The sequence below is a fragment of the Cupriavidus neocaledonicus genome (assembly GCF_000372525.1).
Taxonomy (GTDB): domain Bacteria; phylum Pseudomonadota; class Gammaproteobacteria; order Burkholderiales; family Burkholderiaceae; genus Cupriavidus; species Cupriavidus neocaledonicus.
The window spans coordinates 283,693-392,959 of sequence record NZ_AQUR01000105.1 but is presented as its reverse complement, the minus strand read 5'-3'; the positions used below and the strand labels follow the sequence as shown (position 1 = coordinate 392,959).

At 68.5% G+C, this 109,267-nt stretch carries 105 protein-coding genes, 2 tRNA genes, 1 pseudogene and 1 riboswitch (1 of these 109 cut by a window edge); of the genes and pseudogenes, 66 read left to right on the top strand and 42 right to left on the bottom strand.

The window, feature by feature from the left end; genetic code table 11:
• Together A3AG_RS0125965 and A3AG_RS0125960 are read right to left on the bottom strand one after the other, a co-directional pair.
• Positions 1-196 (bottom strand): annotated as a pseudogene (locus tag A3AG_RS0125965) (ISL3 family transposase); the annotation flags it as partial.
• A gap of 97 nt (positions 197-293) precedes the next feature.
• Positions 294-1,178: a LysR substrate-binding domain-containing protein gene (locus tag A3AG_RS0125960; protein WP_018008206.1), complete on the bottom strand. Its 885-nt coding sequence runs from the start codon at positions 1,176-1,178 to the stop codon at positions 294-296.
• A 159-nt stretch (positions 1,179-1,337) separates the two neighbouring features.
• Here A3AG_RS0125960 and A3AG_RS0125955 point away from each other — a divergent pair, with 159 nt between their 5' ends.
• The 3 genes from A3AG_RS0125955 (at position 1,338) to A3AG_RS0125945 (ending at position 4,803) form a co-directional block, all read left to right on the top strand.
• Complete coding sequence (locus tag A3AG_RS0125955) at positions 1,338-2,315, top strand: Bug family tripartite tricarboxylate transporter substrate binding protein (RefSeq protein WP_018008205.1); 978 nt, start codon at positions 1,338-1,340, stop codon at positions 2,313-2,315.
• Positions 2,316-2,380: 65 nt separating this feature from the next.
• Entirely contained in the window at positions 2,381-4,006 is a 1,626-nt protein-coding gene (locus A3AG_RS0125950) for a gamma-glutamyltransferase family protein (RefSeq protein WP_018008204.1), read from the top strand.
• A gap of 179 nt (positions 4,007-4,185) precedes the next feature.
• A complete protein-coding gene (locus A3AG_RS0125945) occupies positions 4,186-4,803 on the top strand; it encodes a pyridoxamine 5'-phosphate oxidase family protein (protein WP_018008203.1) in 618 nt (205 codons plus the stop codon).
• On the opposite strand, the gene A3AG_RS0125940 is transcribed toward A3AG_RS0125945, so the two are convergent.
• On the bottom strand, positions 4,800-6,236 hold the full coding sequence (locus A3AG_RS0125940) for a CoA transferase (protein ID WP_018008202.1): 1,437 nt from the start codon (positions 6,234-6,236) through the stop codon (positions 4,800-4,802). The two genes, A3AG_RS0125945 and A3AG_RS0125940, sit on opposite strands and share 4 nt — an antisense overlap.
• 247 nt (positions 6,237-6,483) lie before the next feature.
• Between A3AG_RS0125940 and A3AG_RS0125935 the strand changes: the two genes are divergently transcribed.
• The 7 genes from A3AG_RS0125935 (at position 6,484) to A3AG_RS0125905 (ending at position 10,994) form a co-directional block, all read left to right on the top strand.
• Positions 6,484-8,241, top strand: a complete 1,758-nt coding sequence (locus A3AG_RS0125935) for a glutamine--tRNA ligase/YqeY domain fusion protein (protein WP_018008201.1) — start codon at positions 6,484-6,486, stop codon at positions 8,239-8,241.
• Positions 8,241-8,483 carry an RNA-binding S4 domain-containing protein gene (locus A3AG_RS0125930; protein ID WP_018008200.1) on the top strand — a complete coding sequence of 81 codons (243 nt, stop codon included), beginning with the start codon at positions 8,241-8,243 and terminating at the stop codon, positions 8,481-8,483. The genes A3AG_RS0125935 and A3AG_RS0125930 overlap by 1 nt, the downstream gene beginning before the upstream one ends.
• Positions 8,484-8,550: 67 nt before the next feature.
• A complete protein-coding gene (locus A3AG_RS0125925; protein ID WP_018008199.1) occupies positions 8,551-8,934 on the top strand; it encodes an MAPEG family protein in 384 nt (127 codons plus the stop codon).
• A 5-nt stretch (positions 8,935-8,939) separates the two neighbouring features.
• Entirely contained in the window at positions 8,940-9,527 is a 588-nt protein-coding gene (locus tag A3AG_RS0125920) for a YceI family protein (RefSeq protein WP_018008198.1), read from the top strand.
• Between the two features lie 102 nt (positions 9,528-9,629).
• A complete protein-coding gene (locus A3AG_RS0125915; protein WP_018008197.1) occupies positions 9,630-9,938 on the top strand; it encodes a hypothetical protein in 309 nt (102 codons plus the stop codon).
• 97 nt (positions 9,939-10,035) lie between these two features.
• Positions 10,036-10,584, top strand: coding sequence for a YaeQ family protein (locus A3AG_RS0125910; RefSeq protein WP_018008196.1), 549 nt, complete (start codon positions 10,036-10,038; stop codon positions 10,582-10,584).
• A 62-nt stretch (positions 10,585-10,646) separates the two neighbouring features.
• Positions 10,647-10,994 carry an FKBP-type peptidyl-prolyl cis-trans isomerase gene (locus tag A3AG_RS0125905; protein WP_018008195.1) on the top strand — a complete coding sequence of 116 codons (348 nt, stop codon included), beginning with the start codon at positions 10,647-10,649 and terminating at the stop codon, positions 10,992-10,994.
• A 92-nt stretch (positions 10,995-11,086) separates the two neighbouring features.
• Here A3AG_RS0125905 and A3AG_RS0125900 read toward each other — a convergent pair whose 3' ends face one another.
• The gene (locus A3AG_RS0125900; RefSeq protein ID WP_018008194.1) at positions 11,087-11,407 is read right to left on the bottom strand and encodes a hypothetical protein; all 321 of its coding nucleotides are present in this window, start codon (positions 11,405-11,407) and stop codon (positions 11,087-11,089) included.
• A gap of 205 nt (positions 11,408-11,612) precedes the next feature.
• Between A3AG_RS0125900 and A3AG_RS0125895 the strand changes: the two genes are divergently transcribed.
• The gene (locus A3AG_RS0125895; RefSeq protein ID WP_018008193.1) at positions 11,613-12,428 is read left to right on the top strand and encodes a gamma-glutamylcyclotransferase; all 816 of its coding nucleotides are present in this window, start codon (positions 11,613-11,615) and stop codon (positions 12,426-12,428) included.
• 17 nt (positions 12,429-12,445) lie between these two features.
• On the top strand, positions 12,446-13,246 hold the full coding sequence (locus A3AG_RS32015) for an ankyrin repeat domain-containing protein (RefSeq protein ID WP_018008192.1): 801 nt from the start codon (positions 12,446-12,448) through the stop codon (positions 13,244-13,246).
• 207 nt (positions 13,247-13,453) lie between these two features.
• Here the strand turns inward: A3AG_RS32015 and A3AG_RS0125885 are convergent, their stop codons facing one another.
• Entirely contained in the window at positions 13,454-15,148 is a 1,695-nt protein-coding gene (locus A3AG_RS0125885) for a long-chain fatty acid--CoA ligase (protein WP_018008191.1), read from the bottom strand.
• Positions 15,149-15,334: 186 nt separating this feature from the next.
• On the opposite strand from A3AG_RS0125885, the gene trxA reads away from it, so the two are divergent.
• Both trxA and A3AG_RS0125875 read left to right on the top strand, forming a co-directional pair.
• Complete coding sequence (trxA, locus tag A3AG_RS0125880; RefSeq protein ID WP_018008190.1) at positions 15,335-16,180, top strand: thioredoxin; 846 nt, start codon at positions 15,335-15,337, stop codon at positions 16,178-16,180.
• Positions 16,181-16,251: 71 nt separating this feature from the next.
• Positions 16,252-16,629 carry a cupin domain-containing protein gene (locus tag A3AG_RS0125875; protein WP_018008189.1) on the top strand — a complete coding sequence of 126 codons (378 nt, stop codon included), beginning with the start codon at positions 16,252-16,254 and terminating at the stop codon, positions 16,627-16,629.
• A gap of 18 nt (positions 16,630-16,647) precedes the next feature.
• Here the strand turns inward: A3AG_RS0125875 and A3AG_RS0125870 are convergent, their stop codons facing one another.
• A complete protein-coding gene (locus A3AG_RS0125870) occupies positions 16,648-17,088 on the bottom strand; it encodes a bacteriohemerythrin (RefSeq protein WP_018008188.1) in 441 nt (146 codons plus the stop codon).
• A 132-nt stretch (positions 17,089-17,220) separates the two neighbouring features.
• Here A3AG_RS0125870 and A3AG_RS0125865 point away from each other — a divergent pair, with 132 nt between their 5' ends.
• Positions 17,221-17,799: a P-loop nucleotide/nucleoside kinase family protein gene (locus A3AG_RS0125865; protein ID WP_018008187.1), complete on the top strand. Its 579-nt coding sequence runs from the start codon at positions 17,221-17,223 to the stop codon at positions 17,797-17,799.
• A 27-nt stretch (positions 17,800-17,826) separates the two neighbouring features.
• Here the strand turns inward: A3AG_RS0125865 and tcdA are convergent, their stop codons facing one another.
• Complete coding sequence (tcdA, locus tag A3AG_RS0125860) at positions 17,827-18,696, bottom strand: tRNA cyclic N6-threonylcarbamoyladenosine(37) synthase TcdA (RefSeq protein WP_018008186.1); 870 nt, start codon at positions 18,694-18,696, stop codon at positions 17,827-17,829.
• Positions 18,697-18,903: 207 nt separating this feature from the next.
• On the opposite strand from tcdA, the gene A3AG_RS0125855 reads away from it, so the two are divergent.
• The 5 genes from A3AG_RS0125855 (at position 18,904) to A3AG_RS0125835 (ending at position 26,141) form a co-directional block, all read left to right on the top strand.
• Positions 18,904-21,270, top strand: coding sequence for an AsmA family protein (locus A3AG_RS0125855; protein ID WP_018008185.1), 2,367 nt, complete (start codon positions 18,904-18,906; stop codon positions 21,268-21,270).
• 310 nt (positions 21,271-21,580) lie between these two features.
• Positions 21,581-22,792 carry an MFS transporter gene (locus A3AG_RS0125850; RefSeq protein WP_018008184.1) on the top strand — a complete coding sequence of 404 codons (1,212 nt, stop codon included), beginning with the start codon at positions 21,581-21,583 and terminating at the stop codon, positions 22,790-22,792.
• 139 nt (positions 22,793-22,931) lie between these two features.
• Entirely contained in the window at positions 22,932-23,570 is a 639-nt protein-coding gene (pdxH, locus tag A3AG_RS0125845) for a pyridoxamine 5'-phosphate oxidase (protein WP_018008183.1), read from the top strand.
• A 240-nt stretch (positions 23,571-23,810) separates the two neighbouring features.
• Positions 23,811-25,052 (top strand): SAM-dependent methyltransferase, encoded by a 1,242-nt coding sequence (locus A3AG_RS0125840; protein ID WP_018008182.1) that lies wholly within the window; start codon positions 23,811-23,813, stop codon positions 25,050-25,052.
• A gap of 15 nt (positions 25,053-25,067) precedes the next feature.
• Positions 25,068-26,141 (top strand): DUF72 domain-containing protein, encoded by a 1,074-nt coding sequence (locus A3AG_RS0125835; RefSeq protein ID WP_018008181.1) that lies wholly within the window; start codon positions 25,068-25,070, stop codon positions 26,139-26,141.
• A 49-nt stretch (positions 26,142-26,190) separates the two neighbouring features.
• On the opposite strand, the gene msrA is transcribed toward A3AG_RS0125835, so the two are convergent.
• The 5 genes from msrA to A3AG_RS0125810 all read right to left on the bottom strand — a co-directional run bounded on the left by msrA (position 26,191) and on the right by A3AG_RS0125810 (position 31,603).
• On the bottom strand, positions 26,191-26,733 hold the full coding sequence (msrA, locus tag A3AG_RS0125830; protein ID WP_018008180.1) for a peptide-methionine (S)-S-oxide reductase MsrA: 543 nt from the start codon (positions 26,731-26,733) through the stop codon (positions 26,191-26,193).
• Positions 26,734-26,819: 86 nt separating this feature from the next.
• Positions 26,820-28,370: a class I adenylate-forming enzyme family protein gene (locus A3AG_RS0125825; RefSeq protein ID WP_018008179.1), complete on the bottom strand. Its 1,551-nt coding sequence runs from the start codon at positions 28,368-28,370 to the stop codon at positions 26,820-26,822.
• Entirely contained in the window at positions 28,367-29,620 is a 1,254-nt protein-coding gene (locus A3AG_RS0125820; RefSeq protein ID WP_018008178.1) for an acyl-CoA dehydrogenase family protein, read from the bottom strand. Before A3AG_RS0125820 ends, A3AG_RS0125825 begins: the two co-directional genes overlap by 4 nt.
• Before the next feature lie 97 nt (positions 29,621-29,717).
• A complete protein-coding gene (locus tag A3AG_RS0125815; protein WP_018008177.1) occupies positions 29,718-30,536 on the bottom strand; it encodes an alpha/beta fold hydrolase in 819 nt (272 codons plus the stop codon).
• Positions 30,533-31,603, bottom strand: a complete 1,071-nt coding sequence (locus A3AG_RS0125810; protein ID WP_018008176.1) for a 2,5-dihydroxypyridine 5,6-dioxygenase NicX family protein — start codon at positions 31,601-31,603, stop codon at positions 30,533-30,535. The genes A3AG_RS0125815 and A3AG_RS0125810 overlap by 4 nt, the downstream gene beginning before the upstream one ends.
• A gap of 157 nt (positions 31,604-31,760) precedes the next feature.
• Here A3AG_RS0125810 and A3AG_RS0125805 point away from each other — a divergent pair, with 157 nt between their 5' ends.
• Entirely contained in the window at positions 31,761-32,321 is a 561-nt protein-coding gene (locus tag A3AG_RS0125805) for a flavin reductase family protein (protein WP_018008175.1), read from the top strand.
• Between the two features lie 17 nt (positions 32,322-32,338).
• Positions 32,339-32,797: a MarR family winged helix-turn-helix transcriptional regulator gene (locus A3AG_RS0125800; RefSeq protein WP_018008174.1), complete on the top strand. Its 459-nt coding sequence runs from the start codon at positions 32,339-32,341 to the stop codon at positions 32,795-32,797.
• Here the strand turns inward: A3AG_RS0125800 and A3AG_RS0125795 are convergent.
• Positions 32,794-33,276, bottom strand: a complete 483-nt coding sequence (locus A3AG_RS0125795) for an Lrp/AsnC family transcriptional regulator (protein ID WP_018008173.1) — start codon at positions 33,274-33,276, stop codon at positions 32,794-32,796. The genes A3AG_RS0125800 and A3AG_RS0125795 overlap by 4 nt on opposite strands.
• A 157-nt stretch (positions 33,277-33,433) precedes the next feature.
• On the opposite strand from A3AG_RS0125795, the gene kynB reads away from it, so the two are divergent.
• The 3 genes from kynB to kynA are packed head-to-tail and all read left to right on the top strand — an operon-like array spanning position 33,434 to position 36,272.
• Entirely contained in the window at positions 33,434-34,084 is a 651-nt protein-coding gene (gene kynB / locus A3AG_RS0125790) for an arylformamidase (protein ID WP_018008172.1), read from the top strand.
• 36 nt (positions 34,085-34,120) lie between these two features.
• On the top strand, positions 34,121-35,368 hold the full coding sequence (gene kynU, locus A3AG_RS0125785) for a kynureninase (RefSeq protein WP_018008171.1): 1,248 nt from the start codon (positions 34,121-34,123) through the stop codon (positions 35,366-35,368).
• 13 nt (positions 35,369-35,381) lie between these two features.
• Entirely contained in the window at positions 35,382-36,272 is an 891-nt protein-coding gene (kynA, locus tag A3AG_RS0125780; protein ID WP_018008170.1) for a tryptophan 2,3-dioxygenase, read from the top strand.
• Between the two features lie 49 nt (positions 36,273-36,321).
• Here the strand turns inward: kynA and A3AG_RS0125775 are convergent, their stop codons facing one another.
• The gene (locus A3AG_RS0125775) at positions 36,322-37,152 is read right to left on the bottom strand and encodes an IclR family transcriptional regulator (protein WP_018008169.1); all 831 of its coding nucleotides are present in this window, start codon (positions 37,150-37,152) and stop codon (positions 36,322-36,324) included.
• A gap of 268 nt (positions 37,153-37,420) precedes the next feature.
• On the opposite strand from A3AG_RS0125775, the gene A3AG_RS0125770 reads away from it, so the two are divergent.
• Entirely contained in the window at positions 37,421-38,614 is a 1,194-nt protein-coding gene (locus A3AG_RS0125770) for an acyl-CoA dehydrogenase (protein ID WP_018008168.1), read from the top strand.
• Between the two features lie 121 nt (positions 38,615-38,735).
• Here the strand turns inward: A3AG_RS0125770 and A3AG_RS0125765 are convergent, their stop codons facing one another.
• Complete coding sequence (locus tag A3AG_RS0125765; RefSeq protein ID WP_018008167.1) at positions 38,736-39,374, bottom strand: peroxiredoxin; 639 nt, start codon at positions 39,372-39,374, stop codon at positions 38,736-38,738.
• Between the two features lie 276 nt (positions 39,375-39,650).
• On the opposite strand from A3AG_RS0125765, the gene A3AG_RS0125760 reads away from it, so the two are divergent.
• From A3AG_RS0125760 to A3AG_RS0125750, 3 genes are all read left to right on the top strand, one after another.
• The gene (locus A3AG_RS0125760) at positions 39,651-39,977 is read left to right on the top strand and encodes an ElaB/YgaM/YqjD family protein (protein WP_010813729.1); all 327 of its coding nucleotides are present in this window, start codon (positions 39,651-39,653) and stop codon (positions 39,975-39,977) included.
• Positions 39,978-40,193: 216 nt separating this feature from the next.
• On the top strand, positions 40,194-40,574 hold the full coding sequence (locus A3AG_RS0125755; RefSeq protein WP_018008166.1) for a phage holin family protein: 381 nt from the start codon (positions 40,194-40,196) through the stop codon (positions 40,572-40,574).
• On the top strand, positions 40,571-41,077 hold the full coding sequence (locus A3AG_RS0125750; RefSeq protein ID WP_018008165.1) for a DUF3318 domain-containing protein: 507 nt from the start codon (positions 40,571-40,573) through the stop codon (positions 41,075-41,077). Before A3AG_RS0125755 ends, A3AG_RS0125750 begins: the two co-directional genes overlap by 4 nt.
• A gap of 13 nt (positions 41,078-41,090) precedes the next feature.
• Here the strand turns inward: A3AG_RS0125750 and A3AG_RS0125745 are convergent, their stop codons facing one another.
• From A3AG_RS0125745 to ybgC, 11 genes are all read right to left on the bottom strand, one after another.
• The gene (locus A3AG_RS0125745) at positions 41,091-43,991 is read right to left on the bottom strand and encodes an EAL domain-containing protein (protein ID WP_018008164.1); all 2,901 of its coding nucleotides are present in this window, start codon (positions 43,989-43,991) and stop codon (positions 41,091-41,093) included.
• Positions 43,992-44,119: 128 nt separating this feature from the next.
• Positions 44,120-44,195, bottom strand: a tRNA-Lys gene (locus tag A3AG_RS0125740).
• 66 nt (positions 44,196-44,261) lie between these two features.
• Positions 44,262-45,377, bottom strand: coding sequence for a YeeE/YedE family protein (locus tag A3AG_RS0125735; RefSeq protein WP_018008163.1), 1,116 nt, complete (start codon positions 45,375-45,377; stop codon positions 44,262-44,264).
• A 48-nt stretch (positions 45,378-45,425) separates the two neighbouring features.
• Positions 45,426-46,109 (bottom strand): 7-cyano-7-deazaguanine synthase QueC, encoded by a 684-nt coding sequence (gene queC, locus A3AG_RS0125730; protein ID WP_012353550.1) that lies wholly within the window; start codon positions 46,107-46,109, stop codon positions 45,426-45,428.
• A 120-nt stretch (positions 46,110-46,229) separates the two neighbouring features.
• Complete coding sequence (gene ybgF, locus A3AG_RS0125725) at positions 46,230-46,991, bottom strand: tol-pal system protein YbgF (RefSeq protein ID WP_018008161.1); 762 nt, start codon at positions 46,989-46,991, stop codon at positions 46,230-46,232.
• 15 nt (positions 46,992-47,006) lie between these two features.
• Positions 47,007-47,516, bottom strand: coding sequence for a peptidoglycan-associated lipoprotein Pal (gene pal, locus A3AG_RS0125720; RefSeq protein WP_018008160.1), 510 nt, complete (start codon positions 47,514-47,516; stop codon positions 47,007-47,009).
• A 15-nt stretch (positions 47,517-47,531) separates the two neighbouring features.
• A complete protein-coding gene (gene tolB / locus A3AG_RS0125715) occupies positions 47,532-48,905 on the bottom strand; it encodes a Tol-Pal system beta propeller repeat protein TolB (protein WP_018008159.1) in 1,374 nt (457 codons plus the stop codon).
• Between the two features lie 216 nt (positions 48,906-49,121).
• Positions 49,122-50,252, bottom strand: coding sequence for a cell envelope integrity protein TolA (gene tolA, locus A3AG_RS0125710; protein ID WP_051073566.1), 1,131 nt, complete (start codon positions 50,250-50,252; stop codon positions 49,122-49,124).
• A gap of 36 nt (positions 50,253-50,288) precedes the next feature.
• Positions 50,289-50,732 (bottom strand): protein TolR, encoded by a 444-nt coding sequence (tolR, locus tag A3AG_RS0125705; RefSeq protein ID WP_018008157.1) that lies wholly within the window; start codon positions 50,730-50,732, stop codon positions 50,289-50,291.
• A gap of 60 nt (positions 50,733-50,792) precedes the next feature.
• On the bottom strand, positions 50,793-51,476 hold the full coding sequence (tolQ, locus tag A3AG_RS0125700) for a protein TolQ (protein WP_012353556.1): 684 nt from the start codon (positions 51,474-51,476) through the stop codon (positions 50,793-50,795).
• The gene (gene ybgC, locus A3AG_RS0125695; protein WP_018008156.1) at positions 51,473-51,877 is read right to left on the bottom strand and encodes a tol-pal system-associated acyl-CoA thioesterase; all 405 of its coding nucleotides are present in this window, start codon (positions 51,875-51,877) and stop codon (positions 51,473-51,475) included. Before ybgC ends, tolQ begins: the two co-directional genes overlap by 4 nt.
• 165 nt (positions 51,878-52,042) lie before the next feature.
• Positions 52,043-52,168: riboswitch (ZMP/ZTP riboswitch) on the top strand.
• A 124-nt stretch (positions 52,169-52,292) separates the two neighbouring features.
• Between ybgC and glyA the strand changes: the two genes are divergently transcribed.
• Both glyA and nrdR read left to right on the top strand, forming a co-directional pair.
• Positions 52,293-53,540, top strand: coding sequence for a serine hydroxymethyltransferase (glyA, locus tag A3AG_RS0125690; RefSeq protein ID WP_012353558.1), 1,248 nt, complete (start codon positions 52,293-52,295; stop codon positions 53,538-53,540).
• Positions 53,541-53,694: 154 nt separating this feature from the next.
• Positions 53,695-54,159 carry a transcriptional regulator NrdR gene (gene nrdR, locus A3AG_RS0125685; RefSeq protein WP_012353559.1) on the top strand — a complete coding sequence of 155 codons (465 nt, stop codon included), beginning with the start codon at positions 53,695-53,697 and terminating at the stop codon, positions 54,157-54,159.
• 15 nt (positions 54,160-54,174) lie between these two features.
• On the opposite strand, the gene A3AG_RS0125680 is transcribed toward nrdR, so the two are convergent.
• From A3AG_RS0125680 to A3AG_RS0125655, 6 genes are read right to left on the bottom strand one after another with little or no spacing between them, the layout of a single operon-like run.
• The gene (locus A3AG_RS0125680; protein WP_018008155.1) at positions 54,175-54,633 is read right to left on the bottom strand and encodes a type IV pilin protein; all 459 of its coding nucleotides are present in this window, start codon (positions 54,631-54,633) and stop codon (positions 54,175-54,177) included.
• Positions 54,634-54,638: 5 nt separating this feature from the next.
• Complete coding sequence (locus tag A3AG_RS0125675) at positions 54,639-58,013, bottom strand: pilus assembly protein (RefSeq protein ID WP_018008154.1); 3,375 nt, start codon at positions 58,011-58,013, stop codon at positions 54,639-54,641.
• Positions 58,013-58,612: a pilus assembly PilX family protein gene (locus A3AG_RS0125670; protein WP_018008153.1), complete on the bottom strand. Its 600-nt coding sequence runs from the start codon at positions 58,610-58,612 to the stop codon at positions 58,013-58,015. Before A3AG_RS0125670 ends, A3AG_RS0125675 begins: the two co-directional genes overlap by 1 nt.
• Positions 58,609-59,334: a PilW family protein gene (locus tag A3AG_RS0125665; protein WP_240619964.1), complete on the bottom strand. Its 726-nt coding sequence runs from the start codon at positions 59,332-59,334 to the stop codon at positions 58,609-58,611. Before A3AG_RS0125665 ends, A3AG_RS0125670 begins: the two co-directional genes overlap by 4 nt.
• Positions 59,335-59,372: 38 nt before the next feature.
• Positions 59,373-59,894, bottom strand: a complete 522-nt coding sequence (gene pilV, locus A3AG_RS0125660) for a type IV pilus modification protein PilV (RefSeq protein WP_026164468.1) — start codon at positions 59,892-59,894, stop codon at positions 59,373-59,375.
• Positions 59,895-59,926: 32 nt separating this feature from the next.
• A complete protein-coding gene (locus tag A3AG_RS0125655) occupies positions 59,927-60,526 on the bottom strand; it encodes a GspH/FimT family pseudopilin (protein WP_018008150.1) in 600 nt (199 codons plus the stop codon).
• Positions 60,527-61,051: 525 nt separating this feature from the next.
• Here A3AG_RS0125655 and A3AG_RS34100 point away from each other — a divergent pair.
• The 12 genes from A3AG_RS34100 to A3AG_RS0125595 all read left to right on the top strand — a co-directional run bounded on the left by A3AG_RS34100 (position 61,052) and on the right by A3AG_RS0125595 (position 71,418).
• On the top strand, positions 61,052-61,369 hold the full coding sequence (locus A3AG_RS34100; RefSeq protein ID WP_145987508.1) for a hypothetical protein: 318 nt from the start codon (positions 61,052-61,054) through the stop codon (positions 61,367-61,369).
• Positions 61,366-62,340, top strand: a complete 975-nt coding sequence (locus A3AG_RS0125645) for a PilW family protein (RefSeq protein ID WP_115678482.1) — start codon at positions 61,366-61,368, stop codon at positions 62,338-62,340. Before A3AG_RS34100 ends, A3AG_RS0125645 begins: the two co-directional genes overlap by 4 nt.
• Positions 62,334-62,927: a pilus assembly protein gene (locus tag A3AG_RS0125640; protein WP_018008147.1), complete on the top strand. Its 594-nt coding sequence runs from the start codon at positions 62,334-62,336 to the stop codon at positions 62,925-62,927. Before A3AG_RS0125645 ends, A3AG_RS0125640 begins: the two co-directional genes overlap by 7 nt.
• Positions 62,924-64,756, top strand: coding sequence for a pilus assembly protein (locus tag A3AG_RS0125635; RefSeq protein ID WP_018008146.1), 1,833 nt, complete (start codon positions 62,924-62,926; stop codon positions 64,754-64,756). Before A3AG_RS0125640 ends, A3AG_RS0125635 begins: the two co-directional genes overlap by 4 nt.
• Positions 64,756-65,208: a type IV pilin protein gene (locus A3AG_RS0125630; RefSeq protein ID WP_018008145.1), complete on the top strand. Its 453-nt coding sequence runs from the start codon at positions 64,756-64,758 to the stop codon at positions 65,206-65,208. Before A3AG_RS0125635 ends, A3AG_RS0125630 begins: the two co-directional genes overlap by 1 nt.
• Positions 65,209-65,215: 7 nt before the next feature.
• Positions 65,216-65,776 (top strand): GspH/FimT family pseudopilin, encoded by a 561-nt coding sequence (locus A3AG_RS0125625; protein ID WP_018008144.1) that lies wholly within the window; start codon positions 65,216-65,218, stop codon positions 65,774-65,776.
• Between the two features lie 51 nt (positions 65,777-65,827).
• Positions 65,828-66,943, top strand: a complete 1,116-nt coding sequence (ribD, locus tag A3AG_RS0125620) for a bifunctional diaminohydroxyphosphoribosylaminopyrimidine deaminase/5-amino-6-(5-phosphoribosylamino)uracil reductase RibD (RefSeq protein ID WP_018008143.1) — start codon at positions 65,828-65,830, stop codon at positions 66,941-66,943.
• A 61-nt stretch (positions 66,944-67,004) separates the two neighbouring features.
• A complete protein-coding gene (locus A3AG_RS0125615; protein ID WP_018008142.1) occupies positions 67,005-67,628 on the top strand; it encodes a riboflavin synthase in 624 nt (207 codons plus the stop codon).
• A 255-nt stretch (positions 67,629-67,883) separates the two neighbouring features.
• Positions 67,884-68,993 (top strand): bifunctional 3,4-dihydroxy-2-butanone-4-phosphate synthase/GTP cyclohydrolase II, encoded by a 1,110-nt coding sequence (ribBA, locus tag A3AG_RS0125610; RefSeq protein ID WP_018008141.1) that lies wholly within the window; start codon positions 67,884-67,886, stop codon positions 68,991-68,993.
• Positions 68,994-69,076: 83 nt separating this feature from the next.
• A complete protein-coding gene (gene ribH, locus A3AG_RS0125605; RefSeq protein ID WP_012353576.1) occupies positions 69,077-69,577 on the top strand; it encodes a 6,7-dimethyl-8-ribityllumazine synthase in 501 nt (166 codons plus the stop codon).
• Positions 69,570-70,088 carry a transcription antitermination factor NusB gene (gene nusB, locus A3AG_RS0125600; RefSeq protein WP_018008140.1) on the top strand — a complete coding sequence of 173 codons (519 nt, stop codon included), beginning with the start codon at positions 69,570-69,572 and terminating at the stop codon, positions 70,086-70,088. The genes ribH and nusB overlap by 8 nt, the downstream gene beginning before the upstream one ends.
• Before the next feature lie 148 nt (positions 70,089-70,236).
• Positions 70,237-71,418 carry a pyridoxal phosphate-dependent aminotransferase gene (locus A3AG_RS0125595; protein ID WP_018008139.1) on the top strand — a complete coding sequence of 394 codons (1,182 nt, stop codon included), beginning with the start codon at positions 70,237-70,239 and terminating at the stop codon, positions 71,416-71,418.
• Between the two features lie 101 nt (positions 71,419-71,519).
• Here A3AG_RS0125595 and A3AG_RS0125590 read toward each other — a convergent pair whose 3' ends face one another.
• A complete protein-coding gene (locus A3AG_RS0125590; RefSeq protein WP_018008138.1) occupies positions 71,520-72,629 on the bottom strand; it encodes a lytic transglycosylase domain-containing protein in 1,110 nt (369 codons plus the stop codon).
• A gap of 651 nt (positions 72,630-73,280) precedes the next feature.
• On the opposite strand from A3AG_RS0125590, the gene ubiD reads away from it, so the two are divergent.
• The 3 genes from ubiD to A3AG_RS0125575 all read left to right on the top strand — a co-directional run bounded on the left by ubiD (position 73,281) and on the right by A3AG_RS0125575 (position 77,887).
• The gene (ubiD, locus tag A3AG_RS0125585; RefSeq protein WP_018008137.1) at positions 73,281-74,807 is read left to right on the top strand and encodes a 4-hydroxy-3-polyprenylbenzoate decarboxylase; all 1,527 of its coding nucleotides are present in this window, start codon (positions 73,281-73,283) and stop codon (positions 74,805-74,807) included.
• A gap of 130 nt (positions 74,808-74,937) precedes the next feature.
• Positions 74,938-76,962 (top strand): acetoacetate--CoA ligase, encoded by a 2,025-nt coding sequence (locus tag A3AG_RS0125580; RefSeq protein WP_018008136.1) that lies wholly within the window; start codon positions 74,938-74,940, stop codon positions 76,960-76,962.
• Positions 76,963-76,984: 22 nt separating this feature from the next.
• Positions 76,985-77,887: an aldose epimerase family protein gene (locus A3AG_RS0125575; protein WP_018008135.1), complete on the top strand. Its 903-nt coding sequence runs from the start codon at positions 76,985-76,987 to the stop codon at positions 77,885-77,887.
• A 15-nt stretch (positions 77,888-77,902) separates the two neighbouring features.
• On the opposite strand, the gene A3AG_RS0125570 is transcribed toward A3AG_RS0125575, so the two are convergent.
• Complete coding sequence (locus tag A3AG_RS0125570) at positions 77,903-78,280, bottom strand: DUF5594 family protein (RefSeq protein WP_018008134.1); 378 nt, start codon at positions 78,278-78,280, stop codon at positions 77,903-77,905.
• A 139-nt stretch (positions 78,281-78,419) separates the two neighbouring features.
• Here A3AG_RS0125570 and A3AG_RS0125565 point away from each other — a divergent pair, with 139 nt between their 5' ends.
• From A3AG_RS0125565 to trmB, 3 genes are all read left to right on the top strand, one after another.
• Positions 78,420-78,653: a hypothetical protein gene (locus tag A3AG_RS0125565; protein ID WP_018008133.1), complete on the top strand. Its 234-nt coding sequence runs from the start codon at positions 78,420-78,422 to the stop codon at positions 78,651-78,653.
• A 60-nt stretch (positions 78,654-78,713) separates the two neighbouring features.
• Positions 78,714-78,788, top strand: a tRNA-Gly gene (locus tag A3AG_RS0125560).
• A gap of 66 nt (positions 78,789-78,854) precedes the next feature.
• Positions 78,855-79,640 carry a tRNA (guanosine(46)-N7)-methyltransferase TrmB gene (trmB, locus tag A3AG_RS0125555; RefSeq protein ID WP_018008132.1) on the top strand — a complete coding sequence of 262 codons (786 nt, stop codon included), beginning with the start codon at positions 78,855-78,857 and terminating at the stop codon, positions 79,638-79,640.
• Between the two features lie 69 nt (positions 79,641-79,709).
• On the opposite strand, the gene A3AG_RS0125550 is transcribed toward trmB, so the two are convergent.
• From A3AG_RS0125550 to A3AG_RS0125540, 3 genes are all read right to left on the bottom strand, one after another.
• The gene (locus A3AG_RS0125550) at positions 79,710-80,591 is read right to left on the bottom strand and encodes an undecaprenyl-diphosphate phosphatase (protein ID WP_018008131.1); all 882 of its coding nucleotides are present in this window, start codon (positions 80,589-80,591) and stop codon (positions 79,710-79,712) included.
• A gap of 77 nt (positions 80,592-80,668) precedes the next feature.
• Entirely contained in the window at positions 80,669-81,229 is a 561-nt protein-coding gene (locus A3AG_RS0125545) for a DUF1439 domain-containing protein (RefSeq protein ID WP_018008130.1), read from the bottom strand.
• 59 nt (positions 81,230-81,288) lie between these two features.
• A complete protein-coding gene (locus A3AG_RS0125540) occupies positions 81,289-81,573 on the bottom strand; it encodes a YkgJ family cysteine cluster protein (RefSeq protein ID WP_018008129.1) in 285 nt (94 codons plus the stop codon).
• A 260-nt stretch (positions 81,574-81,833) separates the two neighbouring features.
• Here A3AG_RS0125540 and A3AG_RS0125535 point away from each other — a divergent pair, with 260 nt between their 5' ends.
• The 6 genes from A3AG_RS0125535 (at position 81,834) to A3AG_RS0125510 (ending at position 89,721) form a co-directional block, all read left to right on the top strand.
• Positions 81,834-82,670 carry a TetR/AcrR family transcriptional regulator gene (locus tag A3AG_RS0125535; RefSeq protein WP_018008128.1) on the top strand — a complete coding sequence of 279 codons (837 nt, stop codon included), beginning with the start codon at positions 81,834-81,836 and terminating at the stop codon, positions 82,668-82,670.
• Entirely contained in the window at positions 82,667-83,776 is a 1,110-nt protein-coding gene (locus A3AG_RS0125530; RefSeq protein ID WP_018008127.1) for an efflux RND transporter periplasmic adaptor subunit, read from the top strand. Before A3AG_RS0125535 ends, A3AG_RS0125530 begins: the two co-directional genes overlap by 4 nt.
• Positions 83,777-83,796: 20 nt before the next feature.
• On the top strand, positions 83,797-87,033 hold the full coding sequence (locus tag A3AG_RS0125525) for an efflux RND transporter permease subunit (RefSeq protein ID WP_018008126.1): 3,237 nt from the start codon (positions 83,797-83,799) through the stop codon (positions 87,031-87,033).
• Positions 87,034-87,146: 113 nt separating this feature from the next.
• Positions 87,147-87,800 (top strand): protein-L-isoaspartate O-methyltransferase family protein, encoded by a 654-nt coding sequence (locus tag A3AG_RS0125520; RefSeq protein WP_018008125.1) that lies wholly within the window; start codon positions 87,147-87,149, stop codon positions 87,798-87,800.
• A gap of 12 nt (positions 87,801-87,812) precedes the next feature.
• Positions 87,813-88,136: a rhodanese-like domain-containing protein gene (locus tag A3AG_RS0125515; protein ID WP_018008124.1), complete on the top strand. Its 324-nt coding sequence runs from the start codon at positions 87,813-87,815 to the stop codon at positions 88,134-88,136.
• A gap of 76 nt (positions 88,137-88,212) precedes the next feature.
• Complete coding sequence (locus A3AG_RS0125510; protein WP_018008123.1) at positions 88,213-89,721, top strand: TolC family outer membrane protein; 1,509 nt, start codon at positions 88,213-88,215, stop codon at positions 89,719-89,721.
• Between the two features lie 201 nt (positions 89,722-89,922).
• Here A3AG_RS0125510 and A3AG_RS0125505 read toward each other — a convergent pair whose 3' ends face one another.
• Positions 89,923-90,747, bottom strand: coding sequence for an META and DUF4377 domain-containing protein (locus A3AG_RS0125505; RefSeq protein ID WP_018008122.1), 825 nt, complete (start codon positions 90,745-90,747; stop codon positions 89,923-89,925).
• Positions 90,748-90,962: 215 nt separating this feature from the next.
• Here A3AG_RS0125505 and A3AG_RS0125500 point away from each other — a divergent pair, with 215 nt between their 5' ends.
• Together A3AG_RS0125500 and A3AG_RS0125495 are read left to right on the top strand one after the other, a co-directional pair.
• A complete protein-coding gene (locus A3AG_RS0125500) occupies positions 90,963-92,393 on the top strand; it encodes an O-antigen ligase family protein (RefSeq protein ID WP_240619962.1) in 1,431 nt (476 codons plus the stop codon).
• Positions 92,390-93,481 (top strand): glycosyltransferase family 4 protein, encoded by a 1,092-nt coding sequence (locus A3AG_RS0125495; protein WP_018008120.1) that lies wholly within the window; start codon positions 92,390-92,392, stop codon positions 93,479-93,481. The genes A3AG_RS0125500 and A3AG_RS0125495 overlap by 4 nt, the downstream gene beginning before the upstream one ends.
• 7 nt (positions 93,482-93,488) lie before the next feature.
• Here A3AG_RS0125495 and waaA read toward each other — a convergent pair whose 3' ends face one another.
• The 3 genes from waaA to A3AG_RS0125480 are packed head-to-tail and all read right to left on the bottom strand — an operon-like array spanning position 93,489 to position 97,250.
• Positions 93,489-94,778 carry a lipid IV(A) 3-deoxy-D-manno-octulosonic acid transferase gene (waaA, locus tag A3AG_RS0125490; RefSeq protein WP_018008119.1) on the bottom strand — a complete coding sequence of 430 codons (1,290 nt, stop codon included), beginning with the start codon at positions 94,776-94,778 and terminating at the stop codon, positions 93,489-93,491.
• The gene (gene waaC, locus A3AG_RS0125485; RefSeq protein ID WP_018008118.1) at positions 94,778-95,884 is read right to left on the bottom strand and encodes a lipopolysaccharide heptosyltransferase I; all 1,107 of its coding nucleotides are present in this window, start codon (positions 95,882-95,884) and stop codon (positions 94,778-94,780) included. Before waaC ends, waaA begins: the two co-directional genes overlap by 1 nt.
• Positions 95,865-97,250 (bottom strand): phosphomannomutase/phosphoglucomutase, encoded by a 1,386-nt coding sequence (locus A3AG_RS0125480; RefSeq protein ID WP_018008117.1) that lies wholly within the window; start codon positions 97,248-97,250, stop codon positions 95,865-95,867. Before A3AG_RS0125480 ends, waaC begins: the two co-directional genes overlap by 20 nt.
• A gap of 124 nt (positions 97,251-97,374) precedes the next feature.
• Between A3AG_RS0125480 and A3AG_RS0125475 the strand changes: the two genes are divergently transcribed.
• The 9 genes from A3AG_RS0125475 to A3AG_RS0125435 all read left to right on the top strand — a co-directional run bounded on the left by A3AG_RS0125475 (position 97,375) and on the right by A3AG_RS0125435 (position 107,916).
• The gene (locus A3AG_RS0125475; RefSeq protein ID WP_018008116.1) at positions 97,375-98,637 is read left to right on the top strand and encodes a glycosyltransferase family 4 protein; all 1,263 of its coding nucleotides are present in this window, start codon (positions 97,375-97,377) and stop codon (positions 98,635-98,637) included.
• Complete coding sequence (locus tag A3AG_RS0125470; RefSeq protein ID WP_018008115.1) at positions 98,634-99,953, top strand: sugar transferase; 1,320 nt, start codon at positions 98,634-98,636, stop codon at positions 99,951-99,953. Before A3AG_RS0125475 ends, A3AG_RS0125470 begins: the two co-directional genes overlap by 4 nt.
• On the top strand, positions 99,953-101,086 hold the full coding sequence (locus A3AG_RS0125465) for a glycosyltransferase (protein ID WP_018008114.1): 1,134 nt from the start codon (positions 99,953-99,955) through the stop codon (positions 101,084-101,086). The genes A3AG_RS0125470 and A3AG_RS0125465 overlap by 1 nt, the downstream gene beginning before the upstream one ends.
• Positions 101,086-102,363, top strand: coding sequence for a lipopolysaccharide biosynthesis protein (locus tag A3AG_RS0125460; protein ID WP_018008113.1), 1,278 nt, complete (start codon positions 101,086-101,088; stop codon positions 102,361-102,363). Before A3AG_RS0125465 ends, A3AG_RS0125460 begins: the two co-directional genes overlap by 1 nt.
• Before the next feature lie 415 nt (positions 102,364-102,778).
• A complete protein-coding gene (locus tag A3AG_RS0125455) occupies positions 102,779-103,423 on the top strand; it encodes a NeuD/PglB/VioB family sugar acetyltransferase (RefSeq protein ID WP_018008112.1) in 645 nt (214 codons plus the stop codon).
• Between the two features lie 48 nt (positions 103,424-103,471).
• Positions 103,472-104,572, top strand: a complete 1,101-nt coding sequence (locus A3AG_RS0125450) for a DegT/DnrJ/EryC1/StrS family aminotransferase (RefSeq protein WP_035849656.1) — start codon at positions 103,472-103,474, stop codon at positions 104,570-104,572.
• Positions 104,560-105,729 carry a glycosyltransferase family 2 protein gene (locus tag A3AG_RS0125445; RefSeq protein WP_115678426.1) on the top strand — a complete coding sequence of 390 codons (1,170 nt, stop codon included), beginning with the start codon at positions 104,560-104,562 and terminating at the stop codon, positions 105,727-105,729. The genes A3AG_RS0125450 and A3AG_RS0125445 overlap by 13 nt, the downstream gene beginning before the upstream one ends.
• A gap of 119 nt (positions 105,730-105,848) precedes the next feature.
• Positions 105,849-106,841 (top strand): class I SAM-dependent methyltransferase, encoded by a 993-nt coding sequence (locus A3AG_RS0125440; RefSeq protein ID WP_018008109.1) that lies wholly within the window; start codon positions 105,849-105,851, stop codon positions 106,839-106,841.
• A 67-nt stretch (positions 106,842-106,908) separates the two neighbouring features.
• A complete protein-coding gene (locus A3AG_RS0125435; RefSeq protein ID WP_240619960.1) occupies positions 106,909-107,916 on the top strand; it encodes a glycosyltransferase family 4 protein in 1,008 nt (335 codons plus the stop codon).
• Between the two features lie 110 nt (positions 107,917-108,026).
• Here the strand turns inward: A3AG_RS0125435 and A3AG_RS32265 are convergent, their stop codons facing one another.
• Positions 108,027-109,267 carry the 3' portion of a glycosyltransferase gene (locus A3AG_RS32265; RefSeq protein ID WP_018008107.1) on the bottom strand. Its footprint extends 1,087 nt past the window's final position, so the window shows 1,241 of its 2,328 coding nt (coding positions 1,088-2,328); its start codon lies off the right edge, out of view; its stop codon occupies positions 108,027-108,029.

Genomic DNA, 109,267 nt, shown 5'->3' with positions numbered 1-109,267 from the left:
GAAGATCCCGCACGCGCCGCACCACCGTCTCATGGACCTGCCGACACTTCGATCCGCATTCCTCGCAGTACATTACCTTGCTGACCGGCTTCAGGTACAGCGCCAGCGTACGGCTTTCCCCTTCTGGCCATACCACCAGATCCAGCTTGTAGCCATCCCAGCAGCCCAACGCCTGCAGCGTCTTCCGATCCAGCATCCCGTTCCCTATGACCGTCTTAACGGCCATTAGGATACGGAATGTGGCAAATCAGGCCCCGGAATTCTTCGAAGAACCTTTTTTTATCGGCCCGTCGCTAGGCCCCGAACAGTTCGCTGCAGGCCGCCCGCACCGCCGCCGTGACCTGCCCGCGGCCGTGGTCGCGCCGCTCCAGCATGCCGATCTGGCGCATCACCGGCTCGCCGTTGACCAGCAGCGGCAGCACGCGCAAGGCATCGTCGTCGCGCCATCGCGCGCGCCGCAGCAGCGGCACCACGGTCACCCCCACTTCCTGGCGCACCAGCTCGACCAGCGCCTCGATCGCGTTCAGCTCCAGGAACTCGTTGACTTTCAGGTGGGCGCGGCGCAGCGCGCGCTCCACCAGCACGCCGGTGCGCTGGCTGCGGTCGAAGCGCAGGTAGGGATTGGCCGCCAGCGCCTCGCGCGCGTCGCGGCCCGGGCTGCCGCGCGCGGCAATCGCCACCAGCGGCTCCTGGTACAGCGGCGTCCAGCGCAGCGAGCCCGGCACGCGCGCCGCGCCTTCCACCAGGATGGCGGCGTCGAGATCGCCGGCCTCCACCTGCGCCGCCAGCTCGATCGACTTGGCGCCGACCAGGCGCACGTCAAGGGCCGGATAAGTGCGCTTCATGCGCGCCACCGCGTGCGACAGCCCGCCCATCACCGACACCACCGCGCCCACCGCGACCGCCCCGGCCATGGCTTCGGCCGACGCCAGCGGCAGCCGCATCTCGTCATACAGCGCCAGCAGCCTGCGCGCCTGAGGCAGCAGTGCGCGCCCATCGGCATTGAGCACCGCCACGCGGCCGTTGCGGTCGAACAGCTCGCGCCGCAGCTCGGTTTCCAGCGCGCGCATCTGCAGGCTGACCGCGGCCTGGGTCAGCGCCACCTGCGCCGCGGCGGCGGCGAACGAGCCGTACTCGGCCACGGCGACGAAGGTACGAAGGAAGCGGACAGTGCTCATGCTGCACACCCAGGCAAAGAAACGCCCTGTCGCCACGGCGTCGATACTTAAAAATTTCTTGCGACATTAGCAAGAAATATTAGCTTTCTTTGTGGCCGACGGCGCGGAATAATGAAGGCCGGTCATCAATCGGCCCTGCGCCGGATCCCGGAGACACCCATGACATCCTGGCTGCGCCGACTCGGCACCGGCCTTGGCATCGGCCTGTGCCTGGCCGCCGCCCCTGTACTGGCAGACACCTACCCGAGCAAGCCGATCCGCCTGCTCGTGCCCTTCCCCGCCAGCGGCGCGACCGACCTGCTGGCGCGCGCCATCGCACAGAAGGTGGGCAGCAACATGGGCCAGCAGATCGTGGTCGACAACCGCCCCGGCGCGGGCGGCGCGATCGGCTCCGACATGGCCGCCAAGGCTGCGCCCGACGGCTATACGCTGCTGATCGCCACCACCAGCACGCATGCGATCGGGCCGCATATCAACCACCGGCTGCCGTACAACACCGAGACCGACTTCACGCCGGTGGGCCAGGTCGCGATTGCAACCAACGTGCTGGTGGTGCCCAACAGCCTGCCGGTGAAGAACGTGCGCGAGCTGGTCGACTACGCCAAGAAGCACCCCGGCGAGCTGAACTACGCCTCGAGCGGCAACGGCACCGTGGTGCACCTGACTACCGAGGCGTTCAAGGCGCAGGCCGGCGTGTTCATCACCCACATCCCTTACCGCGGCACCGCGCTGGCCGTGCCCGACCTGATCTCGGGCAAGGTGCAGGTGCTTTTCGACAGCATCGTGTCGGGCCTGCCGCATGTGAAGGACGGCAAGCTCAAGGCGCTGGCGGTGACCGGCGCCAGGCGCTCGCCGCTGGCGCCGGAAATCCCCACCATCAGCGAATCGGGCCTGCCGGGTTTCGTCTCCGATACCTGGTTCGGCATCTATGGCCCCAAGGGCATGCCGGCCGATATCGTCAACCGCCTCAATGCCGAGTTCAACAAGGCCATCCAGTCGCCCGAGGTGAAGGAACGGCTGGCCAAGCTGGGCGCCGAACCGGTCGGCGGCACGCCCGCCCAGTTCGCCGCCATGGTGAAGCAGGACAGCGCGCGCTGGGGCAAGCTGATCAGGGATCGCAAGATCACGGCAGAATAATTGCGCCACCGGGCGCGACGCACGCCACCGGGCGCCCCGGCGCACCGAGCACAAAGGACCCATCCATGCAGAACTTCAACTGGACCAACCCCTACCCGTCCGTGCGCATTCCGCTGTTTGCGCGCAACGTGGTCTCGACCTCGCACCCGCTCGCCGCGCAGGCCGGCCTGCGCATGCTGCTCAAGGGCGGCAATGCCGTCGATGCCGCCATCGCCGCGGCCGCCGCCATCACCATCGTCGAGCCGGTGTCGTGCGGCCTGGGCAGCGACGCCTTCGCCATCCTGTGGGATGGCAAGTCGCTGCACGGCCTGAATTCATCGGGCGTGGCCCCGGCGGCATGGAGCCCGGAATACTTCAAGGCCAGGTACGGCACCGACGCCAGCGGCCTCGCCAAGCGGCCGGTCCGCGGCTGGGACTCGGTCACCGTGCCCGGCGTGGTCGCCGGCTGGGCCGCGCTGCACGAACGCTTCGGCAAGCTGCCGTTCGCCGACCTGATGGAACCCGCGATCGAGATCGCCGAGCGCGGCTACGCCGTGCCGCCGGTGGTGGCGCACAAGTGGGCCGCCGCCGTGCCCGAACTGAAAGACCAGCCCGGCTACGCCGACACCTTCATGCCCAACGGCCGCGCCCCCGCAGTGGGCGAGAAGTTCACCATGAAGGCCGCCGCCGAGACCCTGCGCCAGATCGGCGCGACCCGCGGCCGCGCCTACTACGAAGGCGAGATCGCCGAGAAGATCGCCGCCTTCAGCAAGCAATGCGGCGGCGCGATGACACTCGACGACCTGCGCAACTACCGGCCCGACTGGGTCAAGCCGATCAGCAAGTCCTATCGCGGCTACGAACTGCACGAGATCCCGCCCAACGGCCAGGGCATCGCCGCGCTGATCGCGCTCGGCATCCTCGACCAGTTCGACCTGGCCTCGATCCCGGTGGATTCGGTCGACTCGCAGCACCTGCAGATCGAGGCCATGAAGCTGGCCTTCGCCGACCTGTACCAGTACGTGGCCGATCCGCGCAGCATGGAGGTCACGCCCGAACAGATGCTGGACGACGCCTACCTGAAGTCGCGCGCCAGACTGATCGACATGCAGCGCGCCACGCATTTCAACTTCGGCATGCCCAAGGTCGGCGGCACCATCTACCTGACCGCGGCGGACGAGAACGGCATGATGATCTCGTTCATCCAGTCGAACTACATGGGCTTCGGCTCGGGCGTGGTGGTGCCGGGCACCGGCATCAGCCTGCAGAACCGCGGCGTCGGCTTCTCGATGGATCCCAGGTCCGCCAACGTGGTGGCGGGCGGCAAGCGTCCGTTCCACACCATCATTCCGGCCTTCCTGACCAAGGCCGGCCAGCCGGTGATGAGCTTCGGCGTGATGGGCGGCGACATGCAGCCGCAGGGCCACGTGCAGACCGTGGTGCGCATGCTCGACTACAACCAGCAGCCGCAGGCCGCCTGCTGCGCGCCGCGCTGGAAGGTCAACCGCGATTTCACGCTGGACGTGGAAGGCACCATGGACCCCGCCACGGTGGCGGGCCTGAAGGCGCGCCGCCACCAGCTCAAGTCGGTGGACGATCCATACATGGACTTCGGCTCGGGGCAGTTTATCTGGCGCATGTCGGAGGACGCGGAGCACGGCTACGTCGCGGCCAGCGACAGCCGGCGCGACGGGCAGGCAGTGGGGTTCTGAGCGCCGGGGTCGGGCGCACCAACACCGCCCGAACCATCGCTTGGTGTACGCCCTCTCCCCTGACGGGGAGAGGGCCGGGGTGAGGGGCGGTTCAGCAAGGCCGGGGCAGCGTGAACGGGTCATGCCTGCGCCGCGCTTGTGCGGTACATTGAGGCTTTCGCTCCAACGCCCGGCCTGTCATGCCCCCGCACGCCATCACCACGCTGGCCGAACTGGAAGCGCTCTACGCGCAACCGGCGGCGCCCTCGCTGTCCAAGCAAGTCGATTACCTGCACCCGCACTACCGGGCCTTTATCGAAGCGGCGCCGTTCTGCCTGCTGTCGACGGTCGGCCGGGACTGGGCCGAATGCTCGCCGCGCGGCGACGCGCCCGGCTTCGTGCGGGTACTGGACGAGCGCACGCTGCTGCTGCCGGACCGGCGCGGCAACAACCGCATCGACAGCCTGCGCAATATCGTTGCCGATCCGCGCGTGGGCCTGCTGTTCGTGATCCCCGGCATCAACGAGACCATCCGCGTCAACGGCACCGCCCAGATCAGCGTCGATCCGGCGCTGATCGCGCGCTGCGTGGTCGACGGCAAGGCGCCGACCACGGTGCTGGTGATCACGGTGCAGGCAGTGTTCTTCCAGTGCGCGCGCGCACTGATCCGCTCGCGCCTGTGGGCCGCGCAGTCGCAGGTCGCACGCCAGACTTTGCCCAGCAACGGCGAAATCCTGGCCACGCTGAGCGGCAACGCCATCGACGGCGCCGCCTATGACCGCGACCTGCCCGAGCGGCAGCGCACCACGCTCTACTAGCGCGGCAGCCACTGCGGCGCGTGCGTGCCGAGCGGCTCGGACGGCAGCGCCCAGCGCGCCGGCGTCGCGGACAGCTGCGCGGCGTGGCGCACCACGGTCAGCATGCCGAAGCCGGACGGCACCGCTTCGAGCAGGTCGGCGACGTCGTCGATCTTCTGCTCGGGCGCCTTGAGCCCGTCCGGCACGCGCCCCAGCCCGCGCAGCCACTGCCCCACCTGCGCCAGCGACACGCGCACATGCCAGCTGCCCCCCTCCACCGCGCGCCGGTGCAGCGCGGCCATCGCGCCGAATGCCAGCAGGTAGCCCGCGGCGTGGTCCAGCACCTGGGCCGGCAACGGCCGCGGCGTGTCGCTGCCGGCGGCCTGCGCTTCGGCGGCGTTGAAGCCGGTGGCGGTCTGCACCAGCGAATCGAAGCCGCGCTTGTGCGCCCACGGCCCGACGTGGCCATACGCGCTCAGCGACACATAGACGATGCCCGCACGGGCCCGCGCCGCGGCTTCCGGGCCCACGCCCAGTTCGGCCAGGCCGCCCGGGCGGTAGCCTTGCACCATCACGTCGGCGCCGTGCAGCAGCTTGTGCAGCGTGCGCTTGTCGTCGGCATCGCGCAGGTCCAGCTGGCAGCTGCGCTTGCCGCGGCCGGTGTCGATCACCAGCGGCGCGATCGACGGCAGGTGCGGCGCGGTCACCAGCAGCACGTCGGCGCCATGCGCGGCCAGCGTGCGGCCCGCCACCGGGCCGGCGATGATGCGGGTGAAGTCAAGCACGCGCACGCCCGACAGCGGCTGCGCGTCCGCGGACAACGGCGCCGGCAGCGGCTGCGGCGGGGCGTCGCCGATCCGCTCCAGCGTCACCGGCGGCAGGCCGCGCAGCGCCGCCGCCTGCGGGTGGCGGTCCCATTCGTCGAAGCTGCGCAGCGCGGCGACCACCAGGCCGGCGTCGGACGCGGCCGTTTCGAACGCCTCGGCTTCCCATTTTTCCAGCGCCGCCTGCACTGCCGCCTTGTCATAGGCGCAGCCCAGCAGCCGCAGCACGCCGTCGCGGTGATGCGGGAAATTGGTGTGCAGGCGGACCCAGCGGCCGTCGCCGCAACGGTAGATGCCGGCGATCTTGTCCCACAGCTCCGGCGCCGGGCCGCCATCGACGCGCAGGTAGCGCTCGCTGCGGAACTCGGTGATGGCATGGCGCATGTCGACGCTGACCTCCTGCCAGCGGCCGCTGCGGCCTTGCCACAGCGTGGCGGCGGCCAGCGCCGAGGCGGCCAGGCTGGCCTGCGCGGCGGTGCCCACGGCAAAGCTCGAAGGCAGCACCGGCTCGGCGCCGTCCAGGTGGAGCCGGGCCAGCGCGGCGGCAGGCAGGCCGGCATCGCGCCACAGCGCGCCGACGACATCGAGGGGCATGGGCGGCACTTGTGCCGCGGCGGTGGGGGCGTTCATGGGCGTTCCTGCTGCGATGGATGACTGTCGGCCATGGCCGGCCGGCACGGCTCTCCATGCTACTCCGACACATCACTTTCGGTGCGACCAACGCACGCCGGCAACCGACCGGACCACAAATGAGCCGATGCTCACCGCGTGCGGCGCCGCCGGCACGGTAAAATCCCGCTATTGGCATTCCGCCACGCAATCTGACGACCCGGCCCCACGCCTTGCAGGCGCTTGCGGCCGGCCAACCGGCGCCATCATGAGCCACGACAACAAGCCTACCGACAGCACCCCAGCCGCCTCCAACTTCCTGCGCAGCATCATCGACCAGGACCTCGCCGCCGGCACCTACGCCGGGCGCCAGGACAAGCAAGGCGAGCCGCTGCCGACCGTCATCACCCGCTTCCCGCCGGAGCCCAACGGCTACCTGCATATCGGCCACGCCAAGAGCATCTGCCTGAACTTTGGGCTGGCGCGCGACTACGGCGGCCGCTGCCACCTGCGCTTCGACGACACCAACCCGGTCAAGGAAGACACCGAATACGTCGATTCCATCATCGATGCCGTGCACTGGCTCGGCTTCTCCTGGGACAGCACCGGCAAGGACGGCGCGGCGCAGCCGCACCTGTACTACGCCAGCGACTACTTCGACCAGCTCTACGCCTTTGCCGAAACGCTGATCGAGCGCGGCGCCGCATACGTAGACAGCCAGTCGGCCGAGCAGATCGCCGCCAGCCGCGGCAACTTCTCCGAACCGGGCAAGCCTTCGCCCTTCCGCGACCGCAGCGTCGAGGAAAACCTGCAGCTGTTCCGCGACATGCGCGCCGGCAAGTACGCCGACGGCGAGCACGTGCTGCGCGCGAAGATCGACATGGCAGCGCCCAACATCGTCATGCGCGACCCGGTGCTCTACCGCATCCGGCATGCGCATCACCACCGCACCGGCGACAAGTGGTGCATCTACCCGATGTACGACTTCACGCACTGCATCTCGGACGCGCTGGAGAACATCACCCACTCGCTGTGCACGCTGGAGTTCGAGAACAACCGCCCGCTGTACGACTGGGTGCTGGAGCACCTGCGCGACAGCGGCGTGTTCCGCGACCCCCTGCCGCACCAGTACGAGTTCGCGCGGCTGAACCTGACCTACGCCATCACCAGCAAGCGCAAGCTCAAGCAGCTGGTCGACGAACAGCGTGTCGACGGCTGGGACGATCCCCGCATGCCCACGCTGGTGGGCGTGCGTCGCCGCGGCTACACCCCCGAATCGATCCAGCTGTTCTGCGACCGCGTCGGCGTGGCCAAGGCCGATAGCTGGATCGACATGAGCACGCTCGAAGGCTCGGTGCGCGACGACCTCGACGGCCGCGCCGCGCGCGGCGTCGCGGTGCTGGACCCGCTGCGCCTGGTGATCGACAACTACCCCGAAGGCCAGAGCGAGGAATGCTCGGCACCGGTCCACCCGAAGAAGCCGGAACTCGGCAAGCGGGTATTCCCGCTGTCGCGCGAGCTGTGGATCGAGCGCGAGGACTTCAACGAGACCCCGCCCAAGGGCTACTTCCGCCTGTTCCCCGGCAACAAGGTGCGCCTGAAGTACGGCTATGTGATCGAGTGCACCGGCGTGGACAAGGACGCCGACGGCAACGTCGTGGCGGTGCACGCCAACTACCTGCCCGACACCAAGAGCGGCACGCCGGGCGCCGACAGCGTCAAGGTCAAGGGCGTGATCCACTGGGTCAGCGCGGCGCATGCGTATGAAGCCGAGGTGCGCCTGTACGACCGCCTGTTCAACGATCCCAATCCGGACGCCGGCGGCAAGAATTTCCTCGATGCCCTCAACCCGGATTCCAAGCAGGTGATCACCGCCTACCTGGAGCCGGGCCTGCGCGAGGCGCAGCCGGAAGACCGCTTCCAGTTCGAGCGCCATGGCTACTTCGTCGCCGACCGCACCGATTCGGCGCCGGGCAAGCCGGTGTTCAACCGCATCGTCGGCCTCAAAGACAGCTGGGGCAAGTGATGGCCAGACCTGGCAAGGCAACGGTGCAGACCATCACCTTCCCGCTCGAGGGCGAGTTCATCGCCCTCAATGACCTGCTCAAGCTGGCGGGCGTGTGCGACAGCGGCGGCGCCGGCAAGGCGCTGGTCGCGGCCGGCGAAGTCTCGGTGGACGGCGCGCCCGAATCGCGCAAGACTGCGAAGATCCGCGCCGGGCAGGTGGTGGGCCTGGCGGGCATCGAGATCCGCGTGGTCGCCGCCTGAGCGCGCGGACCCGGCCGGCGCGCCGCCCCGTGCGGCCGGCGCCGGCACTGCAACCGAAAGGATGACTATGCCGATCGCTTTCTGGTGCGTGCTGCTGGCCGGCGTCCTGCCGCTGGCGACGGTGGCCATCGCCAAGGCCAGCGCGCCGGGCTACGACAACCATGACCCGCGCGGCTGGCTGGACCGGCAATCCGGCCGCGCGCGCCGCGCCGACCTGGCCCACCGCAACCATTTCGAGGCCTTCCCCTTTTTCGCCGCGGCGGTGCTGAGCGCCACCTACCTGCAGGCGCCACAGGCCCGCGTCGACGAACTGGCGATGGCCTTTATCGCGGCGCGCCTGCTCTACACCCTCTGCTACATCACCGACCGCGCCACGCTGCGCACGCTGTGCTGGACCATCGGCTACCTGACCGTGGTGGGGATCTTCCTGCTGCCGGTCTTTGTCCACTGAAGGCCATGGGCCTGCGCGCGCTGGGGCTCGTGGCCGCCCTCGGCATCACCGCCGCGCACGCGGCGCCGGTCGAGTACACCCTGGATCCGGCCCATACCACCGTCTATTTCTCCGCCAGCCATTTCGAGCGCAGCTCGGTGCGCGGGCGCTTCGGCAGGATCGACGGCCGCCTGGTCTATGACGCGGACAGCGGCGCCGGCGCCATCGACGTGACCGTGGACCTGGCCTCCGTCGATACCGGCAACCGCACGCTGGACGGCGTGCTGCGCTCGGCGCAGTTCTTCGATATCGCCGAGCATCCGCTGGCGCGGCTGCGCGCCGACCGCTTCCTGACGGAAGCCGGCCATCTCGCCGCCGTCGAGGGCGAACTGACGCTGCACGGCGTGACCCGGCCCGTGCGCCTGCTGGCCGAGCGCTTCCGCTGCGGCGAGGTCACGCTGTTTGGCGTGCGCCGCCAGGTCTGCGGCGGCGACTTCCGCGCCGAAGTGCCGCGCAGTGCCTTCGGCATGACCCGCTTCCTGCCCGAGGTCGGCGACATCGTGACGCTGCAAGTGGCGGTCGAGGCATCGCCCGCGGCAAGCGCTCCGCGCTAACCCTGGTCGCCCACTGCGCCACAAAATTCTCTTGTAGAATCAGCGCTTTGCAAAATCCCTGCCACGCTTCGCGCGCGTGAGCGGCGACGCGAGACAGAAACCATGTTCGAGATCCATTCCGGCGACATCGTGGCCGCCGCGCTGGCGGCTGCCGGGGCCTGCCTGGCCTGCAGCATTCCAGGCGACTTCCTGCGCCGCTTCCCGCTGTGGGCGGTGCGCACCTATGGGCGCGGCGCGCTGCTGATGCCGTTCCTGGCGATGATGGTCGGCACCTGGCTGTTCCGCCTTGGCCTGGCCGGCCAGATCGATACCGCGCCCGGCCAGGCGCTGCTGGTGGCGGCGGCCTTCCTCGGCACCCTGCTGCTGTCGGCGCTGCTGCGCTTCTACCTGAAGGAATACCGCAAGCGCTGAGCCGCCGGCTTTGAATTGCCGGGGTTGAATCGCGTATGATGCGGCCTTTTGCGTCGTACGCACCCCAGCCCGGGGCGCCTGCCGCTCACCTCACCTCATGGCGCTCAAATCCACCATCTTCAAGGCCGAACTGTCCGTGTCGGACATGGACCGGCCTTATTACGGCAGCCACAGCCTGACCATCGCCCAGCACCCGTCCGAGAACGATGCGCGCATGATGGTGCGGCTGCTGGCCTTTGCCTGCGAAGCCAGCGAAACCCTGGCCTTTACCCGCGGCCTCGACGAGCCCGATGAACCCGACCTGTGGGACAAGCGCCTGACCGGCGACATCGCCCATTGGGTCGAACTGGGCCAGCCCGACGAAGCCCGCCTGAAACGCGCCGCGGCCCGCGCCGAGCGCGTGACCGTCTACACCTACAACGCCGCGAGCGCGCGCGAATGGTGGAAGGGCATGGCGGGCAAAGCCGGCAAGCTGCGCAACGTCACCGTCTACAATGTCCCGGCAGAGGCCGTCGACGCGCTCGCCGCGCTGGCGCAGCGCGCCATGCGCCTGTCGGTGACGATCCAGGACGGCGACATCTGGGTGGCCGACGACGAGCGCAACGTACAACTGACGCTGGAAGTGCTCCAGCGCGCCCAAGCCTGAGCGCAGCGCCGCTGCGCTTTTCTTCCCTGTCCACGTCTTTCCCATCGCAAGGAAACCACGCCATGCAAACCACGCCCTCTGGCCTGCAGTACGAAGACACCACCGTCGGCTCCGGCGCCGAAGCCACCGCCGGCAAGCACGTCACCGTGCACTACACCGGCTGGCTGTACGAGAACGGCCAGGCCGGCCGCAAGTTCGATTCGAGCAAGGACCGCAACGACCCGTTCGTGTTCCCGCTGGGTGCCGGCCATGTGATCCGCGGCTGGGACGAGGGTGTGCAGGGCATGAAGGTGGGCGGCGTGCGCCGCCTGGTGATCCCGGCCGACCTGGGCTACGGCGCGCGCGGCGCCGGCGGCGTGATTCCGCCTAACGCGACGCTGCTGTTTGAAGTGGAACTGCTGGCGGTTTAAAGCCAGCGATTCAGGCCGGTGCCAACGCTCCTGCGCGAGCAGGAGCGGCGTCGGGCCGCAGCCGTCAGCCCGGGCACCCGGCCCGGGCGCGCTCAGAAACCGATGGCGGCGTTGCCGACATCGACCCGGACCTTGTCCCGGTCCAGCAGTCGCGCCGCATGGCGCGCATAGTCCTGCGCCCAGGCGGCATCGCCGGAGAAGCGCCCTTCTCCCGAGAACTTGGCGACATTCAGGATCTTGTCGATCACCAGCACCTTGCCCACCGGGCTCGATGCCTGGCAGTCCAGCTCGGTGTATTCCCGGTCAAACCAGCGCCAGGCGGCATCCTCGGTGACCGCGGCCAGCTCGTCCGTGCCGATCGTGAAGTCATATTCCTTGCCGCTGCCGAACACCACCGTAAGCGTACGTGCCATCGCAGGTTCCCCCTGGGTTGGATTGAGGCCCCATTGTAAGGACTCGGCGGCGCCAGCGGCGCGCAATTCGCGCCGGCCTGATCGCCGACAAAGAGCGCCAGCGCACGGCCATGGCGCGTGGCAGCCGCGGCATGCGGCCCGGACCGTTGTCTGGCACCCACACCCGGACCGCTGACTCGGACAATTCCGAACAAAAGTGCCAGTTATGGCATTTCCCCGCCCCGCCCGGGACGCGGCTTTGCTTTATGCTTGCAGCATGGGCATCACGCGACAGGACCTCGAATCGGACCGGCTGCGCACCTCGCTGTGCAGCACCCCGGTTGCGTCCTCGCTGTTGCCGGAGGCGGCGCTGGAGCAATCGCTGGCCGATACGCTGGCGCGCCGCCCCGACGATCCCGCGCTCGGCGGCGATGTCTGGGTATTCGGCTACGGCTCGCTGATCTGGAACCCGATGGTGGTGCACACCGAGCGCCAGCGCGCCACGGTGCACGGCTACCACCGCGGCTTCTACCTCTATTCCCGCATCAACCGCGGCACCTGGGACAATCCCGGGCTGGTGCTCGGGCTCGACCGCGGCGGCTGCTGCCACGGCATGGCCTTCCGCGTGCCCAGCCATGTGGTCGAGCAGGAGTTCCGCGTGCTGTGGCGCCGCGAGATGCTGACCGGCGCCTACCATCCACGCTGGCTGCGTATCCGCATCGGCGCTGCCGGCGCGCCGGAGCAGCGCGCGCTGGCCTTCGTCATGAACCGCTGCCACGAGGCCTACGCCGGCCGGTTGCCCGACGCCAGCGTGGTGGAACGGCTGCGCCACGCCGCCGGCCTGTACGGCCCGGCACGCGAATACCTGCAGCAAACCCTGCTGGGGCTGGCTACCAACGGCGTCGACGATCCCTACCTCGGGCGGCTCTGGCGCCAGCTGCAGGCAGGCGATGCCGCCGAACCTGCCGCCGGACCAGCCGCCGCCGAGGGCCAGGCGCCGCAGGACTCGGCGCTGCCGGCCAGCCCTCACGAAACCGTCTGAGCCCAGGAGCTGCCGCCATGACGCGCCCCGCCGCCCGCACCCGCAGACAGGCACTCAATGAGTTGCTGGGGCTGGTGGGCTTGCTGATGGGCGGCGGCCTGCTGGCGGCGCAAGGCGGCCAGACCCTGGCGGCGCGTCCCGCCGGCGGCGCGGCCAACACGTCCGCGGCGCGCCCGCCGCGCGGCCCCGCCACGCAGGCGCCGGCCCGCCGCGACGCCATCGGCACGCTCGACCGCAACCTGATCACCGCCGCCAGCGCCGGCGACCAGGCCCTGGTGTCGCGCCTGCTGGCCGCCGGGGCCTCGGCCCGCGCCGCCGACGAGCAGGGCCGCAGCGCGCTGCTGGCGGCCGTGCAGAACCGCCGCACCGAGGTCGCGCGCACGCTGCTGCTGGCCGGCGCCGACGTCAACCTGAAGGACGCCGATGCCAACAGCCCGTTCCTGCTGGCCGCCGCCACCGGCCAGGCCGACATGGTGCAGCTGGCGCTGGCGCACGGCGCCGACCTCGCCAGCACCGACCGCTACCACGGCACCGCGCTGATCGTGGCCAGCCAGCAGGGCCATGTGGAAGTGGTCAAGCTGCTGCTCAAGGCCGGCATTGCCGTCGACCACGTCAACGACCTGGGCTGGACCGCGCTGCTGGAGGCGGTGATCCTGGGGGACGGCAGCGCGCGCTACGAGGACACGGTACAGCTGCTGCTCGATGCGGGCGCGGACGCCAACCTGGCCGACCGCGAAGGCGTGACGCCGACGCGCCATGCGCGCCAGCGCGGCTACAAGACCATGGTGAAGATGCTGATGCGGGTGCGCGGGCATTGAGGCTCTGATTCTGCCACCACGCATGCTGAGTGTGTGCTCCCTCTCCCGCGTGCGGGAGAGGGTCGGGGTGAGGGCCATGGCTTGCCGGAGCTGCCATGCTGGAAAAAAGCCGAGGGCCTTGCTTGAGGTGGCTCCTGGCTGGACCACCCCTCACCCCGGCCCTCTCCCCATGAGGGGAGAGGGCGTACCCCCCTTCGCGCTTCCGCCTTAGGCGCCGGCCCGTGCGTTCTCGCTTTCCTGCAGCTGCCGCCACATCACCTTGCCGGTGCCCGACTTCGGCAGCGCCTCGACGAATTCCACCACGCGCGGGTACTTGTAGGCGGCCATGTTGTCCTTGGCCCAGTCGATGATCTGCTCCGGCGTGGTCTTGCCCCGGGCGTGGGCGCGCAGCACCACCACCGCCTTGACGGTCTCGCCGCGGTACGGGTCGCGCGTGCCGATGATGCAGGCCTCCTGCACGTCCGGGTGCTTGTACAGCAGGTTCTCGACCTCGGCCGGCCACACCTTGAAGCCCGACGCATTGATCATGCGCTTGAGCCGGTCGGTGATGAAGTAATAGCCCTCTTCGTCCATGCGGCCCAGGTCGCCGGTGCGGAAGAAGGTCTTGCCCTCGAATTCGATGAAGGCCTCGCGCGTGGCATCCTCCTTGCCCCAGTAGCCCTTGAACACCTGCGGGCCGCTGACGATGATCTCGCCGGTCTCGTTGGGCGGCAGTTCCTTGAGCGTAACCGGGTCGATCACGCGCGCGTCGGTGTTGAAGGTCGGCACGCCCAGGCACTGCAGCTTGGGCCGGTCCGACGGGTTGCTGTGGGTCGGCGCCATGGTCTCGGACAGGCCGTAGCCCTCCAGGTAGTTGAGCCCGAACTGCTCGCGCAGTCGCTCGGCCACCGCCTGCGGCATGGCCGCGCCGCCGCCGCCGATATAGCGCAGGCTCGACAGGTCGAACCCGGCCAGGTTAGGGCTGGCCAGGAAGTCGATCACCATGGTCGGGATATTGGTCCAGTGCGTGACCTGGTAGCGCGAGATCAGGCGCCCCGCCACTTCGCGGTCCCAGCGCGGCAGCATCACCACGGTGGCGCCGCTGTAGATCGGGCCGTTCATGCCGTACTGCATGCCGGTCACGTGGAACAGCGGCAGCACCGACAGCACCACCGATTCCGCGCCCGAGCCCGACCAGGTCGCGCCGCCGACGATGTTGTGCATCACCGAGCGGTGGGTATGGATGCAGCCCTTGGGGAAGCCGGTGGTGCCCGAGGTGTACGGCATCACCGCCATGTCGTCCGGGCCGGCGGTATGCGGCCCCGGCTGCAGGCCCGCGCCGAGCGCGTCGGCCCACGCAGTGGCGCCGGCGGGCAACGGATGCGGCGTGGTCAGCCAGGCCGGCGGCGCGTCTTCCGGATGTTCGTGGGCCGGCGGCAGCGCGTCGGCGTATTGGGTCACCAGCAGGTGTTGCAGGCGCTGGGCCGGTTCCAGCTCGGCCTGCGCCTGCTCGACGCCGCTGGCGAGGTCGGCGGTGAAGATCGCCACGCGCGCCTGGGCGTCGGTGACGTAGTGCTTGAATTCCTCGGCGCGGTTCATCGGGTTGACCGGCACCACCACTGCGTCGGCGCGCAGGATGGCGTAGTAGCTGACGATGAACTGCGGGCAGTTCTGCATGTACAGCAGCACCCGGTCGCCCTTCTTCACGCCCGCCTTCTGCTGCAGCCAGCCGGCCAGCGCGGTGGCCTGGACCTCCAGTTCGCGGAAGCTGAGGGCGTTGCCGAAAAAGCGGATCGCGGCCTTGTCGGCATAGCGCAGCGCCGAGACCTCCAGGTTGGCCCACAGCGACGTTTCCGGCAGCACGATGGCAGTGGGCAGGCGCTTTGGCCAGAACTGGAAATGCGGGCGGGCGGGGGTCGGCATGAAGAGTCTCCTGTGCGGTCTCGCGGACCGGGTCTGTCGTATGGTCAAGGACTATAACCGAACGATCGTTCTATTTTCAACCGGTGACTTCCCGCACGGCCGCAGCAACGCCGTTGCATTTGGCGCCTTCGCCCTCACAATAGCGGTATCGATTCCCCCAATTTCTTCCCCGACCAGGATTCCCCCATGAGCGACGTCACCCTGCAGAATTTCGAAACCGAAGTAATCGACGCCTCGCGCCAGATGCCGGTGCTGGTCGATTTCTGGGCCCCGTGGTGCGGTCCCTGCCGCACGCTCGGCCCGATGCTCGAACGCCTGGAAGCCGAGGCGGACGGCCAGTGGAAGCTGGCCAAGGTCAATGTCGACGAGAACCAGGAACTGGCCGCGCACTTCGGCGTGCGCAGCATTCCGCATGTGGTGGCGATTGCCGACGGCCAGGCCGTGGACCAGTTCACCGGCGTGCTGCCGGAATCGGGCCTGCGCGAGTTCCTGGATCGGCTCGCACCGGGCCAGGCCAGGTCGCCGCTGGCCGACGCGCTGGCACTGGCCGCGGCCGGCAACCGCGACGGCGCCGAGACCCTGTTCGCCGATGCGATCGCGGCGGATCCGGAGTCCGATGCGGCGCGCCTGGCCTATGTCGGCTTCCTGCTGGACGGCAACGCCACCGACCGGGCCCGGGCCGAATTCGCGGCGCTGTCGCCGCGCGCGGAACAGGTAGATGGCTATGGCGCGCTGCGTACCCGCATCGAGGCCATGGAAAACGCCGCCGGACTGCCCGATGCGGCCACCCTGGCCGGCCGCATCGATGCCGATCCGCGCGACCTCGCCGCGCGCATGGACCTGGCGCGGCTGATGATCGCGCAGCAGCAATACGAGCCGGCGCTGGAACAGCTGCTGGCGATCGTGCGCACCGACCGTGGTTTCGAGGACGATATCGGCCGCCGCACCATGCTGTCGGTATTCGAGCTGCTGGCCGACCGGCCCGAGGTGGTGTCGCGCTGGCGCCGCCAGCTGAGCACGTCGCTGAACTGACGGTGACGCGGGCCCGGCGCGGTAAACTGGCGGATTCTCAGTTCCGCCGCATCCCCGGTTCGCCCGCTGCCATGACCGCGCCCCGCCTGATCGACTTCAAGACCGAACCCGCCCCCAGCCACGACCGGCCGCGCCCCGACCGGCTGGTGTCGGGCAATCCGGACCGCACCACCTGGACCCACTACAGTGCTCAGCATGGGGATTTCGATTGCGGCATCTGGGCGTGCGAGCCGGGCGCCTGGCGCATCGCCTTCCCGGCCGGCAAGGAAGAGTTCTTCCACGTGATCAGCGGCCGCATCCGCATCAGCGACGACAGCGGCCAGGCCAGCGAATTCGGCCCCGGCGATGCCTGCGTGATCCCGGACGGCTTTACTGGCTTGTTCCAGGTGCTGGACCCGGTGCGCAAGTACTTCGTGGTGATCGACCGCGACGCGGCACGCCAGGCCTGAGCGCCGCGCATGCGGCAATCAGGCCGCCGTGGCGGGACCTTCGATCAGCGTGAAGCCGTTCTCGCGCATATGCTCGACCATCATCGCGTCCATCGACTTGACGTGATGGTCGAACCAGCCTGACAGCTCCGCCACCAGCCGGCGGCCAAGCTGGAATTCCGCATCGCTGTGCACCTTGTCACGCACCGCGACGGCCACCGCCAGCACCTGCTGGTGCTCGCCCGCATGGCAATGGCGCGGGCCGAAGCCCATGGCTTCCATCCACTGCTCTTCCTGGGCGAAATGATGGCGCGTGTGGTCGATCCATGCGTCCATCGCCGCCAGGAAGGCATCGTCGTCGGCGCCGGCGACCGCCGCCAGCAGCTGCACGAACTCGGCGTGGGTGGCGTCGGTGACCGGTTCGCCCAGATGCAGGTGGTCCGGCAGGCCGGCGGAGGAAAGCTGGTCTTTGGCGTCCATGGGGAGCGGCGGCAAGCGTGGGGAAAAACGGCAAGGATACCGAATCGGCGCGACCCGGGCCTGATCTGGCGCAAGCGAGCGGGTATGCTGTGGGCAGTGCGGCCGGTCCGTCACCCCTACCGTCTTTCGCTCATGCCACGACTGATCTTCTTCTGCGGCCATGCCGGCACCGGCAAGACCACCCTCGCCCATCGCCTGATCGGCCCGCTGATGCAGGCCACCGCCGAGCCGTTCTGCCTGCTCGACAAGGACACGCTGTATGGCCGCTACAGCGCCGCGGCCATGGCCGCCATCACCGGCGATCCCAACGACCGCGACAGCCCGGCCTATCTCGACCACCTGCGCGACCCCGAATACCAGGGCCTGCTCGACACCGCGCGCGAGAACCTGGCGCTGGGCATCAGCGTGATCGTGATCGGGCCGCTGTCGCGCGAGGTCCGCGCCCACCTGCTGAACGACCCGGACTGGCTGAACGTACCCGCCGGCACCACGGTGCGCACGGTCTGGGTTCACCTGCCCGAGGACGAGGCCCACGCGCGCATCATCCGGCGCGGCAACCCCAACGATGCCTACAAGCTGGCACACTGGGACGCGTACCGGACCCGGCGCTTCATGCCCGCGCCCGCCGATTATCCGGAACTGATCTTCTTCGACAACCAGGCCCCGGGGCAGGCCGAGATCGATGCGCTGCTGCGCGCGCTGAGCACCTGAGCGCCTGAGCGGCCCGGTGCCGGCGCCTCAGCCGCGCGCGATCGCGCCGATCACCGCCGACGCCGCGACAAAGCCGAACACCGCCGTCACCGCCACCGACGAGCCGAAGCCGGCGCACGCAAGCCCTTGCGGCCCGCGCGCCGCGGGCTGTCCAGACGGCACCTCGGGCGGCGGTGCCTCGTCGATCTCGCAGGCCTGCTGCTCGGGCTCCGGGTATTGCAGCGGCTCGTCCGAATAGACCGCGGCGATGCCGAACTTCTTCTTCGGGTCGCGGGTAAAGCCCCACTGCTTGCGCAGGCTGGCGCGCACCTTGGACAGCAGCGGGTCCTGGATCGTGCGCGCGAGGTCGTCGATGCGCACGCGCGTGGGGTCGAGCTGGCCGCCGGCGCCGCCGCAGGTGATGACCGGCACGCCCTGGCGCCGGGCCCAGCCGAGCATGGCGGTCTTGACCCGCACCGCGTCAATGGCGTCGATCACATAGTCATAGCCGGCGCCGAGCAGGTCCGGCACGTTGTCGGCGGTGACGAAGTCGTCGACCTGGGTCACGCGGCAACGCGGATTGATGGCGACGATGCGCTCGGCCATGGCCTCGACCTTGGCGCGCCCGTAGGCGTCTCCCAGCGCATGGATCTGGCGGTTGGTGTTGGACAGCGCGATATGGTCCAGGTCGATCAGCGTGATGCGGCCCACCGCGTTGCGCGCCAGCGCCTCGGCCGCCCAGCTGCCGACGCCGCCGATGCCGACCACGCACACGCGCGCCGCCTCCAGCCGGGCCAGCCCGGCCGCGCCGTACAACCGCGCCACGCCGCCGAAGCGGCGATGGTAATCGTCGTCGGCCGGGCTTTCGTGGGTCAGCGGCTCGGGCAGGCCAGCCAGCTCGTGTGCGGCATCGTTCATACAGAAGGGGAGCGGATCCGGGGATGCGGGCCGCGCCGGACACGGCAATGCCGGGGCAAAAATGCGGCATTTTCCGGCGGCGATGTCAGCCAGTCCCCGACAAGGACGGGAAGCGCGCAACTATACAATAGACCTGCAGTGGTCCGTTCGCCGCGCCGCCCAGCGCGGGTCACGCGAGCCTGCCCTAGCCAGCCAGGAGCCCGCCTCATGCCCGTGCCCCGCAAGGTCGTTCTGTGGAGTGTCCTGACACCGGTCGCGCTGATTGCGCTGCTGGTGGTCGTGATCCTGACCTTCGACTGGAACCGGATCAAGCCCTGGCTCAACGACCGCGTTTCCGAGGCCATCGGCCGCCCCTTTGCCATCAATGGCGACCTGACCGTGACCTGGCGCCGCGGCGAGGGCGAGCAAGGCTGGCGCACGCTGGTGCCGTGGCCACGGCTGTCGGCGCGCGACATCACCGTCGGCAACCCGGACTGGGCCGCGCAGCCCCATATGGCGACCGTGCGCGAGCTGATCTTCGTGCTGCGCCCCCTGCCGCTGCTGGCCAACGAGATCGCGGTGCCGACCATCGTCATCGACAGCCCGGCGGTATGGCTGGAACGCCTGGCCGACAGCCGCAACAACTGGACCTTCGAGACCGGCCCGAAAAAAGGCACCTCGAAATGGCAGCTGGATGTCGGCGAGGTGGTGCTGGCGCGCGGCAACCTGGCGCTGACCGACCAGCTCAAGAAGATCTCGCTGCAGGCCGAACTCGACACCATCGGCAACGCGCCGCTCTATGACAAGGCGCGCGACGGCGCGCTGGTCGAGCCGCAGGCCTCGGCCGTGCCACCCGGGCCACCGGGCAGCGCCGCGCAGGCGGCGTCGGCGCCGCAGGCCGGCGGCCCCGCCTCGGCGGCGCCCGCCAGCAGCCCCGACGGCCGCTATGGCGTGCGCTGGAAAGCGACCGGGCGCTACAACGAGGCCACCATCAACGCCAGCGGCAAGGCCGGCACGGTGCTGAGCCTGCGCAATACCGACGTGCCGTTCCCGATCCAGGCCGATGTGCGCGTGGGCAGCACGCGCGCGCAGATCGAAGGCACCATCACCAATCCGGCGCACCTGGCGGCGCTGGACGTGCACCTGACGCTGGCCGGCGACAGCATGGCCAAGCTCTACGCGCTGACGGGGGTGGTGCTGCCGTCGACGCCGCCGTACCAGACCCGCGGCCGGCTGATGGCAACGCTGCGCAAGGAAGGCTCGATCTACGAGTACCAGAAGTTCAGCGGCCGCGTCGGCGGCAGCGATCTGTCCGGCACGCTCACCTTCACCAAGCGCGACCCGCGTCCGCTGCTCGCCGGCAACCTGGTGTCGAACCAGCTGCGCTTCGTCGACCTGGCCCCGCTGATCGGCGCCGACGCCAAACCCGGCCAGCCGGCCAAGGACAGCCCGGTGGCCCAGCCGGCGGACAAGGCGCTGCCGGTAGCCCCGTTCCGCACCGAGCGCTGGGACGAGATCGACGCCGACGTGCACTTCACCGGCAAGCGCATCATCCGCGATGCCGAGCTGCCGATCACCGACCTGGTCACGCACCTGAAGCTGCAGGACGGCGTGCTGCTGCTCGACCCGCTCAATTTCGGCGTAGCCGGCGGCAACCTGGTGTCGACGGTGCGGCTCGACGGCAAGCGCGAGCCCATGGGCGCGATGGTCGACCTGAAGGCGCGGCGCATGAAGCTCAAGCAGCTGTTCCCGACCTTCGACCTGATGCGCGCCAGCATCGGCGAACTCAACGGCAGCGCCAAGCTGTCGGCCACCGGCAACTCCGTCGCGGCACTGCTGGGCTCGTCCAACGGCGAGGCGCGGCTGCTGGTCGAGAACGGCACGGTCAGCAAGTTCCTGCTCGAGGCGATCGGCCTCAATGTCGGCAGCCTGGTGGTGTCGAAGCTGTTCGGCGACAAGCCGGTGCAGATCAACTGCGGCGTCAGCGACTTCGCCATGACCGACGGCGTGGCGCGCGCGCGCACCTTCGTGCTCGACACGCAGGACGCCGTGATCGAAACCACTGGCGGCATCGACCTGCGCAGCGAGCGGCTGGCGCTGACCATCCATCCCGACTCCAAGGGCCTGCGGGTGTTCTCGCTGCGCTCGCCGCTGTATGTCGGCGGCACCATGAAGAACCCGCGCGTCAGCCCCGATATCGGCGTGCTGGCGCTGCGCGCCGGCGGCGCGCTGTCGCTGGCGCTGCTGGCCCCGGTCGCCACCGCGGTGCTGCCGCTGCTCGACTTGTCGCCGGGCGGTGACGACACGCAGTGCGCCAGGCTGCTGGCCGAACTGCGCAAGCGCCCCACCGCGCCGCCTCCCGGCAAGACCTACAAGGACCCCAAGGCAGCGGCGGCGCCCGCCGACGCTGCCGCTGCCGCTGCCGCCGGCACGGAGCGCGCGGGGGCGGCCACTGGCCGGCCCGGTGCGCCGGCCACTGCCGCGGCGCGTCCCGGCAAGCCCGCGGTTACCGCGCCGCGGGAGCCGCCCCGGCCCGACGGCCAGCGTCCGCCGCAGCGCCCGGCCAACGACCGGTCGTTCTACCAGGGCGGCTGAATCCCCTCGCCACGCCACGCCCTCGCGGATTAAACAAAATCGCAACACTTCGCGCCGCTGCGGCAAGTTGACACACGCGGTCGTTGTGCCTGGCCGCGCTCAGGCGCATAATTAAACGGCCATTTACAAGAAGCTCAAGCATGGCAAGCACTGGCTGCGCCGCGGGCTCGCCCGTGTGGCATCCTTGAAGGCGCGGCTGCGGCCGCCCTTTGTTTTTGCTGCCTGTGTTGCGGACAGCCATTTTCCGATTCACCGCTCTGGTACGGCACCGGCCGGCACCGGACGCGCTACCAACGCTTCGCCCCGCCCCATGACGCTGACGCATGCCGCCGTCCCGCCGATCACCTGGCTGATCGCACTGACGGTGTGCAACCACGTGGCCTTCAATGCCAGCCGCGTGGTGGTGTCGCTGTTCGCGATTTCCCTCAAGGCTTCCACCGTCACGCTGGGCGTGCTGATGTCGCTGTACGCGCTGCTGCCGATGCTGCTGGCGATCCGCGCCGGCAAGCGCATCGACCAGATCGGCCCGCGCAAGCCGATGATGGCGGGCTCGCTGATGGTGGTGGCGGGCACGCTGCTGCCGGCGCTGTGGCACGAACTGGGCGCGCTGTACCTGTCGTGCGCGCTGATCGGGGTCGGCTTCATGCTGGTGCAGGTGGCGATGCAGCTGCTGATCGGGCAGGTCTCGACCGATGCCACCCGGCTGCGCAACTACACCTGGCATGCGCTGGGGCTGTCGGTGTCGGGCACGCTCGGCCCGGTGGCGATGGGCTACGTGATCGAGCATGCGGGCTTCCGCCCCGCGTTCGCGGTGCTGGTGGCGGTGGCGCTGGCCGGACAGGCCGGCCTGCAATGGGTGCGCCCGCGGCTGCCCGCGCAGGGCGGCAACGCGGGGCGCATCGCCATCGCGGACGGCACCCGCCACTCCACGCTCGACCTGCTGCAGCATCCCGAACTGCGCGCGGTCTTCGTCGCCAGCGCGGTGCTGTCGGCCGCATGGGACCTGCACGCGTTCCTGATCCCGATCCAGGGCTCGCGCATCGGGCTGTCGCCGTCGTCGATCGGCTGGGTGCTGGGCGCTTTCGCCATCGCCACCTTTGCCATCCGGGTGGCGATGCCGGCGGTGTCGCGCCGGCTGTCGGAATGGAAGATCATCCGCGCCGCCCTGCTGGTGGGCGCGCTGGCCTACCTGGCCTACCCCTTCGTCGCGCACTTCTGGCTGATGTGCGCACTGGCCTTCGTGCTGGGGCTGGCGCTGGGCAGCGCGCAGCCCAATGTCATGAACATCCTGCACGCCGCATCGCCGCACGGCCGCGCGGGCGAGGCCCTGGGCCTGCGCTCGGCGGTGCTGAACACCAGCCAGGTGGTCTGGCCGCTCACCTTCGGCGTGGTCGGCACGGCGCTGGGCATGCTGCCGATCTTCCTGTCGATGGCGGGGGCGATGGGCGCGGCCGGCTACTATTCGCGGCGCCAGGGGCGCAAGGCGCTGGCACCGCCGGCGCAGACGACTGCCGGCGGGTGACGCACCGGGGAGCACTGGTCGGGCTTGTCGCCACGCAAATGCGACCCGCGATGCATTCGCTATACTCGAATCAGCCGGAGCCGCGGCCCCCGCCCCCGGGCGCACCGCGCTTCCGGACCGATTCCCTGATGATTGCGACATGACCCAACTTGCCGACCTGCGCCGCACCTATGTGCTGGGCGCGCTGTCCGAATCCGACGTGGCCCCCGACCCGATGAGCCAGTTCAAGCGCTGGTTCGACGAAGCGGTCACGGCCAAGCTGCCTGAACCCAATGCCATGACCCTGGCCACGGTCGACGCCGACGGCCAGCCCTCGGCGCGCATCGTGCTGCTCAAGGGCATCGACGACCGCGGCTTCACCTTCTTCACCAACTATGAAAGCCGCAAGGGCCTGGACCTGGCGGCCAACCCGCGCGCCGCACTGCTGTTCCACTGGGTCCAGCTGGAACGGCAGGTGCGCGTCGAAGGCCGCGTCGAGAAGGTCTCCGAGGACGAAAGCGACGCCTATTTCGCCACGCGTCCGCTGGGCTCGCGCGTGGGCGCCTGGGCTTCCGCGCAAAGCCGGGAGGTCACCGGCCGCGACGTGCTCGAGCAGCGCGAGCAGGAATACCGCAGCAAGTTCGGCGAAAACCCGCCGCGCCCGCCCTACTGGGGCGGCTACCGCCTGGTGCCGACCGCGCTGGAATTCTGGCAGGGACGGCCATCGCGCCTGCACGACCGCATCGCCTACCGGGTCCAGCCGGGCACGGGCTGGCAGATCGTGCGGCTGTCGCCCTGAGCCGGGCTGCGGACGCCGCGCGCGTCCGCGCTGATGCCTCCACGCCGCTCCCGGGACGACCGCAGGGTCTTCCGGCGGCGCGCTGCACGGGTTGCGGAATTGGACTAAAGTGAGACAGGCGTCGCTTGGCTACTCTTTTCTTGCAGCGCTCGCGACGGATCGGGCAGGGTTTGCGCGCAGTTTCTCCTTGCCGGATGCGTCCGCCGAAGCGTGTGCCGCAACCATCGGGAGGTAAAGCGCATGTTTTTCAAGCAAACCCTGGAAAAGCAACTCGACAACTGGATCGCCGACCTGCGAGAGAACGCCAATCTCCCGGTCAGCCTGCGGCTGTGGAATGGCGCCGAATACCCGCTCGGGCAATTCGACAAGCCGGTGGTGACGCTGACCGTGCGCGAAGCCGCGGCCCTGCCGCTGCTGCTGACACCGAGCCTGGACAACCTGGGCGAGGCGTACGTCCAGGGCAAGATCGATTTCGACGGCCGGCTGGCGGACATCATCAAGGTGGGCTACGGCTTCTCGGCCGCGGCCACGCGCCGCGCCGGCGGCGCGCTGTACAAGGTGGCGCAGCATTTCTCGCATACCAGGCAGGAAGACAGGGAGTCGATCCAGTACCACTACGATGTCTCCAACGACTTCTACCAGCTCTGGCTCGACCCCAACATGGTCTATTCCTGCGCCTACTTCGAGCACGGCGATGAAGACCTTGCCACCGCGCAGATCAAGAAGATCGACCACATCCTGACCAAGATCCGGCTGCAGCCGGGCCAGACGCTGCTCGACATCGGCTGCGGCTGGGGCGCGCTGGTGCTGCGCGCGGCGCAGAAGTTCGGCGCGCGCTGCGTGGGCATCACGCTGTCGCAGAACCAGTTCGACCTGGGCACCGAGCGCGTCAAGGCCGCGGGCCTGTCCGACCGCATCGAGATCCGGCTGCAGGACTACCGCGACACCACCGGCACCTTCGACCGCATCACCAGCGTCGGCATGTTCGAGCATGTGGGCAAGGACAACCTGCCCGGCTACTTCGGCCGCATCCGCGAGCTGCTGGCCGACGACGGCTTTGCCATGAACCACGGCATCACCTCGCCCGACCCCGACAACGGCGCGACCCCGATGGACGGCGCCGAATTCATGGACCGCTACGTGTTCCCGCAGGGCGAGCTGCCGCATATCGGGCTGGTGCTGCGCACGCTGCAGCAAGGCGGCCTGGAAGCCTTCGACGTCGAGCTGCTGCGCCGGCACTACGCGCGCACCCTGCATCACTGGGCCGACAACTTCGAGGCGCGCGGCGATACCATCCGCAGCATGGTCGGCGAGAAGAAGTACCGCATCTGGCGCGTCTACCTGGCTGGCTGCGCGCACGCCTTCGAGACCGAGAAGATGTCGATCTACCAGGTGGTGTGCCACAAGTCCGGGCTGCAGGCCGACTCGCTGCCGTGGTCGCGCCGCTATATCTACGACCAGCCCATCGGCCGCAACGACTGAAGGCAACCGAAACGATTGACCGAAGACCTCTTTGGCGGGCTGCCCCTGCCCGCCCCCACCGCCCCTCCCGGGCGGCCCGCGGCGCCAGCCGGCGCGGCCGCCCAACCCGACTCCCCAGGCAAACCGGCGCGCGGCAAGAGCGTGCAGCCGTTTCCGGCCGCGCCGGCACTGCAGGCGCTGGCCGCGCGGCTGCCGCCGCAGCTGTATTTCGGCACCTCATCCTGGGCCTATCCCGGCTGGAACGGGCTGGTCTACGACGGCGAGTACAGCGACAGCCTGCTCTCGCGCAAGGGCCTGGCCGCCTATGCGCGCCACCCGCTGCTGCGCGCCGCCGGCATCGACCGCGGCTTCTACGGCCCGATCCCGCTGGCCGACTACCTGTCCTACGCCGCGCAGGTGCCGGAAGGCTTCCGCTTCCTGGTCAAGGCGCCGGCCAGTGTCTGCGATGCCTGGCTGCGCGGCCCGGACGGCGCCGGCCGGCTGGCCAACGCCGCCTTCCTGGATGCAGCGCTCGCGGCACGCGACTTCATCGTGCCGGCCACCAGCGGCCTGGGGCACAAGTGCGGGCCGTTGCTGTTCCAGCTGTCGCCGATGGGTCCGCTGGCCGACAGCGCGGTATTCCTGGAGCGGCTCGACGCCTTCCTCGGCGCGCTGCCGGCGCTGGACCCGGCGCTGACCCGGCACGCCGCCTATGCCGTCGAGCTGCGCGACCCGGCCCTGCTGACGCCGCGCTATATCCGGCTGCTGCGCCGCCACGGCGTGCGCTTCTGCCTGTCGGCGCGCGACCGGCTGCCGCCGGTGCCGCGCCAGGCCGCGGCGCAGGCACTGATGGACGAGGCCGCGGCGGGCCCGCTGGTGCTGCGCTGGATGCTGCATGCGGGCCGTCCCTACGCCTATGCGGAAAAACGCTACGCGCCGTTCGACCGCATCGTCGACGACGATCCCGGCACCCGCGACGCGATTGCCGACGTGGTGGCGCGCACGCTGCGCGCCGGGCAGCCCGCCATCGTCATTGTCAGCAACAACGCCGAAGGCTGCGCGCCGCTGAGCTGCGCACGGCTGGCCGAGGCCATCGTGGCGCGGCTATAGCACTGCGCTGGCGCCGCGCCGGCGCACGCCCTTGCTTGCTTGCGCGCGCTTACTTGCGCAACTTCGCGCCGAACTGCTTGCGGAACTTGGCCAGCTTGGGCGAGATCACGAACGCGCAGTAGCCCTGGCTGGGATGGTCCTGGTAGTAGTTCTGGTGGCTGGCCTCGGCGCGCCAGTAGGGCTGCTCCGGCTCGACCTGGGTCACGATCGGCGCGTCGAAGGCCCTGGCGGCGGCCAGCTCGCGCATCACGTATTCGGCCGTGGCGCGCTGCGCCTCGGAATGCGTGAAGATGGCCGAGCGGTATTGCGGCCCGACGTCGTTGCCCTGCCGGTCGGGCGTGGTCGGGTCGTGGATGGCGAAGAAGATCTCGAGGATCTCGCGGTAAGTGATCACCGACGGATCGAAGCTCACGCGCACCACCTCGACGTGGCCGGTATCGCCTTCGCACACCTGCTGGTAGGTCGGGTGGTCGACATGCCCGCCGGTGTAGCCGGACTCGACCGCGACCACACCTTCGACCTGCTGGTAGACCGCCTCCAGGCACCAGAAGCACCCGCCGCCCAGCGTGGCGGTTTCCAATCCATGTTCCATTTGCGCCGCTCCCTTGCGTAATCGTCTGTCCGGTCTGTCTGGCCAGGCCTCAAGCATAAGCGCAGATCGGCGCGCTTGCAGCGGATTCAGCCGGGCTGGCGTCGGGCCTCCAGCTGCGCGCGCAATTGCGGCTTGAGCACCTTGCCCAGCGCGCTACGCGGCAGGTCGTCCATCAGCACCACCTCGCGCGGCAGCTTGAAGCGGGCGATGCGCGCGGCCAGCAGCTCGCGCAGCGGTTCGGCCGCCAGCGCGCCGGGCGGCGCGCCCGGCGCCGGCACGATCACCGCCACCGGCACTTCGCCCCAGCGCGCATCGGCCACGCCCACCACCGCGCATTCCTGCACGCCGGGCAGGCCGACCAGCACGTTCTCGATCTCGGCGGGATAGATGTTCTCGCCGCCGGAGATGATCATGTCCTTGCTGCGGCCCACCACCTCGATGCAGCCCTCGGCATCGCGGTGCGCGAGGTCGCCGGAATGGAACCAGCCGCCTGGCAGCCCGTTGTCGGTTAGCCCGCTCCCGGGCGGGTTCCAGTAGCCCGCCATGACATTGGCGCCGCGCACCCACAGCTCGCCCACCGCGCCCGGCGGCACCTCGGCGCCGTCGGCGCCGGCCAGGCGCACTTCGGCCTCGGGCTGCGGCCAGCCGGCGTAGCCAGGGCGCGCCATGGCCTGCTCCAGCTTCAGCACCACCGACACCGGTCCGGTCTCGGTGGCGCCATAGACCTGCCCGAGCGGCACGCCGCGCGCGTGGAAGGCCTCGATATACGCGCGCGGGATGGGCGACGATCCCGCCATCACCCCGCGCAGCGCCGCCAGGTCGGTATCGGCCCAGCGCGGGTGCTCCAGCACCGCGCGCAGCGTCGCCGGCACCATCAGCGACAGGCTCGGCCGCGCCCCGGCCACCGCGTCGAGCCACGCCTGCGGCGCGAAGCGGTCATGCAGCGTCACCCGCGCGCCGGCCAGCAGCGCCGGCAGGGTCTGGATGCACAGCCCGCCGACATGGAACAGGGGCAGCACCGACAGCACATGGTCGCCGGCGGTCATGCCATGCGCCCACCAGCTGGCGCGCGCATTGGCCAGCAAGCCGGCCTGGGTATGCACCGCGCCCTTGGGCTTGCCGGTGGTGCCGGAGGTGTAGGCCAGCAGCAGCGGCGCATGGTCCGGCACGGCGGCATGGCTCACGCCGGACGGCGCCGGATGCTCGACCAGCCGGTCGAGGGGCGCCAGCCGGCAATCGCCGCCGGCTTCGCGCGCCAGCGCTTCATGGGCCGCGTCATGGAACAGCACGGCGAGTTGCGCGTGCGCCGCAATCGCCCGCAGCTCCGCCGGCGCCAGCCGGTAGTTCAGCGGCGCGAACATGGCGCCGACGCGGGCGCAGGCGAACAGCAGCACCAGCTGCAGCTCGTGGTTCAGGCACAGCGTGCCGACGCGGTCGCCGGGGCGGATGCGCCAGGTCGCGGCCAGGTGGGCGCTGGCGCGCTCCACGCGCCGCCACAGCGTGCCGTAGGTGAAGGTGCGGTCCAGATAGTGCAACGCCGGCCGGCCCGGCGCGGCGTCGGCGTGCCCATGCAGCATGGCCGGCAGCGTGCCCAGGCCGGCGGCACCGGCACGGATGGCCCTGCGGGGTGCGCTCATTCGTCGCGCTCGCCGGATTCGTACAGGGTCTCGCGGCCCATGCGGTCGAGGATCAGCTCGGCGGTCCAGGGCAGCATCAGCGCGCCGCAGCGCGAATCGCGGTAGAGCCGCTCCAGCGGCAGGTCCTTGAGCATCGACTGGCCGCCGCAGGTGCGGATCGCCAGCCGGGCGATATCGTTGGCGCCTTCCATCACCGTGTAGTGCGCGGCGTACAGGCGCAGGCGCTCGTCCTTCGACGGATTCGGCTTCGCTTCGTGGATCGCGCGCCAGAAGATCGAGCGCATGGTCTCCAGCTGGATGCGCATCTGCGCCACCGCGATCTGCTTGGTCGGATACATGCGGCGCTTGACCGGCGGCTGCCCCGGCACCTCGCCGCGCAGGTACTGCACGGTGAAGTCGTACGCCGCCTGCGCCACGCCGAGGTAGGTCGGCGACAGCGTGAAGAACATCGCCGGCCAGGTCTGCGCGGCGCGGTAGTAGACCCCGCGCGGCATCAGCTGCTCGTGGTCGGGCACGAACACGTCCTTGAGCAGCAGCGTGCGCGACACCGTGCCGCGCATGCCCATCGGGTCCCAGTCGCCGGTCACGGTGAGCCCGTCCGCCCGTCCGGGCACGGCGATATAGAGCGTGTCGCGCATGTCCGGATGCTGGTCGCCGCGATCCTCGGTGCACAGGATGCCGTAATAGTCGGCCGCGCCCGACAGCGAGGCGAAGATCTTGCGCCCGTTGAGCACCCAGCCGCCGTCGACCTTGCGCGCGGTGGTGCCGAACGGCGCCTTGCCGGCGGCGGCGGCCGAGCCTTCGGAGAACGGCTGCGCGTAGACTGCGCCATCCCGCACCACCCGCGCGAAATGCAGCTCGCGGCGGGCCTGGTGTTCGTCGCGCTGTGCCGGCGTCATGTCGATGCCATCGGACAGCACGCCGGTCCACATGGTCGAGCAGATATGCATGTTGTACGTAAGCGCGGTGGCGCCGCAGAAGCGGCCGATTTCCGCGCCGACCATGCAGTAGGTGGCAAAGTCCGCGCCCGCGCCGCCGAACGCCCGCGGCACGCACAAGGCCAGCAGGCCGGCCTCGCGCAGGTCGTCGTAGTTGGCGAAGGGGAAGCTGGCCTCGCGGTCCCAGGTGGCCGCGCGCGGCGCGAAGCGTTCCCGGCCCAGGCGGTTGGCCAGCGTCAGCCATTGCGCCTGTGCCGGGGAGAAGTCCGCCGTACCGACGGCGGGAATGAAGTCGAGCTGGCCGGATGGCATGTCGCGTCTCCTGTTTTTTTCCTGCTCGCGCCCGTTGGGTGGAAAGGGGCGGCGCGGCGTTGGTTCTTGTGTTGGCGTTGCCGGAAAGCGGCGCGCTTCACTGCACGGGAAAGTGCCGGTGCAGGAAATCCAGCACCGCGTCGTTGAACAGCCCGGGACGCTCCATGCAGGCCAGGTGGCCCACGTCGGGCAGGCAGCGGTACTCGGCGCCGGCAATGCGTTGCGCCATGCGCTGCATCACCTCGGGCGCGGCGTTGGCATCGTGCTGGCCGGCCAGCGCCAGCACCGGCACCGCGATGCGGGGCAGCGCGTCGCGCTGGTTGAAGCGCACCAGGGCACCCAGCGCGGCGCGGTAAGTGGCCGCCGGCACCGCCGCCATCACCGCGGTGGCGAAGGCCACGGCGTGCGCGTCGGCATCGGGCGCGACCATGGTGCGCACCAGTCCCGCCGCCATCTGGGCCATGGTCTTGCCGGCATCCAGCGGCGCGGTGCGTGCGGCGATGAACTCGCGTTGCCACGGACCATCGCCCTTGCCAAAGGCCGGCGAAGTGCCGGACAGCACCATGCCGTCGACCAGAGCGGGGGTGGCCGCGCAAGCCTGCTGCGCCACCATGCCGCCCATGCTGTGGCCCAGCAGCACCACGCGCCGGCCGGCGTCGCGTTCGCACCGCAGCACGGGGGTCAGCGCCTGCGCCAGTCCGTCGAAGTCATAGGGGTCGATCAGGGCACTGTCGCCATAGCCCGGCATGTCCCACGCCAGGGCGCGGTAACCGGCCTGCGCCAGGGCCTCGCCCTGCGCGGGCCAGGCGGCCTTGCCGCCGCCGATGCCATGCAGCATCACCACCGCCACCGGCCCGTCGCCCCAGGCCAGCGTGGCAATGCCGTTGGCGTGGCGTTGCGTGGTCGCGGCGCTCATGCGGCCACCTCTACCAGCGTGCCGGCCTCGACCTCGTTGCGGCCGTCTAGCGACACCGTGCAGTTGCGCAGCGGCAGGTCGAAGTGGCCCAACGTATGCCGCCCGGCGACCTCGTTGGCGCCGGTCGAGAACAGGAAATTGCCGGCGAAGGCGCGCAGCTCGGTGCCGTTGCAATCGCGCTTGTCGTAGAACGTCATCGCGTCCCAGCGCGCCAGCCGGTTCAGGCCCCAGCCCACATGCGAGACCGCGTAGGCATCGCGCGTGCCTTCGCGGTCGGCCCAGGCCTGGTAGTAGCCGCGCATCATGTCGGCGTCGACGCCCTGGCCCTCGACCGCGACGATATAGTCGTCCTCGATATGGCAGACCACGGTGTCGCGCAGGTAGGTCTTGAAGGTCAGGTTGACGTCGCCCGGCGCCAGCACCAGCGTGCCGTTGACCTGGCGCCCGGCCGGGAACGCCAGGCACAGGCCGCCGGGCCAGTGCGAGACCTGGCCGGGCTTGTTGCAGAAGCCCCAGACGCCACCCACGCGCGCGTCGGCCAGGCCGATGCGCAGCTCGGTGCCGGCCGCCGAATGCACGCGCATCTCGCGCGCGCCGCGCAGGCGCTTCATCGCCGCGCGCACGGTGGTCTCCAGCGACGGATCGGGTTGGCAGCGCTCCAGGATCTCGGGGTGCTCGTTGCTGACCATCAGCATGCGCGGCACCACGCCGTCGGCACCGCGCAGGATCTGGGGCAATTCGGGGGCGTGCAACAGGCCCTCGACGGTGCAGTCGAGCACCAGCTGGCAGCGTGACAGCGCCGCCAGCACCGGAGCGAGTTGCTGCAAGGCATCGCTGGCGCCGGTGGAGCGCACCGGCGCCGGGGCGGCAAGCGCCGGGGTCGGCACCTGGATCCGCACGGGAATGGCCCCGAGCAACTGCGCGGCCAGCTCGGCCAAGGCCACGTTGACAGGGCGGGATTGGGACTCCGTTACAATTCCGACGACATCCCCGTGCCGCAGGGCACAGAGTTCCAGCGTGCGGCGGAACGCCGCCAGCCAGCGGTGTTCGATCTGCTCGATGAGCATGCGCTTGTCTCCTGCTGCTTGTTGTTGGCTTCTTGTTCTATGGGGCCCGGCCGCCCACGCTTTGTGCAGCGGCCAGCGCCGGCGGCGCCGGACTTGAACTTGCCGCCCCTGGCGCGAATAATATATATGAAATTTCATGAACTCCAGTGGAGCCCCCATGGGCATGCCTGAGGCCCAGCCACGGATCGCCAGCGTAGCCGCCGCTCCGGACTTCGATGCGATGCACTTCCGCCGCACCCTGTCGCAGTTCGCGACCGGGGTCACGGTGATCACCACGCGCGCCAGCAACGAATCGGTTGCGGCGGGTGCGCCGCCGTTCATCGGCATCACCGCCAGTTCGTTCAACTCGGTGTCGCTGGAGCCGCCGCTGGTGCTGTGGAGCATGGCCACGCGCGCCAACAGCCTGCCGATGTTCCGCGACGGCACCCACTACATCATCAACGTGCTGTCGGCCTCGCAGCTGGACCTTTGCCAGCGCTTCGCCACGCTCAAGGGCGACCGCTTCGCCGGCGTCGATTACCGGCTTTCAGCCACCGGCCTGCCGATCCTGTCGAATGCGCTGGCCTGGTTCGAATGCCACAACCGCAGCCGCTACGACGAAGGCGACCACGTTATCTTTGTCGGCGAGGTGGAGCGCTGCGGCGTGCTCGATGGCAAGGACGGCCCGCTGATTTTCCAGGGCGGCCAGTTCACCACCACCGCCCCGCTCGATCTCTGAACAGTCCCTGCCCCATCATGGCGGACCTGCCGGCAACCCCCTCGCCCCAGCCCTTCGTCGACGGCTACCTGGCCTACCTGCTGGCCCGCGCCAGCCATCTGATCTCGGGCGAATTCCATCGCGAAGTCGAGGCCACCGGCCTGTCGGTGCAGGAATGGCGCGTACTGGCCACGCTGGCCGACCGCCCCGACTGCACCGTCGGCGCGCTGGCGGAAATCACGCTGACCAAGCAGCCCACGCTGACCAAGCTGGTCGACCGCATGGCGCACGACGACCTGGTCCGGCGCCGCGCCGGCAAGACCGACCGCCGCCAGGCACTGGTCTCGATCACGCCGCGCGGCCTGGCGCTGGTGCAGCCGCTGCTCGAGCGCGCCGCGCAGCACGAGCGCGCCGTGCTGGACGACTTCGGTGCCCGCCAGGGCGCGCAACTCAAGGAAACCCTGCGGCAGCTGATCGCGCTGCACACGCAGCGCTAGGCTGCCGCGGCCGCCTTCAGGATCGCCAGCGGCGAACTGTCCACCTTGATCCGCTGCAGCACGATATTCGAGCGGATATCCATCACGCCGGGCGTCCGGTACAGCCGGTTCACGATGAAGTCCGAGTAGTGCTTCAGGTTGCGCGCCTGCACGCGCAGGATGTAGTTGCTGTCGCCGGTAATGATGTACGCCGACAGCACTTCCGGCCACGACTGCACCGCGGCGATGAAGGTGTCGTGCCAGCCCTCCACGTCATGGCGCATCGATACCTGCACGATCGCCTCGAGCTCCAGCCCGAGCTGCTCGGCATCGAACCAGGCGCGATAGCCGCCGATCACCCCCGACTCTTCCAGCAGCCGGACCCGGCGCAGGCACGCCGACGGCGACAGCGCCACGCGGTCGGCCAGGTCCTGGTTGCTGATGCGGCCATTCTCCTGCAGGCAGGTCAGGATGCGCAAATCGGTAGGATCCAGATTCATTCGAATTTCCTTCGATAATTTATCGATTTTTCGCATTCTATGCGAAAGACGTGGCAGATGACGGGTCATTTAGCAAGCCTCTTGCCGCCGATTTTGACTATGATTCCCGACATCGAGGCACACGAAACGGCGCCCACGGACAGCGCCGCGCACACCCATGACCGCCCCCAATCCCGACCCGCGCCGGCTGTGGGACATCAGCCCGCCGCTGTCGCCCGCCACGCCGGTGTGGCCTGGCGATACGCCGTTCCAGCAGCAGCCGGCCTGGCAGATCGACGACCATTGCCCGGTCAATGTCGGCCGCATCACGCTGTCGCCGCACACCGGCGCGCATGCGGATGCGCCGCTGCACTACGCCGCCGCCGGTGCGCCGATCGGCGCCGTGCCGCTGGCGCCCTATCTGGGCCCGTGCCGCGTGATCCACTGCATCGGCGCGGCGCCGCTGGTGCAGCCCCATCATGTCGGGCACGCGCTCGAGGCGCTGCCGCCGCGGGTGCTGCTGCGCACTTACCGGCAGGCGCCGCTGGCGCAGTGGGACCCGGCCTTCTGCGCGGTGTCGCCCGACACCATCGCGCTGCTGGCCGCGCACGGCGTGCAACTGGTCGGCATCGACACGCCCTCGCTCGATCCGCAGGACTCCAAGACCATGGACGCGCACAACGCGGTGCGCCGCCATGGCCTGGCGATCCTGGAAGGCATCGTGCTGGACCACGTCGATGCCGGCGACTATGAACTGATCGCGCTGCCGCTGCGCTTTGCCGCGCTGGATGCCAGCCCGGTGCGCGCGGTGCTGCGCAGCCTCGCCTGAACCCTTTCCCGAACCCGCCTCGCCTTTCTGCACGACATGACGACCATTGACCGCGAGCACTGTATCCGGCTCGACCAGCAAGACCCGCTGCGCGACCAGTTCGCGCTGCCCCAGGGCGTGATCTACCTCGACGGCAACTCGCTTGGCGCCCGCCCGCGTGCCGCCGCCGCGCGCGCCGCGCAGGTGGTGGCCGAGGAATGGGGCGACGGCCTGATCCGCAGCTGGAACAGCGCCGGCTGGTTCGACCTGCCGCAGCGCCTGGGCAACAAGCTGGCGCCGCTGGTCGGCGCCGGTCACGATGAAGTGGTGGTGACCGACACCACCTCGATCAACCTGTTCAAGGTGCTGGCCGCGGCGCTGCGCGTGCAGCAGTCGCGCGACCCGGCGCGCAAGGTGATCGTCTCCGAGGCCAGCAACTTCCCCACCGACCTGTATATTGCCCAGGGCCTGGCCGACCTGCTGCAGCAGGGCTATTCGCTGCGGCTGGTGAACTCGCCGGCCGAGATCGACGCGGCCGTCGGCGCCGATACCGCGGTGCTGATGCTGACCCACGTCAACTACAAGACCGGCGAGATGCTCGACATGGCCGGGCTGACCGAGCTGGCCCACGCGCGCGGCGCGCTGACGGTGTGGGACCTGTGCCATTCGGCCGGCGCCGTGCCGGTCGACCTGAAGGCGTCCGGGGCCGACTACGCCATCGGCTGCACCTACAAGTACCTGAACGGCGGCCCGGGCTCGCCCGCCTTCGTCTGGGTCGCCCCGGCGCTGCGCGATGCCTTCTGGCAGCCGCTGTCGGGCTGGTGGGGCCATGCCGCGCCGTTCGCGATGGATCCGCAGTACCGGCCGGTCGAGGGCGTGCGCCGCTTCCTGTGCGGCACGCAGCCGGTCACGTCGCTGGCAATGGTCGAGTGCGGGCTGGACATCTTCGCGCAGACCAGCATGCAGGTGCTGCGCGCCAAGTCATTGCTGCTGACCGACCTGTTCATCGACCTCGTCGAAGCCCGCTGCGGCCACCACCCGCTGACGCTGGTGACGCCGCGCGAGCACGCGCGCCGCGGCAGCCAGGTCAGCCTGGAGCACCCGGACGGCTATGCCCTGGTGCAGGCCCTGATCGAGCGCGGCGTGATCGGCGACTACCGCGAGCCGCGCATCGCCCGCTTCGGCTTCACGCCGCTCTACACCAGCTTCGCCGAGGTGTGGGATGCTGTGGAAATCCTGCGCGAGGTGCTGGACAGCGGCGCCTATCGCGACGCGCGCTTCCAGACGCGCGGCCAGGTGACCTGACCGGGAGCGCATCATGAGCGAATTCAAGGGATGCCCCTTCTCCGGCGCGGCGCCGGCAGCCACGCCGGCAGCCAGCCCGCAGGGCGACGGCTGGCACGGCGCGCAGATGGATTTCGCCAGGAACATGAGCTATGGCGACTACCTTGGCCTGGACCAGATCCTGAGCGCGCAGCATCCGCTGTCGCCGGACCACAACGAGATGCTGTTTATCGTGCAGCACCAGACCACCGAGCTGTGGATGAAGCTGATGCTGCACGAGCTGCGCGCCGCGCGCGAGTCGGTCAAGGCCGACAGCCTGCCGCCGGCGTTCAAGATGCTGACGCGCGTGTCGCGCATCATGGACCAGCTGGTGCAAGCGTGGAACGTGCTGGCCACCATGACGCCGCCGGAATACTCGGCGATGCGGCCCTACCTGGGCATGTCGTCGGGCTTCCAGTCGTACCAGTACCGCGAGATCGAGTTCATCCTGGGCAACAAGAACGCCGCCATGCTGCGTCCGCATGCGCACCGGCCGGAGCACCTGGCGCTGGTCGAGGCCGCGCTGAAGACGCCATCGCTGTACGACGAGGCGGTCCGGCTGATGGCGCGGAGCGGCTTTGCCATCGACGCCGATTGCGTCGAGCGCGACTGGACCCGGCCGACCGCGTACAACGCCTCGGTCGAGGCGGCCTGGCTGGAGGTCTACCGCAACCCGGGCGCGCACTGGGAGCTCTATGAGCTGGGCGAGAAGTTCGTCGACCTGGAAGACGCGTTCCGGCAATGGCGCTTCCGCCATGTGACCACGGTCGAGCGGGTGATCGGCTTCAAGCGCGGCACCGGCGGCACCGAGGGCGTCAGCTATCTGCGCAAGATGCTGGACGTGGTGCTGTTCCCGGAACTGTGGAAATTGCGGACCGACCTGTGATTCGCGCGGTCCCTGCGCGCAGGGACCGCCGTACGGCCGGCGGGCTGCCTCAGCCCGCCGGTTCGGACAACCTTGCCGCCAGCGTCTGCAGCGCCGGCGCCAGCGTCTGGTGGAACACCGCCTCGTCCACCGCGCCATAGGAAGCACTGCAGCTCAGCATGTGCAGCTCCTTCTCCCCCACCGGCCGGAACGCCACCGCGCAGGCATGGATGGCCGGATGCCAGTCGCGGAACGACGCGGCATAGCCGCGCTGCTGCGCCTCGGCCAGCGCGGCGCGGGTCGCGGCCTCCTGCTGCTTCCATTGCTCCGGGAAGGCCTGGCTGAACTCGGCCATCACGCGCTCGCGGCGCGGCGCCGGCAGGGCGGCCAGGTAGGCCCGCCCCATCGAACTCGACACCAGCGACAGACGCGAGCCGACGCCCAGCCCGAGCATCACGCCGGCGTCGTTGCGGATCGATTCCAGGTAGATCACCTCCATGCGCTCGCGCTTGCCGAGCGAGACCGAGACCCCGTACGACTGCGCGAACGCCAGCATGTGCGGCCGCGCCAGCGACACCACATCCGATGCCGACAGGTAGGCGTAGCCCAGCGCGAGCACCCCGGCATCGAGCGCGTACTTGCCCAGGCTCTCGTCGTAGCGCAGGTAGCCCAGCTGCACCAGCGTGCCGGCCAGCCGGCTCACGGTGGCCTTGGGAAAGCCGGTGCGGCGCACGAACTCCTGGTTGCCCAGCATCGCCTCGCCGGTGCGGAAGCAACGCAGCAGCTCCAGGCCGCGCGCCAGCGCGGTGACGAAGTTCGGGTCGCTGTCGCGCACCGGTGCGGAGACAGGTTGCTGGGAAAGTGACGGATCGGTCTGGGGGTTGGGATTGGGGTTGGCCAAGGTTCGCGGCTCCAGTCGGCGCTTGTCCGTTCATCGCACAAAGGCGCGGCGGTTCAGGGTTTTGCCTGTTGCGTGGCAAGACCATTGCGATATACTAATTCAACGGAACACAGTTCCGCAATGCGGAACTTCCTGGATCCCGAAAAAATCCTCCGCACGATCACAGACCGATCGCCCAACCCGTTACGAATGACGGAATCCGCCGGCGCGGACCACGGCACCACAGCCGCCCGCCCGGCGCTTCCCTGCGCTACCGAAGGAGACCTGCATGGCTGCCAACGCCGAATTCCACTGGGCCGACCCCCTGCTGCTCGACCAGCAACTGAGCGCCGACGAGCGCATGGTGCGCGACGCCGCCGCGGCGTACTGCCAGGACAAGCTGATGCCGCGCGTGCTGCAGTCGTTCCGCAACGAGAAGACCGACGTCGAGATCTTCCGCGAGATGGGCGAACTCGGCCTGCTCGGGCCCACCATCCCCGAGCAATACGGCGGCCCCGGCCTCAACTACGTGAGCTACGGCCTGATCGCGCGTGAAGTCGAGCGCGTCGATTCGGGCTACCGCTCGATGATGAGCGTGCAGTCGTCGCTGGTGATGGTCCCCATCTACGAGTTCGGCACCGAGGCGCAGAAGCAGAAGTACCTGCCCAAGCTGGCCACCGGTGAGTGGATCGGCTGCTTCGGCCTGACCGAGCCGAACCACGGCTCCGACCCGGGCTCGATGGTCACCCGCGCGAAGAAGGTCGACGGCGGCTACGAGCTGACCGGCGCCAAGATGTGGATCACCAACTCGCCGATCGCCGACGTGTTCGTGGTCTGGGCCAAGCTGCAGGGCGATGACGGCAAGGAAGACATCCGCGGCTTTATCCTGGAAAAGGGCTGGAAGGGCCTGAGCGCCCCGGCCATCCATGGCAAGGTCGGCCTGCGCACCTCGATCACCGGCGAGATCGTGCTCGACCAGGTGTTCGTGCCGGAAGAGAACATCATGCCGGGCGTGAAGGGCCTGAAGGGTCCGTTCACCTGCCTGAACTCGGCTCGCTACGGCATCGCCTGGGGCGCGCTGGGCGCCGCCGAATTCTGCTGGCACACGGCGCGCCAGTACACGCTGGACCGCAAGCAGTTCGGCCGCCCGCTGGCCGCCACCCAGCTGGTGCAGAAGAAGCTGGCCGACATGCAGACCGAGATCACGCTGGGCCTGCAGGGCTGCCTGCGCCTGGGCCGCATGAAGGACGAAGGCACCGCCGCGGTCGAGATCACCTCGATCATGAAGCGCAACTCGTGCGGCAAGTCGCTCGACATCGCCCGCGTGGCGCGCGACATGCTGGGCGGCAACGGCATCTCGGACGAGTTCGGCGTGATCCGCCACGTGGTCAACCTGGAGGTGGTCAACACCTACGAGGGCACCCACGACATCCACGCGCTGATCCTGGGCCGCGCCCAGACCGGCCTGCAAGCCTTCTTCTGATCGCAGCATAAAAAAGCCCGGCGATGAAGCCGGGCCAAGCACACTACCAAGGAGACGACGAGGCTGCCCCCGTCGATACGACACCTGCCTTGCACACGGCCCCGCCCTGGCGGGGCCGTGTTCATTTGTTGGGCTGGGGCGTCAGGCGCAGGTACGGACGCACCGCCTGGTAGCCCTTGGGGAATTTCTCGCGCAGGACGGCTTCGTCCTTCAGCGACGGCACGATCACCACGTCGTCGCCATCCTGCCAGTTGCCCGGCGTCGCCACGCTGTGGCTGTCGGTCAGCTGCAGCGAGTCGATCACGCGTAGCACCTCGTTGAAGTTGCGCCCGGTGCTGGCCGGATAGGTGATGATCAGGCGCACCTTCTTGTTCGGATCGATGATGAACAGCGAGCGCACCGTCAGGGTCTCGTTCGCGTTCGGGTGGATCATGTCGTAGAGCTGCGACACCTTGCGGTCGGCGTCGGCCAGGATCGGGAAGTTGACCTCGGTCGCCTGGGTCTCGTTGATGTCCGCGATCCAGCCGCGGTGAGAGTCGACGGTATCCACCGACAGCGCGATCGCCTTGACGCCGCGGCGCGCGAATTCATCCTTCAGGCGGGCCGTGAGGCCCAGTTCGGTGGCGCAGACCGGGGTATAGTCCGCCGGGTGCGAGAACAGCACGCCCCAGCTGTCGCCAAGCCACGCATGGAAGCGGATGCGGCCTTCGCTGGAGTCCTGCTCGAAGTCCGGGGCGATATCGCCAAGTCGCAATGCCATCTTCGGTTCTCCTGATTTCACGGTGGAACCAGAGTAACTGGATTGATATCCAACCCAAACGAATATAAAGTCACTACAAAATCACTCGCAGTCATATAGACATTCTCTGACATTCATCACCGCCGCTTTCGTGCATGCTGGCAATACTGGGGCGTTGCCCCCCGCAGCGACCCCGCAGCGCACCCTGTTCCGGGCGCGTTGCCTTGAAAGGGCGACGTGTCGCCACATATGCTAAGTATCAGACCGACAACTGCCGTTAGCCTCGGAGCGAAGAAAATGTCAGAATCCGCACAAACCGAACCAACCGCCCGCAAACAGGAGAAACTGATGAGCGATGTCAAGACCGTGCTGTCCGACGCCGAGGAACTGCTGAAGCAAGCCGCCTCGACCACCGGGGAAAAGGCCGCCGAACTGCGCGAGCGTGGCATGGGCCTGCTCAAGCAAGCCAAGGAGAAGGCCCAGGACCTGCAAGACGCCGTCGTAACCAAGAGCAAGGCCGCCGCGCGCGCCACCGACGACTACGTGCACGACCACCCGTGGCGCGCCGTGGGCGTGGCAGCCGGCGTCGGCCTGCTGATCGGTCTGCTGCTCAACCGCAAGTAAGCGCTGCAAATCCGGCGCGGCATGCAAGGCCGCGCCATCGCGGCAACCCGCCCGGCGGGTTGCCAATGGCCGGGGCGCCCGGTGTGTCGGTAACGCTGTCGCGGCTGACCTCTCATGGTCGACCGTTCGTTGCCGACACCACGCCGCATCCGGCCCCGCAAGTCGGATAGGTGCGTACGGCCATGCCGGCGCACCGCTCTTTCACGCCGGAGCCGCATGAGCGAAGCCAACCCTTCCCCCAAGTTCCTGGACGCCGTGCGCAACCTGGCCGGCTCGGTCGTGGCGATGGTGCAGACCCGCCTGGAACTGGCCAGCGTGGAGCTGGCCGAAGAGCGCACGCGCTTGCTGAAGGTCGCCCTGCTGGCCTTGTTCGGGCTGGCGTTCTTCGGGCTGGGCCTGGTCACGCTGACCGCCCTCATCGCGATCCTGTTCTGGGACACCTACCGCTGGCAGGCGCTGGGCGCCCTGACGGTGCTCTACCTGGTGCTGTGCGCCGTCTGCCTGGCCTACGCCCGCAGCGTGCTGCGCAACGCGCCGCCGATGCTGGAAGCCACCCTCGCCGAAATCGACAAAGACCGGGAGATCCTGCGCCGATGAGCACACTCGACCCTGACGACGCTGCGCCCGCACGCGAACGCGGCGAATACCCGCGCGCGCCCCGGTTCACGCAAGAGGTGCGCCTGCCGCTGGCGGTGCGCAAGGAACTGCTGCTGACCCGCGCCGCCCTCGAACGCCACGATTGCCGGCAGGCGCTGCACGCGGTGCGCGGCGGCGTGCACCGCCTCGGCACCATCAGCGCCTGGCTGCCGCGGATCGCGCGGCCGGGCTCGTGGATGAAGGTGGTCGGGCTGACCAAGGACTACCCGCTGCTCAGCACCGCGGTTACGCTGGCGCTGCCGCTGGTCAAGCGCGTGCCGGTGCTGCGCCTGACCTGGAAGCTGTCCAAGCTCGGCCTGGTCGCGGGCGCCGCCTACTGGGCCTACAACACCTGGCGCGAAGCCAAGGGCCAGGCAGTGCCGCCGGCCAACGTGCCGACCCCGGCCCCGGCCGGCACCCCACCCGCCGCCGACACCGGCTTCCGCGATCCGCTGATCCCCTGACGGCGCTGGCGGCTCATCCCGCCAGCGCCAGCGCCGGTCGTCCTCCGGCATCCGGGGCGGCCGGTGCGAACGGCACCGGCGGCGCAATGTGGTAGCCCTGCGCCAGGTCCACGCCCAGTCCGCGCAGGCGCTCCAGCATCGCCTCGTTCTCGACGAATTCCGCAATGGTCTGCTTGCCCATGGCGTGGCCGATGCGCTGGATCACCTCCACCATCACCAGGTTGACGGGGTCGGCCAGCATGTCGCGCACGAAGCTGCCATCGATCTTCAGGTAGGCCGCGGGCAAGTGCTTCAGGTAGGTGAACGAGGACATGCCGGCGCCGAAGTCGTCCAGCGCGAAGCGGCAGCCGAGCTGCTGCAGTTGCATGATGAACGCCCCGGCCTGCGCCAGGTTGGCAATGGCCGCGGTCTCGGTGACCTCGAAGCAGATGCCGTCCAGCGCGATGCCGAAGCGCTGCGCCTGCTCGCGCACGAAGTCCGGGAACTGGATGTCGGCCAGCGACGAGCTTGACAGGTTGATGGCGCAGATGGCGATCTCGGCCTGGCGTCCCGCCAGCGTGGCAAACGCGGTCTCGACCACCCAGCGGTCGATCATCGGCATCAGGTTGTAGCGCTCGCAGGCCGGCACGAAGGCCATCGGCGGCACCAGCCGGCCGCGTTCGTCGACCATGCGCAGCAACAGCTCCACGTGGCGTCCCGTTGCCGGCGCCGTGCCCGGCTGCACCGGAACGATTTCCTGCGAGAACAGGCAGAAGCGGCCGGCCGCCAGCGCCGCATGCACGCGGCTGACCCATTCCATCTCGCCTTGGCGCGCCTGCACCACGCTGTCCAGCGGATGGTAGACCTGGACGCGGTTGCGCCCGCCCTCCTTGGCCACGTAGCAGGCCGCATCGGCCGCGCTGAGCGCCTCGGCCACGCTGCCGGTGTGCCGGTCCAGCGTGACCAGGCCGATGCTGACGCCGACCGCGAAGGTGCGCTGCCGGTGCGCAAAGCGGAAGCTCGCGATCGCGTGGCGCAAGCCCTCGGCGACGCGCTCGCCGTCGGCGGTGCCGCAATGCTCGAGCAGCACCCCGAACTCGTCGCCGCCCAGACGCGCCAGCATGTCGCTGCGGCGCAGCTGGCCGCGCATGATCTCGGCCATCTGCCGGATCAGCTCGTCGCCGGCGGCGTGGCCGCAGGTGTCGTTGACCACCTTGAACTGGTCCATGTCCAGGTACATCAGGGTGTGAGGGATGCCCTGCGCGCGCGCGCGCTCGATCGCCGCGGCCAGCCGGCGCTCGAATTCGGCGCGGTTGACCAGGCCGGTCAGCGCGTCATGGCTGGCCTCGTGCGCCAGGCGCGCGGCATGCGCGCGTTCCTGGCTGATGTCGTGCAGCACCACCACCACGCCGATGGCCTGCGCGGCGCGGTCGCGGATCAGCGCCACCGACGGCTTGACCGCCAGCGCCGGTCCGGGCTGCCCGGCACCATCGCGCTGCACCAGCTGGGCCGAGCGGCTGTGCCAGCGCTGGCGCAGCGCCAGCGTCACGATATCGGGCAGCGGCGCCAGGCTGTCCTCGTCGCGCAGCACGCACACCTCGCTCAGCGGCAGCCCGCGCGCCTCGGCCTCGCGCCAGCCGGTCAGCGCTTCCGCCGCAGGGTTGAGCGACTGCACGCGGCCCCATACATCGGCGGTCACCACGGCGTCGCCGATCGCCTGCAGCGTGACCTGGGCGCGCTCCTTTTCGGCGAACAGCTGGGTCTCGTAGCGCTTGTGGTCGGAAATATCGGTCAGCGAGCCCGCCATGCGCGCGCGCCGGCGCCCGGCACCGCGCACCAGCCGGCCGCGCGCGCGCACCCAGAGGTAATCGCCGGCGCGGTTGCGCAGGCGGAATTCGGCGTCATAGGGTTCGCCGCTGCGCAGGTGGTGCGCCAGCTTGGCCTCGAACGCCGCCAGCTCGGACGGATGCAGCAGGCCCAGCACGGTTTCGCGCGCATGCGGCAGCTCGTCGGCGCGGTAACCCAGCATCTGCGCGCAGCGCGGCGAGAAATACAGTTCGCCACGCCCGAGATGCCAGTCCCACAAGCCGTCGTTGCTGCCCTCGACCGCCAGCTGCAGCTGCTCTTCGCGCTGCGCCAGCGCCTCGCGCAGCCGCCGCTCGCGCCGCAGCGGCCCCACCGACAGCAGGATCGCCGACATCAGCAGCGCCGCCGCCATCACCGCGCTGCCGGTGGTCAGCAACCGCGTGACCCGGCGCGAGGCTTGCCCCAGGTGGCCGGAAAAAGCGCTTTCCAGCGGCGTCAGGCGGGCGTCGATCCGGGCGATGTTGCGCAGCACCGGCGCGACGCAGGCGTCGTCGCAGCCGGGTTGGCGGGCCAGGCGCCGCAGCGCCAGCGCCTGCTCATGCAGGGCAAAGATTTCCAGATCGCCCTGCGCCCATACGCGGATGGCGGCATCGACCTCATGGATCTGGCGGAAGTTCCGGTACAGGCGCACCATGCGCGGGATGTCTTCGGGGTGGTTGCCTGCGGCGAGCAGGCCCTCGTGCACGCGTTCCAGGTCAGGCTCGGCACGGTCCAGCTCCAGGCGCGCGCGGTGGTCGCCGAAGGGGATGGCGATGGCCGCCAGGTAGGCCTCGAAATCCGCCGGATCGCGTTCCGCGCCATAACGCAGCAGGTGCAGCACCGCGTTTTTCTGGCCCTTTGACCACTGGCTCTCGCCCGCGACAAAGGCGCGCGCGGCCGACAGCAGGTCCAGGCTGGCGATGCTGAACAACGCCAGCGCAACCACCACCGGTACGAACGGCCAGATGATGCGCAGCACATGCCCGCTGGCCGGCAAGGAAACGCCTGCTCGCCGCATAGGTCTTGTTCGAGGGGCCGTGTCTCGCGGCCGTTCCGAGGGCCCGCGGTCCACACGCCGCGGTTGAGCCATTGTGCGGCGCGTGGCGCGCTCGCGTCTCTACCTCGAACTAGTTAAAGCACCCCCTACCATCGGGGCATGCCGGACGGCACAAAACGCAAAAAGGGCCTGTGACATGCGCCACAGGCCCTTCGTAATACTGGTGGGTCGTGCGTGACTCGAACACGCGACCAACGGATTAAAAGTCCGCTGCTCTACCGACTGAGCTAACGACCCGAAAAAACAGAACCGCGATTATAGTGATGCGATTCTCGATGTGTCAAGGGCGGCGCGCCAGCGCGCTTAAACCATGCGTTCCAGGCGCCACATCTGGTAGCGGAACGCCAGCACCGCGCCGGCCAGGATGCCGCCCAGCGCAATGAACGAGCCCAGCGCCAGCGTCGACACGCCCGACAGCCCCTGCCCCACCGTGCAGCCCAGCGCCGTGACGCCGCCCGCGCCCATCAGGATGCCGCCGACGATGTGGTTGGCGACGTCCTCGGCATTGCCGAAGCCTTCCCAGCGGAAGGTGCGGGTCGCCAGCGCATACGCGGCCGCGCCGGCGATCACGCCGAACACGCTGACGATGCCGATGGTCAGCACCTTGCTCTTGTCGCTGAACATCATCAGCCAGTCGAGCGTGTAGGCATACGGCGCGACGAAGCTCAGGCTTTCCATGCGGCCGCTGTTGGTCGAAACGAACAGTTCCTCGAGCGTATTGGGGTCCTCGGCGACGTAGCCGAGGTGGCCCGACACGTACCACATCGCCACGATGATCAGGCCCACGCCGATACCGCCCAGCAGGTTGTCGAAGGTGCGGAAGCCGCGTCCCGCCAGCGCCCACGCCGCCAGCACGCCGCCTAGCGCCAGGCCCAGCCCAAGCTGCAGTGCGCCACGCGCCGCGCCGGTGCCCTGCGCCAGCACCGACGGCAGGTCCTGCGTGGTCGGCAGCGCCAGCGCCACCGCATCGACGGTATTGACGCGCACCACGCCGAACAGGCCGCGCAGCGTCATGTAGGCCGACAGCCCCAGGAACACGAACACCACCAGCGACTTCAGGTTGCCCGCACCGATGCGCACCAGCGTCTTGCTGCCGCAGCCGGACGCCAGCACCATGCCGAAGCCGAACATCAGCCCGCCGGCCAGCGCCGACAGCCACGCCAGCTTGCTGGCGGCATAGATGGTCTTGGTCGGGTCGATGGCGCCGTTCCAGGCCAGCACGCCGGTGCCGACCATGGCCACGCCGATGGCCAGCACCCACATGCGCATGCGGCTCCAGTCGCCCATGTTGACGATGTCCGAGACCGCCCCCATGGTGCAGAAGTGCGTGCGCTGCAGCACGGCGCCAAACAGGAAGGTCAGGACGAAGGTGCTCAGCAGCACCGAGCGCGACAGCGCGGCAAGATCGATTTCAGGCATGGGGCGGGAACGGCGGGCTCAGGCCAGGGCGGGGGCTCAGGTGCCGGATCAGGCGGCGGCCTGGTAGCGGGTCGGGTCGGGCACGCCGGCGGCCTCGAAGCCGGCGCGGCGGATGCGGCAGGAATCGCACACGCCGCAGGCGCGGCCGTCGTCGTCGGCCTGGTAGCACGACACCGTCAGGCTGTAGTCGACGCCCAGCGCGATGCCGGCGCGGATGATCTCGCCCTTGGTCATGTCGATGATGGGCGCGTGCACGCGGAAGCGGTCGCCCTCGACGCCGGCCTTGGTGGCCAGGTTGGCCAGGGTCTCGTAGGCCGCGACGTATTCCGGGCGGCAGTCCGGGTAGCCGGAATAGTCGACCGCGTTGGCGCCGAAGAACAGGTCGCGCCCGCCCACCGCCTCGGCCCAGCCGAGCGCCAGCGACAGCATGATGGTGTTGCGCGCCGGCACGTAGGTGACGGGGATGCCGCCGCTGGCGCCATCGGTGGGGACCTCGAGCGCATCGTCGGTCAGCGCCGAGCCACCGAAGCGGCGCAGGTCGAGGTCGACGATCTCGTGGCGCACGGCGCCCAGCGCCGCGGCCACGCGCTTGGCGGCCTCCAGTTCGGACGAGTGGCGCTGGCCGTAGCGCATCGACAGCGCATAGGTCTCGAAGCCCTGGGCGCGGGCCATGGCAAGTACGGTGGCGGAGTCGAGTCCGCCGGACAGCAGGACGATGGCGCGTTGGGTCATGGTGCGGGTCGCGCCGGGGGCGGCGCGCAAGAACATTCGGGCGAATCGCATATTCTATCGCGACCAACGAAAAAGGCCCGCCGAAGCGGGCCTTGCAGTGGCGGACGGCGGCGCCGGCGCTTACTTCAGCGTCTTGAGCCGGTTGCTCGCCGCCTGCGCGCCCTCGGTGCCGGGATACTTCGCCACCACCTGCTCCAGCGTCTTGCGCGCGGCCGCCTTCTGGCCGGACTCGAGCTGGTTGTTGGCAATGGCGATCATCGCGTCCGGCACCTTGGGGTGCGTCGGGTTGGCGTTGACCATGTTCTGCAGCACGAAGGTGGAACCCTTGTAGTCGCGCTGCGCGTACAGCGAGTTGCCGAGCCAGTACTGTGCCAGCGGCAGGTACGGGCTCTGCGGGTACTTCTTCACGAACGCCGAGAACGAATTTCCCGCGCTCTTGAAATCACCCGCCTGGAACTGCTTGAGCGCGGCATCGTATTCGGGCTTTTCGCCGGGCTGCGCGATGCCTTCGCGACCTTCGACCGTAACCTGCTGCGGCTCGAATTTCTTCAGGCGCGCATCGAGGTCGGCGTAGTAGTCCTTCTGCTGCTTCTGCAGCGTGTCCACCGTGTTCTGCAGGACTTCGTTCTGGCCGCGCAGCCGCGCCACTTCCTGGCGCAGGCCTTCGAGCTGGTTCTGCATGTCGAGCAGGTTGCGGCTGTTCTGCTCGATGCGCTGCGTCGCGGTCGCCTGGAAACCGTTGAACTGGTCGCGCAGGCTGATGACGGCCTTGCGGGCCTCGTCATCGTCGAACACTCCGGCATGCGCCTGCGACAGCGGCAGCATCATGCCGCCGCCGGCGACGGCGGCGAGCCACAACAGGGTGGAAACGCGTGCTTTCATGGAAGGCGGTCCAGATCAGTAGTTGATGTCCGCGCGACGGTTCTCGGCCCACGAGGCTTCATCGTGGCCGGTCGCCTTGGGCTTTTCCTTGCCCAGGCTGACGGCTTCCATCTGCGCGTCGGGCACGCCCATCGAGGCCAGCGAGCGGCGCACGGCTTCGGCGCGCTTCTGGCCCAGCGCCAGGTTGTACTCGCTGGTGCCGCGTTCGTCGGTGTTGCCCTGGATCAGGATCTTGCGGCCCTTGTTGGTGCCCAGGTACTTGGCGTGCGCGCCCAGCATGCCCTGGTAGTCGGCCTTGACGGTGTAGCTGTCGAAGTCGAAGTAGACGCTGCGCTTGGCCAGCGGGCTGTTCGGGTCGTTGAGCGGATCGGCCGCGGTCACCGGGGTGACGGCGCGCGGATCGGCGCCCGTGCCGGCCGTGCCGGCGCCGGCGTTGGCGGTATCGTCGAGCTTGACGCCGGAGCTGCATGCGCCCAGGGCAAGCAGTGCGGCAACGGCAAGGGTTTTGGTCATCAGTTGAGGCATGGTGAATGACTCCTGTTATTGCATGAAAGGACCCCAGGACGGCTCGCGGACATCGCCGGACTGGAGGGACAGAACCTGCCGGGTACGCCCGTCAGTGGACACCGCCGCCAGCACCGCGCGACCGCCCACGCGGGTGGCATAAAGGATGTACTTGCCGTTGGCGGCGAAGCTGGGCGCCTCGTCGTTGGCCGTATCGGTCAGCGACGTCACGTCGCCGTTGGTCAGGTCCTGCAACTGCAGCTTGAAGCCGCCCCCGCGCGAAATGTACGCCAGGTACTTGCCGTCCGGCGAAATGCGCGGGCTGACGTTGTAGCTGCCCTTGAACGTCACGCGTTGCGCCCCGCCGCCCTCCTCGCCGGAGGCGGGCATGCGGTAGATCTGCGGCGCACCGCCGCGATCGCTGGTGAAATAGATGCTCTTGCCGTCGGGCGAGTACTGCGGCTCGGTGTCGATGGCGCTGCTGCGCGACAGGCGGCGGATGCCCGAGCCGTCGGCGTTGACCTGGTAGACCTGGGTATTGCCGTCACGCGACAGCGCCAGCGCCAGGTAGCGGCCGTCCGGCGACCACGACGGCGCGCTGTTGTTGCCCTTCTGGTTCGACACCAGCGTGCGCTTGCCGCTGGCCAGGTCGTGCACATAGACCACCGGCTTCTTGGCCTCGAACGAGACATAGGCCACGCGCGCGCCGTCCGGCGACCACGACGGCGAGATGATGGGCTCGTTGCTGGTCAGCGCCACCTGCGCGTTCTGCCCGTCCGAATCCGAGATCAGCAGCTGGTAGCGGCCGCCCACCTTGGACACGTAGGACAGGCGCGTGGCAAACACGCCGCGCTCGCCCAGCAACTTTTCATAGATGTAGTCGGCGATCTTGTGCGCGGTCACGCGCAGCTGCGACTGGTTGACGGTGAAGGCCAGCCCGCCCAGGCTCTGGCCCTTGACGGTGTCGTACAGGCGGAAGCGCACTTCGTACTTGCCGCCCGCGGCCGGGGTCACGCTGCCGGCGACGAAGGCATCGGCGCCGCGCGCCTTCCAGCTGCCCAGGTCGACATTGGCGGATTCGGCCACGGTGGCGCCGCCCGGGTCTACGTTGCGGAAGCGGCCGCTGCGGGCCAGGTCCGAACGGATGATCGCGGTCAGGTTCTGCGGGGCCTGGGCCTCGCCCTGGAAGTTGGCGGTGGCGACCGGGAACTGGCTGCTGCCGACCCCGGAGATCTCAACATTCAGTTGTGCGTGCGCGGCGCCCGCGGCCAGGGTCATGGCCGCGGCCAGCCACGCCATCAGCGCGCGCCGGCCCGCCAGCGGCATCGGCCGGCCGGGGCCTCGGGATGCGGGGGAATTTGCGTTGTGCCGCCTCGCGGACAGCCAGTTGGGGGCCCAAAGCTTTCGCATGCTGCTCCTCAGTCGATTTCAAGTTTCGTCGGGCACGACAGGCAATCGGCAACACGGGCAAATGCGGCATTGCAGCGCGTGGCGCATGCCCCGTCTGCGTGCATACCGCACCGTCGGCTGCGTCAGGCAACCTGTCATGCTAGCGCTGGGACCGGAACCCGGCGATGAAGGTTGCATTATGTTGCAAATCATGCCGTGCCGTTCACCCGGTCCCACTCAGTCCTTCGGCCGGAAGGTAATGGTGAAGCTGGCCGGCGCCTTGCCGTTCTCGTCGCGCGGCAGCGGATCGGAACGCTCCACCGCGCGCAGCACGGCATTGTCCCAGCCGGAGTTGCCGCTGGACTTGGACAGCCGCGCCGACAGCAGCGAACCGTCCGGGGCCAGCTGCACCGAGACCACCGCGGTCGGGTTGCCCGGCACGTCCTCGGTAAAGACGATGTTCGGCTTGACGCGGCGCCGCACGCGATCGGCATAGCCGGGCGAAGCCTTGCCGCCACCGCCGGCACCGGCGCCGGCCGCATTGCCGACCCCGCCACCGCCTGCGCCCGAGCCGCCGGCCAGCGCCTGCAGGCGCGCCAGCTCGCTCTTGCGCTGGGCGTTGGCAGCAGCTTCGCGCTTGGCCTTGGCGTCGGCATCCGCCTTGGCCTTGGCGTCGGCCTGGGCTTTCGCCTTGGCGTCGGCCTGGGCCTTGGCCTTGGCATCGGCCTGCGCCCTGGCCTTGGCCTCGGCGGCTTCCTTGCGTTCGCGCTCGGCCTGTTCCTTGCGCTCCTGCTCCTGCTGCGCGGCCTTTTTCTTCGCGTCTTCCTTGCGCTGCGCTTCCTTGCGCTCGGCCTCGCGCCGCTCGGCTTCCTTGCGGTCGGCCTCCTTGCGCTCCGCCTCCTTGCGCAGGGCGTCCTTGCGTGCTTCTTCCTTGCGTGCTTCTTCCTTGCGTGCTTCTTCCTTGCGCGCTTCTTCCTTGCGCTCTGCGTCCTTGCGTGCCGCTTCCTTGCGCTCGGCTTCTTCGCGCGCGGCCGCCTCGGCGCGGCGCTTCTTCTGCTCCAGCGCGATATCGGCGTCGTCCTCGACCTTGCTCTTCACCTGGGGCGGCGGCGGCGCCGGACGCGGCTGCACCACCGGCTCGGGCTCTGGCTGCGGCTGCGGCCGCGGCGGCAGCTGCGGGGGTGCGGTGGCGGCGGGGATTTCCTCCCACAGTTCGGCCTCGGCCCCGACCGGGGTGCTGCTCTGCCAGCTCACGCCGTAGTACAGCACCACGGCGAGCAGCAGGTGCATGAGCAGCGCGAGCAGGAAGGAACGCAGGGTTCCCCGCTCCTTGACCGGCTGGTAGGGATAGGCGGCGGCGGTCGTCATCAAGCGCAACGGCAATCGGATAGGGGCTTCAATACGTCAGGAGGTCTTGGACTTGACCATCAGGCCCACGCGCTTGACGCCGTCGGCTTTCAGGACCGACATCACGTCCAGCACCGCCTCGTACTTGACCGCGCGGTCGGCGGCGATCACCACCGGCTGGTCCGGATTCTCGTTCTGGCGCTGGTGTACGAAGTCCAGCAGGCCCTGCTTGTCGAGCTTGCGTTCGAAGGCATTGCCTGCGTTGTCCTTGCCGCGCGCGGTGAGCTGGCCGTCTTCATGCACGGTGACGACGATCGGGGGCGCCTTCTGCTGCGGCGTGGCATTGGCCACGGTGGGCAGGTCGACGGTGGCTGGGCTGACGATCGGCGCGGCCACCATGAAGATGACCAGCAGCACGAGCATGACATCGATATACGGCACGACGTTGATCTCGGCGCTGGCCCGGCGGCGCGAGCCGCCGCGGCGCTGAATGGCTGCCATTGCAGGACTCCTGGATACGCCGGCCCGGGCGTTCGCCCGGACCGTGGATAGGGGATACGGTTAGCGGGTCTGGCGCTGCAGGATGTTCAGGAACTCTTCCATGAAGCTCTCGAAGCGGATCGCCAGGCGATCGATTTCGGTGGCATAGCGGTTGTAGGCGATCACCGCCGGAATCGCCGCGAACAGGCCGATCGCGGTCGCCACCAGAGCCTCGGCAATGCCGGGCGCCACCGACGCAAGCGTCGCCTGCTGCACATTCGACAGCCCACGGAACGCGTTCATGATCCCCCACACCGTGCCGAACAGGCCGATATACGGGCTCACCGAACCCACCGATGCCAGAAAGGGCAAATGCGATTCCAGCACGTCCATCTCGCGCTGGTAGGCCGCGCGCATGGCACGGCGGGCGGCGTCGAGCAGCGCGCCGGCCTCGTTGCCGCGCTCGCGCGCCTTCAGGAACTCGCCCATGCCCGATTCGAAGATCCGCTCCAGCGCACCGGTGTTGTGGCGGTTGTTGACGGCACTGTTATAGAGCGCCTGCAGGTCGCCGCCGGCCCAGAAGTCGCGCTCGAAGCCTTCGGTCTGGGTACGCGCCGAACGCACCGCCAGGTGCTTGCGGAAGATATAGGTCCACGAAAACAGCGACATGACGAGCAACAGCGCCATGACGGCCTGTGCCAGCACGCTGGCGTGGAGCACCAGCGTTACGATCGACATGTCTTGCGTGACGGTCACGGGATTCATCGTGCTGACTTGATGGTGGCTAGAACGGGGTCGGGGATCGGGGCGGGACGGAAAGTGCTTTTGTCGACGCAGCCAACGCGGATCGCGCCGGTCGCCAGCATCAGCTCGCCACGCCAGGCTTGCTGGGTGAACTGCACCGAAGCCGGGCCGACCCGGTCGATGCGCGTGCGGATCTCAAGCTGGTCGTCCAGCCGGGCGGGCGCATTGTAGTCCACCGCCGTACTGCGGACGATGAACACCACGCCTGCCTGGTCGGCGAGCGCCTGCTGTTCGATGCCGAGCGAGCGCAGCCACTCGGTGCGGGCACGCTCGAAGAACTTGAGGTAGTTGGCGTAGAACACTACGCCGCCTGCATCGGTGTCTTCCCAGTACACCCGCAGGGTCCAGACAAAGTTTGTCATGGCCGCGATTGTAACGGAGAGCGATACCCGTTTCGTGTAAACCCGCAGGACGACTTTGCAACAGCAAGTTGCTGGCCAGGGCCGCGCCAGCCCTTGCCAGCGCTTGTCTGGCGGGTTCACGGCTTGCGGCGGGCGGCCGCCTCGCGCTACACTGCGCGCAACCATTCCATCTTGCGCGACTGGCGAAGTCAGTGGGTACTACCACGAGGAAGCGCAAGTTCTCTGGCGTGAAGTTTCCAGACGCCATGGCGTTGACGCGAGTCATGCCTGCCGCTCGCCTGGGCAGCGAATGGGAAGCAGGGTGCGCCCTGCGCCGACGGCCAAACCGCCGCCGGTGCCGGTCGCCGCTAGCCTTCCCCGCGCGCCCTACCCCCGATGCCCGCATCGGATTCCCTTTTTTCAGACGAGTTTCGCCATGTTCGAACGCAGCCGTTTTACGATCGACCAGATCGACCCCGAGGTCTTTGCCGCCATCCAGCAGGAAAACCAGCGCCAGGAAGACCACATCGAGCTGATCGCCTCCGAGAACTACACCTCGCCCGCGGTGATGGCCGCGCAGGGTTCGCAGCTGACCAACAAGTACGCCGAGGGCTATCCCGGCAAGCGCTACTACGGCGGTTGCGAGTACGTCGACATCGTCGAGCAGCTGGCCATTGACCGCGTCAAGCAGCTGTTCGGCGCCGAGGCCGCCAACGTGCAGCCCAACTCGGGCTCGCAGGCCAACCAGGGCGTGTATTTCGCCGTGCTCAAGCCGGGCGACACCATCATGGGCATGAGCCTGGCCGAAGGCGGCCACCTGACCCACGGCATGGCGCTGAACATGAGCGGCAAGTGGTTCAACGTGGTCAGCTACGGCCTCAACGCCCAGGAAGACATCGACTACGACGCGCTCGAAAAGCTGGCGCAAGAGAAGAAACCCAAGCTGATCATCGCCGGCGCCTCGGCCTTCGCGCTGCGCATCGACTTCGAGCGCATCGGCAAGGTGGCCAAGTCGATCGGTGCCTACTTCATGGTCGACATGGCCCACTATGCCGGCCTCATCGCCGCGGGCGTCTACCCGAACCCGGTGCCGCACGCCGACTTCGTCACCACCACCACGCACAAGAGCCTGCGCGGCCCGCGCGGCGGCGTGATCCTGATGAAGGCGGAGCACGAGAAGGCGATCAACTCGTCGATCTTCCCCGGCATCCAGGGCGGCCCGCTGATGCATGTGATCGCCGGCAAGGCGGTGGCGTTCAAGGAAGCGCTGACGCCGGAATTCAAGGCCTACCAGCAGCAGGTGGTAAAGAACGCCGCGGTGCTGGCCGAGACCCTGATCGCGCGCGGCCTGCGCATCGTCTCGGGCCGCACCGAGAGCCACGTGATGCTGGTCGACCTGCGCGCCAAGAACATCACCGGCAAGGAAGCCGAGCGCATCCTGGGCGAGGCGCACCTGACCGTGAACAAGAACGCGATTCCGAACGATCCGGAAAAGCCGTTCGTCACCTCCGGCATCCGCGTCGGCTCGCCGGCCATGACTACGCGCGGATTCAAGGAAGAAGAAGCGCGCATCGTCGGCAACCTGATCGCCGACGTGCTCGACAACCCGCACGACGCCGCCAACATCGCCGCGGTGCGCGAGCAGGTGTCGGCCCTGACCAAGCGTTTCCCGGTCTACGGCTGACGCTGACAGGCCGCCCGTGCGCACGCGCAGGGGCGGCCGGCAGCTCCGCGCTCCGCGCCACTCCGGCGCGGAGCGCGGGTCTCGCCAACCCGCCCCGCCGCCGCAGAACGACAACACGGACAAGGCAACGGGGTTCAACTGAAGGTGGTCCGGCATGAAATGCCCCTTTTGCGGTCATTCCAATACCCAGGTTCTCGACACCCGCATGTCGGAAGACGGCGATGCCGTGCGCCGGCGCCGCCGCTGCGAAGCCTGCGACCGCCGCTTCACCACCTATGAGCGGATCGAGCTGTTCTTTCCCGCCATCGTCAAGAAAAACGGCTCGCGCGTGGACTACGCCCGCGCCAAGCTGAAGGATTCGATGCGCCTGGCGTTGCGCAAGCGCCCGGTCTCGGCCGAAGCCATCGACGAAGCCATCACCCGTATCGAAGAAAAGCTGCTGGCGCTGGGCGAGAAGGAAATCCCCAGCAGCCAGGTCGGCGAACTGGTGATGCGCGAGCTGCGCAAGCTCGACAAGATCGCCTATATCCGCTTCGCCTCGGTCTACCGCAGCTTTGAAGACGTGTCCGAATTCTCGGACGTGCTGGCCGAAGTCACCGCCGGCAGCGGCAAGCGCTGACGCCCGCGCTTTCCGCTACCAGCACTGCGCCGACGCCACGCCGGCGCGCATCCCCGTGTTCCCCTGCAGCCCCAGGTGGTTGAGGGTGTAGCTGCCGCAGTCGTCCCCCGCCTGCGCGCCGACCGGCGTTGCCGTCGCGCTATAGCTGGTTGCCGGGTTGCCGGCCACCACCGTCAGCTGGTAGTACGCCTGGCCGCCCGACTGGATCGCCACCGGGAACGCCGCGCCGGCATATCCCAGCGCGGCAGGCGTGCCGCCATAGACGTTCTGGGTGCTGAACAAGCGCTCCTGGCGCGCCGCCAGATCCAGCAAGGCGGTCTTGGCGTCGGTGCGGCGCGACTTGCGCACGTGTTCCGTATAGGCCGGATAGGCGATCGCGGCCAGGATCGCGGCAATCGCCACCGTGATCATCAGCTCGATCAGCGTAAAGCCCGCGGCGGCACGGCGCGAGGACGGGAAGGCAGGCAGGTTCATGGTCGTCAGCGCAGTCGGATCCAGTTGAGGCGGGCGCCGGCACCGTTGGCGCCGGGGTTGATCTGGGTGATGGCGCCGCTGCCGCCGACGGTCTGCTGCACCAGGTAGGGCCGCTTCTTCGCCGTCACCAGCGACGGCGTGCCGGTGCCGCTCAGGCCGATGCCGCTGACGATGCCGTTGTTCAGCAGCGGGAAGGTACTGCCGTCGGTGCTGCTGAAGAACGACTGCGCGGCCGCGCCGCCCGAGCCCATCGACACGCCCATGGTGAAGCCCGACGGCACCTCCGCATGGCACGACAGCGCCTGTGACAGCGCCGAACCGGGCGGGATGGTGGTGTTGACGATCACCATGCCGTAGGCGATCACCGGGTTGTAGATCACCTGCTCGCGCGTGGCCGGCGGCAGCGGCAGCTGCCAGCCGTACTTGTTGTTGCCGCTGGCGCAGGCGTTCGAGCCCTGCCAGCACACCTTGCCGGCGCTGACCGTGCGCACCGTGACCGTGCTGCCGGCCGCGCGCCCTTCGGCGGTAATCGACTGCTGCGTCAGGTTGGCGGCGGAAAGGGGCCGGGTGGCACTGGCCAGCGAGGCATAGCGGGCCTGCGCGCCGGCCACCGCGTTCCACCCCGCCATGTCCCAGTCCCACACGCCATACAGCCCCTGCCCGCCCGGCTCGAACACCGCTTCGCTGCCCTGCGTCTGCTCCAGCCGGCGGCCCGTGCCGAACGCCACCACCACGCGCGGCATCGCCGCGGCGCCGGTTCCCGTGCCGGGCACCGAGCCTACCGCCACTTTCGTGGAGATGGGCTTGCCGCCGGTCTGCATCAGCGGGCGGCTGCCGGCGCGCCAGTGGTCCGGATTGTCCGAGGTCAGGTCGAAGCGCCACAGGTTGCCGAACACGTCGCCGGCATAGACGTAGTCGGTGATGTGGTCGCCATCGAGGTCGGCCGGCGTGACATAGGCAATGCCGTTCTTGCCGTTGGCGCCGGCCGGGTCCTGCTGCGGCCCGTAGCCGGTGCCGAGGTAGCGGAAGCTGCGCGAACCGTCGGCCGGGTCGACCAGCATGATAAACAGGCCGGCCGAGCCGCTCTTGCTGCCCAGCCCGTTGCCGAACAGCACCGCCCACTGGCCGTTGTGCAGGCGGCGGATCACGGGCGTGCCATAGGTGTTGCCGAGGTTGTCGCCGCACGCGCTGTCGCCGGTGCACTGCAGCGTGTTGTTCCACTCGCCGATCACCGTGGCGCTGGCCGCGGCCGGGGTATCGCCGAAGCGCTCCGGATCGGTCACGTCGAGCGCGTAGAGCGCGCCGCCGGTCGCCGTCGCGGTCTTGCTGGCGAGCGGGCCGCCGCGGTTCGCGCCCGGCCCCAGCCCGCCGACCAGCCAGGTATGCCAGGCACCGCCGTAGTAAAGGTCGCCGGTGCCGGGCGTGGCATCGACAAACAGGTTGTGCACGTATTGCGGCGAACTGTAGGCCAGCGCCGCATGGGTCGACTGGATGGTGTCGAGCACCGCGCCGGGCATGTAGGCCAGCACCTCGCGGCCGTCGTTGGGCTTGCTGGCGTCATTGCCGACGAAGGCCCCCGCCGCGTTGTAGTAGCCGGAGCGGAAGCCGTGCAGCAGCCCGTCGTTGGCGCCGACATAGACCACGTTGAGCCGCTGAGCCTTGGCTTGCCGGAAGGCGTCATAGCTGCCGGCAGGCTCGGGCGGGCCGGCACGCTTGTACAATGCATCGGTCCACGGCCCGCTGTACGGCGATGACGGCGCGCCGACCCAGGCCGGGCTGGAATCGATGATGTCGCCCAGTACGCCGGTGCGCTTGCGGAACAGCCCGGCGCCGGCCGCGGTCAGCTCCTTGCTGCGGTCCCCACGCAGGTAGTCGAGGCGGTCGCCGCCCGGCGCGGCATCGCCCGCGCTCAGCTTCGCCTTCTGCGCGTCGGGCAGGTTGGCGTCCCAACGCAGCGGAATGCCGCTGCTGCCGCTCCAGGTCAGGATCCTGCGGCTGTCCGGCGCCTGCGCCACCACCGCGGTGCCGGTCGCCGCGCAGTGGCCGCCGGTCAGCGTGCAATGCGCGTTCCAGTTGGCCACGGTGGCGATCGACACCGAGTCGGTGGCGGGATCGTAGAGCAGGTTCTGCGCGCTCAGCTCGCCCCACCAGTTGGTCGGGTGGTAGTAGGCCAGGTACACCTGCGAGCCGGCCTCGACCCGCGCCGACTGCTGCACGTTGGTGCCGGCCGAGCTGCTCGACTGGCCCACCGGCTCGGCCTTGAAGCAGGTGATCTCGTGCACGTTGCTGCCGCTGCCGGTGCCCGCGGCAAAGCCGAAGCGCAGCGACGCCGGCACCGGTCCGTTGGCCTGCGTGATGTCCTGGTCGGTGATCACCGGCGTCGCCGCGCCGCCGTTGTAGCTGTAGGACATGCTCAGCAGTCCGTTCTGGGTCAGCTTGAGCGAATAGACGATGGGGATTCCCCTGGCCCGCGTGGGCCTCGACACCGCCTGCTGGTTGGCGATCTTGTCGGGCAGGTCGCTGATGCCGAGCATGCGGTAGTTGTAGGCCAGCCGCCGTCCCCGCACATCGCCGCCGTCCTTGCCGCTGCTCCAGTCCTGCACATAACCGCGCGCACAGGTGTTCTGCACCGCCTGCGCGCGCTTGCTGGCGCTCAGGCCGTCGGGGTAATAGGCCGGATAGGCGGCGCGCAGGCCGGCCCAGTTGGTGTCGCCCGAGCCGCGCACGCTGATGCGGTTGGCCTGGAAGGCCGGGCCCGAGTCGGTGTTGTCGGCCTTGTTCGAGAAGTTGCCGAACTCGTCGATGCCAATGCCGATATAGCCGCCGGCCACGCCGTCGTAAGCGGCATTGACGTTCGAGCAGCTGTAGCCCAGGCTGCCGCCCAGTCCACCGACGGTGGGGCTCTTGCTGCCGTCGGCCAGGTAGAAGCTGATGCCGTCGGCGCCGGTGCCGCGCAGGTTGTCGCCGCCGTAGGTGACGGTGGAGAACGTGACCTGCAGCCCTTCCTGCATGCCGAAGGTGAAGCGGGACACCACCGCGCCGGTCTGGTTGTCACCGTTCGCGCCCTCGGCCGTGTCGCCATTGGTCAGCCGCAGCGCGCCGTAGCCCGCGGCATCCGGCACGGCGCCGCTGGCGCCCCCGACCAGCTTCGAGTTGCGGTCCCGGTAATAGGTGAAGCTCGACGCGGCACAGCCCGGGATCGAGCCGGTGCCATTGCCTGCGGTCAGGCACGCGCCATTCAGCGCCACCCAGTCGTAAGAGGACGAAACCCCGTTCAGGTTGTCCTGGATCACCAGCGCATGCGCATGCCCCGCCAGCAGCGCGTTGACGACGGCGCTCACGGCGGCGGCAATGCCAGCCAGGCGTGGAGGTTGGCTCATCACTCTTTCCCGAGGTCCCTGGTACCCGCGCCAAGCTGGTAGGTACTCTGCACCACCGCGGCGGTGCCGTCGCTGCCGCCGTAGCCGGCGCCGGTGACGCGGAACAGCATCGACAGGCCATCCGGCGACAGGCCCAGATAGTGGATGTAGAGGCTGGGCGCGCGCGCGTAGTTGACGTCATTGCCGTTCAGGCCGCCGGGGCTGCCGGCCGTCGCAAGACGCATCGAAGGCGGCAGGTATTCCGCCCGCGCCGGCGTCCACGGCAGGCTGGCCGGATCTGCCAGCGCGTTGGCGCAAACCTGCAGGTTGGCCGGATCGTTGGCATCGATCACGCTGTTGCAGGCGGCGCCGGCGGAGCCGTTGCCCTGTCCCAGCCACCATTCGCCGTACTGCAGCGCGCCCTGCGCGGCCTCGAACGCGCGCTGCTTCTCGCGGGTGTTGCCGGCGATCTTCTCCTGCAGGCCGAAGCCGCGGAACATCGTCACCGACAGCAGCGACAGGATCAGCAGGAACAACAGGCCGATGATCAGCACATAGCCGCGCGGCGCGGCGCCGGCGCCGGCACTGGCGCTGAAACGGGCTGGCTGGGCGCGTGTCATGGGCGGTTCATCAGGCTGATGGTCTGGGTCCAGCCGAGCGTGGCCGGCTGGCCGGGCTGCCCTGAAAAGGGATTGGCAAAGGTCAGCGTCACGCGCGCGCTGCGCACCTGGCCCCACAGTGCGCCGGCGCTGACCGCGCTGGCGCTCAGGTAGGTGTCGACGTTGCCGCCGTTGCTGGTGTCGGTGCCGTAGCGCACCCGCAGCGCGGTGATGCCGCCCGCCAGTGGCACCGGCGCGCCGCCGTTGACCGCGCAGGTCAGCTCGTTGGCGGCATTGACCGCAAAGGTGTTGAGGTAGGCGACACTGGCGCCCGAGGTATTGGCCGCGCCCTGGCAGTTCATGATGCCGTCGCCGCTGGCGGTGACAAAGCGTGCCGTCAGCGTATCGCTGGCACCGTTGGCGCCGGACTGGCCGACGATGGCCTGCCCCGCGACGAAATCGCCGAAGGCGTTGCCGGCCAGCGCCGGCAGCGCGTCCGCCGCGACCTGGTTCAGCGGATCCGGGAAGTACCCGGCCGACTGCACCGTGTTGGCCAGCATCGTCATCACCAGGCGCTCGCTGTCCTGCAGTGCCGCCAGGCGCTCCTGGTCGCGCACGGTGCCGCGCAGGTTGAGGAATACCGTCATCAGCGCCGCCAGCATGAACAGCGCGATCACCATGGCCACGAGCACCTCGACCAGCGAGACACCGGCCTGCGCGCATCGATACCTGCGGCGATGCATGCTGCGAGACATTGGGCACGGGATTCGCAGGATCGCTCTCATGGCTGGACGTGCAGCGTCAGGCTTTGCGTGGCGGCCATGGCCGAGGTCTGCGCCGCGGTGGTCTGGTTGTAGGCCAGGTAGTGCTCGCTCCAGGTGGCGGTCAGGCTGCAGCGGATCGGGCGGCTGATGTCGTTGCTGCAGTTGATCGTGGCCGCATAGGTGGGAAAGTGCGCCGCCATGTCCGCGGCCCAGTGCTGCACGTCGTAGGCGGCCATCTGGATCGGCGTGCAGGCCACGCTGGCGCAGTCCGGCGCGGCGGCGCTGAGCGCGCCGGTGCTGTCGGTCACCGTTGCGCCGGACAGCGTGAACGTCTGCGGCGCCGTGCCGGCCGCCCAGAAGCCGCGGTTGCCGTGCATCGCCGCGGCCAGGCTTTCCAGTTGCAGCGCCACCAGCGAACGCCCGCGCGCGATCTGCGTATTGGCCAGCGCCGCCGCCTGCATCTTGGCCAGGCCGAGCAGCCCCACCGAGGTGATCAACAGCGTGATCAGCACCTCGATCAGCGAGAGTCCGCGCGCCATGCGGCGCCGGCGCAGGCAGCCGCTGCGGCCGGTCACTGGCACGCGCCCTCCCCGGCGCGCTGGATGGTCTGCCGGCCGGCAATATTGATGGCAATGCAGCGCGTGGCGTCGTCGGCCACCGGGCTGGTGCGCAGCGTCATCGTCAGTGCGCCGCCGGGCAGCACGGCAAAGCCATCGCGGTTGTACGTCAGGAAGGCCGCGCCGGCGGGCGTGGTGAAGGTGTCGGTAGCGGACCAGCCGGCGCGGTAATGCAGCACCTCGTCGGCCGCCGGCGCCGCGTCCACCGTTCCCGACCCATTGCGGTCGACGAACGCGATCCAGCCGCCCGCCCAGTTGCCGGCGCCCAGGCAGGCGCTGCCATTGGCGGACGGGCACACGCTGACCGGCAAGCCGCGCTTGACGGCCTCGCTGCGCGCGAGCTGCAGGGTGCCGGCCATCGACTGGATCTCGCTGTCGACGCGGCTGGTGCGCAGCAGCGAGATGAACGAAGGCGTGCCGATCGCCGCCAGGATCGCCACCATCACCACCACCGCCATCAGCTCGACCAGCGTCAGGCCGCGGCAGCGATAGAGTTTGCCGCGAACGCCGCTGCCGCAGCCAGCCACGCGCGCAGGCAGGCCCGGGCCGGGCATGGCCGCATCGTGGTGGAGGCGGGGAGGCGCGGTATCGCGAACGCGAACCGTCGCCGGCATGTCAGCGCGCGGGCAGAGGTGCCGCCACCGCTGGACAAGGAACTGGCAGGAAGACCCGATGCATGTTGACCCCCGAGAAATGGCTTTGTTATCTGGGCCAGTCCTCCGCTCTGACGGCGGAAAGTGCGAGCCCGCACCCGAAAATTCTTGTTCTGTGCCTCGCTGCCACCTGTGAGGCGGGCAACGGGATGCCGCGAAATCGCGAACGAATAGCGTAATCGTTACGACTTTGCAACACCCGCGATAGTGGGGAATTTGATAATTCCTGTCAATTGCATCGCGCAGCGTTTGGCGGCGAGCCGGCAAGGCGTTGGGCCGCCGCAACTGACTGCGGGCAAGCGTCACGATCGGGGCCGGCAGGCCCGTGCTTAACACAATGGTGCGGATTTCCCTGCTTTACGTTTCGGCACGTTCGCGGCCGGGACGGCTGGCTAATCTGGGCCCATCGCCTTCACAGCCCATGCCATGTCCTCACCCCCGACCCGTCGTCGAGCGCTGCCGCCGGCTACCCCGCAACCCCGGGTCCAGCGCGCCTACGCGCTGATCGAGGCGCTTGGCGCCCTGTCGATCGTACTTGCCGGACTGCTGCCGATGGCGCTGGTCGGCACCACCGGGCTGGGCTGGCTGCGCCAGCTGGAGCGCCTGGCACAGGCCACGCGCAGCGCGGCCGACGATGCCGAACTGGGGCGCTGCGCGGCGCCCCTGGCCGCGGTCGCCGCCATCGTGCCGATGCCGGATGCCGACGGCTGCCTCCCGGACGGGGCAGCATGGGGGCGGCCATGAGCGGGCTGATTCACGCGCGCAGCTCGCGGACCCGCCCGCGCGGCTTCTCGTTGGTCGAATTGATGGTCGGCATGGCGCTGGGCCTGATCGCCTCCGCCGTGGCCGGCGCGGCCTTCCTCAACGCCCACGCGGCCTATCTCGCCACCACCGACCGCGTGCTGATCGAGGAACGCGGCCAGCGCGCGCTGGCCATTCTGTCCACGCTGCTGCGCCAGTCCGGATGGCCGGGCGAGCCGGCGTCCGGCACAGCCGGCGCTGGCCTGCCCGTGGTAAGCGGCGCGGACAATTGCGGCCAGCCCGCCGTGGCCGCCGTGCCTGCCTGCACCAGGGCCGCGGTCGGTCAGAGCGACGCGCTGCTGGTCCGCTTCAGCGGCAGCGGCCTGCCCGCCGCACCGGCGCAGCCTGACGACACCATGACCGATTGCAGCGGCTATCCGGTCGCCGCAAGCACCGCGGGCGCCGCGGGCGCGGTGGGCGCGGTGGGCGCGGCAAGCACCGCCGCAAGCGGCGGCTACGTCGCGGAGAACCTGCTCTATGTGGCGGCTGGCGCCGATGGCGTGCCGCAACTGCTGTGCCGTTACCCGGCCCGCCGCAATGGCCTGATCGACGGCAGCGGCTGGACCTCGGGCGCGCTGGTGCGCGGCGTGGAATCACTGCAATTGCGCTATGGGCTGGACCTGGACCAGGACGGCCGCCCCGAGCGCTTCGAGACGGCATCGGCGATCCCGCCGCTGGGCGATGCCGCCTGGCAACGCGTGGTGGCGGTCCAGATTGCCATCGCCGTGCGCGGCGACCGGCCGGGTTCGGCCACGCCAGCCGGGGGCAGCGCTGCGGACGCGCTGTCGCTGCCCGGCACCGCGGCGGCGGACTTGCCGCCCGCTGCACCGGCGCAGGCCGGCACCGCGCGCCGCGTGTTTGCCGCCACGGTGCGGCTGCGCAATGCGCCCCGCTGCCAGGAGACGCTGTGCTAGCGCGCTGCCTGTCACGCCCGCGCCAGAGCGGCGCCGTCACGCTGCTGCTGTGCGGCACGCTGCTGCTGATGGTAGTGCTGCTCGCGGCCGCCACGCTGCAGATGCTGCTGTCCGGCCGCCAGCTTGCCGTCATGCAGCGCGAGCGCGAGCTGGCCTTCCGCTTCGCCGAGGCGGCCCTGCGCGATGGCGAGGCCGAGTTGCTGGCGGCAGCGGCATCGCTGGACGCGCAGGACCGCCTGGCTGCGTGGCCGGCGCCGGGTCGCTGCGGCGGCGGCCCGCAGGCAGGCCTCTGCCGGCCCGCACTGGCCGGGCCGCCGGTGTGGCAGCCGTGGCTGCGGGCCGATGCCGAGGTCGGCGCCATCGGCGTGCCGCTGGGGCGCTTTACCGGCGCTGCGCTGCCGGCCGACGCAGCCGCGCACGAGCCGCCGCGCTATGTCGCGGAAATCCTCGACGAAGCGCCGGCCGGGTACAGCGCGCCGGACCCCGCCTCCGCGCTCGCCCCGGCGCCGCGGATGCGGGTGACCGCGGTCGGCTTCGGCCGCAACCGTGCCGTGCGCGCCCTGTTGCAAAGCGTAATCCAGCCATGATCTGCCTCGCGCGCTTCTCCCTCGCCTGCCTGGTCTTCGTCGTGGTTGCGGCCTGCCATGCCGCCGGGTCCGAAGCGGGCCGGCTGCCGCTGGCCTACCGGACCGCGAACGGCGCCTATCCGTGGACCGGGCGCTTGTTCGCCATCGGCTGGCAGGACCTCACGCAGGCGCCCTCGCCCGCGCTGTGGGAGGCCGGCGATCGCCTCGACCGCCGGACGGTGCCGTCGCGGCGGATATTCACGTACGCCGTGGCGGACGGGGGGACCGCGCACGCCATAGCGCTGCAATGGGATGCAGCCACCGAGGCCTTGCATATCGGGGACAGCGCCTCGGTGGACTGGCTGCGCGGCGACCAGGCCCGCGCCGGCCTGCGGCCGCGCGATACCCGCCTGGGCAACGCGGCAGGCGCACGCGTGCGGGTGTTGGCGCCGCCCGCATGGTCGCCCGGCAAGCCTGGCCACGCCGGCTTTCGCCTGCGCTACAGCCTGCGCCCGCACGTGGCCTGGCATGGCACGGCCGACGGCCTGCTGCACGCATTCGATGCCGCGACCGGCGAAGAGCGCGCCGCTTACCTGCCGGGCGCGCTGCTGCCCCATGCCCTCGCCATGCCGGCGCCGGGAACACCGACACTGCCGCCGCCCTGCCCGCGCCCGGAAGCGCAGGACGTCACCCTGCGCGGCGAATGGCGCACGGTGCTGCTATGCGGCATCGCGGCCAATGCCGCGACTGGCAATGCTGCGGCGGCGTTCGTGCTGGACGTCACCGATCCCGACGGACAAATGCCGTTCGTGCCGGTCTGGGAAACCGCCGCGACCGACACCCTGCCACTGGCCGCGCGCGGCCCGGTACGCGCGGCGGGCATCCGTGGACCAGAAGGATTGCGCTGGTTCGCGGTCGTGATCGTCGATGCAGGCAGCGGCGGCGGGACCGGCGCTGGCCGCGCCGGACTTGCCTTGCTGCCACTGGACAAACCCGCCGGCGCGGCATGGGACGGCCAGTACGCCATCCGCATCATGCCCTTGCCGGAACGCGACTGCCTGGGCGGCCCCGCGGCCAGCCAGCTGGTGGCGGTCAGCGTGCTGTCCGATATGAGCGGTGCCGCGCTCGCTGCCTATGCCACCGACGATGCCGGCCAGCTCTGGCGCTTCACCCTCGCCGACGCGCCGCCGGCGGGGGCAAACCCTGCCGCGGCCTGCCTGTACCGGATGCAGGTGGCCACGCAACCAGCCCGCGAAGAAGCCCCCGTGTTGCTCGGTTCCCCCACCGCGCCCGTGGTGATCTACGGCGCCGGCAACGAACTGGCCGCGGTGCCCGATGACCTTGCCACACGCAGCGCCACGGCGCGCACGCCGCCGCAGGTCACGACCCACGCGGCGGACCACGGCCATGTCCTGCGCGCGGCGGCGGGCGGCGCGCAGGCCCTCGGCTGGCGCCTGACGCTGCCCCATGCCGGCGAACAGCTGCTCGAGATCGAGCCGGTCTTCCCCGGCTACCTGCTGTTCGTGACCCGCACGCCGGATGGCGCGCAACGCAGCTACCTGGTGCTGGCGGCGACCGGGGAATCCGCCGCGCAACGCAGCCCCGGCGAGCGCCTGCTGGTCGCCACCGGCCAGTTGCTGCCGCCCGGAGCCAGCGTGTTCGCGACCCGCGCCGAAGTGCCGGGCACGCGCGCGCCACCGGGCGGCGCCGGGCGCCAGGTGTACGCGCTCTCGGTGTGGTCCGCCACGGGCAGCGCCGTCACGCCGATCGCGCAAACGCTGGCCACGCGCCGCACCGGGCGCCTGCGCTGGCGCGAGATCGTCGGCCCGACAAGGGAGGATGCGCCATGATGAGCCTGGCATCGGCCTGCCGGCGCAAGCGCGGCTTCAGCCTGATCGAGCTGGTGGCGGCGCTGGCCGTGCTGGCCATCCTCGCGGCCATCGCCGTACCCGCATGGCAGCGCCACCTGGCGCGTGGCTGGCGCGCGCAGGCCCGCGCCGCGCTGACCGGCGCGATGCTGCAGCTGGAGCGGCATGCGCTCGAGGCCATGACCTTTGCCGCCGCGCCAGGGTCGGACATAGTCGCCGGCGAGTGGCCGCTGCGCGTGCCAGCCAGCGGTCCCGTGCGCCATCTGGTTAGCGCCGGCGCTTGCCCGCAAGCCGCGCTCGATATGTGTGTCGAACTCCGTGCGGTGCCGCAAGCCGCGGATCCCGAATGCGGAACGCTGATCCTGCGCAGCACCGGCCAGTGGCTGGCTCTGCCCGACGGCGAGGTACCGCAACCGTTGCCGCCCCATTGCTGAGGCCCGCATGGACATGCCATGGGATGCCGGCAGGCATCGACATACTGGGGGACTGACGCTGGTCGAGCTGGTCGCCGGCCTGGCCATTCTCGGCGTGTTCACGGCCGCGGCCTATCCGGTCTTCAGCGGCATGCTCGCGCGCCAGCAGGTCACGCTGGCGGCCGACCGGCTGGCGATGTCGCTGGCACTGGCACGCGCCACCGCGCTGTCGCGCCGCCTCGAGGTGACGCTGCAGCCGCTGCCGGGCGAGGCCACGCTGAGCCCGGGCTGGCAACTGGTGACGGCCGGCGCCGGCACGGACCCGGCGGTGGTGCTGTCCGTAGTCGAGCCCGGCATGCCGTGCCTGTCCGTGACATTGCGGCAAACCGTGCGCGGCGCCAATGTGCTGAAATTCCTGCCTGTGGGATACTCTCGTTCTGAGCAGGGCGGATTCCAGGCCGCCACCTTCACGCTTGGCTGCCGTGGCGAGCAGCGGCAAGTCAGGATGGGCGCGCAGGGACGTATCCGACTCTGCACACCTGGCCGCGACCCCGACTGCGAGGCGGCCGAATCCTCCGAGCCGCCATGACCTGGCGGCCCTGCCACCCAATCGCAGCGCCAAGGCCCACCCGATCGCCGAATGTTTTCCGATACCGACCACGCCGCCATGCAACAGGCGCTCGCGCTCGCCGCGCGGGGCATGTTCAACACCACGCCCAATCCGCGCGTCGGCTGCGTGCTCATCAAGGATGGCCAGGTCATCGGACAGGGGTTCACCCAGCCGGCCGGGCAGGACCATGCCGAGATCCAGGCGATGAAAGACGCGCTGTCGCGCGGGCTCGACCCGGCCGGCGCCACCGCCTATGTCACTCTGGAGCCGTGCAGCCATTTCGGGCGTACCCCGCCGTGCGCCGACGCCCTGGTGCGCGCCGGCGTGGCGCGCGTGGTGGCGGCGATGGAAGACCCCAATCCGTCGGTTTCCGGGCGCGGCCTGCAGCGCCTGCGCGATGCCGGCATCGACGTGCGCTGCGGACTGCTGGAAAAAGAGGCGCGCGACCTGAATATCGGCTTTGTCTCGCGCATGACGCGCGGGCTGCCGTGGGTGCGCGTCAAGGTGGCGGCGTCGATGGACGGCGGCACGGCGCTGCATGACGGCACCAGCCAGTGGATCACCGGCCAGGCCGCGCGCGACGACGGGCACGCCTGGCGCGCCCGCGCCTGCGCCATCCTGACCGGCATCGGCACCGTGCGCGACGACAATCCCGCGCTGACGGTGCGTGCCATCGACACGCCGCGCCAGCCGCAGCGGGTGCTGGTCGATTCCCGTCTCGAAGTGCCACTCGACGCGCAGATCCTGACCCCGGATACCGGCGAGTTCGCCCGGCCCGTGCTGGTGTTCTGCGCGGTGGAAGACCGGCAGCGCCAGCGCGCGCTGGAAGGCCGCGGCGCCGAAGTCGTGGTGCTGCCCAACCCGCACGGCAAGGTCGAGTTGCGCCGCATGCTGGAAGAACTCGGCCGGCGCGGCATCAACGAATTGCACGTCGAGGCGGGCTTCAAGCTCAACGGTTCGCTGGTGCGCGAGCATTGCGCCGACGAACTGCTGATCTACCTCGCGCCCAAGCTGCTCGGCGATGCCCAGGGCATGTTCAACCTGCCGCCGCTGGCGCGGCTGCAGGATGCCGAGCAGTTCCACTGGCATGAAGTCCGGCAGATCGGCGACGACCTGCGGCTGATCGCCCGGCGCATCGACGCATAGCGCCATGGCCCGCGGCAGCGCATCGCAAAGATTCCGAAAACCCCAAGCACAAGACTCCACCATGTTTACTGGCATCGTCGCGGCGGTCGGCCGCATTGAATCGATTACCCCGCTCGGCGCCGCAGCCGACGCCGGCGTGCGCCTGCGCATCGCGGCGGGCGGGCTGGACCTGTCCGACGTCATCATCGGCGACAGCATCGCCATCCAGGGCGCCTGCATGACCGTGATCGCCATGGCGACCGACGCCTTCGAGGTCGAGGTCTCGCGTGAATCGCTGGACAAGACCGTAGGGCTCGACCGCGCCGGCCGCGTCAATCTGGAAAAGGCACTGCGCCTCGCCGACCGGCTCGGCGGCCACCTGGTGTCGGGGCATGTCGACGGCCTGGGCGAAGTGGTGCATTTCGCGCCGGTGGGCGAGTCGCACGAGCTGCGCATCCGCGCCCCGCGCGAGCTGGCGCGCTACCTGGCCTACAAGGGCTCGGTGGTGGTCAACGGCGTGTCGCTGACGGTCAACCGCGTCACCGATGAGGCGGATGGCTGCGTGTTCTCGATCAACCTGATCCCGCACACCGTCGAAGTCACCACGCTGCAGGAGCTCAAGCCCGGCGCGCGCGTCAACCTGGAGATTGACCTGATCGCGCGCTACGTGGAACGGATGCTGTCGGCCGCGCAGGCTCCGGCATAAGGCGGGACACCGGCCAGGCGCCGCAGCCTGCACCCGCGCTCGCCCCGCCTCCAACCCGCCGCACTTTCCGCGGCCCGCGCGTCCCGCGTGGGCTGCCTTGGCGTACAATACCCGGCTTGACTGGGCAACCTGCCGGGCGTATATGGCCCGGCCCGGCCCGATGCCCCGCCTCAGTCCGGCCGCTTTCCACCGCGGCCATGGTACCTGCCACAGCCATTCGCCTGATTTCCGCCCCAACCTGCCGTTCTGCACGCCATGACAATCGCCCGTACCGAAGACATCATTGCCGACATTCGCGCCGGCCGCATGGTCATCCTTGTCGACGAGGAAGACCGCGAGAATGAGGGCGACCTGGTCTTGGCTGCCGATTTCGTCACGCCGGAGGCGATCAACTTCATGGCCAAGCATGGCCGCGGCCTGATCTGCCTGACGCTGACCGCCGAACGCTGCCGCCAGCTCGACCTGCATCCGATGGTAAGCCGCAACGGCACCCAGCACGGCACCAACTTCACCGTCTCGATCGAGGCCGCCGAGGGCGTGACCACCGGCATTTCCGCCGCCGACCGCGCCCGCACCGTGCAGGCAGCCGTCGCCCGCGACGCCAAGCCGGCCGACCTGGTCCAGCCCGGCCATATCTTCCCGCTGACGGCCCAGCCCGGCGGCGTGCTGATCCGCGCCGGCCATACCGAGGCCGGCTGCGACCTGGGCGCGCTGGCCGGGCTGACGCCGGCGGCGGTGATTTGCGAGATCATGAAGGACGACGGCACCATGGCGCGCCTGCCCGACCTGGTCGAGTTCGCGCAGGAGCATGACCTCAAGATCGGCACCATCGCCGACCTGATCCACTACCGCAGCCGCACCGAGAGCATTATCGAGCGCGTCGGCGAGCGCGCCATGCAAACCCCGTACGGCACCTTCCACAGCATCGCCTACCGTGACAAGCCGACCGGCCAGGCCCACCTGGCGCTGGTCAAGGGCAAGCCCACGCCGGAACAGGAAACGCTGGTGCGCGTGCACGAGCCGTTCTCGGTGCTGGACCTGCTGGAAGTGAAATGCACCACGCACTCGTGGAGCATCCCGGCGGCGATGCAGGCCATCGCCGAGGCCGACAAGGGCGTGATCGTGCTGCTGAACTGCGGCGACACCGTCGAACAGCTGTTCACGCAGTTCAGCGCGCTCGACGCGCCGCAGTCGCGCCCGCGCCGCAAGCCCGACCTGCGTACCTATGGCATGGGCGCGCAGATCCTGAAGGATGTTGGCGTCGGCAAGATGCGTGTGCTGGCCGCCAGGCAGCGCATGCCCAGCATGACCGGCTTCGACCTGGAAGTGACCGGCTACCAGCCGATGAGCGGCCAGGCCGACTGAACCGGCCCCAGGACCGAGCCATCCCAATACCCGGGCCGCGGCGCCTGCCGCCGCGGCCCTCCCGAAAACTGGAGAACTGAACAATGGATCACGGCTTCTACCCCAGCAACCTCGACGGTGAAGGCCTGCGTATCGGCATCGTGCAGGCGCGCTTCAACGAGCCGGTCTGCGCCGAGCTGCTCGAGGCCTGCGTGGCCGAGCTGGAACAGCTCGGCGTCGAGGGCGAGGACACCCTGGTGGTGACCGTCCCCGGCGCGCTGGAAGTCCCGCTGGCGCTGCAGAAGATGTGCGAGAGCGGCCAGTTCGACGCGCTGGTCGCGCTGGGCGCCGTGGTGCGCGGCGAAACCTATCACTTCGAACTGGTCTCGAACGAGTCGGGCGCCGGCATCACCCGCGTCGGCCTGGACTTCAACGTGCCGATCGCCAACGGCATCCTGACCGTCGACACCGACGAGCAGGCCCATGCCCGCACCCGCGAAAAGGGCCGCGACTGCGCCCGCGCCGCGGTGGAGATGGCCAACCTGGTGGCGGCGCTCGATTCGCTGCGCGGCCAGGAAGACGAAGACGAGGACGACGATGAGTGATACGTCGAACACCCCGGACCAGGACGCCGGCAAGGGCGCCGGCGGCAAGCCCGCCGCGGCCCGCACCGAAGCCAAGGCGCCGCCCAAGAGCGCGCGCCGGCGCTCGCGCGAGCTGGCCTTGCAGGGCCTGTACCAGTGGCTGCTGAACCGCAACGACATCGGCGCGATCCAGGCCCACCTGCACGACGCCCAGGGCTTCAACAAGGCCGACCGCGAGCACTTCGACGCGCTGCTCAACGGCGCCGTGCGCGAAGAGGCCCGCCTGACCGCCGCGTTCGAGCCGTTCCTGGACCGTTCCGTCGACGAGCTGTCGCCGGTCGAGCGCGCCGCCCTGCTGGTCGGCAGCTATGAGCTGGTGCACTGCCTCGACATCCCGTACAAGGTGGTCATCAACGAAGCGGTCGAGCTGACCAAGACCTTCGGCGGCGTCGAGGGCTACAAGTACGTCAATGGCGTGCTGGACAAGCTTGCCGCCCAGGTGCGCGCCGCCGAGGTTGCCGCGCGCCGCTGAGCGCCGCTGGGTGCCGCTTGCCGCGGCCCCGCCGTGCCGTCGCGCTGGCGCTGGCGCCAGCGCCGATGAAGACGACACCCGCCGCGGCGGGTGTTTTCATTCCTGTCTATCCCTTTGCTGAACGGGCCCCGGCCCGCCCCGGAACACCATGGACTTGCAGCACCTGGCCACCGCCTCCCGCCTCGCCAACATCGACGCCTTCCATGTGATGGAGCTGGCCAAGCAGGCCGCCGCGCTGGAGCGCGCCGGCCGCCATATCGTGCACATGGGCATCGGCGAGCCGGACTTTACCGCCGCCGAGCCGGTGGTGCGCGCGGCCGAGGCGGCGATGCGCCGCGGCGTCACGCAGTACACCGGCGCGCTCGGCATCCATCCGTTGCGCGAGGCCATCGCCGGCTATTACCAGACCGCCTACGGCCTGGACATCCCGGCGCGGCGCGTGATCGTCACCGCCGGCGCCTCGGGGGCGCTGCTGCTGGCGTGCGCGGTGCTGGTCGAGATCGGCGCCGAGGTGCTGATGCCGGACCCCAGCTACCCCTGCAACCGCCACTTCGTCGCCGCCTTCGACGGCGTCGCGCGCATGATCCCGAGCGGCCCGGCCGAACGCTTCCAGCTGACCGCCGCGCAGGTCGAAGCCAACTGGAGCGAGCAGACCCGCGGCGTGCTGCTGGCCTCGCCGTCCAATCCGACCGGCACCTCGATCCTGCCCGACGAGCTTGCGCGGATCCTGCAGGCGGTGCGCGCGCGCCGCGGCTTCGCCATTCTGGACGAGATCTACCAGGGCCTGTCCTACGATGCCCCGCCGGTATCGGCGCTGAGCCTGGACCCCAACGTGGTCACGGTGAACAGCTTCTCGAAGTACTTCAACATGACCGGCTGGCGCCTGGGCTGGCTGGTGGTGCCGGAGGCGCTGGTCGAGGCCTTCGAGAAGGTTGCGCAGAACCTGTTCATCTGCGCGTCGGCGGTGGCACAGTACGCCGCGCTGGCCTGCTTCACGCCCGAGGCGATGGCCATCTACGACGAGCGCAAGGCCGAATTCCGCCGCCGCCGCGACCTGATCGTGCCGGCGCTGGAGTCGCTGGGGCTGCGCGTGCCGGTGCGCCCCGACGGCGCCTTCTATGTGTATGCCGACTGCCGGGCCGTCAACCACCCGGCCGCCGGCGACGCCGACCGGCTGACGCAGGCCATGCTGCACGACGCCGGCGTGGTGATGGTGCCGGGGCAGGACTTCGGCCCGCACACGGCGCGGGACTACATCCGGATCTCGTACGCGACCTCGCGCGAGAATATCGAAGAGGCGATGGCGCGGCTGGGCAAGCTGTTCCGCTGACCGCAGCCGGCCGCTGCGGCGGCAGGCAAAAGAAAAAAGCACCCCGCGGGGTGCTTTTCTTGTGGGCGATGCCGGGGAGCCGGGGAATCGGCGAATCGGGCTCAGGCGTTGTGCGGCCCGTTGTTGGCTTCCAGCTTCTCGGTCGGTGCGTGCTCGACCGGCGCCTTGTCCTCGGCCGCCGGCTTGCCGGCGTTGGCGGGCGCGCTGCGCACGCCGATCAGCTGGCGCAGGCGGGCACGCTCGGCCAGCACCTTGGCGCCGTAGCCGCCATCGGTGGCCGTAGTGGCGCCGACGTAGTACTTCAGGCCGCCCTCGAGCGAGCCGGCGCGGGCGATGCAGTCCTTGAGCACCAGCGCGCCGATCTTGATGTTGGCGTACGGGTTCAGCGCCGCGGACACGCCGCCGACGGCTTCGTACTTGTCCTGGTGGACCTTGGTCATGACCTGCATCAGGCCCTGCGCACCCACGCCGCTTTCGGCGTACGGGTTGAAGCTGGACTCGATCGCGATCACGCCCAGGATCAGCAGCGGGTCGATGCCGACCTCGCGCCCGGTCAGGTAGGCCGCCTTGACCAGTTGCGCGGTGGCCTGGGCCGCCACGCGATACTTGCGGGCGATATAGTCCGCCACGGCGGCCTGCTCGCGCGCGCTGCCCAGCGTGGCACCGGTGCTGCGGGCGTCCGCGGCCACGCGCGTCACCGGGATCTGCGCCGCCAGGTGGGCGACCGACGGCACCTTGGTATTGGCCGCCAGGCTCCATTCGTCGACGCCCGACACGGTCGGGAGGCCGAGCTTGCCGCCGCGAGCAGTGCCATAGCCGAACTTGGCCGCCGCGACGTCGGCCGTGCTCGGCGGGACGGCGCTCGATACGGCCGGGCTGTGCGCGCCGCCGGGGGCAGTGCCGGCATGCGCGGGCGCTGCCACGGCGGCGCTCACCAGCACTGCGGGCGCTTCGTCACCGGCCAGCAAGGCGGCCAGCGTGGTGCGCCATTCCTGGCTCACCGACAGCGACACCGCCGAAACCACCGCCACCACGCCCAGGCTGTTCAGGGCGTACTTCAGCGTCGTGCGGCCACCGCGCAAGGCGCGGCCCGCGACCGGATGCGCGAGACGGACCTGCAATGCCCGCCTCACTCCGGGTACCGGCTGTCGGAGGCGGACCTGCAGGGCCCGCCCGATGCCGGGAAGATGAAGGGTTTTCCAACCGCTCATGCTTACCTCCATCCGTTGCCCGCTTCGCATGCCCGACTGCGGCATGCGCCCGATCTCAACGTACTCAAGTAAGGATGCCGCGCCGTCCAGCAGTGACGGCCAAGCACCTGTTGGCAGGGCGCTCCCCATGCGCCCAACTGGAAACAGGCCACGCCCTGGGGGAGCGCTACCTGCCACGACTTAACTCTCTACACTCCGGCAAGTCGCCGGAGGCGACCGGTCGCCCGCCATGCGCGCGGGTCTCTGACCATCGGTCCTTGCTGGAGGGACTTTCCTGGCACGTTTCTTTTGATGTGCACCCCTTGACACAGGGGGAAAATCCATGTTGCGACGCAACACTCCATGGAGCAGACCGGATTGTAGGAACGGTGTTATACCTCGTCAAGAATAACAATCAAAGAATTAACTACTTTCAGTTATTTGTAACAAGCACGTTTTGGTCGATCCGGCAGCACTCGGACACCCGCAAACGCAGGCGCAGCCTTGGCTCGCCGCGATAGCGCCAGGTTCGGAGCGGACAAAAAACTTACAATTTCCGCGGCACCGGCCTGACGATTTTTTTGCCGCTGCCGCCAGGAATGTGTATCGTCACCGACCTGACTGCCGCCTCCCCGGATCCGGTGCGGATGCCGCACCACAACAGAATTCACCATGCAATACAAAGACTTGCGCGATTTCATCGGCCAGCTCGAACACCTCGGCGAGCTGCGGCGCATCGCCCGGCCGGTGTCGCCCAACCTGGAAATGACCGAAATCTGCGACCGCCTGCTGCGCGCCGGCGGCCCCGCGGTCGTCTTCGAGCAACCTGCGGGCGCTCCCCATGGCGACATCTATAGCGTGCCGGTCCTGGCCAATCTGTTCGGCACGACACGCAGAGTCGCATTTGGCATGGGCGCCGAATCGATGGAAGACCTGCGCGACATCGGCCGGGTGCTGTCGGCGCTGAAGGAGCCGGAGCCGCCGCGCGGGCTGCGCGAGGCCGGCAAGCTCTTCACGCTGGCCAAGTCGGTGTGGGACATGGCGCCCAAGCGCGTCAGCGGCCCGGCCTGCCAGGAGGTGGTATGGGAAGGCAACGACGTCGACCTGGCGCGCCTGCCGATCCAGACCTGCTGGCCCGGCGACGCCGCCCCGCTGATCACCTGGGGCCTGGTGGTGACCAAGGGCCCGCACAAGAAGCGCCAGAACCTGGGCATCTACCGCCAGCAGGTGATCGGCCGCAACCAGGTGATCATGCGCTGGCTGGCGCACCGCGGCGGCGCGCTCGACTTCCGCGAGCATGCGCTGGCCAACCCCGGCAAGCCGTTCCCGATCGCGGTGGCGCTGGGCGCTGACCCGGCCACCATCCTGGGCGCGGTGACGCCGGTGCCCGATACGCTGTCCGAATACCAGTTCGCCGGCCTGCTGCGCGGCAGCCGCACCGCGCTGGCCGGCTGCCTGACGCCGACGCTGTCCGAGCTGAGCGTGCCGGCGTCGGCCGAGATTGTGCTGGAAGGCCATATCCAGCCCGATCCCAACCACCCGTCCGGCTACCAGCACGCGCTCGAAGGCCCGTTCGGCGACCACACCGGCTACTACAACGAGCAGGACTGGTTCCCGGTCTTCACCATCGACCGCATCACCATGCGGCGCGACCCGATCTACCACTCCACCTACACCGGCAAGCCGCCCGACGAGCCGGCCGTGCTGGGCGTCGCGCTGAACGAAGTATTCGTGCCGCTGCTGCAGAAGCAGTTCCCGGAAATCACCGACTTCTACCTGCCGCCCGAGGGCTGCAGCTACCGCATGGCGCTGGTGCGGATGAAGAAGCAGTACGCCGGCCATGCCAAGCGCGTGATGTTCGGCGTGTGGAGCTTCCTGCGGCAGTTCATGTACACGAAGTTCATCGTGGTGGTCGACGACGATGTCGACGTGCGCGACTGGAAGGAAGTGATCTGGGCCATCACCACCCGCGTCGATCCCAGCCGCGACACGGTGCTGGTCGACAACACCCCGATCGACTACCTCGACTTCGCCTCGCCGGTGTCGGGCCTGGGCTCCAAGATGGGCATCGATGCCACCGACAAGTGGCCAGGCGAGACCACGCGCGAATGGGGCACCCCGATCGCCATGGATGCGGCGGTCAAGGCGAAGGTCGACTCCCTGTGGGAAACGCTGTTCGAGCGCCCCGCCGGTCGCTGATGGCAGCCGGCACGCGCCGGCAGCGATCCGCCGTTATCATGTCACGCTGATGCCGGGCGCCCATGAGAGGCGCCCGCGGCCAACCCTCGCACCATCCGATGCCCGCGGCAGACGGGCCCAAGGAGGAGACATGACCACCGCCGCCCCGCTCGCCGAAGGCAACCTGATGTGGACGCCGTCCGAGGCGTTCCGCGACCGCAGCCAGATCGCGCAGTTCATGCGCTGGCTGCGCACCGAACGCGGCCTCGCCTTCGACGACTACGACAGCCTGTGGCAGTGGTCCGTCACCGAGCTGGAAGCCTTCTGGGACGCCGTGCGCGCCTATTTCGACGTGCGCTTCGACAGCCCGGCCAGGCAAGTGCTGGACCGGCGCACCATGCCGGGCGCGCGTTGGTTCGACGGGGCCACGCTGAACTACGTGCAGCAGGTCTTCCGCCATGCCGGCAGTGGCAGCGCGCGCCAGCGCACCGCCATCCGCCATGCCGGCGAGGCGCAGCCGCTGGCCGACCTCAGCTGGCATGCGCTCGAGGCGCAGGTCGCGTCGCTGGCGCATGCGCTGCGCCAGATGGGCGTGCAGCGCGGCGACCGCGTCGCCGGCTACCTGCCCAATATCCCCGCCACCGTGGTCGCCTTCCTGGCCAGCGCCAGCCTGGGCGCGGTCTGGTCCGGCTGCGCGCCCGACATGGGCCAGGTGGCGATAGTCGACCGCTTCCGCCAGATCGAGCCCAGGGTGCTGGTCGCCGTCGACGGCTACCGCTACGGCGGCAGGACCTACGACCGCGCACCGGTGCTGGCCGAGCTGGTCGCCGCCCTGCCCTCGCTGACCGACCTGGTGCTGGTGCCGCAAATCGGCAGCGGCGCCGCGCCCCCCGCCGGCGTGCGCGTCCATGCCTGGCAGGACGTGCTGGCGCACGACGTGCCGCTGGCGATCGAGCCAGTCCCGTTTGGCCATCCGCTGTGGATCGTCTATTCGTCCGGCACCACCGGCATGCCCAAGCCGATCGTGCACGGCCACGGCGGCATCGTCATCGAGCAGCTCAAGCTGATGGCGTTCCACAACAACCTGGGCCCCGCCGACGTGTTCCACTGGTACAGCAGCAGTGGCTGGATCATGTGGAACGCGCAGGTGGCGGGGCTGCTGCTGGGCACCACCATCGCGCTCTACGACGGCAACCCGGCCTGGCCCGACGCGGGCGTGCTGTGGCGCTTCGTCGACGATGCCGGCGTAACGATGTTCGGCGCCGGCGCGGCGTTCTTCACCAACTGCATGAAGGCCGGCATCGAGCCGGCGCGCATCGCCGACGTGTCGCGGCTGCGCGGGCTGGGCTCGACCGGCTCGCCGCTGCCGGTCGAGGCCTACGACTGGATCTACCGCCATGTGCGCGAAGACATCTGGCTGGTGCCGATGTCGGGCGGCACCGACTTCGCCGGCTCGTTCGTCGCCGGCTGCCCGCTGCTGCCGGTCTATTCCGGCGAGATGCAATGCCGCTGCCTGGGGGCGAAAGTGGAAGCCTTCGACGACCAGGGCCAGCCGCTGGTCGACGCGGTCGGCGAACTGGTCTGCACCCAGCCGATGCCATCGATGCCGCTCTACCTGTGGGGCGATGCCGATGGCAAGCGCTACCGCGACAGCTATTTCGACACCTATCCCGGCGCCTGGCGGCATGGTGACTGGATCAAGATCACAAAACGCGGCGGCGCGGTGATCTACGGGCGGTCGGACGCCACCATCAACCGCCACGGCATCCGCATGGGCACCAGCGAGCTGTACCGTGTGGTCGAAGACCTGCCCGAGGTGATGGACAGCATGGTGGTCGACCTCGAATACCTGGGCCGCGAGTCATATATGCCGCTGTTCGTGGTGCTGCGCGAAGGCGTGGTGCTCGACGACGCGCTGCGCGAGACGCTGCGCGCGCGCATCCGCAGCGCGCTGTCGTCGCGCCACGTGCCCAACGAGATCGTGCAGGTGCCCGGCGTGCCGCGCACGCTGTCGGGCAAGAAGATGGAGGTGCCGATCAAGAAGCTGCTGCTGGGCCATGCACCGCAGGGCATTGCCAACCGCGACGCCATGGCCAACCCCGACACGCTCGACTGGTACTTCGACTATGCCGCGCGCTTCCTCAAGGCACGCCAGGCCGAGTCGGCCACGACCTGAGCGCCACCACATCGTCCAGGCCATGCACAACCTGCCAACCGAAGACTTCCAGGGCCAGCCGCTGGTGCGGATCGGCCAGGCCGATTCCTACCTGCTGCTGGCACCGCAATACGGCGCGCGGCTGGTCCGCTGGGTGCACCGCGGGCAAGACCTGCTGTACTGGCCCGACGCCGCCGACTGGAGCCGCCCGGCCAAGATCCGCGGCGGCAACCCGCTGCTGTTCCCGTTCATCGGCCGGCATTTTGTCGACGGCAACCCGGGGCAATGGCGGGACGGACAAGGGACGGTCCATACCTTGTCGCAACACGGCTTTGCGCGCGACCTGCCGTTCGCGGTCAGCGCCATCGACCCGCTGGCTGCGATCACGATGACGCTGCGCGACAGCGAGGCCACGCGCGCCGGCTATCCGTTCGCCTTCGTGTTCGACGTGGTCTACACCTTGCTGCCCGACGGCCTCGAGGTGGCGCTGCGCACCACCAGCGCCGGCACGCAGCGCCTGCCCTGCTATCCCGGGCACCACTTCTATTTCGCCCTGCCCCACGCGCAGCGCGCCGCGGCGTCGCTGGCGCTGCCCGACACCGAGCGCAGGCGCCAGCTTTCAGATGGCAGCCTGGGACCTGCCGAGCCCGGCGAGTCGACCTACCCGCTCGACGATCCACGGCTGCAGGACACCTTCCACGTCTTCCGTGGCAGCCCCGCGGCGGAACTCGCCATGCCCGGCCGCCGTATCCGCTTCGAACTCGACCTGCCCGGCAGTGCACCCTGGCATGCCGTGACCACGTGGTCCGAAACCGAGGTCTCCGACTTCTATTGCGTGGAACCGTGGGTGGGACTGCCGGATGCCATCCACCATGGCCACGGCTTGCGCTGGATCGAGCCCGGCCAGACGGAAAGCGCGGTGTGCCGGCTGCGCGTATCTGGCTGATCCAGGCGGCGCCGCTCAGTGCTCGAAATCCAGCCCGCCGATCAGGATCCGCCGGTCGGCCTGCGACAGCGAGCTGAAATCGATCCCGCGCGGCTCCTGCCACGCCCGCAGCTTGGACGGCAGCGCCGCCAGGTAACCGGCAAAGCGCGCCTCGCCGCCCGCGGCGAACAGCCGCTGCACCTCCAGGCCGTCCCACGCCAGCGTGATATCTAGCCCATACGGATGGCGCCGCAGCTCCGGCGGTCCGTCTGCGGTCATGCGCAGGCGCGGCGCCATCCCGGGGCCATCGGCAGGCAGCGGCTGGAGGTGCACGCGCCGGTGCTGCTGGCCGATCGCGTCGGCGATGCGCGGCAGGCATTCGGCTTCGAAGCGGGCGAAGAAGTCGGTGGTCAAGGTGGGGGTATCCTGACATTGCGGGAGGGCGCCTGCGGCGGTGCGCGCCGGCGTGCCAGCCACTATACGCCGCGCCTCGCCCGCCGCGGTAGATCCGGAGGCGGCAGGCCAGGACAAACCCGGCTTATCATCGGCAGCTATGCAGCCTTACAAGAATCTCAACGGCAAATCGGGCGTGGTCGCCTACGAGCTCGGTCCGGACCATATCCGGATCCGCTTCGACAACGGCCACGTCTACACCTATGACTACCGCAGGCCAGGCCACCTCCAGGTCGAACACATGAAGCGGCTCGCCACGACGGGACGCGGACTGTGCAGCTATATCAGCCAGGTGGTCGGCAAGAATTTCGCGAAAAAGGATTCGGAGATCTGAATGCGTCCCATCGGCCACTCGCTTGCACTCCCCCGGGATCGCGCATAGAATCGCGGGTTCGCGGGCGTCGTATAATGGCTATTACCTTAGCTTCCCAAGCTAAAGACGTGGGTTCGATTCCCATCGCCCGCTCCACTTCCAGTCGAGACGAGCCGCCTTTGCCACCGTTACGGTGATCCGCCCGGCGGCTTTTTTGTTGCCATGCTTCCCCAAGACCCCAGTACCGGGCCGGCCGCCGAGGCCGAGCCGGCAGACCGCGCCGCCGTGCCAGCGTCCGCCCCCTCTCCTGCCGATCCTGAAGGCGTTGCGCATCCGCGCCGCATCCGTTCGTTCGTGCGCCGCGCGGGCCGGACGTCGACCGGGCAGCAGCGCGCCATCGACGAGGTCGGGCCGCGCATGCTGGTGCCGTACGCGCCGCAGCCGCTGGACTGGGAGGCGACCTTCGGCCGCCAGGCGCCGTCGATCCTGGAGATCGGCTTCGGCATGGGCGAGACCACCGCGCATATCGCCGGACTGCGGCCGCAGGACAACTTCCTGGGGTGCGAGGTGCATGAGCCGGGGGTGGGCGCGCTGCTCAAGCTGATCGACGAGCGTGGCCTGTCCAATGTCCGGATCCTGCAGCACGACGCGGTGGAAGTGATCGCGCATATGCTGACCGACGACAGCCTCGACGGCGTGCACATCTACTTTCCGGACCCGTGGCACAAGAAGCGCCACAACAAGCGCCGGCTGGTGCAGGCGCCGCTGGTGAAGCTGCTGGCCGCGCGCCTGAAGCCGGGCGGCTACATCCACTGCGCCACCGACTGGGAAGAGTACGCGCACCAGATGGTGGAAGTGCTGTCGGCCGAGCCGCTGCTGGAGAACACCTCGGCGGCGCCGGACGGTTTTGCCGAGCGGCCGGATTACCGCCCCGTGACCAAGTTCGAGCGGCGCGGCGTGCGGCTCGGGCACGGCGTGTGGGACGTGGTGTTCCGCAAGCGCGCCTGAGCGCAGCGGGCGCGCAAACAAAAAGCGTGGCATCCGCCACGCTTTTTTTTGCCTGCAACACAGCGCTGGTCAGGCGTGCCAGGACACCAGGCCGGTGTACGCGGTCAGCAGCACCACGATGCCGAAGGCGATGCGGTACCACGCGAACGGCTTGAAGTCATGCGTGGCGACGAAACGCAGCAGCCAGCGCACGCACAAGAAAGCGGACAGGAAGGCAAAGACGAAGCCGACCGCGAAGATGCCGAGGTCGTCAGCGTTGAGCAGCGCGCGCGCCTTGTACAGCTCATAGACGGTGGCGCCGAAGATCACCGGGATCGCCAGGAAAAACGAGAACTCGGTGGCCACCTTCCGCGACAGCCCGAACAGCATGCCGCCGATGATGGTGGCACCCGAGCGCGAGGTGCCCGGCACCAGCGCGAAGCACTGCGCCAGCCCGACCTTGAGCGCATCGCGCCAGTTCAGGTCGTCGACCGACTCGATGCGCGGCGCGCCGGCCTTGGCGGCTTCCAGCAGCGCGTTGCCCTGCGGATGCGAGACCGTGCCGCGGCGCGCGTCGCGCCATTCGGCCAGCAGGATCACCACGCCGCCGACGATAAAGGCCAGCGCGACCGAGATCGGGTTGAACAGGTGGGCCTTGATCCATTTGCCGAAGATAAACGCCAGCACGATCGCCGGCACCGACGCGATCACCACGTTGGCGGCAAAGCGCTGCGACAGCGGGTCGTCGCGCAGGCCGCGCACCACCTTGCCGATGCGCGCGCGGAACTCCCAGCACACCGCCAGGATGGCGCCGAACTGGATCACGATCTCGAAAATCTTGCCCTTCTCGTCGTTGAAGTCGAGCAACTGGCCGGCCAGTATCAGGTGGCCGGTGCTGGAAATGGGAAGAAACTCGGTCAGGCCTTCGACGATGCCGAGGATCACGGCCTTCAGCGCTAGTGCGATTTCCATGCGGAACGAAAGAGACGTAGTCACGGGCGTTGTCCGGCGTGCCGGACCGCCCGCATTGTTGTTCGATTCGCCCCCGGTCAGGGACGGTTGATCTTGACGTTGATGCCGTCGGGCAAAACGGTGATTGTACCGGGCTCGACGTGCGTGCCGGCAATGCGCAGCTGGTCTTCGCGGAAGGTATAGAGCGGATAGCCCTGCAGCAGCTGCTCGGCCAGGATGCCGCCCAGCGCGTTGAGCTGGCGCGAGAACTGCGCCGGCATGCCCTGCACGTCGAAGCGCTTCACTTCCGGATCCTGCAGCACCACCGAGCGGGTGGTCTCGTCATAGCGCAGCCCGCTGTCCAGCGCGAAGCGGCCGCTCAGGGCCTGGCTGAAGAACAGCTTGTTGTCGATGGTGGCGTCGAACTGCACGTTGACGCGGTTGCGCACCGAGTCCAGCGTCAGCTGCGGGTTGGTGAGCTGGATGTCGAACAGCTCCATGTAGCGCTTGTTGAACGGGAACTTGCGCTCCAGCGCCGCCTGCAGCTGGCTTTGCGAGAACGTGTACTCGCTGCGAAAGGCGCCGCACGCGGCCAGCCCCACGGCCAGGGTGGCCGCGGCCGCAGCGGCGAGCCAGCGCCGTCGGGAAGTCCGGATCATGTTGCCTCCGATTGCGGGATTCAGGAACGATTGCCAGCGCCCGTGCCGCGCCGGGCCTTTCAGGCATGCGCTTGCGGCGCGGTCAGGATCTCGAGCCGGGCCAGCCATTGCAGCGCCGCCTGGCGCGACTCGCCGCACATCTCGGCCGACGGCTTCAGGCCGCCGCAGAATGCGGGCCGCTCAGGGCGGCCGAACACCGCGCAGCGCATGTCGGGCAGCAGCTGTGCGCACGGCACGCCCGCCGGCTTGCCGTCCGGCATGCCGGGCAGCGGCGAGGCGATCGATGGCGCGATACAGCAGGCGCCGCAGCCCGCGCGGCAGGAAAGGTCTGACCGGCAACTCATGACGAAGGTTCGGGGATCGGCAACCGCCGAGGTTGCCAGCACAAAGCCGACATTGTGCCCGAAGGGCCGCGGGCGTCCTGTAAGAAAAGGAAAACGCCGTAAGCGCTGCGCAGGCTCCGAGACCAATTCCGCGCATCTTTCATCACATGGAGCAGAACGGTTTTGCTCGGCCTGCCCTGGTGCATGCCCGTGCTTGACCCCCTGTGGGGCCTCATCTACATTACTGACCCACAAGTTATTAACTTTTCCACGCGCCCCTCGTGCCCCGCAGTCTTCGCAAACCCGCCGTGACCAAGCCACCCGCCGACCCGCACAAGGACGCTGACAGCCCGCGCTGGAGCCGGCGCAAGGCGGCGCGGCCGCAGGAGTTGGTAGCAGCGGCGCTGGACCTGTTCGTCGAGCGCGGCTATGCCGCCACGCGCCTGGAAGACGTGGCCGCCGCGGCCGGCGTTTCCAAGGGCACGGTGTACCTGTATTTCGCCAACAAGGAAGAGCTGTTCAAGTCGGTGGTGCGCGAGAACCTGGTGCCGACACTGGCGCGCGGCGCCGACCTGGTCGATGCCTACCAGGGCAGCACACCTGAGCTGTTGCGCGAACTGCTGCGCGGCTGGTGGGGCCTGATCGGCGCTACGCCGGTGGCCGGGCTGACCAAGCTGATCATGGCGGAGTCGGCCAATTTCCCGGACATCGCGCGTTTTTATGACCAGGAGGTGATGGTGCCGGGCGACGAGTTGTTCGCCAAGGTGCTGGCGCGCGGCGTGGCGCGCGGCGAGTTCCGCGCGCTGCCGGCCAACCCGACCACCACGCTGATCTGCGCGCCGCTGGTATTCCTGATGATGTGGCAGCGCGCGCTGCGCGCCACCGCCGAGAAAGACATCGATCCCGAGGCCTTCCTCGATGGCCTGCTCGACACGCTGCTGTTCGGGCTGACCACCGGCGAGGCCCGCAATCGCCCGCTGCCGCCGCAGCACGGCCCTTATATCTGGGAAGTCATCCGCGACGAGACGCTGGCGCAACGCGCCGCCGCGATGGCCGACGCGATCGCCACCGATGGCGATCCCGCCCCTGCCGCGCCGCGAGCCGGCACCCCGACATGAAGCGCAAGACCCTGCTGATCACCGCCGCCTGCGTGGCCCTGGCGCTGAGCGCCACGGTGGCCGTGCGCAAGGCCGGCAGCGCGCGGCAGCCGCAAGTCGCGGCACCGGCCGCCAATATCGTCGAGTTCCTGCAGACCGACCTGGTGCGCGTGGCGCGCCAGGACCTGCAGCTGTCGCTGCCGCTGTCGGGAAGCTTGCGCGCGCTGAACCAGGCCTCGGTCAAGGCCAAGGTCTCGGGCGAAGTGAAGCAGGTGCTTGTGCGCGAAGGCGAGCCGGTGCGCGCCGGACAGGTCATCGTGCGCATCGACCCGGCCGAATACGAGGCCCGCGGCGCGCAGGCGCGCGGGCAGATGCTGGCCGCGCGTGGCCAGTTCGAGAATTCGCGCCAGACCTGGGAACGCAACCGCGAGCTGGTCGACAAGGGCTTTATCTCGCAGACCGCCTTCGAAAAGTACCAGTCGGACCTGGCCGTGGCGCGCGCCAACCTCGACGCCGCCCAGGGCGGGTTGGCGGTGGCGCAGAAGGCGCTGGCCGATACCGTGGTCAAGGCGCCGCTCGACGGCATGGTGGCCGCGCGCGCGGTGCAGCCGGGCGAGAAGGTGTCGCCGGATACGCGCCTGGTCGACGTGGTCGACCTGCGCGTGCTGGAGCTGGAAGCGCCGATCCCGATGGCCGACGTCGCGCGCGCCGCGGTGGGCCAGCCGGTGGCGCTGGAAGTGGAAGGCGCCGGCCGCTTTGCCGGCAAGCTGGTGCGCATCAACCCGGCGGTCAGCGAGGGCACGCGCAGCATCATGGTCTATGTCCGCGTCGACAATGCCGACCAGGTACTGCGCGCGGGCATGTTCGCGCGCGGCGCCCTGGTGCTGGGCCAGCGCGCCGCGGTGGTGGCGGTGCCGGTGTCGGCGGTGCGCACCGAGGGCGAACGCGCCTTCGTCTATGCCATCGAGCGCGACACGCTGGCGGAACGCCCGGTGCAGCTCGGCCTGCGCGACGAAGCCAACGGCATGGTGGAAATCGTCTCCGGCCTCGACGCCGGCGCCGAGATCGTGCGCAACAACCTGGGCACGCTGCGCAGCGGCAGCCAGGTCNGGCNCGTCAAGNCCTGACNGNANNGAGGACGCGCNCCATGTGGTTCACCCGCCTGTCGATCCGCAACCCGGTGCTGGCCACCATGATGATGATGGCCTTCATCGTGGTCGGGCTGTTCTCTTACCAGCGGCTGCCGGTCGACCAGTTTCCCGACATCACCTTCCCGGTGGTGGTGGTGCAGACCGAATACCCGGGCGCCGCGCCGGAGTCGGTCGAGTCCGACGTCACGCGCAAGGTCGAGGAGATCGTCAATACCATCTCCGGCATCGACGAGATCTTTTCGCACTCGTACCAGGGCACTTCGGTCGTCGTGATCAAGTTCGACCTGAGTGTCGATGTCGGCCAGGCCGCGCAGGACGTGCGCGACAAGATCGCGCTGATCCGGCCGCAGTTCCGCGACGAGGTCAAGGAACCGCGCGTGCTGCGCTATGACCCCTCGGACGCGCCGATCTTCTACCTGTCCGTCTCCAACGCGCCGGGCGCCAGCCGCAGCCAGCGCGAGCTGACCACCATCGCCGACCAGATCGTGCGCAAGCGGCTGGAAACCGTACGCGGCGTCGGCGCGATCAATCTCGTCGGCGGCACCAGGCGCGAGGTCGAGATCCGCATCCGGCCGGCGCAGCTGGAGGCGCTGGGCATCGGCGTCGACCAGGTGATGAACGCGATCCGCAACGAGAACCAGGAATTGCCCGCGGGCGAACTGCGTTCCTCGGCGACCGAGACCGTGGTGCAGATCAAGGGCCGCGTGCCCACGCCGGACGCGTTCCGCCAGATCATCGTCGCGCGCCGCGCCGGCCAGCCGGTGACGCTGGGCGAGATCGCCGACGTGCGCGACGGCCAGGAAGAGCAGGAAAGCCTGGCGCTGCTCGACGGCAAGCGCGCGCTGTTCCTGTCGGTGGTAAAGGCGCAGGGCCAGAACACCGTCGATACCGTCGACGGCCTGGTGCGCATGACCGACGAGGTGCGCAAGCTGGTGCCNGCCGGCGTGCANCTNANNGTGGTCAACGACACCGCGCGCGGCATTCGCAGCAGCGTGAAGGAGGTGCGCTCGACACTGCTGGAAGGCGCCTTCCTGACCGTGGCGATCGTGTTCCTGTTTCTGGGCTCGTGGCGCAGCACGGTGATCACCGGGCTGACGCTGCCGATCGCGCTGATCGGCACCTTCGGCGTGATGTACCTGTGCGGCTTCACCCTCAACGTGATCACGCTGATGGCGCTGTCGCTGTGCGTGGGCCTGCTGATCGACGATGCCATCGTCGTGCGCGAGAACATCGTGCGCCACAACCTGATGGGCAAGGACCACCGCAGCGCGGCGCTGGACGGCACCAACGAGATCGGGCTGGCGGTGCTGGCCACCACCTTCTCGATCGTCGCGGTGTTCCTGCCGGTGGGTTTCATGGGCGGCATCATCGGGCGCTTCTTCCACCAGTTCGGCATCACCGTGGTGGCGGCGGTGCTGATCTCGATGTTCGTCTCGTTCACGCTGGACCCGATGCTGTCCTCGGTCTGGCATGACCCCGACCTGCACGGCACCGGCAACCAGCGCAGCTGGTACGGACGCACCGTGGGGCGGCTGCTGGACTGGTTCTCGGCCCGCATGGACCGGCTTGGCGACGGCTATGCCGGCATGCTGGGCTGGGCGCTGAAGCACCGCCTGGCCACCGCCGTGATCGCCGCCGCAACGTTCGTCGGCAGCTTTGCGCTGGTGCCGCTGATCGGCACCGAGTTCGTGCCCAATGCCGACCTCGGCGAGACCCAGGTCGGCTTCACCACGCCGGTCGGGACCTCGCTCGACGTCACCGAAGCCAAGGTGCGGCAGGTGGAAGCCGCGCTGAAAAGCTTCCCCGAAGTCGCCTACACCTACGCCACCATCAACTCGGGCAACGCCTCTGGCCGCAATAACGCGCTGGTGTCGGTACGCCTGACCGAACGCCGCGCGCGCACCCTGACGACCGCGCAGCTCAACCCGCTGATCCGCCAGCGCCTGGCCGGCATTGCCGGCATCACGCTGACCATGGTCGGCATGCCCGACGGCGCCGGCGGGCAAAAGGCGATCCAGGTGTCGATCCAGGGCGACGATCTCGACGAGCTGCGGCGCCTGTCGCGCGAAGCCAGCGCCCGCATGGCGGCGATTCCCGGCCTGACCGACCTGGATTCGAGCATGAAGGACGACCGCCCCACCATCGAGGTCCGCATCCGGCGCGAGCTGGCCTCGGACCTGGGCGTGGGCGTGGCGCAGATCGGCAATGCGCTGCGGCCGCTGCTGGCCGGCGATGCCATCAGCTCCTGGCGCGCGCCAGACGACGAGAACTATGACGTGCGCGTGCGCCTGCCGAAGGACGCGCGCACCGGCATGGCCGACCTCAGTGCGCTGATGATCGCCAGCAGCCACGCCAATGCCGACGGCTCGCCCAAGATGGTGCCGCTGCGCCAGATCGCCGAACTGGTGCCCACCACCGGCGCCAACCAGATCAGCCGGCGCGACCTGAACCGCGAGGTCGAACTGACCGCCAACGTGGCCGGGCGCTCGGCCGGCGAAGTCGCGCGCGACATCAAGGCCGCGCTGGACGGCGTCAACTGGCCGGCCGGCTACAAGTACCGCTTCGGCGGCTCGACCAAGTCGATGAACGAGTCGTTCGGCTACGCCGTGTCGGCGCTGGCGCTGGCGGTGATCTTCATCTACATGATCCTGGCCTCGCAGTTCGCCAGCTTCTTCCAGCCGATCGCCATCATGACCTCGCTGCCGCTGACGCTGGCCGGCGTGTTCGCGGCGCTGCTGCTGTTCGGCTCGACCCTGAACATGTTCTCGATCATCGGTTTCATCATGCTGATGGGGCTGGTGACCAAGAATGCGATCCTGCTGGTGGACTTTGCCAACCAGGCGCGCCAGGGCGATGTGGACGGCACCCATGGGCGCGAGCCACTGTCGCGCGAGGCGGCGCTGATCGAAGCCGCGCGCGTGCGGCTGCGCCCGATCCTGATGACGACGCTGGCGATGATCTTCGGCATGGTGCCGCTGGCCTTCAGCCTGGGCGAGGGCGCCGAGCAGCGCGCGCCGATGGGACAGACCGTGATCGGCGGCATCATCACCTCGTCGATCCTGACGCTGGTGGTGGTGCCGGTGATCTATACGTACCTTGATGATTTCGGCGCGTGGCTGCGCCGGTTGTGGCACGGCAAGGCGCGCGCCACCCCGGCTGCGCCCGCTCAGGCCGGGGCCGGCCAGCCCGCGGCGGCCAAACGCCCGGCCCCGGCCGAGGCCAGCGCGGAATGAGCCCGGAGGCGGCCGCAAGGTTAAAATAGCGGGTTTGATAAGACTGTCCGGCCGTGGCACCGCGCGGCCGGCGCACAGACCGACAGCGGTTGGCATTGGTAAGGAATGGCAAGATGGATCTCGAAAAAGCCCGATTCAACATGATCGAACAGCAAATCCGCCCGTGGGACGTGCTGGACCAGGAAATCCTGGACCTGCTGGCGGTGGTCAAGCGGGAGCAGTTCGTCCCGTCCGCCTACGCCTCGCTGGCGTTCGTCGACATGGAGATTCCGCTGCCCGCCGGGCAGAACATGCTGGCGCCGCGCGTCGAAGCCCGCATCCTGCAGGACCTGGCCGTGCGCAAGCATGAGACCGTGCTCGAAATCGGCGCCGGCTCCGGCTACATGGCCGCGCTGCTGGCCAACCGCGCCCGCCACGTACTGACGGTCGACATCGTGCCCGAGCTGGTCGAACTGGCCCGCACCAACCTGGCCAACGCCGGCGTCACCAACGTCGACGTCGCCGAAGGCAATGCCGCCGACGGCTGGGCCGCCGCCGCGCCCTATGACGTGATCTGCATCTCCGGCTCGCTGCCGGCGATCCCGCCGTCGATCCTGGCGCAGGTGAAGGTGGGCGGGCGTATCGCCGCCTTCGTCGGCGAACTGCCGGTGATGGAAGCGCGCCTGGTCACGCGCGTATCCGAGACCGAGTACCAGGTCGTCAACCTGTTCGAGACCGCGGTCAAGCCCCTGCAGGGCGCGGCCCGGCCCTCGCAATTCCAGTTCTGAGGACGTACCGCCATGCAGGTCATCCAAGCGACCGAACTGGCCCGGTGGCTGGCCGACGCCAGCCGCGCCAAACCGGTCCTGCTCGACGTGCGTGAAGGCTGGGAGGTGCAGACCTGCGCCCTGCCCGGCATCACCCACATCCCGATGCGCGACATCCCGGCGCGCGCCGCCGAACTCGACGAAGACGCCGACATCGTCTGCATCTGCCACCACGGCGCACGCAGCATGCAGGTGGCGGCCTACCTGGAGCGCCAGGGCTACGGCAAGGTTTACAACCTGACCGGCGGCGTCGACGCCTGGGCCAGCCAGGTCGACCCCGCCATGCCGAAGTACTGACGCGGCAGCCAGCGCAGCAATACGAAGAAAAAACGACTGTCGGCCGCGGCACCCACCGCGCCCACCTGGAGGTGTCATGACGTTTGCGCCCAACGCCCAGCCCGGAGCGATCCGGACGCGCCTGGCGATCGCGGCTTCCCTGCTCGCCCCGCTGCTGGCCATGCTGCCCGCGGCGCCCGCCGGCGCGGCCGACCTGCTGCAGGTCTATCGCGATGCGCAAGCCAATGACGCCCAGTTCGCCAGCGCGCGCGCGCAGCTGCTGGCCACGCGCGAGAAGCTGCCGCAGGGCCGCGCGGGCCTGCTGCCGCAGGTGGTGGGTACCGCCGGCGCCAACCGCACCAAGCTCGACCAGACCGCTTCGCTGCCGATCGGCGGCGCACCCAGCGCCTCGGGCACGCGGTTCTTCAACAACAACAACTGGCAGCTGCAACTGAGCCAGCCGCTGTTCCGCTGGGACCGCTGGGAAACCTACAAGCAAGGCGAGCTGGCCGCGCAGGCGGGCGAAGTCACCTTCCACCAGGCCGAGCTCGACCTGATCACGCGCAGCGCGCAGGCCTACTTCGACGTGCTGGCGGCACAGGACAACCTCTACCTGGCGCGCGCGCAGAAGAAGGCCATCTCAGAGCAGCTGGAACAGGCCAGGCGCAATTTCGAGGTCGGCACCGCCACCATCGTCGACGCCAACGACGCCCAGGCCCGCTTCGACCTGGCCACCTCGACCGAGATCGCCGCGCAGAGCGACCTGGAGATCAAGCGCGCCACGCTGCAGCAGATCACCGGCAAGCCCGTCGACGAACTGATGGGCCTGCGCGCCGAAGCGCCGATCCCCGGACCCCAGCCGCCCGATGTCAACGCCTGGGCGGCGCAGGCCGAGACCAGCAATCTGCAGGTCAACCTGGCCAGCTACAACCTCGAAACCGCGCAGCGCGAGACCAACAAGGCCAAGGCGGGGCACCTGCCGTCGGTGGACCTGGTGGCCTCGTACGGCTTCAACAACCAGACCGGCAGCGCCACGCAGGCGATCTCGACGCACTACAACGCGTCGCAGATCGGCGTGCAGCTGACCCTGCCGATCTTCGCCGGCGGCCAGATCCAGTCGCGCGTGCGCGAGACCCTGGCGCTGGCCGACAAGGCCGCCAGCGACCTGGAATTCGCCCGCCGCACCGCCGCGCAGACCGCGCGCCAGACCTACTCCGGCGTCTCCAACGGCCTGGCCCAGGTCAAGGCGCTGGAGGCGGCCGAGCGCTCGGCCACCAGCGCGGTGGAATCCAACCAGCTCGGCTATGAAGTGGGCGTGCGCATCAACATCGACGTGCTCAACGCCGAAGCCCAGCTGTTCTCCACCCGCCGCGACCTGGCCAAGGCGCGCTACGACACCATCATGAACGGCCTGCGCCTGAAGGCTTCCACCGGGGTACTGCAGGAAGAGGACGTGGTGCAGATCAATACCCTGCTGACCTCGTCGCCGGGGGCGCTGTACAAGCTGCCGGTGCCGGCGCAGGCGGGCGCGAAGGCCCCGGCAAAGGCGGCTGCCGCAGCGGATCGCCGCGGTGCGCGGCGCGACGGCGGAACGCCGCGCTCCTGATCCAACGGGCCGCAACCGCGGCCCGTTTTCCTTGTCTGCTCCCCTCTCCCATTTATGGGCGAGGGGCGGGGGAGAGGGCCGGCGCCTCAACGAAGTGATACGTCACCATGCTTGGCAAACGCCGGTCCTCTCCCCCAACCCCTCTCCCGCAAGCGGGAGAGGGGAGTCAACCAGCGCATTTTCGCCGCACCACACCGACAGCTACTGCGCACGTGTCCGTGACTCGACCTTCAACAGCTGCCAGCGGATCGCCGACGCATCCGCCGGCGGGTTCGGCACCTGGTATTCGCGCACGCGCAGCCGGTACGACACCCCGGGCTCGAAATCCAGCCCCTCGATCGGCCCGTACCACAGCTGCCACGGCGCATCCGGCGACTCGCGCCAGCGGTAGCACGTCATCTTGCCGACACCCGTGCACTCGACGCGCTGCGAGTCGATATAGACAGTCTTCTCGACGCCTGCGGCCTCCACGCGCGCACCGCGCTTGCCCACGCCCTCGCGCTCGACGAACTGCAGCAGGTCGCCATCCACGGTCTTCCAGATGATCTGCCGGCCGGTACTGGCCGCCGACGGCTGCGTACCCACGGTGGCAAACGGCGTCTGCATCGCCTTCAGCAGCGCCGACTCCAGCGCCATGCGCGGCGGCGGGCAAGCCATGCGCGTGCCGGCGATGCGGTCGAAGCGGATGCCGGTCTCGGTCTTGCCATAGCTGCCGCTGAAGCGATTGCAGCCGCTGGTGCCGCTGACCGTGCCCTGCGCGGCATCGATGCCCTCGTTGAACTCGAACATGATCGGCTGGCCATTGTCGCCGTGCGGGATCTCGCGCAGCGAGCCGTCAGGCTGCTGCCAGCGCACCAGTTCCCAGCGGCTCGGGCCGGACGGCTGGGTCTGGTTCAGGTTGGTGCCGGCCGACGGAAGGTTGGGCGCGGTCGCGGTGGTGCAGGCGCCGAGCACGGCGGCGACCAGCACGGCGGCCGCGCCGCGGCCGGCGAGCGCGAAGGGAATCAGGCGGTTACGGCTATGCATAAGAACTCCTGTTGCAGGGCTGCCCCGGGGCGCCCATAGCGATGTCATTGATGCATGTGACAAGCAGCATGCCGGAAAGTGCACCCCGGCCATAGACCTTCAGTTTAGCAAGCCGATCCGGCAAGGCCCGGCGAAGCGCCCGACCCTCCACATACATCCTGTAACGGGTAGTCACGCTCGTCCGGCTAGGATTCGGAACTCCTGGAAATGCCACCGTGGCCATCCGATATAATCGCTTCGCCCCAAGCCGCAATGCCGGCGCCGGGCACCGCTCCTCAGGAGACGGCGACAATAATAAGACGGACGGAACGGCACGCATCGCCCATGCACCCACCTTCCTCCGGAAACCTTTCTCCATGCTCTTGATGACGAGATTGCAAGGGTCCCTACCGTTGGGGATCGACAAAGCTCTGTACCTGAGCGCCTGTGTTGTCCTGGCTGCGTTTCCCGCGCTGATGTTCGTCAAGCCGTCGCTCAGCAACACCTGCTTCGGGTTGTTGCTGGGATGGAGCGCCATTGCCCTGGCTGCCGGCGGCCGCGCCGGCCTGGCGGAATATGGCGCGATCCTGCGCCGCTACTGGCCCTTCATGCTGGCCATGGCGGCGCTGCCGCTGGCCGTGCTGATCCAGCAACTGCTGAGCGGGGCCGAAGACCCGCATGTGCCCTATCTTTACCTGCGTTTTGCCTTGTTCATCCTCCTGGTCCCCGGCATGCTGCGCCTGGGCCGGCGCGGCATGCAGAGCATCCAGTGGGGCTTCGTGGCGTGTGCCCTGATATCCGCCCTGTGGCTGCACGAAGTCGCCGCGGCCGGCCGCCCCAGCCATGTCGGCTTCTCCAATGTCATTCCCTTCGGCAACCTCGCCCTGCTGACCGGCATGCTCGCCGTGATCTCGATCGGCTGGAACCGCCCGGGCGATCATTGGCTGGCCGGCCTGAAACTGCTGGCCGGCTTCGCGGGCCTGTATGCGTCATACATGAGCGGCACCCGCGGCGGCTGGCTGGCCATTCCGGTGCTGGCACTGATCGCGCTGGCGGCCTCGCGCAGGCTGACGCGGCTGCACAAGGCCGGGGTGTTGGTGGGGCTGGCCGGGGTGATGGCGCTGGGGTGGTTCAGCAGTGCGATCGTGCAGCAGAGGACGGCCGCGGTTGTATCGGAACTGTCTCAATTTGTTCAGCATGTAACGTCGGATACCTCGATCGGGATTCGCCTTCAGCTCTGGCGCACGTCGCTTGAACTGTTCCAGGCCCATCCCTGGACCGGCGTCGGGCCAGAACACTTCGAAACGACCCTGCAGACCCTTGCCGCGCAGCACGTGATCACGCCGTTGGCCGCGACCATGCCGCATTCTCACAATGAAGTGCTGCATGCCGCAGCCACGCTCGGCATTCCGGGATTGCTGGCGATCCTTGCGCTGTACCTCGTGCCAGCGGTGTTCTTCCTGCGCCACCTTCGCGGCACCGACCGCGGCACGCGCGTCGCCAGCGCCATGGGCCTGGCCCTGTGCTGCGGCTTCATGGTGTTCGGGCTGACCGAGGTCATGTTTGCCACGACGCTGGTCAATGCCTTCTATAGCCTGGTCATGGCGTTTTGCTTTGCCTACGTTGTCGCGCGCCAAAGCAAACTGCCGGCACCCGCAACGCCTTGAACCAAAAGCCGCGGCGCCATATCTGCTTCCTCACCGGCACCCTGAATGCGATGGCCGGCGCGGAGCGGATGACCGCCACCATCGCCAACGCGCTGGCAGCAGTGGGACACCACGTCACCATCCTGAGCCTCTGGGACACGTCCAGCCAGTTTCCGCTGCACCCTGAGGTGCGGCATGAAGCGGTGTTCGCGCAACGCCCCTCGTTCAGGCGCGCCTATTTCGCCACCATTGCCGGCATCCGCCGGCACTGCGTTGCGCATGGCATCGATGTCCTGGTGCAGGTGGACCCCATGCTGGAACTGTTCGTGCTGCCTGCCACCGCCGGCCTGGGCCTGCACCATATCGCCTGGGAGCACTGCCACTTCGACGAGGACCTGGGCAAGCCTGCGCGCAAGCTGGCACGCCGGCTGGCGGCCCGTTTCTGCCGCCAGGTGGTGGTACTGACCGAGCGTGACCGCAGCCGCTGGCTCGAAGCCCTGCGGCCGCGCAGCGAGGTGGTGTGCCTGCCGAACCCGCTGCCCTTTGCACTGCCGGATACGCCGGCGCCACGCGCGCAAAGGACAGTGCTGGCCATGGGCCGGCTGGTCTCGGCCAAGGGATTCGATGTGCTGCTGCGTGCCTGGAAAATGGTGGCAGCGCAGGCGCCGCAATGGCAGCTGGTGATCCATGGCGAAGGCGAGCAGCGTCCAGCGCTGGCGGCATTGATCCGGGAACTGGGGCTGGAACACAGCGCGAGCCTGCCCGGTATCTGCCACGACCCTGTGCAAACCTATGGCAGTGCATCGGTGTTCTGCCTGAGTTCGCGCTATGAGGGCTTCGGGCTGGTGCTGATCGAAGCGATGGCCTTCGGGCTGCCGATCGTATCGACCGATTGCGAGACCGGCCCGCGCGAATTACTGGAGCCGGGCCGGGACGCGCTGGTGGTCCCGACCGACGACGCCGACGCCTTGGCCAGTGCGCTGCTGGCCGTGATCGGCGAGCCGGAACTGGCGGCAAGGCTGGGCGCGAGCGGCCGCCAGAAGGCCGGCCAATTCGCGCTGGAGCGCATTGCGCTGCAGTGGGACGCCCTGGTGCGGGCACCAGGATAGCCGTCCGTCAGCCTTCCAGCGCCGGTGCGACTGCTGCGAGCGTGCGCACCGTGGCGCCCCGATGCAGGCCCGAGAAGGTCTGCGCATGCGCGCGCATCTCAGCCAGGCGCGCCGGATCTGCCAGCACGCTGGCCGCGGTACGCACCAGCACGTCGGCATTGTCGACACGCAGGCATGCGCCCGCGGCAATCGCATCCTCGGTCGCCTGCGCAAAGTTGAAGGTGTGCGGCCCGATCAGCACCGGGGTGCCGACGGCGCAGGCTTCGATCAGGTTCTGCCCGCCCAGCGGCAACAGGCTGCCGCCGATAAACGCCAGGTCCGACGCGGCAAAGTACATGGCCATCTCGCCCATCGAATCGCCCAGCACGATGTCGGCCGTCAGCGGCGACCGCACGCGATCAAGATCCAGATTGCTGCGGCGTTCGACCGAAAACCCGGTGCGCGCCGCCATCGCGGCCACTTCGTCGAAACGCTGCGGGTGGCGCGGAATCAGCAGCAGCGCCGGCCGGGGCACGCCCGGCGCCAGCGATTCCCAGCGCGAGAAGGCGTCGAGCAGCATCGCCTCTTCGCCCTCGCGCGTACTGGCCGCCGCCAGCACCGCGCGCGCGCCGAAGGCATGGCGCAGCTGCCCGCCCAGCGCCACGCCGGCCGGCGCGGGCTGCATGTCGAACTTGAGGTTGCCGGTGATCTGCACCGCCGGCACACCCAGTGCGCGAAAGCGCTCGGCGTCGCCGGCGGTCTGTGCCAGCACGCCGGCAAAGTCGCGGTACATCGCCGCCGCGGCGCGGCCGAAGCGTGCCGTGCGCCGGTAGCTGCGCGGCGACAAACGCGCATTGACCAGGTACAGCGGCACGCCTGCCCTGCGCGCGCCATGCACCAGGTTCGGCCACACCTCGGTCTCCATCAGCATGCCCACCTGCGGCCGGAAATACCGCATGAACCGCCGCACCAGCCATGGCAAGTCGTACGGCAGGTAGCACTGCACCACGCGCGGCTCCTTGCCAAACAGCTGGGCGCCGGTCTGGCGGCCGGTTGGCGTCATGTGCGTCAGCAACAGGCGATGATGCGGATGCGCGGCCAGCAGCGCCTCGACCAGCGGCTGGGCGGCGCGGGTCTCGCCCACCGACACGGCGTGGACCCATAGCCACGGCCCCGGCTTCGGCAGGCCGCCATAGGCACCGAGGCGTTCGCCGACATGCTGCAGGTAGCCGGGCTCCTTGCGCGCACGCCAGGCCAGGCGCAGCAGCGCCAGCGGCAGCACCACCACCCACAACAAGCTGTACAGGAGGCGCAACATCAGGCGGCCACTCCGCGCACGCGGCAGGCCGCCTCGTAGACTTCATCGACCGACGGCACCACGCCGTCGTCGCCGACATTGGCAATGCGTTCCGACCAGTAGCCTTCGGTCTTCCAGCGCCAGGTGGCGGTATAGATTTCCACGGTGGGCCGGCACAGCGCCGCGGCGATATGGACCAGCCCGGTATCGACGCCGATCACGACTTCGGCGCGATTGATCAGGCCAAAGCCCTGCATCACCGAGAAGCGCGGCAACACCCTGGCGCCCGGCACGCCGGCAGCGATGGCTTCGGCAGCCTGGCGCTCCTTGTCATTGCCCCATGGCAACAGCATCACCAGGCCATCTTCAACCAGACGCTTGCCCAGCGCGTGCCAGTTCTGCACCGCCCACTTCTTGCGCGCTCCCGCGGTCGCATGGAAGCACACGGCATAGCGCGCCGGCAGATCCGCCCATAGCGGATCGTCGACAGACAGCGTCCGCGCACCCTGCCCGAAAAACAACGGCGGCTCCGCCGGCGCGGCCCCGGTCAGCGCCGCGCCCAGCAAGCGCGAGCGCCGCACCGAATGGGTCTGGCGCGGCACGGCCACGGGGTCGGTATAGAGCAGCCGCGCCGCCGGTTCATAGCCCGAGCCCTGCGTGGCATTGCCAAGCCCGATGATGGGCGCGCCCGACGCGCGCGCGGCGACGCGTGCGACCACCGCGGTCTTGAGCAAGCCCTGGCTTTCGATCACGGCGTCATAGCGTTGCTCGCGCAAGGCGTCGCGCACCGCGCCGATCTCGCGCCAGGTGCCGCCTTGCAGCAAGCGCTTGCGCCAGCGCCGCAGCGCAAACGGGATCACGCGGCGCACCTCGGGCAGCAGGCGCACCAGCTCAACGTAGCCTTCTTCGACGACCCAGTCGATCTCGGCGCCAGGCCAGCGCGCGCGCAAGTCGTGCACCAGCGGCATGTTGTGCACCACGTCGCCGAGCGACGATACCTTGACCAGCAGGATGCGCGGCCGCTCCGGCAGCGCAAAAGGCACCGCGGCCGGCATGGGCTGTGCCACACCGGCCGCGTCAGACGATGCCGCAGGCACCGTCGCGCCCTCAGAACGGGAGCTGAGCATCCGGCTTCTCGGCGAGGATCACGCGCTTGAATTCCGCCTGGATGCGCGCCAGCGCGGCGTCGTTGTCCGCTTCGAAACGCATCACCACCACCGGCGTGGTATTGGACGGACGCGCCAGGCCAAAGCCGTCGGCATATTCCACCCGCACGCCGTCGATGGTGATCACTTCGCGCGCGCCCTCGAACTTTGCATTGGCGCGGATCTTGTCGAGCAGCGTAAAGGGTTCGCCCTCGGCGCACTTCAGTTGCAGTTCAGGGGTGTTGTTGGCGTTCGGCAGCGCGTTCAGCACCGCGCTGGGATCCGCGTGGCGCGACAGGATTTCCAGCAGCCGCGCGCCGGTGTACAGGCCATCGTCAAAGCCGTACCAGCGGTCCTTGAAGAAGACATGGCCGCTCATTTCGCCGGCGATCGGCGCGCCGGTTTCCTTCAGCTTGGCCTTCACCAGCGAATGGCCGGTCTTCCACATCAGCGGCTCGCCGCCATGCTGGCGGATCCACGGTGCCAGCTTGCCGGTGCACTTGACGTCGTAGATCACCTGCGCACCGGGGTTGCGCGACAGGATTTCCTCGGCGAACAGCATCAGCTGGCGGTCCGGGAAGATCACCTGCCCGTCCTTGGTCACCACGCCCAGGCGATCGCCGTCGCCATCGAAGGCGAGGCCCAGTTCGCAGTCGGTCTCGCGCAGGGTCTTCATCAGGTCCTGCAGGTTTTCGATATGCGCGGGATCGGGATGGTGGTTGGGGAAGTTGCCGTCGACCTCGCAGAACAGCTCAACCACTTCGCAGCCCAGGCCGCGGAACAGGTCGCCGACAAAGGCGCCGGCCACGCCGTTGCCGGCATCGAGCGCGATCTTCATCGGCCGCGACAGCTTGACGTCGCCCAGGATCCGGTCGAGATACTTCGCGCGCACATCAACCTCCTTGTACGCGCCCGCGCCTTGGGTGAAAGCACCGGCCTCGATGCGCTTGCGCAAGTCCTGGATCTGCTCGCCGTAGATGGCCCGGCCCGCCAGCACCATCTTGAAGCCGTTGTAGTCGGGCGGGTTATGGCTGCCGGTGACCATGATGCCCGAGGTGGGGCGTACGCCGTCGATCTCGATATTGGGCGCGAAATAGACCATCGGCGTGGCCACCATGCCGAGGTCGAGCACGTCCAGCCCGGTGGCGCGCAGGCCCTCGACCAGGCCACCGATCAGGTCCGGACCGGAAAGCCGGCCGTCACGGCCGACGGCGATGGAAGTCTCGCCAAGCTCCACGGCGGCGGAGCCGAACGACAAGCCGATCTGGCGCGCGACATCGCGGGTGAGCGTTTTGCCCACGATGCCGCGAATGTCATAGGCTTTGAAGATGGAAGGATCGATTTGCATGAAGGGTCCTGAGTTGCTTGTCGTCCGCGCCACACCTGGCCAGCTGGCCGATGCGGCGCCCCAAAGGCAGCTATTTTGCCGGATTGCGGCGGGCCCGGGCGGTATAATCGCCGCATTATCACGGATGGACACAATTTTCGGAGTCTGTCCTACATCCCGCGGTGCCCGGCCTCGCGCTCAGGGGTATTTTGCGCCGCCGCGGAACCCGCGGCGGACCCCTATCCGTCACGAAACGTACACAGCCTTGAATCCATCCGCGCAACCGTCGTCCCGACCTCGCATTGCCTACCTCATCACCAATGCGGAGATCGGCGGCGCGCAGTCGCATGTCGCCGACCTGCTGCGCTCGACGGCCGGCAAGGCAGATACCGTGCTGCTCGCGGGCGGCGAAGGCCCGCTCTTCGAGATCGCGGCACGCACCGGCGCGCACGCCATCCGGCTGACGCGGCTGGACAATGCCTTGTCGCCCTGGCGCGCCATCCATGCCCTGCGTGAACTGGTCGGTGCATTGAAGCAGGCCGCGCCCGACCTGATCCATGCGCACAGCGCCAAGGCGGGCGCCCTGGGCCGCATCGCCGGACTGTTACTCGGCATACCCGTGGTCTATACCGTCCACGGCTTTGCCTTCAAGCCCGAAGCCCCACCGCGCCAACGCGTGGCCGCGCGCGTGGCGGAGTGGTTGCTGGCCCCGCTGGCGGCGCGCGTGATCTGCGTCGCGCAAGCGGAACGACACCTGGCCCGCTCGCTTCCGCTTCCCGCCGAACGCATCTCGGTCATTCCCAACGGCATCCCCGATACACCCCATCGCGCCGACCCGCAAGCCCCCCTGCGAAGGATTGTGATGGTCGCGCGCTTTGCCGCGCCCAAGCGCCAGGATGCGGCGATTCGCGCGTTCGCGCGCGCAGGGCTGGAGTCGTGCGTGCTGACCCTGGTCGGAGACGGCCCGCAGCGGCACGCCATGCAGCAACTGGCGCAACAGCTTGCCCCGGGACGCGTGGAGTTTCCCGGCAACGTCACGGAAGTGCCGGCGCTGCTGGCTTCGGCCCAGGCCTTTGTACTGGCGTCGGATCACGAAGGCTTGCCGCTGTCCGTGCTCGAGGCGATGCGGGCCGGACTGCCGGTGGTCGCCTCGGACCTGCCTGGCATCCGCGAGCAACTTGAAGACGACCGGTACGGGCTGCTGGTCGATCACGATGACGAGCATGCCTTCGCCGCAGCGCTGCGCCGGCTTGCCGACGACGGCGCCCTGCGCGCTGCGCTCGGCCACGGCGCGCGCCAACGGTGGGAGCAGTGCTATGGCCTGGAACGCATGACCGACGCCACCTGGTCCGTCTACCGCGACGCCCTCGCCCAAACGCCCCGCGCCGCGCGGGTGCCGACATCATGACCAGCAAGGCCGACAGCATGCGGCACCGCGGCCTGCGCATGCGCACCGGTGGCTCCGAGACCGTGCGCCGCGTCAGCCGGATGGTGGCCTGGGCCGTGCTCGGCCTGGCGCTGTTCGCGCTCAGTGCGGTCGGCGCCGAAATGGCGCACCGCGCCGGCATCGTGACCTATGTGTTCACACGCACCCTGCTATGGTCCGTCGTGCCGTACCTGGTCGCGTTCATGCTGCTGCATCGCTCGCTGCATTTGCCGGCGATGGAAGGCAACAGCCTGGCCGGGCTTGCCGCGACCCTGCCGTTCTGCGGCCTGCTCTTTGTGTTTGCCGCCTTCCATATCGAATACTCGCGCGGCGCGCTGCTGCTGTCCTACCTGATCACGCTGGCATGGCTCTGGACCGGCTATCGGCGCTTCGTGCAGAACTACGTGCCACTGTTCGGCTATACCGATCCCGGTACGCTGGCGCAGCTGGACGCCATCCTCGCCATGCCCGGCGCCGCGGCGCCGGCCCGCATCCGCTTTGAACCGGTGGGCTCGCTGGAGGACGCCAGGCATTTCGACGGCCTGATGGTAGAGCGCAGCGCCACCGGCGATCCCGAACGCACACGACTGCTGGCGCACTACAAGATGAGCCATGTCCGCATGTACTCCGTCGAGCGTGTCGGCGAAATGCTGACCGGCCGCGTCGGCCTGGCGCACATCGACGAGAACTTCCTGGACGACTACGCCGCGCACTACCTCTACGGCTACCTGAAGCGTGCGATCGATATCGTGGCGGTCGCCTGCCTGGCACCGCTGGCCGTGCCGCTGGGGTTCGCCGTTGCACTGGCCATCCGGCTCGAAACCCCCGGTGGCGCCATTTTCCGGCAGCAACGCGTGGGCCTGTTCGGCAAGCCCTTTGTCATGCTCAAGTTCCGCAGCATGGGCGTCGACGCCAGCGCGCCCGCCCTGTTCGCGGCACGCCGCGATCCGCGCGTGACGCGGGTCGGCCGCTTTATCCGCAAGTACCGCCTGGACGAGATCCCGCAACTATGGAACGTGCTGCTCGGGCATATGAGCCTGATCGGCCCGCGGCCGGAACAGGCACCCATGGTCGAGCGGTTTTCCGAGACCATCCCCTATTACCCGTACCGGCACCTGGTGCGGCCCGGGCTTTCCGGCTGGGCGCAGGTGCAGCAAGGCTATGCCGGCAGCCACGAAGAAACCGTGACCAAGCTCAGCTATGACCTCTATTACGTCAAGCATTGTTCGCTGGCACTGGACCTGCTGATCGGGGTGAAGACGCTCAGGACCCTCGCGACCGGTTACGGAGCCCGCTGATGGGCAGCGTCGACGACACTGCCGCGCCGGCGCCATTGCGCATCCTTGTCATCACCACAGGCCTCAAGCTGGGCGGCGCCGAGCAGCAGATTGCGGCGCTGGCGCGCGCCTTCCTGGCACTGGGCAACGAGGTCGCCATCCTCAGCCTGACGCAGGGGCAGGAAATCGACTTGCCTGCTGCCATCCACGTCACCGAACTGGACATGCGCAAGACTCCGCTGTCGATGTTGGCGGCGCTGCGCAAGGCCCGCCTGCTGGTGCAGCAGTGGCGCCCGGATGTCATCCACGCCCATATGGTCCACGCCAACCTGTTCGCACGGGTGCTGGCCAGATCGGGACGCATGCCGCCAGTCATCTGCTCGGCGCACAGCGCGCGCGAAGGCGGGCGCCTGCGTGCCCTCGCCTACCGCCTCACGGACCGCTGGTGCGCCCTGACGACCCACGTCAGCGACGCCGGCCGCCTGGCGATGGTGGCCAGTGGCGCCGTGCCGGACGGGCGCGTGATCGTGATGCCGAACGGCATCGATACCAGCCGCTTTCGCCCGGACCAGACTTCGCGCGAACAGACCCGGCGCAACCTTGGCCTGGGGCCTGACGACCGGCTCGTCCTCAACGTCGGCAGGCTGGTACCGGAGAAGGACCAGGCCATGCTGATCGAAGCCTTCGCCGAGGTCAGCCGCGACATGCCTAAGGCACGGCTCATGATTGCCGGAGACGGTCCGTTGCGCGATGCGCTGGCGCATCAGGTCGCCCGGCACGATCTGAATCATGCCGTACTGTTGGCCGGCGCCCGTAACGACATCCCGGAGCTGCTGCGCGCCGCCGATGTCTTCGTGCTGTCTTCGCGCATCGAAGGCATGCCGCTGGCGGTGGGCGAAGCGCTGGCCAGCGGGCTGCCAGTCGTGGCGACCGCCGCGGCCGGCGTATCCGAACTGGCGGGAGACACCGCCACGCTGACACCCACTGGAAATCCGCAGGCGCTCGCGAGCGCCTTGCGCAACGCCATCGCAGGCCTGCCCGGCACCGAAACCGAACGCGACCGTCGCCGCCAGCGTATCGTCGGCCATTTCGACGTGAACGGTGTGGCGCGGCAATGGCTGGCGCAATACCGTAGCCTGAGGAAACAGCCCTGATGCGCCGCAAAGTTGCAGGCAACCTGCTGTGGATGCTGGCCGACCGCGGCTTGCAGGTGGTCGTGGGCATCGGCGTGGTGGCCATGCTGGCGCGGGCGCTGGGCACCGAGGGGTTCGCGCATTTTCAGTATGCGCAGTCGCTGGTGTTTATTGCGGCGTCGATACCGTTGATCTGTTCGGCGGAGGTGGTGGTGCCGCGGCTGGTGGCGCGGCCAGATCCAGGAGCCATGCACGCGCTGCTCACCCATGCCTTTGCGATCCGCCTGACCGCAGGCATTGCCGGCTATGTACTGATGAACGCCTACCTGGCATTCACGCAACAGCCAGCTGACACGTGGATCCCCGCAGCCATCCTCGGCACCGCCATCATGCTGCGCGAACCATTCGGCGTGGTCATTGCATGGATGCAGGCGCGTACGCATAACCGGCCGAACGTGGTTTTCAATCTATCCGCGCTGGCGTTCAAGACCGCATTGGTCGCCTTGCTCTTCGTGGCTGGCGTTAAAGCGGTGCCATCCTACGCTACCGCCTTTGCTGTGGAGCCGCTCGTTGCGGCGCTGCTTCTGGCCTGGTACTACTTGTACCGCTCGCCGCGCGTCATCCCATCGTACCAGCCGCCGCTGGCTCGCGAGCTGGTGCGCGACGGCGCTCTGTTCTGGATCAGCTTCATGCTGATGGTCGCAGCGCGCCGGGCCGATCAGCTGATCCTCAAGCCCGTCGTGCCGCTTGCAGAGCTTGGCGCCTATGCGGCCACGATGCAGGTGCTGGACAACTTCACCACCATCGCGACCATTCTGGCGGCTGGCGTGGCGCCGATCTACGTGTTTGCACAGAAGTCGAATACGACCGCGCGTCGCAACGTGCTTCGCGTCACCGCCGGCATGGCGGCAGTCGGGCTCTGCGGTGCGGGCCTCATTGCAATCTGTGCCGAATGGATCGTCGCCCTGCTCTATGGCCAAGCTTTTGGCCAGGCCGTTGTCCTGTTGCGGCTTGCCGCGCTGGCATCGACGCTGGTCTTTGCGGATGTCGGGCTTAGCCTGCTGCCGATCTACTTGCGCAAGCCGCGATGGGTGGCGGTGAAATGGGCGCTGGTGCTCGTCACGACGGTAGTCGTCAATGTCATTGCCGTGCCGGGCCTTGGCACGCGGGGCGCAATCCTGGGATACGCTGTGGGCAATGGGGTGGCTGTCTTATTCGGCCTTGCTTTGGTTCTTGCCGCCGGCCGGAAATGGCAGTCGCCACTTCCTCCGCCCGATTCTACCCGGGTCTTGCCCTGAGCCAGCCAAGCCCCGCACCACCAGCAGAACGCATCGGCGCCAGGGAAAAGGGCTGCCCTTTGGCAAGCCGCACACGGTTCGCAGCGATCCTGCTTGTCACGATATGGTTGCCGATTCCGCCGGTGCTCCACTCCACAATAACGGTTTACGCCTTACCGGCGATGTTGTTTCTTCTAAGTTTCTTTTGTTTCAAAAGCGCACATAGAGCCGGCGGTGACCATCTCATCAGTAACATGACGGATTAAGCGTTGCTCACCAGGGGCAATAGGGGCATTCATTTCGACACCGGCGAGAAAACCGCTCCATACCGGTCGGCAAAGGTGACCCTACGGCCGCGTATCAATGGCAAGCCCCCGCCAGACAGTATGCGATACTTCGTTGTCCCAACAATCTGCCAAATGGCGCCCTAACAGCTATGTCGATTGTGATCTTCGGGGCCGGCGGCCTTGGTCGCGAGGTGCTTGCGACGCTGCAACTGACCGGACATAACGTAAGCGCATTCGTCGTAGAGCCGGGCTATGCGGCGGAGCCGATCCGTGGCGTGCCGGTCTCTGATGACATCGACCGGTGGCTCGCCCGTGAAGATGTCTCCTTTGTGATCGCCGTGGGCAATTGCGGGGCGCGCGCACGCATCGCTGGCAAGTTGCATAACCGGCACTTCACAACGCTGATGCATCCCGCCGTTGCCAAGGGACAGCACGTGAAAATCGGGAAAGGAGCAATCTTCCTGGGGCCGGCGAGCATGACGACCGACGTCGAGATCGGCGAACATGCCCTGATCAATCCCGGTTGCGTGATATCGCACGACTGCAAGATCGGGGCATTCGCAAACCTGGGGCCCGGCGTATCGCTGGCTGGGTGGGTCACTGTAGAGGAAGGCGCGGATCTCGGCGTCGGGGCGGTGGTGGCACCGCACTGCAGGATTGGCGCCGGAGCCGTCGTCGGCGCGGGGGCGGTCGTCATCCGTGACGTGGAGCCCGGCGCCACCGTCGTCGGCGTACCGGCACGCCCGATCGTGCGACGTGCCGCTGCTGCGGCAGGCTCTCAAATTCCGACGTGAGCGTTGCTCGCGTCATTCCAGACATTGTTCAGCTCTTTGCTTCATTCCATGGCTAATCATCTTCCCGCGTCGCAGGCCCCTATCAAGGTTCTGATTCCCCATCTGCCTGAAGTCGAAGCATTGCTGCCCTATCTGCGGCGTATCGATGAGAACCGCAGCTACAGCAATTACGGCCCACTGTATCGCGAGTTCGTTGCTCGGCTGAGTGCGCTGACGGGTGCCAAGGGGGTAACGATCACGAGCAATGGCACGACAGCGATCGAACTTGCCCTGCGCTCGCGAGCAACGCCGGGCGGGCGCTATTGCCTGATGCCCTCCTACACGTTTATTGCAAGCGCCCATGCCGTTTGCAATGCCGGGCTCACGCCTTATCTGCTTGAAGTCAATCCCGACAGTCTCGCCCTGACGCCCGAAATCGCCGAAGCAGCGCTTGCCACAGTCCCTGAGCGGCCCGCGGCCGTACTGGTGGTGAGTGCATTTGGCGCGCCACCCGACTTCAAGGCCTGGGCAGCATTCGAGGCGCGACACGCGATACCGGTAGTGTTCGATGCTGCCGCTGCGGTTACGGCGATTTCCGACGTTGGCGAACAACCCGCGTGTGTAAGCCTTCATGCGACCAAGGTACTCGGTATCGGCGAAGGTGGCGCAATCTTGACCGCCGACACGGAGCTGACTGCCCGCACGACGGCCATGACCGGTTTCGGTTTTATGGGTGTCGAGCGGTTGTCGAGCATCCGCGGCGGCAACTACCGGATTTCCGAGTACAGTGCCGCGGTGGGCCTGGCCGCACTCGATGCACTGCCGGACCGGCTGCGCGCTCTGCGCGATCTCACCGAAGCCTACCGGCAGCGTCTCGAGGGCAAGGCAGCCATCCTGCAACGCGGCGTTGGCGTGAAGTGGGTAACCATGACGCTGAATGTGACGATTCCCGAGCAAGACGTGGCCGGGACCATCGAGCGCCTCGATGCCGCGGGCATCGAATGGCGTCGCTGGTGGGGTCTGGGGTGCCATCGGCACCCGGCATTTGCCGATGTTCCGCGCGCGGATCTGTCCGGCACCGACAAACTGGCGACCCGCGTCATTGGCCTGCCGTTTCATGACAACCTCTCCGACGCCGACCTCGACCGGATCACAGCATGCCTGAAATGAACAGCCAGCCGCTGCTGTCCTATATCGTCCTGTCATACAACTACGAAGAGTACATCGGTACGACGCTGCGCTCGATCCTGGAACAGACTGTCCAGGACTTCGAGATCGTGGTGGTGGACGATTGCTCGCGTGACCGCTCGGTCGAGGTGGTCCGCAGCTTCAATGACCCCCGCATCCGCCTCATTGTCAACGAACAGAACCTCGGCGGCGCAGGCAGTTACAACCGTGCGGTGGAAGCGGCCCGCGGCACATGGCTGGTCAATTTGGACGCCGATGACTGGATCGCGCCCAACAAGGCGGAAATCCAGTTGCGCGCGGCCCAGAAAGACCCCCGCCTCGACATCATTGGCACCCACGTCAAGATCCTGGACCACGAGGGCAAGCCGCATCCCGATGCGCCTTCCCTCGAAGCGGGCATCAATCAGCCTCACAACCTCAACCTGGTGCAAAACTGGGTTGGCATGAACTGGTTGTGCCGCTCATCCAGCATGGTACGTCGCGAAGCGCACCTTCGTATCGGCCTGGACGACGCGGCCATGGTACGCGCCCCCGACTACGAGTTGTGGACACGCGCCCTGAGAATGGGCTGCAAATTCGCCATCGTGCCTCAGCAACTGACCTTCATGCGTTTGCACAAGCGCGGCGTCACCCACGCCGACCCGCTCGGGCAGTTCCTTGAACTCAGCTACGCCATGATGCGCAACCTGATCCCGCTGGCGGAAGCGCGCGCCCTTCATCCGACCGTCGAGAGCATCATCGCGTGGGTGGCACGACACGGCGAGTTGTGCAAGCTGGAACCCCGCCACGCCTATCGTCTGCTGGGCATCGTGCTGGCAACGCCTGAATTCGCTGACTTCACCGCCTTTCGCAGTGAGGTGCTGTCCGACGAGCCAGACAATGCGCTGGTACGCGCCGGACGCCGTGCGCTCACCACATATCGGGAAGGTTCGCCGGGGTTCGCCTACGCCAATAAGCTGGAGCGGGATATTGGCGAGTTCATCCATGCGCGCAATTACTGGCAAGCTCAGGCCGAGCATTGGGAACGGGTCTATCACATGCAGCGGACCCGATACACGCCGCGCCGAATCGCCGCGGCCTTGCTGCGACGCGCCAAGATCGCGCCTCAATTATTGCGGAAACTCGACGGCTCCCGATGACAGAGACCAGGCAAGGCGAGAGTGGCACCTTCGAATGCAATGTGTGTGGCCACCGGCATTATTCTCATACTGCAGTGCGTGGCGACGGCCGGCGAGTCCTTTTCTGCGCAAACTGCGGCATGGGAATGATCGAGAACCCGCCCGCAGATACCAGTGTCTTTTATCAGGACGGCTATTACGGCGGCGAAGCCCATCTCGAGGTCGGCTACGCCGACTATGCCTTTACCGCCGAGCACGCACTGTTATGGGCAAGGCTTTTGGTTGAAGCCCTGACCGGCAGCGGGCGCGTACTGGATGTGGGCTGTGCCGATGGCTTCATGCTGCGCGGCCTTGGCCCAACCTACGAGACTTACGGCATCGAGGTCAATGCGCACGCAGCCGAGCGCGCGCGCCAAGGCGGCGTGAGGATCATCGGTAATGATGTGCTGGCGGACCTGGGACACGATGAATTCAGGCGCCACTTCGACGTGATCACGTCGATTGCAACGTTCGAGCATGTGCTGGATCTGCGTGGCGCCTTCCATGCCTGCCTGGAAGCCCTGAAGCCAGCAGGCGTGCTGATCTTCGAGATTCCGTTGATGTCGCAAACGCGCGACAACAAGGATTGGCTGGAAGGGTCGTATGAGCATATCTACTATCCGACCATTCAAGGTATCGAAACCCTGCTCGGCACCTTTCCCGGCTATGCCTTCACCGGCTTTGAGTCAGACATCAAAGGCTATAGCTCAACCTACATCGGTGCCCTGGCAAGCGAGCCGGGGACTTTTGCCAGGGTCGAGCATCTGTTCCGCTGCATGAGACAGGAAGCCCCGACGGGGCTGACTGAACAGGAAAGCAATGTGAATGTGGCTTACCACGTAGTCCACTCGTTCCGGCCTAGCCCCGAGCGCATCCTGGCCTTGCCTGCGCTCATCGAGAAGAACTGCAGCCCCAGACTGATTACGCACTTGATGCAGCTCTGGTATGCGGATTGCACAGCAGCGAACAACGTCGAGTGGTACCAGACGCAGGCAGCCAACTGGAAAGCTTCATTTGACAACTTGCAGGACGTGCATTCGAAGCAAACTCGATACTTGAAAGCACTGGAAGAAAGCAAAAAAACTGATGAGTAACCCGAGAATCCTAGCCCTTCTTCCGTTCCTTGTTAAAGGGGCCTTGTCGCTTCAGGTGTTACGGGAGATGCGACGCCGCAATTTCGACGTCACTGTCGCGTTCTGCTCGGACGCCTCGTCCGTCTACACGCCGGACGATATGGAGGATTTTCGCAGCGACAAGCAATTGCTTGACCTGAGTGCCGTGCCGCATCACGACACCCTTGAGGTTGTCTGGAAAGAGATGCAACGTCGGGCTACCGGACTGGTGCTGCAGATCGGGGCCCCCCTGCTCTACCATCACCTTCCTTACTGGAAGGAGCGTAATCCGTCGCTGCGCATCGTCGATACGCTGTACAACGAGATTGGTCATACCCTGAACCACTTTCTCTATGAGCAGTGTCTCGACGGCGTGATCGTCGAAACCGAGCACATGAAGCGCTTTGTGGAGCGTAACTCCGCAAAGAAGGACGCAAAGGTCCGGATCGTTCGGAATGGCATCGACACGGATTGGCTGACGCCCGCGGCACAGGCTTCGTCCCGGAACGGGCTGGTGGTGGGCTACGTGGGCCGGATGTCGCCGGAAAAAAACCCGCTCGGCTTTATCGACCTGATTGAGAAGATATATCCGCAGTTACCTGACGCGCGCTTTGTGCTGGCGGGCGACGGCGCGCAAACGGAGGAAGTCCGGCGTCGGGTCAAGGAAAGCCCGGCAGGCGGCCAGCTGAAGTATCACGGCTATGCGTCTGATGTAAGGGCCGTGCTGCAGACCCTGGACGTACTGGTGCTGCCGTCCAAGCTGGACGGCCGACCCAATATCGTGATGGAAGCCAATGCCTGCGGCATTCCCGTTATTGGGGCCCCGGTGGGCGGTGTTCCCGAACTGATTGCCGAAGGCGTAAATGGCTTCCTGGCGCACCCTGCGGAGTCGGACCGGATCCTGGGCATTCTCTCCGCATGGCGGGAAAATCCCGCTGAACTGGCACGCTTCAAGCAAAGCGCCCGGCTATACGCGGAGCGGCACTTCAGCCGCCAGCAGATGATGGACACCTATGATGATGTCTTTCGGGAGCTGGGCGAGAGAGCACCCCACTGATGGGGCGCGCAGGCCTTATTTGATCGGCTGCACCGCCGCGGCACCTTATCACGCTCACGGCGCAGCCACCTCGGCTTCAGACCACATGCCAGGGCATGGCTGCGCGCCCGCTAGCTTGCTGAGTATGACGGCAGGCGCGCGAGATGCTCTCGGAAGGCTTCCAGGGAGTGTTTTTCTTCGATCAGGCTCAATGCGCGGGCCCGTTCGTGCAAGAGCGCGGCCGGCTCCCTCAGAAACTGACGAATGCTGGCAACATAACCCTCGACGTCATCGAAACGCTTCAGCAGGAAGCCGCTGTCGGCAGGAATGACTTCGCTGATACCACCGATGTCGGGAGCCAGTACGGGCAGGCCCGAAGCCTGGGCCTCCAGCACCACGTTGGGAAGGCCATCCCACTGTGTGGTATAGAGCAGCAGCGCATAGTTTTCTGCCGGCACGCTGTCGAAGCCTTCGTAAGCGCCCAAGACGGAAACATTGCGCATGCGCTTCAACGCCGCCAGCACGGCAAGAATTTCCGGCGGCGTCGACAGCGTGGGAGAGCCGTAGACGTCGAAGTGGCATTCCGGCAAGCGTTGCGCAATCTGCAGCAACAGGTCGGGCCGCTTCTCCCTGTCGAACCTGCCTGCCCACAGGATCCGCGGTTTTTGCCGGGCATCGAATTCGAAGCGCGGACGGCTGCGCTGGGGATAACGGAAGCGCTCGAACAAGTCCGGTGGCAGGCCGTACATCGAGATCAGCCGACCGACGAAAGTCTGGTTATCGGTCATCACCTTGGTCAGGTGACGGTACGATGCCTCGAGGGCGCCACCATAGCCATATGGCTCCAGCTCTTCGGTGTAATCAAAACCGAACAGGGAGGCATAGAGGCCGCAGTCCTCCGACAAGGCATTGCCATGACGCACGTACAGGTCCCACGCCGTCGCACTGTTGACGTTGTGAATTACGCGAGGGCGCAGCTTCAACAAGAGTCGAGACAGCAGCAGCCGCTGCTCTATTGGCTGCAGGTATGGCGCGTGGGTGGTGCCGAACGGCAGCACGCGCACCTCCGGCGGCAAGCGCGACATCCATGGCGACTCTGTATTCTCGGTGGTGATGACCAGGACCCGCGCCGAGAAATCGCGAACCAGGCCATGGATGTGATGCAGTGCCACCAGGTCAGCACCGCCGCGCTTGAGCCAGGGCAACATGAAGACATGTGTGACCGGCTCCGCCCCCACCACCTTCAGCATATCGCGATAGGCGTTTCCCACGGCAATGCTGGCGCGAAAGGTGCGGCGCCGCGCTTCCTTGAAGAACTGGCGGGACGGGAACAGTTGCAACTCGTAGGCCGCCAGCGCCAGCATTTCGTCGC

What these genes read in the sequence shown, in the direction of transcription:
- A3AG_RS0125960 (WP_018008206.1), bottom strand. Translation starts at nt 1,178, where the DNA reads ATGAGCACTGTCCGCTTCCTTCGTACCTTCGTCGCCGTGGCCGAGTAC.
- A3AG_RS0125955 (WP_018008205.1), top strand. Translation starts at nt 1,338, where the DNA reads ATGACATCCTGGCTGCGCCGACTCGGCACCGGCCTTGGCATCGGCCTG.
- A3AG_RS0125950 (WP_018008204.1), top strand. Translation starts at nt 2,381, where the DNA reads ATGCAGAACTTCAACTGGACCAACCCCTACCCGTCCGTGCGCATTCCG.
- A3AG_RS0125945 (WP_018008203.1), top strand. Translation starts at nt 4,186, where the DNA reads ATGCCCCCGCACGCCATCACCACGCTGGCCGAACTGGAAGCGCTCTAC.
- A3AG_RS0125940 (WP_018008202.1), bottom strand. Translation starts at nt 6,236, where the DNA reads ATGAACGCCCCCACCGCCGCGGCACAAGTGCCGCCCATGCCCCTCGAT.
- A3AG_RS0125935 (WP_018008201.1), top strand. Translation starts at nt 6,484, where the DNA reads ATGAGCCACGACAACAAGCCTACCGACAGCACCCCAGCCGCCTCCAAC.
- A3AG_RS0125930 (WP_018008200.1), top strand. Translation starts at nt 8,241, where the DNA reads ATGGCCAGACCTGGCAAGGCAACGGTGCAGACCATCACCTTCCCGCTC.
- A3AG_RS0125925 (WP_018008199.1), top strand. Translation starts at nt 8,551, where the DNA reads ATGCCGATCGCTTTCTGGTGCGTGCTGCTGGCCGGCGTCCTGCCGCTG.
- A3AG_RS0125920 (WP_018008198.1), top strand. Translation starts at nt 8,940, where the DNA reads ATGGGCCTGCGCGCGCTGGGGCTCGTGGCCGCCCTCGGCATCACCGCC.
- A3AG_RS0125915 (WP_018008197.1), top strand. Translation starts at nt 9,630, where the DNA reads ATGTTCGAGATCCATTCCGGCGACATCGTGGCCGCCGCGCTGGCGGCT.
- A3AG_RS0125910 (WP_018008196.1), top strand. Translation starts at nt 10,036, where the DNA reads ATGGCGCTCAAATCCACCATCTTCAAGGCCGAACTGTCCGTGTCGGAC.
- A3AG_RS0125905 (WP_018008195.1), top strand. Translation starts at nt 10,647, where the DNA reads ATGCAAACCACGCCCTCTGGCCTGCAGTACGAAGACACCACCGTCGGC.
- A3AG_RS0125900 (WP_018008194.1), bottom strand. Translation starts at nt 11,407, where the DNA reads ATGGCACGTACGCTTACGGTGGTGTTCGGCAGCGGCAAGGAATATGAC.
- A3AG_RS0125895 (WP_018008193.1), top strand. Translation starts at nt 11,613, where the DNA reads ATGGCATTTCCCCGCCCCGCCCGGGACGCGGCTTTGCTTTATGCTTGC.
- A3AG_RS32015 (WP_018008192.1), top strand. Translation starts at nt 12,446, where the DNA reads ATGACGCGCCCCGCCGCCCGCACCCGCAGACAGGCACTCAATGAGTTG.
- A3AG_RS0125885 (WP_018008191.1), bottom strand. Translation starts at nt 15,148, where the DNA reads ATGCCGACCCCCGCCCGCCCGCATTTCCAGTTCTGGCCAAAGCGCCTG.
- trxA (WP_018008190.1), top strand. Translation starts at nt 15,335, where the DNA reads ATGAGCGACGTCACCCTGCAGAATTTCGAAACCGAAGTAATCGACGCC.
- A3AG_RS0125875 (WP_018008189.1), top strand. Translation starts at nt 16,252, where the DNA reads ATGACCGCGCCCCGCCTGATCGACTTCAAGACCGAACCCGCCCCCAGC.
- A3AG_RS0125870 (WP_018008188.1), bottom strand. Translation starts at nt 17,088, where the DNA reads ATGGACGCCAAAGACCAGCTTTCCTCCGCCGGCCTGCCGGACCACCTG.
- A3AG_RS0125865 (WP_018008187.1), top strand. Translation starts at nt 17,221, where the DNA reads ATGCCACGACTGATCTTCTTCTGCGGCCATGCCGGCACCGGCAAGACC.
- tcdA (WP_018008186.1), bottom strand. Translation starts at nt 18,696, where the DNA reads ATGAACGATGCCGCACACGAGCTGGCTGGCCTGCCCGAGCCGCTGACC.
- A3AG_RS0125855 (WP_018008185.1), top strand. Translation starts at nt 18,904, where the DNA reads ATGCCCGTGCCCCGCAAGGTCGTTCTGTGGAGTGTCCTGACACCGGTC.
- A3AG_RS0125850 (WP_018008184.1), top strand. Translation starts at nt 21,581, where the DNA reads ATGACGCTGACGCATGCCGCCGTCCCGCCGATCACCTGGCTGATCGCA.
- pdxH (WP_018008183.1), top strand. Translation starts at nt 22,932, where the DNA reads ATGACCCAACTTGCCGACCTGCGCCGCACCTATGTGCTGGGCGCGCTG.
- A3AG_RS0125840 (WP_018008182.1), top strand. Translation starts at nt 23,811, where the DNA reads ATGTTTTTCAAGCAAACCCTGGAAAAGCAACTCGACAACTGGATCGCC.
- msrA (WP_018008180.1), bottom strand. Translation starts at nt 26,733, where the DNA reads ATGGAACATGGATTGGAAACCGCCACGCTGGGCGGCGGGTGCTTCTGG.
- A3AG_RS0125825 (WP_018008179.1), bottom strand. Translation starts at nt 28,370, where the DNA reads ATGAGCGCACCCCGCAGGGCCATCCGTGCCGGTGCCGCCGGCCTGGGC.
- A3AG_RS0125820 (WP_018008178.1), bottom strand. Translation starts at nt 29,620, where the DNA reads ATGCCATCCGGCCAGCTCGACTTCATTCCCGCCGTCGGTACGGCGGAC.
- A3AG_RS0125815 (WP_018008177.1), bottom strand. Translation starts at nt 30,536, where the DNA reads ATGAGCGCCGCGACCACGCAACGCCACGCCAACGGCATTGCCACGCTG.
- A3AG_RS0125810 (WP_018008176.1), bottom strand. Translation starts at nt 31,603, where the DNA reads ATGCTCATCGAGCAGATCGAACACCGCTGGCTGGCGGCGTTCCGCCGC.
- A3AG_RS0125805 (WP_018008175.1), top strand. Translation starts at nt 31,761, where the DNA reads ATGGGCATGCCTGAGGCCCAGCCACGGATCGCCAGCGTAGCCGCCGCT.
- A3AG_RS0125800 (WP_018008174.1), top strand. Translation starts at nt 32,339, where the DNA reads ATGGCGGACCTGCCGGCAACCCCCTCGCCCCAGCCCTTCGTCGACGGC.
- A3AG_RS0125795 (WP_018008173.1), bottom strand. Translation starts at nt 33,276, where the DNA reads ATGAATCTGGATCCTACCGATTTGCGCATCCTGACCTGCCTGCAGGAG.
- kynB (WP_018008172.1), top strand. Translation starts at nt 33,434, where the DNA reads ATGACCGCCCCCAATCCCGACCCGCGCCGGCTGTGGGACATCAGCCCG.
- kynU (WP_018008171.1), top strand. Translation starts at nt 34,121, where the DNA reads ATGACGACCATTGACCGCGAGCACTGTATCCGGCTCGACCAGCAAGAC.
- kynA (WP_018008170.1), top strand. Translation starts at nt 35,382, where the DNA reads ATGAGCGAATTCAAGGGATGCCCCTTCTCCGGCGCGGCGCCGGCAGCC.
- A3AG_RS0125770 (WP_018008168.1), top strand. Translation starts at nt 37,421, where the DNA reads ATGGCTGCCAACGCCGAATTCCACTGGGCCGACCCCCTGCTGCTCGAC.
- A3AG_RS0125765 (WP_018008167.1), bottom strand. Translation starts at nt 39,374, where the DNA reads ATGGCATTGCGACTTGGCGATATCGCCCCGGACTTCGAGCAGGACTCC.
- A3AG_RS0125760 (WP_010813729.1), top strand. Translation starts at nt 39,651, where the DNA reads ATGTCAGAATCCGCACAAACCGAACCAACCGCCCGCAAACAGGAGAAA.
- A3AG_RS0125755 (WP_018008166.1), top strand. Translation starts at nt 40,194, where the DNA reads ATGAGCGAAGCCAACCCTTCCCCCAAGTTCCTGGACGCCGTGCGCAAC.
- A3AG_RS0125750 (WP_018008165.1), top strand. Translation starts at nt 40,571, where the DNA reads ATGAGCACACTCGACCCTGACGACGCTGCGCCCGCACGCGAACGCGGC.
- A3AG_RS0125745 (WP_018008164.1), bottom strand. Translation starts at nt 43,991, where the DNA reads ATGGCTCAACCGCGGCGTGTGGACCGCGGGCCCTCGGAACGGCCGCGA.
- A3AG_RS0125735 (WP_018008163.1), bottom strand. Translation starts at nt 45,377, where the DNA reads ATGCCTGAAATCGATCTTGCCGCGCTGTCGCGCTCGGTGCTGCTGAGC.
- queC (WP_012353550.1), bottom strand. Translation starts at nt 46,109, where the DNA reads ATGACCCAACGCGCCATCGTCCTGCTGTCCGGCGGACTCGACTCCGCC.
- ybgF (WP_018008161.1), bottom strand. Translation starts at nt 46,991, where the DNA reads ATGAAAGCACGCGTTTCCACCCTGTTGTGGCTCGCCGCCGTCGCCGGC.
- pal (WP_018008160.1), bottom strand. Translation starts at nt 47,516, where the DNA reads ATGCCTCAACTGATGACCAAAACCCTTGCCGTTGCCGCACTGCTTGCC.
- tolB (WP_018008159.1), bottom strand. Translation starts at nt 48,905, where the DNA reads ATGCGAAAGCTTTGGGCCCCCAACTGGCTGTCCGCGAGGCGGCACAAC.
- tolA (WP_051073566.1), bottom strand. Translation starts at nt 50,252, where the DNA reads ATGACGACCGCCGCCGCCTATCCCTACCAGCCGGTCAAGGAGCGGGGA.
- tolR (WP_018008157.1), bottom strand. Translation starts at nt 50,732, where the DNA reads ATGGCAGCCATTCAGCGCCGCGGCGGCTCGCGCCGCCGGGCCAGCGCC.
- tolQ (WP_012353556.1), bottom strand. Translation starts at nt 51,476, where the DNA reads ATGAATCCCGTGACCGTCACGCAAGACATGTCGATCGTAACGCTGGTG.
- ybgC (WP_018008156.1), bottom strand. Translation starts at nt 51,877, where the DNA reads ATGACAAACTTTGTCTGGACCCTGCGGGTGTACTGGGAAGACACCGAT.
- glyA (WP_012353558.1), top strand. Translation starts at nt 52,293, where the DNA reads ATGTTCGAACGCAGCCGTTTTACGATCGACCAGATCGACCCCGAGGTC.
- nrdR (WP_012353559.1), top strand. Translation starts at nt 53,695, where the DNA reads ATGAAATGCCCCTTTTGCGGTCATTCCAATACCCAGGTTCTCGACACC.
- A3AG_RS0125680 (WP_018008155.1), bottom strand. Translation starts at nt 54,633, where the DNA reads ATGAACCTGCCTGCCTTCCCGTCCTCGCGCCGTGCCGCCGCGGGCTTT.
- A3AG_RS0125675 (WP_018008154.1), bottom strand. Translation starts at nt 58,013, where the DNA reads ATGAGCCAACCTCCACGCCTGGCTGGCATTGCCGCCGCCGTGAGCGCC.
- A3AG_RS0125670 (WP_018008153.1), bottom strand. Translation starts at nt 58,612, where the DNA reads ATGACACGCGCCCAGCCAGCCCGTTTCAGCGCCAGTGCCGGCGCCGGC.
- A3AG_RS0125665 (WP_240619964.1), bottom strand. Translation starts at nt 59,334, where the DNA reads ATGCATCGCCGCAGGTATCGATGCGCGCAGGCCGGTGTCTCGCTGGTC.
- pilV (WP_026164468.1), bottom strand. Translation starts at nt 59,894, where the DNA reads ATGGCGCGCGGACTCTCGCTGATCGAGGTGCTGATCACGCTGTTGATC.
- A3AG_RS0125655 (WP_018008150.1), bottom strand. Translation starts at nt 60,526, where the DNA reads ATGCCCGGCCCGGGCCTGCCTGCGCGCGTGGCTGGCTGCGGCAGCGGC.
- A3AG_RS34100 (WP_145987508.1), top strand. Translation starts at nt 61,052, where the DNA reads ATGTCCTCACCCCCGACCCGTCGTCGAGCGCTGCCGCCGGCTACCCCG.
- A3AG_RS0125645 (WP_115678482.1), top strand. Translation starts at nt 61,366, where the DNA reads ATGAGCGGGCTGATTCACGCGCGCAGCTCGCGGACCCGCCCGCGCGGC.
- A3AG_RS0125635 (WP_018008146.1), top strand. Translation starts at nt 62,924, where the DNA reads ATGATCTGCCTCGCGCGCTTCTCCCTCGCCTGCCTGGTCTTCGTCGTG.
- A3AG_RS0125630 (WP_018008145.1), top strand. Translation starts at nt 64,756, where the DNA reads ATGAGCCTGGCATCGGCCTGCCGGCGCAAGCGCGGCTTCAGCCTGATC.
- A3AG_RS0125625 (WP_018008144.1), top strand. Translation starts at nt 65,216, where the DNA reads ATGGACATGCCATGGGATGCCGGCAGGCATCGACATACTGGGGGACTG.
- ribD (WP_018008143.1), top strand. Translation starts at nt 65,828, where the DNA reads ATGTTTTCCGATACCGACCACGCCGCCATGCAACAGGCGCTCGCGCTC.
- A3AG_RS0125615 (WP_018008142.1), top strand. Translation starts at nt 67,005, where the DNA reads ATGTTTACTGGCATCGTCGCGGCGGTCGGCCGCATTGAATCGATTACC.
- ribBA (WP_018008141.1), top strand. Translation starts at nt 67,884, where the DNA reads ATGACAATCGCCCGTACCGAAGACATCATTGCCGACATTCGCGCCGGC.
- ribH (WP_012353576.1), top strand. Translation starts at nt 69,077, where the DNA reads ATGGATCACGGCTTCTACCCCAGCAACCTCGACGGTGAAGGCCTGCGT.
- nusB (WP_018008140.1), top strand. Translation starts at nt 69,570, where the DNA reads ATGAGTGATACGTCGAACACCCCGGACCAGGACGCCGGCAAGGGCGCC.
- A3AG_RS0125595 (WP_018008139.1), top strand. Translation starts at nt 70,237, where the DNA reads ATGGACTTGCAGCACCTGGCCACCGCCTCCCGCCTCGCCAACATCGAC.
- A3AG_RS0125590 (WP_018008138.1), bottom strand. Translation starts at nt 72,629, where the DNA reads ATGAGCGGTTGGAAAACCCTTCATCTTCCCGGCATCGGGCGGGCCCTG.
- ubiD (WP_018008137.1), top strand. Translation starts at nt 73,281, where the DNA reads ATGCAATACAAAGACTTGCGCGATTTCATCGGCCAGCTCGAACACCTC.
- A3AG_RS0125580 (WP_018008136.1), top strand. Translation starts at nt 74,938, where the DNA reads ATGACCACCGCCGCCCCGCTCGCCGAAGGCAACCTGATGTGGACGCCG.
- A3AG_RS0125575 (WP_018008135.1), top strand. Translation starts at nt 76,985, where the DNA reads ATGCACAACCTGCCAACCGAAGACTTCCAGGGCCAGCCGCTGGTGCGG.
- A3AG_RS0125565 (WP_018008133.1), top strand. Translation starts at nt 78,420, where the DNA reads ATGCAGCCTTACAAGAATCTCAACGGCAAATCGGGCGTGGTCGCCTAC.
- trmB (WP_018008132.1), top strand. Translation starts at nt 78,855, where the DNA reads ATGCTTCCCCAAGACCCCAGTACCGGGCCGGCCGCCGAGGCCGAGCCG.
- A3AG_RS0125550 (WP_018008131.1), bottom strand. Translation starts at nt 80,591, where the DNA reads ATGGAAATCGCACTAGCGCTGAAGGCCGTGATCCTCGGCATCGTCGAA.
- A3AG_RS0125545 (WP_018008130.1), bottom strand. Translation starts at nt 81,229, where the DNA reads ATGATCCGGACTTCCCGACGGCGCTGGCTCGCCGCTGCGGCCGCGGCC.
- A3AG_RS0125540 (WP_018008129.1), bottom strand. Translation starts at nt 81,573, where the DNA reads ATGAGTTGCCGGTCAGACCTTTCCTGCCGCGCGGGCTGCGGCGCCTGC.
- A3AG_RS0125520 (WP_018008125.1), top strand. Translation starts at nt 87,147, where the DNA reads ATGGATCTCGAAAAAGCCCGATTCAACATGATCGAACAGCAAATCCGC.
- A3AG_RS0125515 (WP_018008124.1), top strand. Translation starts at nt 87,813, where the DNA reads ATGCAGGTCATCCAAGCGACCGAACTGGCCCGGTGGCTGGCCGACGCC.
- A3AG_RS0125510 (WP_018008123.1), top strand. Translation starts at nt 88,213, where the DNA reads ATGACGTTTGCGCCCAACGCCCAGCCCGGAGCGATCCGGACGCGCCTG.
- A3AG_RS0125505 (WP_018008122.1), bottom strand. Translation starts at nt 90,747, where the DNA reads ATGCATAGCCGTAACCGCCTGATTCCCTTCGCGCTCGCCGGCCGCGGC.
- waaA (WP_018008119.1), bottom strand. Translation starts at nt 94,778, where the DNA reads ATGTTGCGCCTCCTGTACAGCTTGTTGTGGGTGGTGGTGCTGCCGCTG.
- waaC (WP_018008118.1), bottom strand. Translation starts at nt 95,884, where the DNA reads ATGCTCAGCTCCCGTTCTGAGGGCGCGACGGTGCCTGCGGCATCGTCT.
- A3AG_RS0125480 (WP_018008117.1), bottom strand. Translation starts at nt 97,250, where the DNA reads ATGCAAATCGATCCTTCCATCTTCAAAGCCTATGACATTCGCGGCATC.
- A3AG_RS0125475 (WP_018008116.1), top strand. Translation starts at nt 97,375, where the DNA reads ATGGACACAATTTTCGGAGTCTGTCCTACATCCCGCGGTGCCCGGCCT.
- A3AG_RS0125470 (WP_018008115.1), top strand. Translation starts at nt 98,634, where the DNA reads ATGACCAGCAAGGCCGACAGCATGCGGCACCGCGGCCTGCGCATGCGC.
- A3AG_RS0125465 (WP_018008114.1), top strand. Translation starts at nt 99,953, where the DNA reads ATGGGCAGCGTCGACGACACTGCCGCGCCGGCGCCATTGCGCATCCTT.
- A3AG_RS0125460 (WP_018008113.1), top strand. Translation starts at nt 101,086, where the DNA reads ATGCGCCGCAAAGTTGCAGGCAACCTGCTGTGGATGCTGGCCGACCGC.
- A3AG_RS0125455 (WP_018008112.1), top strand. Translation starts at nt 102,779, where the DNA reads ATGTCGATTGTGATCTTCGGGGCCGGCGGCCTTGGTCGCGAGGTGCTT.
- A3AG_RS0125450 (WP_035849656.1), top strand. Translation starts at nt 103,472, where the DNA reads ATGGCTAATCATCTTCCCGCGTCGCAGGCCCCTATCAAGGTTCTGATT.
- A3AG_RS0125445 (WP_115678426.1), top strand. Translation starts at nt 104,560, where the DNA reads ATGCCTGAAATGAACAGCCAGCCGCTGCTGTCCTATATCGTCCTGTCA.
- A3AG_RS0125440 (WP_018008109.1), top strand. Translation starts at nt 105,849, where the DNA reads ATGGGAATGATCGAGAACCCGCCCGCAGATACCAGTGTCTTTTATCAG.
- A3AG_RS0125435 (WP_240619960.1), top strand. Translation starts at nt 106,909, where the DNA reads ATGCGACGCCGCAATTTCGACGTCACTGTCGCGTTCTGCTCGGACGCC.